98 protein-coding genes, 2 tRNA genes and 6 pseudogenes (2 of these 106 running past the window's edge) are annotated in these 115,343 nt (G+C 49.5%); 31 read left to right on the forward strand and 75 right to left on the reverse strand.

The genetic code is table 11. The annotated features are described in order from the left end of the window. The 4 genes and pseudogenes from AC3ARB_RS08730 to AC3ARB_RS08745 form a co-directional block, all read left to right on the forward strand. A protein-coding gene (locus tag AC3ARB_RS08730; protein ID WP_488320183.1) for a G5 domain-containing protein crosses the window boundary here: on the forward strand, positions 1 to 4,161 show its 3' portion. 2,217 nt of this gene lie to the left of the window's left edge; only the last 4,161 of its 6,378 coding nucleotides appear in the window; its start codon lies off the left edge, out of view; its stop codon occupies positions 4,159 to 4,161. A gap of 272 nt (positions 4,162 to 4,433) precedes the next feature. Next, positions 4,434 to 5,306, forward strand: a complete 873-nt coding sequence (gene hslO, locus AC3ARB_RS08735; RefSeq protein ID WP_488320184.1) for an Hsp33 family molecular chaperone HslO — start codon at positions 4,434 to 4,436, stop codon at positions 5,304 to 5,306. After that, on the forward strand, positions 5,293 to 6,282 hold the full coding sequence (dusB, locus tag AC3ARB_RS08740) for a tRNA dihydrouridine synthase DusB (RefSeq protein ID WP_488320185.1): 990 nt from the start codon (positions 5,293 to 5,295) through the stop codon (positions 6,280 to 6,282). Before hslO ends, dusB begins: the two co-directional genes overlap by 14 nt. Positions 6,283 to 6,375: 93 nt before the next feature. Continuing rightward, positions 6,376 to 7,984 (forward strand): annotated as a pseudogene (locus AC3ARB_RS08745) (IS3 family transposase). A 124-nt stretch (positions 7,985 to 8,108) separates the two neighbouring features. Here AC3ARB_RS08745 and AC3ARB_RS08750 read toward each other — a convergent pair. The 22 genes from AC3ARB_RS08750 to AC3ARB_RS08855 form a co-directional block, all read right to left on the reverse strand. Then, complete coding sequence (locus AC3ARB_RS08750; protein WP_488320186.1) at positions 8,109 to 8,660, reverse strand: hypothetical protein; 552 nt, start codon at positions 8,658 to 8,660, stop codon at positions 8,109 to 8,111. Between the two features lie 25 nt (positions 8,661 to 8,685). Continuing rightward, positions 8,686 to 8,850 carry a hypothetical protein gene (locus AC3ARB_RS08755; protein WP_488320187.1) on the reverse strand — a complete coding sequence of 55 codons (165 nt, stop codon included), beginning with the start codon at positions 8,848 to 8,850 and terminating at the stop codon, positions 8,686 to 8,688. A gap of 18 nt (positions 8,851 to 8,868) precedes the next feature. Next, positions 8,869 to 9,096: a hypothetical protein gene (locus AC3ARB_RS08760; protein WP_488320188.1), complete on the reverse strand. Its 228-nt coding sequence runs from the start codon at positions 9,094 to 9,096 to the stop codon at positions 8,869 to 8,871. Positions 9,097 to 9,112: 16 nt separating this feature from the next. Then, complete coding sequence (locus tag AC3ARB_RS08765; RefSeq protein ID WP_488320189.1) at positions 9,113 to 9,385, reverse strand: hypothetical protein; 273 nt, start codon at positions 9,383 to 9,385, stop codon at positions 9,113 to 9,115. A gap of 3 nt (positions 9,386 to 9,388) precedes the next feature. Continuing rightward, complete coding sequence (locus AC3ARB_RS08770; RefSeq protein ID WP_488320190.1) at positions 9,389 to 10,945, reverse strand: type IV secretory system conjugative DNA transfer family protein; 1,557 nt, start codon at positions 10,943 to 10,945, stop codon at positions 9,389 to 9,391. After that, positions 10,905 to 12,995, reverse strand: coding sequence for a GAP1-M domain-containing protein (locus AC3ARB_RS08775; RefSeq protein ID WP_488320191.1), 2,091 nt, complete (start codon positions 12,993 to 12,995; stop codon positions 10,905 to 10,907). The genes AC3ARB_RS08770 and AC3ARB_RS08775 overlap by 41 nt, the downstream gene beginning before the upstream one ends. Beyond that, positions 12,995 to 14,191: a hypothetical protein gene (locus AC3ARB_RS08780; RefSeq protein ID WP_488320192.1), complete on the reverse strand. Its 1,197-nt coding sequence runs from the start codon at positions 14,189 to 14,191 to the stop codon at positions 12,995 to 12,997. Before AC3ARB_RS08780 ends, AC3ARB_RS08775 begins: the two co-directional genes overlap by 1 nt. Positions 14,192 to 14,216: 25 nt before the next feature. After that, the gene (locus AC3ARB_RS08785; protein WP_488320193.1) at positions 14,217 to 15,977 is read right to left on the reverse strand and encodes a hypothetical protein; all 1,761 of its coding nucleotides are present in this window, start codon (positions 15,975 to 15,977) and stop codon (positions 14,217 to 14,219) included. 13 nt (positions 15,978 to 15,990) lie between these two features. Next, the gene (locus AC3ARB_RS08790) at positions 15,991 to 18,027 is read right to left on the reverse strand and encodes an Hsp70 family protein (protein ID WP_488320194.1); all 2,037 of its coding nucleotides are present in this window, start codon (positions 18,025 to 18,027) and stop codon (positions 15,991 to 15,993) included. Between the two features lie 10 nt (positions 18,028 to 18,037). Beyond that, positions 18,038 to 19,726, reverse strand: a complete 1,689-nt coding sequence (locus tag AC3ARB_RS08795) for an Hsp70 family protein (RefSeq protein WP_488320195.1) — start codon at positions 19,724 to 19,726, stop codon at positions 18,038 to 18,040. Between the two features lies 1 nt (position 19,727). Beyond that, positions 19,728 to 20,477 (reverse strand): nucleotide exchange factor GrpE, encoded by a 750-nt coding sequence (gene grpE, locus AC3ARB_RS08800; RefSeq protein ID WP_488320196.1) that lies wholly within the window; start codon positions 20,475 to 20,477, stop codon positions 19,728 to 19,730. Between the two features lie 389 nt (positions 20,478 to 20,866). Further along, a complete protein-coding gene (locus AC3ARB_RS08805; protein ID WP_488320197.1) occupies positions 20,867 to 21,832 on the reverse strand; it encodes an alpha/beta fold hydrolase in 966 nt (321 codons plus the stop codon). A 95-nt stretch (positions 21,833 to 21,927) separates the two neighbouring features. Then, positions 21,928 to 22,812, reverse strand: a complete 885-nt coding sequence (locus AC3ARB_RS08810) for an ROK family protein (protein ID WP_488320198.1) — start codon at positions 22,810 to 22,812, stop codon at positions 21,928 to 21,930. 201 nt (positions 22,813 to 23,013) lie between these two features. Further along, positions 23,014 to 23,931: a dihydrodipicolinate synthase family protein gene (locus tag AC3ARB_RS08815; RefSeq protein WP_488320199.1), complete on the reverse strand. Its 918-nt coding sequence runs from the start codon at positions 23,929 to 23,931 to the stop codon at positions 23,014 to 23,016. Positions 23,932 to 24,058: 127 nt separating this feature from the next. Continuing rightward, positions 24,059 to 24,703, reverse strand: coding sequence for a YesL family protein (locus AC3ARB_RS08820; RefSeq protein WP_488320200.1), 645 nt, complete (start codon positions 24,701 to 24,703; stop codon positions 24,059 to 24,061). 102 nt (positions 24,704 to 24,805) lie between these two features. Next, positions 24,806 to 25,258, reverse strand: coding sequence for a NanQ anomerase/TabA/YiaL family protein (locus AC3ARB_RS08825; RefSeq protein ID WP_488320201.1), 453 nt, complete (start codon positions 25,256 to 25,258; stop codon positions 24,806 to 24,808). A 94-nt stretch (positions 25,259 to 25,352) separates the two neighbouring features. Next, entirely contained in the window at positions 25,353 to 26,183 is an 831-nt protein-coding gene (locus AC3ARB_RS08830) for a carbohydrate ABC transporter permease (RefSeq protein WP_488320202.1), read from the reverse strand. An 11-nt stretch (positions 26,184 to 26,194) separates the two neighbouring features. After that, complete coding sequence (locus tag AC3ARB_RS08835) at positions 26,195 to 27,082, reverse strand: carbohydrate ABC transporter permease (RefSeq protein WP_488320203.1); 888 nt, start codon at positions 27,080 to 27,082, stop codon at positions 26,195 to 26,197. A 90-nt stretch (positions 27,083 to 27,172) separates the two neighbouring features. Then, positions 27,173 to 28,489, reverse strand: a complete 1,317-nt coding sequence (locus tag AC3ARB_RS08840) for an ABC transporter substrate-binding protein (protein WP_488320204.1) — start codon at positions 28,487 to 28,489, stop codon at positions 27,173 to 27,175. Between the two features lie 62 nt (positions 28,490 to 28,551). Next, positions 28,552 to 29,688: an ABC transporter ATP-binding protein gene (locus AC3ARB_RS08845; RefSeq protein ID WP_488320205.1), complete on the reverse strand. Its 1,137-nt coding sequence runs from the start codon at positions 29,686 to 29,688 to the stop codon at positions 28,552 to 28,554. Between the two features lie 23 nt (positions 29,689 to 29,711). Beyond that, complete coding sequence (locus AC3ARB_RS08850) at positions 29,712 to 30,410, reverse strand: N-acetylmannosamine-6-phosphate 2-epimerase (protein ID WP_488320206.1); 699 nt, start codon at positions 30,408 to 30,410, stop codon at positions 29,712 to 29,714. A 291-nt stretch (positions 30,411 to 30,701) separates the two neighbouring features. Then, a complete protein-coding gene (locus tag AC3ARB_RS08855) occupies positions 30,702 to 31,232 on the reverse strand; it encodes a Dps family protein (RefSeq protein ID WP_488320207.1) in 531 nt (176 codons plus the stop codon). A gap of 114 nt (positions 31,233 to 31,346) precedes the next feature. On the opposite strand from AC3ARB_RS08855, the gene AC3ARB_RS08860 reads away from it, so the two are divergent. After that, a complete protein-coding gene (locus AC3ARB_RS08860; RefSeq protein WP_488320208.1) occupies positions 31,347 to 31,823 on the forward strand; it encodes an A24 family peptidase in 477 nt (158 codons plus the stop codon). Here AC3ARB_RS08860 and trpX read toward each other — a convergent pair. The 16 genes and pseudogenes from trpX to manA form a co-directional block, all read right to left on the reverse strand. Beyond that, positions 31,816 to 32,811, reverse strand: coding sequence for a tryptophan ABC transporter substrate-binding protein (gene trpX, locus AC3ARB_RS08865; protein ID WP_488320209.1), 996 nt, complete (start codon positions 32,809 to 32,811; stop codon positions 31,816 to 31,818). The two genes, AC3ARB_RS08860 and trpX, sit on opposite strands and share 8 nt — an antisense overlap. 10 nt (positions 32,812 to 32,821) lie before the next feature. Then, positions 32,822 to 33,997 carry a tryptophan synthase subunit beta gene (gene trpB / locus AC3ARB_RS08870; protein WP_488320210.1) on the reverse strand — a complete coding sequence of 392 codons (1,176 nt, stop codon included), beginning with the start codon at positions 33,995 to 33,997 and terminating at the stop codon, positions 32,822 to 32,824. Between the two features lie 470 nt (positions 33,998 to 34,467). Next, positions 34,468 to 36,210: an ABC transporter ATP-binding protein gene (locus AC3ARB_RS08875; RefSeq protein WP_488320211.1), complete on the reverse strand. Its 1,743-nt coding sequence runs from the start codon at positions 36,208 to 36,210 to the stop codon at positions 34,468 to 34,470. After that, complete coding sequence (locus AC3ARB_RS08880) at positions 36,200 to 37,945, reverse strand: ABC transporter ATP-binding protein (protein ID WP_488320212.1); 1,746 nt, start codon at positions 37,943 to 37,945, stop codon at positions 36,200 to 36,202. Before AC3ARB_RS08880 ends, AC3ARB_RS08875 begins: the two co-directional genes overlap by 11 nt. A gap of 210 nt (positions 37,946 to 38,155) precedes the next feature. After that, positions 38,156 to 38,275, reverse strand: a pseudogene (locus AC3ARB_RS08885) (mannitol-1-phosphate 5-dehydrogenase); the annotation flags it as partial. 143 nt (positions 38,276 to 38,418) lie between these two features. Further along, positions 38,419 to 38,811 carry a beta-sandwich lipoprotein gene (locus AC3ARB_RS08890; RefSeq protein WP_488320213.1) on the reverse strand — a complete coding sequence of 131 codons (393 nt, stop codon included), beginning with the start codon at positions 38,809 to 38,811 and terminating at the stop codon, positions 38,419 to 38,421. Then, positions 38,789 to 39,280: a VanZ family protein gene (locus AC3ARB_RS08895; RefSeq protein ID WP_488321554.1), complete on the reverse strand. Its 492-nt coding sequence runs from the start codon at positions 39,278 to 39,280 to the stop codon at positions 38,789 to 38,791. Before AC3ARB_RS08895 ends, AC3ARB_RS08890 begins: the two co-directional genes overlap by 23 nt. 3 nt (positions 39,281 to 39,283) lie before the next feature. After that, on the reverse strand, positions 39,284 to 39,850 hold the full coding sequence (locus AC3ARB_RS08900; protein ID WP_488320214.1) for a YutD family protein: 567 nt from the start codon (positions 39,848 to 39,850) through the stop codon (positions 39,284 to 39,286). Positions 39,851 to 40,139: 289 nt separating this feature from the next. Then, on the reverse strand, positions 40,140 to 40,367 hold the full coding sequence (locus AC3ARB_RS08905; protein ID WP_488320215.1) for a Blp family class II bacteriocin: 228 nt from the start codon (positions 40,365 to 40,367) through the stop codon (positions 40,140 to 40,142). A gap of 382 nt (positions 40,368 to 40,749) precedes the next feature. Beyond that, a complete protein-coding gene (locus AC3ARB_RS08910) occupies positions 40,750 to 40,977 on the reverse strand; it encodes a Blp family class II bacteriocin (protein ID WP_488320216.1) in 228 nt (75 codons plus the stop codon). Between the two features lie 209 nt (positions 40,978 to 41,186). Beyond that, the gene (locus AC3ARB_RS08915; RefSeq protein WP_488320217.1) at positions 41,187 to 41,561 is read right to left on the reverse strand and encodes a hypothetical protein; all 375 of its coding nucleotides are present in this window, start codon (positions 41,559 to 41,561) and stop codon (positions 41,187 to 41,189) included. After that, complete coding sequence (locus AC3ARB_RS08920; protein ID WP_488320218.1) at positions 41,539 to 41,775, reverse strand: ComC/BlpC family leader-containing pheromone/bacteriocin; 237 nt, start codon at positions 41,773 to 41,775, stop codon at positions 41,539 to 41,541. Before AC3ARB_RS08920 ends, AC3ARB_RS08915 begins: the two co-directional genes overlap by 23 nt. 201 nt (positions 41,776 to 41,976) lie before the next feature. After that, positions 41,977 to 43,020, reverse strand: a complete 1,044-nt coding sequence (locus AC3ARB_RS08925) for a SepM family pheromone-processing serine protease (RefSeq protein WP_488320219.1) — start codon at positions 43,018 to 43,020, stop codon at positions 41,977 to 41,979. Continuing rightward, complete coding sequence (gene coaD, locus AC3ARB_RS08930; RefSeq protein ID WP_488320220.1) at positions 43,007 to 43,513, reverse strand: pantetheine-phosphate adenylyltransferase; 507 nt, start codon at positions 43,511 to 43,513, stop codon at positions 43,007 to 43,009. Before coaD ends, AC3ARB_RS08925 begins: the two co-directional genes overlap by 14 nt. Then, positions 43,503 to 44,042 carry a 16S rRNA (guanine(966)-N(2))-methyltransferase RsmD gene (rsmD, locus tag AC3ARB_RS08935; protein ID WP_488320221.1) on the reverse strand — a complete coding sequence of 180 codons (540 nt, stop codon included), beginning with the start codon at positions 44,040 to 44,042 and terminating at the stop codon, positions 43,503 to 43,505. The genes coaD and rsmD overlap by 11 nt, the downstream gene beginning before the upstream one ends. A 36-nt stretch (positions 44,043 to 44,078) precedes the next feature. Then, complete coding sequence (manA, locus tag AC3ARB_RS08940) at positions 44,079 to 45,026, reverse strand: mannose-6-phosphate isomerase, class I (RefSeq protein WP_488320222.1); 948 nt, start codon at positions 45,024 to 45,026, stop codon at positions 44,079 to 44,081. Between the two features lie 554 nt (positions 45,027 to 45,580). Between manA and AC3ARB_RS08945 the strand changes: the two genes are divergently transcribed. The 4 genes from AC3ARB_RS08945 to AC3ARB_RS08960 all read left to right on the forward strand — a co-directional run bounded on the left by AC3ARB_RS08945 (position 45,581) and on the right by AC3ARB_RS08960 (position 49,282). Further along, positions 45,581 to 46,570: a PTS sugar transporter subunit IIB gene (locus AC3ARB_RS08945; protein WP_488320223.1), complete on the forward strand. Its 990-nt coding sequence runs from the start codon at positions 45,581 to 45,583 to the stop codon at positions 46,568 to 46,570. Positions 46,571 to 46,921: 351 nt separating this feature from the next. Beyond that, positions 46,922 to 47,725 (forward strand): PTS mannose/fructose/sorbose transporter subunit IIC, encoded by an 804-nt coding sequence (locus AC3ARB_RS08950; protein WP_488321555.1) that lies wholly within the window; start codon positions 46,922 to 46,924, stop codon positions 47,723 to 47,725. A 20-nt stretch (positions 47,726 to 47,745) separates the two neighbouring features. Beyond that, positions 47,746 to 48,657 (forward strand): PTS system mannose/fructose/sorbose family transporter subunit IID, encoded by a 912-nt coding sequence (locus AC3ARB_RS08955; RefSeq protein WP_488320224.1) that lies wholly within the window; start codon positions 47,746 to 47,748, stop codon positions 48,655 to 48,657. A 253-nt stretch (positions 48,658 to 48,910) separates the two neighbouring features. Beyond that, positions 48,911 to 49,282, forward strand: coding sequence for a DUF956 family protein (locus AC3ARB_RS08960; RefSeq protein WP_488320225.1), 372 nt, complete (start codon positions 48,911 to 48,913; stop codon positions 49,280 to 49,282). A 119-nt stretch (positions 49,283 to 49,401) separates the two neighbouring features. On the opposite strand, the gene AC3ARB_RS08965 is transcribed toward AC3ARB_RS08960, so the two are convergent. Then, positions 49,402 to 49,581, reverse strand: a complete 180-nt coding sequence (locus tag AC3ARB_RS08965) for a hypothetical protein (RefSeq protein WP_488320226.1) — start codon at positions 49,579 to 49,581, stop codon at positions 49,402 to 49,404. Positions 49,582 to 49,818: 237 nt separating this feature from the next. Here AC3ARB_RS08965 and AC3ARB_RS08970 point away from each other — a divergent pair, with 237 nt between their 5' ends. Beyond that, entirely contained in the window at positions 49,819 to 50,619 is an 801-nt protein-coding gene (locus tag AC3ARB_RS08970; RefSeq protein WP_488320227.1) for a mechanosensitive ion channel family protein, read from the forward strand. Between the two features lie 49 nt (positions 50,620 to 50,668). Here the strand turns inward: AC3ARB_RS08970 and AC3ARB_RS08975 are convergent, their stop codons facing one another. The 6 genes from AC3ARB_RS08975 to AC3ARB_RS09000 form a co-directional block, all read right to left on the reverse strand. Further along, complete coding sequence (locus AC3ARB_RS08975; protein WP_488320228.1) at positions 50,669 to 51,484, reverse strand: Cof-type HAD-IIB family hydrolase; 816 nt, start codon at positions 51,482 to 51,484, stop codon at positions 50,669 to 50,671. A gap of 3 nt (positions 51,485 to 51,487) precedes the next feature. Beyond that, positions 51,488 to 52,051: a TIGR01440 family protein gene (locus AC3ARB_RS08980; protein ID WP_488320229.1), complete on the reverse strand. Its 564-nt coding sequence runs from the start codon at positions 52,049 to 52,051 to the stop codon at positions 51,488 to 51,490. A gap of 206 nt (positions 52,052 to 52,257) precedes the next feature. Next, entirely contained in the window at positions 52,258 to 52,722 is a 465-nt protein-coding gene (locus AC3ARB_RS08985; protein ID WP_488320230.1) for an ECF transporter S component, read from the reverse strand. Next, on the reverse strand, positions 52,709 to 53,473 hold the full coding sequence (locus AC3ARB_RS08990; protein ID WP_488320231.1) for a bifunctional hydroxymethylpyrimidine kinase/phosphomethylpyrimidine kinase: 765 nt from the start codon (positions 53,471 to 53,473) through the stop codon (positions 52,709 to 52,711). Before AC3ARB_RS08990 ends, AC3ARB_RS08985 begins: the two co-directional genes overlap by 14 nt. Continuing rightward, positions 53,463 to 54,212 (reverse strand): tRNA pseudouridine(38-40) synthase TruA, encoded by a 750-nt coding sequence (gene truA / locus AC3ARB_RS08995; protein WP_488320232.1) that lies wholly within the window; start codon positions 54,210 to 54,212, stop codon positions 53,463 to 53,465. Before truA ends, AC3ARB_RS08990 begins: the two co-directional genes overlap by 11 nt. A 177-nt stretch (positions 54,213 to 54,389) precedes the next feature. Then, positions 54,390 to 64,409 carry a discoidin domain-containing protein gene (locus AC3ARB_RS09000; RefSeq protein ID WP_488320233.1) on the reverse strand — a complete coding sequence of 3,340 codons (10,020 nt, stop codon included), beginning with the start codon at positions 64,407 to 64,409 and terminating at the stop codon, positions 54,390 to 54,392. A 318-nt stretch (positions 64,410 to 64,727) separates the two neighbouring features. Between AC3ARB_RS09000 and AC3ARB_RS09005 the strand changes: the two genes are divergently transcribed. After that, positions 64,728 to 65,810 carry a DEAD/DEAH box helicase gene (locus AC3ARB_RS09005; protein WP_488320234.1) on the forward strand — a complete coding sequence of 361 codons (1,083 nt, stop codon included), beginning with the start codon at positions 64,728 to 64,730 and terminating at the stop codon, positions 65,808 to 65,810. Positions 65,811 to 65,923: 113 nt separating this feature from the next. Here AC3ARB_RS09005 and AC3ARB_RS09010 read toward each other — a convergent pair whose 3' ends face one another. The 3 genes from AC3ARB_RS09010 to AC3ARB_RS09020 all read right to left on the reverse strand — a co-directional run bounded on the left by AC3ARB_RS09010 (position 65,924) and on the right by AC3ARB_RS09020 (position 68,012). After that, the gene (locus AC3ARB_RS09010) at positions 65,924 to 66,610 is read right to left on the reverse strand and encodes a VIT1/CCC1 transporter family protein (RefSeq protein WP_488320235.1); all 687 of its coding nucleotides are present in this window, start codon (positions 66,608 to 66,610) and stop codon (positions 65,924 to 65,926) included. 118 nt (positions 66,611 to 66,728) lie between these two features. Then, positions 66,729 to 67,565 carry an aldo/keto reductase gene (locus AC3ARB_RS09015; protein ID WP_488320236.1) on the reverse strand — a complete coding sequence of 279 codons (837 nt, stop codon included), beginning with the start codon at positions 67,563 to 67,565 and terminating at the stop codon, positions 66,729 to 66,731. Positions 67,566 to 67,577: 12 nt separating this feature from the next. After that, positions 67,578 to 68,012, reverse strand: coding sequence for a GntR family transcriptional regulator (locus AC3ARB_RS09020; protein WP_488320237.1), 435 nt, complete (start codon positions 68,010 to 68,012; stop codon positions 67,578 to 67,580). A 210-nt stretch (positions 68,013 to 68,222) separates the two neighbouring features. Here AC3ARB_RS09020 and AC3ARB_RS09025 point away from each other — a divergent pair, with 210 nt between their 5' ends. Beyond that, positions 68,223 to 69,479, forward strand: coding sequence for an ISL3 family transposase (locus tag AC3ARB_RS09025; protein WP_488319560.1), 1,257 nt, complete (start codon positions 68,223 to 68,225; stop codon positions 69,477 to 69,479). An 85-nt stretch (positions 69,480 to 69,564) separates the two neighbouring features. Here the strand turns inward: AC3ARB_RS09025 and gap are convergent, their stop codons facing one another. The 8 genes from gap to tsaB form a co-directional block, all read right to left on the reverse strand. Continuing rightward, complete coding sequence (gap, locus tag AC3ARB_RS09030; RefSeq protein ID WP_488320238.1) at positions 69,565 to 70,575, reverse strand: type I glyceraldehyde-3-phosphate dehydrogenase; 1,011 nt, start codon at positions 70,573 to 70,575, stop codon at positions 69,565 to 69,567. Between the two features lie 248 nt (positions 70,576 to 70,823). Further along, a tRNA-Leu gene (locus AC3ARB_RS09035) sits at positions 70,824 to 70,909 on the reverse strand. Positions 70,910 to 71,037: 128 nt separating this feature from the next. Next, a tRNA-Leu gene (locus AC3ARB_RS09040) sits at positions 71,038 to 71,123 on the reverse strand. 61 nt (positions 71,124 to 71,184) lie between these two features. Continuing rightward, the gene (locus AC3ARB_RS09045) at positions 71,185 to 72,114 is read right to left on the reverse strand and encodes an alpha/beta hydrolase (protein ID WP_488320239.1); all 930 of its coding nucleotides are present in this window, start codon (positions 72,112 to 72,114) and stop codon (positions 71,185 to 71,187) included. An 84-nt stretch (positions 72,115 to 72,198) separates the two neighbouring features. Further along, entirely contained in the window at positions 72,199 to 73,548 is a 1,350-nt protein-coding gene (locus AC3ARB_RS09050; RefSeq protein ID WP_488320240.1) for a glucose-6-phosphate isomerase, read from the reverse strand. 74 nt (positions 73,549 to 73,622) lie between these two features. Beyond that, positions 73,623 to 74,642, reverse strand: a complete 1,020-nt coding sequence (gene tsaD, locus AC3ARB_RS09055) for a tRNA (adenosine(37)-N6)-threonylcarbamoyltransferase complex transferase subunit TsaD (RefSeq protein WP_488320241.1) — start codon at positions 74,640 to 74,642, stop codon at positions 73,623 to 73,625. Between the two features lie 519 nt (positions 74,643 to 75,161). Continuing rightward, the gene (gene rimI, locus AC3ARB_RS09060; RefSeq protein ID WP_488320242.1) at positions 75,162 to 75,575 is read right to left on the reverse strand and encodes a ribosomal protein S18-alanine N-acetyltransferase; all 414 of its coding nucleotides are present in this window, start codon (positions 75,573 to 75,575) and stop codon (positions 75,162 to 75,164) included. A gap of 1 nt (position 75,576) precedes the next feature. Beyond that, positions 75,577 to 76,278: a tRNA (adenosine(37)-N6)-threonylcarbamoyltransferase complex dimerization subunit type 1 TsaB gene (tsaB, locus tag AC3ARB_RS09065; protein ID WP_488320243.1), complete on the reverse strand. Its 702-nt coding sequence runs from the start codon at positions 76,276 to 76,278 to the stop codon at positions 75,577 to 75,579. A gap of 200 nt (positions 76,279 to 76,478) precedes the next feature. On the opposite strand from tsaB, the gene AC3ARB_RS09070 reads away from it, so the two are divergent. Then, a complete protein-coding gene (locus tag AC3ARB_RS09070) occupies positions 76,479 to 76,709 on the forward strand; it encodes a DNA-dependent RNA polymerase subunit epsilon (protein ID WP_488320244.1) in 231 nt (76 codons plus the stop codon). Between the two features lies 1 nt (position 76,710). After that, positions 76,711 to 78,387 (forward strand): ribonuclease J1, encoded by a 1,677-nt coding sequence (rnjA, locus tag AC3ARB_RS09075; RefSeq protein ID WP_488320245.1) that lies wholly within the window; start codon positions 76,711 to 76,713, stop codon positions 78,385 to 78,387. A gap of 102 nt (positions 78,388 to 78,489) precedes the next feature. Here the strand turns inward: rnjA and pepA are convergent, their stop codons facing one another. Continuing rightward, a complete protein-coding gene (gene pepA, locus AC3ARB_RS09080; RefSeq protein WP_488320246.1) occupies positions 78,490 to 79,557 on the reverse strand; it encodes a glutamyl aminopeptidase in 1,068 nt (355 codons plus the stop codon). Between the two features lie 77 nt (positions 79,558 to 79,634). On the opposite strand from pepA, the gene AC3ARB_RS09085 reads away from it, so the two are divergent. From AC3ARB_RS09085 to AC3ARB_RS09105, 5 genes and pseudogenes are all read left to right on the forward strand, one after another. Next, positions 79,635 to 79,934, forward strand: a complete 300-nt coding sequence (locus tag AC3ARB_RS09085) for a DUF4651 domain-containing protein (protein ID WP_488320247.1) — start codon at positions 79,635 to 79,637, stop codon at positions 79,932 to 79,934. Then, positions 79,927 to 80,241, forward strand: coding sequence for a thioredoxin family protein (locus tag AC3ARB_RS09090; protein WP_488320248.1), 315 nt, complete (start codon positions 79,927 to 79,929; stop codon positions 80,239 to 80,241). Before AC3ARB_RS09085 ends, AC3ARB_RS09090 begins: the two co-directional genes overlap by 8 nt. A 9-nt stretch (positions 80,242 to 80,250) precedes the next feature. Continuing rightward, positions 80,251 to 80,877: a YtpR family tRNA-binding protein gene (gene ytpR / locus AC3ARB_RS09095; protein ID WP_488320249.1), complete on the forward strand. Its 627-nt coding sequence runs from the start codon at positions 80,251 to 80,253 to the stop codon at positions 80,875 to 80,877. A 553-nt stretch (positions 80,878 to 81,430) separates the two neighbouring features. Continuing rightward, positions 81,431 to 81,775 (forward strand): annotated as a pseudogene (locus AC3ARB_RS09100) (CHAP domain-containing protein); the annotation flags it as partial. A 69-nt stretch (positions 81,776 to 81,844) separates the two neighbouring features. Further along, entirely contained in the window at positions 81,845 to 82,390 is a 546-nt protein-coding gene (locus AC3ARB_RS09105; protein WP_488320250.1) for a CHAP domain-containing protein, read from the forward strand. A 165-nt stretch (positions 82,391 to 82,555) separates the two neighbouring features. On the opposite strand, the gene AC3ARB_RS09110 is transcribed toward AC3ARB_RS09105, so the two are convergent. From AC3ARB_RS09110 to AC3ARB_RS09120, 3 genes are read right to left on the reverse strand one after another with little or no spacing between them, the layout of a single operon-like run. Further along, positions 82,556 to 83,902 (reverse strand): tetratricopeptide repeat protein, encoded by a 1,347-nt coding sequence (locus AC3ARB_RS09110; protein ID WP_488320251.1) that lies wholly within the window; start codon positions 83,900 to 83,902, stop codon positions 82,556 to 82,558. Beyond that, positions 83,892 to 85,052, reverse strand: coding sequence for an AI-2E family transporter (locus AC3ARB_RS09115; RefSeq protein ID WP_488320252.1), 1,161 nt, complete (start codon positions 85,050 to 85,052; stop codon positions 83,892 to 83,894). Before AC3ARB_RS09115 ends, AC3ARB_RS09110 begins: the two co-directional genes overlap by 11 nt. A gap of 39 nt (positions 85,053 to 85,091) precedes the next feature. Then, the gene (locus AC3ARB_RS09120) at positions 85,092 to 85,568 is read right to left on the reverse strand and encodes an NUDIX hydrolase (RefSeq protein WP_488320253.1); all 477 of its coding nucleotides are present in this window, start codon (positions 85,566 to 85,568) and stop codon (positions 85,092 to 85,094) included. Positions 85,569 to 85,689: 121 nt separating this feature from the next. Here AC3ARB_RS09120 and AC3ARB_RS09125 point away from each other — a divergent pair, with 121 nt between their 5' ends. The 4 genes and pseudogenes from AC3ARB_RS09125 (at position 85,690) to AC3ARB_RS09140 (ending at position 90,204) form a co-directional block, all read left to right on the forward strand. Beyond that, entirely contained in the window at positions 85,690 to 86,685 is a 996-nt protein-coding gene (locus tag AC3ARB_RS09125) for a lactonase family protein (protein ID WP_488320254.1), read from the forward strand. 52 nt (positions 86,686 to 86,737) lie between these two features. Then, positions 86,738 to 86,926 (forward strand): annotated as a pseudogene (locus tag AC3ARB_RS09130) (hypothetical protein); the annotation flags it as partial. A gap of 326 nt (positions 86,927 to 87,252) precedes the next feature. Next, positions 87,253 to 89,523 (forward strand): ATP-dependent Clp protease ATP-binding subunit, encoded by a 2,271-nt coding sequence (locus AC3ARB_RS09135; protein WP_488320255.1) that lies wholly within the window; start codon positions 87,253 to 87,255, stop codon positions 89,521 to 89,523. 492 nt (positions 89,524 to 90,015) lie between these two features. After that, positions 90,016 to 90,204: a hypothetical protein gene (locus tag AC3ARB_RS09140; protein ID WP_488320256.1), complete on the forward strand. Its 189-nt coding sequence runs from the start codon at positions 90,016 to 90,018 to the stop codon at positions 90,202 to 90,204. Positions 90,205 to 90,394: 190 nt separating this feature from the next. On the opposite strand, the gene AC3ARB_RS09145 is transcribed toward AC3ARB_RS09140, so the two are convergent. Both AC3ARB_RS09145 and AC3ARB_RS09150 read right to left on the reverse strand, forming a co-directional pair. Continuing rightward, entirely contained in the window at positions 90,395 to 91,027 is a 633-nt protein-coding gene (locus AC3ARB_RS09145) for an ABC transporter ATP-binding protein (protein ID WP_488320257.1), read from the reverse strand. Between the two features lies 1 nt (position 91,028). Beyond that, entirely contained in the window at positions 91,029 to 93,044 is a 2,016-nt protein-coding gene (locus AC3ARB_RS09150) for a DUF1430 domain-containing protein (RefSeq protein ID WP_488320258.1), read from the reverse strand. Between the two features lie 241 nt (positions 93,045 to 93,285). Between AC3ARB_RS09150 and AC3ARB_RS09155 the strand changes: the two genes are divergently transcribed. The 7 genes from AC3ARB_RS09155 (at position 93,286) to AC3ARB_RS09185 (ending at position 99,228) form a co-directional block, all read left to right on the forward strand. Next, entirely contained in the window at positions 93,286 to 93,501 is a 216-nt protein-coding gene (locus tag AC3ARB_RS09155) for a hypothetical protein (RefSeq protein ID WP_488320259.1), read from the forward strand. Between the two features lie 99 nt (positions 93,502 to 93,600). Further along, positions 93,601 to 94,050, forward strand: a complete 450-nt coding sequence (locus AC3ARB_RS09160; RefSeq protein WP_488320260.1) for an NUDIX domain-containing protein — start codon at positions 93,601 to 93,603, stop codon at positions 94,048 to 94,050. A 170-nt stretch (positions 94,051 to 94,220) separates the two neighbouring features. Further along, entirely contained in the window at positions 94,221 to 95,786 is a 1,566-nt protein-coding gene (locus AC3ARB_RS09165) for an ABC transporter substrate-binding protein/permease (RefSeq protein ID WP_488320261.1), read from the forward strand. A gap of 58 nt (positions 95,787 to 95,844) precedes the next feature. Next, positions 95,845 to 97,410, forward strand: a complete 1,566-nt coding sequence (locus tag AC3ARB_RS09170; RefSeq protein WP_488320262.1) for an ABC transporter substrate-binding protein/permease — start codon at positions 95,845 to 95,847, stop codon at positions 97,408 to 97,410. Then, positions 97,403 to 98,143 carry an amino acid ABC transporter ATP-binding protein gene (locus AC3ARB_RS09175; RefSeq protein WP_488320263.1) on the forward strand — a complete coding sequence of 247 codons (741 nt, stop codon included), beginning with the start codon at positions 97,403 to 97,405 and terminating at the stop codon, positions 98,141 to 98,143. The genes AC3ARB_RS09170 and AC3ARB_RS09175 overlap by 8 nt, the downstream gene beginning before the upstream one ends. 166 nt (positions 98,144 to 98,309) lie before the next feature. Beyond that, the gene (locus AC3ARB_RS09180) at positions 98,310 to 98,621 is read left to right on the forward strand and encodes a PadR family transcriptional regulator (RefSeq protein ID WP_488320264.1); all 312 of its coding nucleotides are present in this window, start codon (positions 98,310 to 98,312) and stop codon (positions 98,619 to 98,621) included. A gap of 10 nt (positions 98,622 to 98,631) precedes the next feature. Beyond that, complete coding sequence (locus AC3ARB_RS09185) at positions 98,632 to 99,228, forward strand: DUF2812 domain-containing protein (protein WP_488320265.1); 597 nt, start codon at positions 98,632 to 98,634, stop codon at positions 99,226 to 99,228. A gap of 49 nt (positions 99,229 to 99,277) precedes the next feature. On the opposite strand, the gene AC3ARB_RS09190 is transcribed toward AC3ARB_RS09185, so the two are convergent. Beyond that, a complete protein-coding gene (locus tag AC3ARB_RS09190) occupies positions 99,278 to 100,300 on the reverse strand; it encodes a threonine aldolase family protein (RefSeq protein WP_488320266.1) in 1,023 nt (340 codons plus the stop codon). A gap of 108 nt (positions 100,301 to 100,408) precedes the next feature. Between AC3ARB_RS09190 and AC3ARB_RS09195 the strand changes: the two genes are divergently transcribed. Continuing rightward, a complete protein-coding gene (locus AC3ARB_RS09195) occupies positions 100,409 to 100,810 on the forward strand; it encodes a MarR family winged helix-turn-helix transcriptional regulator (protein WP_488320267.1) in 402 nt (133 codons plus the stop codon). 199 nt (positions 100,811 to 101,009) lie between these two features. On the opposite strand, the gene AC3ARB_RS09200 is transcribed toward AC3ARB_RS09195, so the two are convergent. The 12 genes and pseudogenes from AC3ARB_RS09200 to AC3ARB_RS09255 form a co-directional block, all read right to left on the reverse strand. Further along, positions 101,010 to 101,696, reverse strand: coding sequence for a thrombospondin type 3 repeat-containing protein (locus tag AC3ARB_RS09200; protein ID WP_488321556.1), 687 nt, complete (start codon positions 101,694 to 101,696; stop codon positions 101,010 to 101,012). After that, a pseudogene (locus tag AC3ARB_RS09205) lies at positions 101,697 to 101,996 on the reverse strand (SHIRT domain-containing protein); the annotation flags it as partial. Then, positions 101,979 to 108,410 (reverse strand): annotated as a pseudogene (locus AC3ARB_RS09210) (SHIRT domain-containing protein); the annotation flags it as partial. The pseudogenes AC3ARB_RS09205 and AC3ARB_RS09210, both read right to left, overlap by 18 nt. 122 nt (positions 108,411 to 108,532) lie before the next feature. Further along, entirely contained in the window at positions 108,533 to 108,862 is a 330-nt protein-coding gene (locus tag AC3ARB_RS09215; RefSeq protein WP_488320268.1) for a hypothetical protein, read from the reverse strand. A 13-nt stretch (positions 108,863 to 108,875) separates the two neighbouring features. Then, a complete protein-coding gene (locus tag AC3ARB_RS09220) occupies positions 108,876 to 109,586 on the reverse strand; it encodes an MgtC/SapB family protein (RefSeq protein ID WP_488320269.1) in 711 nt (236 codons plus the stop codon). A gap of 1 nt (position 109,587) precedes the next feature. Further along, the gene (locus AC3ARB_RS09225; RefSeq protein ID WP_488320270.1) at positions 109,588 to 110,010 is read right to left on the reverse strand and encodes a cytidine deaminase; all 423 of its coding nucleotides are present in this window, start codon (positions 110,008 to 110,010) and stop codon (positions 109,588 to 109,590) included. Between the two features lie 10 nt (positions 110,011 to 110,020). Continuing rightward, on the reverse strand, positions 110,021 to 110,665 hold the full coding sequence (gene phoU, locus AC3ARB_RS09230) for a phosphate signaling complex protein PhoU (RefSeq protein ID WP_488320271.1): 645 nt from the start codon (positions 110,663 to 110,665) through the stop codon (positions 110,021 to 110,023). 239 nt (positions 110,666 to 110,904) lie between these two features. Beyond that, positions 110,905 to 111,678 (reverse strand): uridine phosphorylase, encoded by a 774-nt coding sequence (gene udp, locus AC3ARB_RS09235; RefSeq protein WP_488320272.1) that lies wholly within the window; start codon positions 111,676 to 111,678, stop codon positions 110,905 to 110,907. A 597-nt stretch (positions 111,679 to 112,275) separates the two neighbouring features. Then, positions 112,276 to 112,749 carry a YhcH/YjgK/YiaL family protein gene (locus tag AC3ARB_RS09240; RefSeq protein WP_488320273.1) on the reverse strand — a complete coding sequence of 158 codons (474 nt, stop codon included), beginning with the start codon at positions 112,747 to 112,749 and terminating at the stop codon, positions 112,276 to 112,278. Next, positions 112,746 to 113,411 (reverse strand): histidine phosphatase family protein, encoded by a 666-nt coding sequence (locus tag AC3ARB_RS09245; RefSeq protein ID WP_488320274.1) that lies wholly within the window; start codon positions 113,409 to 113,411, stop codon positions 112,746 to 112,748. The genes AC3ARB_RS09240 and AC3ARB_RS09245 overlap by 4 nt, the downstream gene beginning before the upstream one ends. Continuing rightward, a complete protein-coding gene (locus AC3ARB_RS09250; protein WP_488320275.1) occupies positions 113,404 to 113,865 on the reverse strand; it encodes an HIT family protein in 462 nt (153 codons plus the stop codon). Before AC3ARB_RS09250 ends, AC3ARB_RS09245 begins: the two co-directional genes overlap by 8 nt. 3 nt (positions 113,866 to 113,868) lie before the next feature. Further along, a protein-coding gene (locus AC3ARB_RS09255) for a dipeptide ABC transporter ATP-binding protein (RefSeq protein WP_488320276.1) crosses the window boundary here: on the reverse strand, positions 113,869 to 115,343 show its 3' portion. Its footprint extends 511 nt past the window's final position; only the last 1,475 of its 1,986 coding nucleotides appear in the window; the start codon falls outside the window, past its right edge; the stop codon is at positions 113,869 to 113,871.

Below are 115,343 nucleotides of genomic sequence, written 5' to 3' on the forward strand. Positions count from 1 at the left end.
AAGGAACCCGATAAGATGTGGATTAACCTGACCTCTTACATTCCACCATCACCGTGGTTCCTGCAATGGGTCAACTCCATCTGGATGCAAAATGCGGCTGATGTGGACTACCAAGACCATGTTAAGAAGGCCCAATACGCCCACCTGGACTTCGGTAACGATGCCAACGAGGCCATCACCTATCGGGACGACCGCTACGAAGAATTGGTCAACCTCCGCAAGTGGCAGTTGCCATTTGCCAATATCTACAACCACGACCCCGTTTATGGGAACACCGCCAACTCTGGCAAAAAACTGGAGCCAAACGCCTCTGGCCAACGGCCGAAAATCGACTTCTCTGCCGAAGACCTGAGAACCTACCTCTTCATGTTGGGCACCCGTGGCACAGGCTTCTGGGAATTCTATTACAGCTACAACATGATGGACGATGAGAAATGGCAGGTCAACGGTGAGGTGGTCAACTGGATTGAAGCCAACTACGACACCCTCAAACACGCCAAGTTCCACGGTGGTAAGCCTGGTCACGGGGAGGTTTACGGCTACTCCGCCTGGGATGAAGAAACTGGTATCCTGTCCATCCGTAACCCTGTCAACAGCGAGCAGGACTACACCATCACTCTGGACCGCCTGGTCGGTGTCCGTGAAGGCACCAGTGGCATGCACCGCACCACCGTCCACGGGGATAAACGCCATGATTCGACCGCCACAACCAAGTACGGCGACAGCCTGACCATCCGCCTCAAACCTTACGAGACCGTGGTCTTCCAGTACAGCAAGGTTGCTGATACTAAGGCTCCTGAGCTTTTGGTGGCAAAAGCTACCGCTGCTAACACCATTAGCCTAGAGTTTGATGAGCGGATTGTCCCAACAGGAGCCAACTTTGCTGTCGCAGGTAATACGGTTACCCAGGTCACCTACAACAAGGACCTGAGAACTGCTGTCTTGACCCTGGAAACACCCCTACAAGACCGCCAAATGGCCGAGGTAACCTATACTAATGTAGCTGACAACGCCCCACAAGCAAACAAGGCTTCTGGCACCGTTGCTGTGACAGCCTACGACCAAGGCATTATCGAAGACATCACTAGTGTTGACCCAACAACACCGCTAGCTTATTCAGGTGTTGAAGGACGAGGCACCTTCTCCGTGACCGTCAAGGCAACTCTTGATAAGCTCAACCAAACCCTGGCCGAGCAAGATGGCCAATGGAAACTGGCTGTTGATGAGACTGGTCGGATTGTCTTTGACGTTAAGGGCTTGCAAGTCACCTCTGCGCCATTTGACACCCTCAAGACAGCAGACCGTGGAGTGGCTGATAAACTGATTGCCCCAGGTCAGGAAGTGGTCATCACCGCTGTCCGTGAGAAAAACGGTGGTCTCAAACTCTATGTCGATGGCCAACTTCACAACACAGCCCACGACAAAACCAAGGTCAACGAAAACCTGGAACTGTCCGAGCTCCGACTAGCCAGTCCTAATTTTGCTGGCCGAATCAGCCGCTTTATCCTAGAAGACAAGGCCAGGGACTTCCAGTCCTCTCCTGAACTCTTTGAAGCAGTAGCCCCTCGAACCCGTGAGGTGGCTGCTAAGTTAGACAAGCCAACAGCGACCAGCTTTGACCCTAATGACGGCGGTGAACGACCTGCCAGCTCGGCTATTGACCAAAACCCAAGCACCTACTGGGCCAGCAACCCAGCCAAGGACAACACGGTCGAGCCTCAGCGATTGACCATCGCTCTGGCCGAGAGTCAAGAGGTCGGTCGGGTGATTTACACCCCTCGTCAGATTGCCAATGCGGTCGGCAATGTCAAACGGGCCTACCTTGAGTACAGTCCCGATGGTCAGACCTGGAACCGTGTCGCCTTTACAAACGGCAATGCTGACCAAACCATCACCATGGTTGAGGGAGTCGCCTCAACGCCGATGGACTTTACACCAGTGACGGCCAAATACTTCCGTCTGACTGCTCTGGAAACCCACCACTGGAATGCCGATAAGGTCAACAAGGTGGTTGCGGTCGCTGAATTGACCCCTGTGGTGACCCTGACACCAGACCAAGAGGTGCCATTAACCTATGCCTACCTGAGAGAGACCCTCTACCAGGCAGCCGCCATTACCCCAGAGGACTACGAAACAGACAGTTTAACCCGTCTGGGCACAGCTGTCCAAGACGCCTTGACCGCCTACTCAACAGCGACAAATCAAGACAGCCTCGACCAGGCCAATACTGCCCTCAAGGCAGCGATTGCTGGATTGACCAAAAAGGCAGGTGACGAAGGTAGCACCGAAAACAACAACGGCGATAACAACAGCACTGATACAGGCACAGGCCAAACACCGCCAACGGCTGAAAAACGCCCGCGTAAGGAAACAGTGACCCTGCCATTTGATACTGTCAGAGTTGCTGATTCAAGTCTTCTGGCTGGGACTGAAGTGATTGAGCAACAAGGTGTCAACGGTAGTGTGGTTAAGGTTTACGAGGACACCTATGTCAATGGTGCACTTACTGAAACAGGGGCTACACCGATTCGTGAAGAAAATCGTGTTGAACCAAAAACTCATCGGGTGCGTTACGGAACAGGGGCAAAACCTCCGACAACGCAAACGGTGACCACCCGCCAAGATCGTGTGACTGAGACCTTGCTGTTTGACACCGAGACCTACACTGATCCGAGCTTACCAGCAGGTAAACAAGAAGTGGTTAGTCAGGGTGAAAATGGCAGCATGGTGAAGGTTTACGAAGTGACCCTGACGGATGGAAAAGAGACTGGTCGTCGCTTGATTGACATTACCGATATTGTGCCACCAAAAGCTAAGGTGGTTCGTGTCGGAACTGGCACGACAACAGGAACAACTCAGGCTCAACCAACTCGTCGTGAAGTGGTTGAATCCATCGCCTTCCAAACTGAGCGTCTGACAGACGCTAACCTTGAACTTGGCCAGGAGATTGTCGCTCGTGAGGGTGTGCCAGGCCGTGTGACCAAGGTTTACGAGACAGTAGCGGGTTCATCAACTGAACGGTTGGTTGAGGAAAAAGATCGTGTTGCCCCTGTTAACAAGATTGTTCTAGTCGGCACCCGTCCAGCAGGTCCAAAAACTACCACAGGCCGTCGTGAGGTCTCAGAAGTTATTCCGTTTGAAACCGAACGCCTCCAAGATGACACCCTGGATTTAGGCAAGGAAGTCCTTGTTCAAGCAGGTGTCAATGGTCAGGTCATCAAGGTCTATGAGGACACCTTTACCGAGGGCAACAAGACAGCTGAACGTTTGGTTGAAGTGAAAAGTTTGGTGCAACCTGTTCGTCAGGTGGTTCGTGTCGGCACTCGCCCTGTCACTACCACGACAACAGACCGTCATGAGGTGCCAGAGACCATCGCCTTTGACACTGAGTACCTGGACGATGCTAGCCTGCCTCTGGGCCAAGAAGTTGTGGCCCAGGTCGGTGCCAATGGTCGCCTCATCAAGGTCTATGAGGATACCTTTACCAACGGTGTCAAAACAGGCGAACGCCTGGTTGACGTGAAGACCGTTAGCCTGCCAGTCACTCAGATTGTCCTTAGAGGCACCAAGGTTGTCCAACCTGAGGAGAAAGAAGAGCTGGTTACTAAGCATGGTGAGGGTGTGACGGCTGACGAGAAACCAGCCTTCCCAGTCGACCAAGTGCCAGTCACTCAGAAAGGAGACAGCCTAACGGCTGAGGAGAAACCAAGCTTCCCAATCGACCAAGTGCCAGACGCTAAACTCCTTCCTGAAACTGAAGAGGAAAAACCAGCCTTCCCACTTGATCGGGTTCCAGCTAATGAGACTGGACCAGAAACGCCTCTTACTCAACATGGTGAGGGCGTAAGGACTGACAAGTTGCCAGCAAATGCGATTGGATTAGAAAGGCCAGTCACTCAGAAAGGTGACAGCGTGACAGCTGAGGAGAAACCAGCCTTCCCAGTCGACCAGGTGCCAGCTAACACACCAGCTCCAGTGGCTATCCAGCCACTTGCCCAAGCACCTGTGGCTAGTCCAGCACCAGCAACAAGTGCAGACAGCAACAAACCAAGCCTGCCAGCAACAGGTGATGCTGATTCAGCCTTGATGGCCATCGGTGCAGCCAGCCTCTTGGCGACACTTGGATTGGCTGGTCGCTATCACAAAAAGGATAGCTTTTAACTTATCCTGACAATTATCCACCCCTTTCTCAGTCATGGTCCCCCAACCGTTAGACACCACATCTAACGATTGCCAACGGACTGTCTGAGAAAGGGGTGTTTTTTAGTCAGGAATTTCCCACAAGATAAGGAAAAGCACTCCGTTCCCGAATCATTAGACAAATCAAGAGCTTTCAATCATTGGAAAGAAACTTCCCCCTAATCCTCAATCTTACCTTTCGCTTCTAATCCCCCACTTCCCTCTTTTCCTCCACTTATGCTATAATAGAGGCTATGGATAAACTGATTAAAACAATAGCAAGTTCTGGCTCCTTCCGAGCCTACGTGGTGGATGCCACCCAAACCGTGAAAACTGCCCAAACAGCCCATGACACCATGGCCTCGTCAACCGTGGCCCTGGGTCGAGCCCTGATTGCCAACCTCATGCTGGCTGCCAACCAAAAAGGGGACAGCAAGGTCACCCTCAAAATCATCGGCGATAGCTCCTTTGGCCACATCATCTCCGTGGCTGACACCAATGGCCAGGTCAAGGGCTATATTCAAGACCCTGACGTGGATTTCAAGCGGACATCGACGGGCGAGGTTCTGGTCGGGCCTCTCATGGGTAACGGCCACTTCATCGTCATCACCGACTACGGTACCGGCAACCCTTATACCTCAACAACGCCCCTGATTACGGGCGAGATTGGTGAGGACTTTGCCTACTACCTGACCGAGAGCGAGCAGACCCCATCTGCGGTTGGCCTCAACGTCCTCTTGGACGAGAAGGATCAGGTCAAAGTGGCTGGTGGCTTCATGCTCCAGGTCCTGCCGGGTGCCTCTGAGGCAGAGATTGCCCGCTTCGAGAAACGCCTCCAAACCATGCCTGCCATCTCAGAGCTCCTAGCCTCAGAAGACCACATCGACGCTCTGCTATCCGCCATTTATGGCGACGATGCCTTCAAACGCCTGAGCGAGGACCCCATCTCCTTCACCTGCGACTGCTCTCGCGAGCGGTTTGAGGGGGCCCTCGTGACCCTTCCGGCTAGCGACCTTAGGGAAATGGCCGAGCAGGATAAGGGGGCAGAGATTACCTGCCAGTTCTGCCAGCAAACCTATACCTTCTCAGACACTGACCTAGAAAGAATGATTGATGACCAAGCTTAATTCCTCCTTTATGATTGGGGATGTTGAAATTCCCCACCGTACTGTCCTAGCCCCCATGGCGGGGGTGACCAACTCAGCCTTCCGCACCATCGCCAAAGAATTCGGTGCAGGTCTGGTGGTCATGGAAATGGTGTCCGACAAGGGCATCCTCTACAACAATGAGAAGACCCTCCACATGCTCCACATCGACGACAACGAGCACCCCATGTCTATCCAGGTCTTTGGTAGCGACGGCGACAGTCTGGCACGGGCCGCCGAGTTCCTGCAAAAAAACACCAAGGCGGACATGCTGGACATCAACATGGGCTGCCCTGTCAACAAAATCGTTAAAAACGAGGCAGGTGCCATGTGGCTCAAGGACCCTGAAAAGATTTACTCGGTCATCAGCACCGTGAAAAAAGCCATGGACATCCCCCTGACGGTTAAGATGCGTACTGGCTGGGCTGACCCGTCTCTGGCGGTTGAGAATGCCCTGGCGGCCGAATCGGCTGGTGTCTCAGCCCTTGCCATGCACGGCCGGACCCGTGAGCAGATGTACACTGGGACCTGCGACCACGAGACCCTGGCCAAGGTGGCCAAGGCCATCACCAAGATTCCTTTCATTGGTAACGGTGATGTCCGCACCGTGGAGGAAGCCAAGTTTATGATTGACCAGGTCGGTACCGATGCCGTCATGATTGGCCGTGGGGCACTTAACAACCCCTACCTCTTCACCCAGATTAACCACTACTTTGAAACAGGCGAGACCCTGCCTGACCTGCCTTTCGAGAAAAAACTGGGCATCGCTTTTGAGCACCTCAAACGCCTGGTGGCCCTCAAGGGCGAAAACGTGGCCGTCCGAGAATTCCGTGGCCTGGCCCCTTACTACCTCAAAGGCACCTCTGGTGCCGCCAAAATCCGCGGTGCCGTTGCCAAGGCTGAAACCCTGGCCCAAGTCGAAGACCTCTTCAAACAAATCCCAGGATTTGAGGCTTAACAAACAACCCCAAAAGACCGATTTGATATACTCCCCCTATAGTGGACAGTGAAAAAACAAAAATTCACTAGAAACTATAGAGGGAGTTTTCATATGTCCAAAAGCAGTCCGAAATCCGTAGAGGAAAAATTAGAAGTTGTTAATCTCTATTTGACTCATCACCAATCAATAAGTAGTGTGGTCAAACAGTTTGGTATCATTAATACTACCCTGCGAGAATGGGTTCACAGGTATGAACAAGATGGTATAGATGGACTTAAGGAAAGTCGTCATTGGAAGACTTGTAGCCTTGAGTTAAAGGAACAAGCTGTTCAAGATTATCTAGAAGGCAGGGGGAGTCAACGTCAGATTGTGCAAAACTATCACATCTCGGATTCAAGTGTTCTCAGAAGGTGGATAAAACGTTATACTAGTGGTAAACCATTAACAGCTACTAGTAAAGGACTGAGTCGCATGAAACAAGGCCGTAAAACCACTTTTGAAGAACGTGTTGAGATTGTCAACTTCACGATTGCTCATGATAAGAATTATCAGGCAGCGATTGAGAAATATGATGTCTCCTACCAACAAGTCTATTCTTGGATTCGCAAGTTTGAGAAGGATGGGAGTCAAGGCTTGTTAGACCGTCGCGGTAAAGGTCTTGAAAGCAAGCCAAATCTCACGCCAGAGGAAGAATTAAAACTAAAAATCAAACAGCTGGAAGAATGTAATCGGTACCTTGAAATGGAGAACGGCTTGCTTCGCAGTAGCTTATAGCCAATCGTCGCGTCGCTTAAGCTCCTAACTCTTGGATAAGCCTTGCGGGGCTATTCGTAAGCGATTAAAATCGCAACGACTAGCGCCAAAAGTTGGAAGAAATCAGACGTCGAAACCGACGGTGAGGCTTGGTCGCCACTTGGAAACCTTTCAAGCCATCAAGGACTACGCTGATGAACACGAGGGCTGTTGCATCAGCTCCCTTTGTCGGCTCTTAAGCGTATCCCGTTCAGGCTACTACAAGTGGCTCAAGCACGAAGAGACCGCTTCAGAAACAACCAATCAATCCCTGATGGCAACCATTAAGGAGCTTCACGCTAAGTATAAGGGGATTTTAGGCTACTGTCGGATGACACGGTTCGTCAATCGTCAGCTAGTAACCAACTAAATCCGTCGTTTGATGCGCATCCTCGGGATGTCATCAGTTATCCGCAGGTCTCGTGCTTACCGCACTAAGAGCAGTTTTGTGAACGTTGAGGCTAATTTGCTCAATCGAGAGTTCACAGCTGATGCACCGAATCAGAAGTGGTGTACCGATGTGACTTTCTTGCACTATGGTTTAGGTTCTAAGGCTTATTTGAGCGCCATCAAGGACCTCTATGACGGCTCAATTGTCGCCTACCATATTAGCCGGCACAACGACAATCCCCTTGTGATGGAGAACCTGCGAAAGGCGATGGCGGCTAATCCAGGTGCCAGACCGCTGCTCCATAGTGACCGCGGTTCTCAATATACCTCCAGAGAATACCGTATGGTGACCAACCAACTTTAGCTGACCAGATCCATGTCACGGGTTGGTAAGTGCATTGACAATGCGCCAATTGAGAGTTTCTTTGGGTACTTTAAGACCGAGTGCTATGACTTGAAGACTTACAAGACCTTCGAGGAATTAGTCGAAGACATCGATGCCTACATCTATTTTTACAATCATGAACGGTTTCAATAGAGCAACAACGGCCTTGCCCCTCTTGAAATGAGGAACAAGGCCGTGGCTTAAAGCTTTTATTATTTCATTGTCCACTTGACAGGGAGCAGTTCAATTTTTGGTTTGTCATCTTCTATAAACTAGCTTACTCTTCGGTCTCTTGTTCTGACGCTTGGTCAGATTGTTGCTTCTGGGCATGAAAAACATAATTGTCCACAATAGCGACTTTATTCTTATTGAACCAAACATATCTCGCCAATTCTTTAGCCGCTAATTCCTCACTAGGAATTTTTGACTTTAAAAATTGATACTCTCCTGTCTCCACCCAGTTTTCGCCTGCATAGGTTTCTAAGTAAGTCTTGGTAAAGTCATTATCTGAAAACTGACTATAATCAGCGATAGCCTTAGGAGACAAAATCTTCTGAAAATCAGAAACCACTTGTTTTTCAACTGTGATATTATCCTTACTCGGAATTGTTCCAACAAAATAGTCTGACAAACTCTGCATGCTCCAATTTTCACCAGACTTAGACAAAATCTTGATGTCCTTAAAATCATATGCCAAAGCATCGAACTTCTTATTATTCTGGTCATTCACAAAATAGAAAGCTAGGCCAGATATAACAAGTAGCCCGATCAAAACAACATAAAACAACCTCTTACTAATTTGAATGTGTGTTCCTTGTGTACTAAACATATCCCTTGTTTCCTCCTTCATCTCATCAATAATTGTCAAATGAACGCCGGATATAGTCTAAATCTTTTGACTGTTCCTTGACCCGACCATCAACAATTAATTGATACTCTATACCTCCTAAAAAGCCACTCGACTCAACGAGTTCAACATAGTCTCCTCTAACAACTTTAGAATCAATCCGATAAGCCATCACAGTTCTCCTTTATAATTATCTTTTTTTATGCGTTTGTGTTATTTTCTTTGCTAAGCCGATGGTTGCCTGACCTAGCTTACTTTTTTGCTGTTTAGTCAAGGTAGGACGATTTGTCGACTGACTAAGTTTAATCGCTGTTTGTCCGAGTTTTTGTTTCGTCGGCCTAGCCAATGTTGGTTGTTGTTTCGGCTGGTAGTTAAAGGCCTGCTCTGTCCTGTTAGAATAGTTCCCGTAACGCTCCATAATCTGCCTCCCTCACTTATCTTTTTTGTTTTTGATAGACACGCACCGCCTCCTTGCCCATCTCTTTATTCGAGCTCTCCTGCCTCAAACCTTGTGCATCCGCCAACAACCCAAACTTGCTATCGAGAGCCTGTTGGTGGGCTTCTTCCATAGAAGTTATACAAGTTTGTGTTTTTGAATCAAGAATCACTTTCTTTCCCAAAGGCTGCGAATTCATGTTCAAAGCAGCTAAGGTAAGCTCCGTCCCAAAAACAAGTTTTTCTTTCGTGCTCATTTCTTTGAAACTCATAAACTACCTCGTAAAATCAAGCAATATCGGTGAGGATGACAACCTCGCATTATAGAATAAACCGACATAATCTCCAAATCCTAGCGGGTAATGCATAATATCACTAGGTGATAAAATAGGCACTTCGGACAACTGACGGCTGAGGCTATTCTGGGCACGACTTCCAATACTTTTAGAATAATTCTGAACCGTTTTCTGGCCAATTTCCTTGGATAGAAACTCTGCGGATAGGCGATCCACATGTTGAAGTAAAATCTTGGACTCACAGTTAGCCGTGTAATTCCCTCGACGTTGCTCATCACCGAGTTGCGAAATGGCTTGTATGGCCATCATAATCCCAACACCGTAAGATCTAATCTGGGCTAATGACTTATCTAGACTAATTCTAGGAGCGATAAAAGCGGCTTCATCAATCATCCACGAGGTCTTCACACTAGGAGCATGAGACAACCCTGAGCAAATACGATCCTTCATCATCCCGATAAACAAGGCACTCAACTGCCAGGCTTTTTCCCCTTGATAAATCGGAGAGTGTAAAATCAAGAGACCCGGTTCGTGCAAGATATCGTTAATGGTAAAATCACTTTTTCTCGTCACCGATGCCGTATCACGTTCTGCAAAGACAGATAATACAGAAGCCAAACCGCTCAGGTACAAGGAACTATCAATGTCCAATAAATCCTTCAAATCAGCTTTGATGGAAAAATCAGGCTCTATTTGGATTAGTTGGGCCAACTTGACCTGATTATTGGTCAACAAGTCATATAGTTGAGCAAAGTTAGCACGCGAATCTTGTTTCTTAATCAACATAATTAGCCCTTTTAACCAGCGTTTATCTCGTCTGATAAAATGAGTGTTCTCAGCCCCTTGACTATCATCTGAACCGAGCAAAGCGTCTGTGATACTTCTGATGGTTTGACTATCTTGCCAACTACTGAGCTCGTCCAGAGGATTCCAACAATGAGAATGAGCAGCTTGGAAAGGGTTCCAAACTTTGACGGTGAATTTATGCCTGATTTGCTGCTGTTCTTTTGCTGATTTAATCAAAGCCAACATATCACCCTTAACATCATTAACAACGACACGAAAATCATTGCTCAACAACGAGAGAATGGCTGGCACAATAACACCATAGGTCTTACCACTGCCTGATGGTGCAACCAATAATTGATGGCGATAAATGATGTCACCAGCAATAGAAAATGGGCAATCTTCCTCCTGTTTTCTCGGATGAATCATCCGACCGAGCTGAAATTCACCACTCGCTAGTGCAGACTTATCCGACGCTGTTAACTGGTTAGGGAGCAAGAGTTCCCGATAGTCCCTCACCCCTGCACCATCATAGCCGATATGCTCGCCCGCCAAGGCGTAACCAAACTTTTTCGCCTCCCGTGAGGTTCGTGCCCGATGATCCTCAATGGTTTCAGTCACACGATGACTCAACTGATTACCAAGTTTGGCACTACCAATGATGGCCTTACCCGATAATTTTAACAGTTCTAATCCTAATCCCATAGCCTCATCCTCTTCTCTTTGAAAATAACCTAAACCGGTTAGCATCGCTATTTTCTTGCTTGCAAGAAAGGAAATAGTTATAGAGCTGAGATGTCACATCCAACTTACCTTTTCGAATGACCTTGTCCAAATAATCAAACTGCCGCTTCAGTTGCTTGTCTTGAATGATATCTTGAAGGAGTGCATCAAAACATCTGCCCTGTTCTAGATTAAACTGCAAGACCTCTAACAAAAATTCCGACTGCCCTTTTTGATACAATTTCTGGCTAATCTGCTGCCACAAGCTTGTATCAACCATGTCAACAACCTTCAGCTGATCGAAACAATGATAGAGATAGGATAGCTGTTGAGCCGTTTCAATATCTGCTAAGACTAATGTAACCATGCTATCGATAAACGATTTGAGACTCTCACGTTTTGACTGGGCAACCGTTCGGTCAATTACACTGAGACAAGCCAGCTTTTCCTCTATTGAAGACGCAGTCAAGACATCTTTTTCAAGCTTTAACAGCTGCAACTCAACAGGTACACCATAAGGTCGGCTCCACTGAAAGAATAAATCAATTTGCTCACCTGTTAAGGTCTTAAATAGGTAGTCAACACGATGAATTAAGAGCTCACTAATCAATTTCGGAGTCCAATGCGTTGTGATACCGAGAGTAATAACCTCAAAAATCTGCCTGTTAGCCGTCAACAAACTCGGTAAGGTCGCCAACTGTTTCACAGGAGACAAGTCTGCGATGAGGGAAACAAACTCGTCAAATTGTTTAGACAAACCAGTCTCAATGTATTGACCAAGCACCTGCTCCTCATCACAGCTATTCAAGATAACTATTTTGTCTTGTTTGGAATAGCTTAAAAAGGCCTGAGTGAGAGCATTATATAATTCAGTTTTGACCGCAAGATTTTCAGCTATATTGATCAATGACACCACCGCAGTCGTGTAAGCCAAGGCGTCTGTCTGATGCTTTTGTTTGAGATAATGAAGCACATTTTTCCGATAAGGGCTATCGAGCACCCTGTTCAACATAGGACTTGATAGTACTTTCTCAAAAAAGGCGACTTTTGTTTCACTTTTCCCGTAACTTGACACCACGGCCACAGCAGAGTCAAAAAAGTCCATGTCATGCTGCCCATCAAAATAACGGTAACAATCTAATACCTTATCAATAGCAGACAAGAGGTCTGCTGACTGCAAATACTGCTGAATAAAGTGATTGAGACGCTCAATGTTATTGGAAGAAGCCAGAAACTGCTCTACTGCCCAGTTAATATAGCGAGGCATCGAGATCACCTCCTGACCAAACGTCCCACTCGCCAGATCACAGTTGATAGAATATACTGCTCGTTCCTTGCGATAGTCCGTCCCCTCGGAAACAACACCGACCAAATCAAACTGTTGACCGTTCAACACTTCACTATTAGGCTTGTACTCATAGGTTGAAAAAGTAATGGTTTTCGCAAGGGTTTGTGGCAGCAGATAGGTAACTGCGGCAATCCATAACGGAATGTATTCAAACTGATCCGCTATACAAATGATACGCCCTTTCTCTTTAGCTTTTTCACCAAGCAACAAGCCTAATAATTGAGTGATGTAGACCTTTCGATTGCCCTCAGATAAGAACGCCCTAATCCGTTCGATAGTCAAATAACCAGAAGACAGATAACTGATACTTGGAAGAAAAGGCGGGACTTGCACACTATTGACCTCTTCTTTGGACATTGTTTCCCTAAAATCAGAGCTACCATAAAAAGAAATGGGATAATCTGTCACCTCGTCCAAAATGACCAAATGGCTCAGGAAATTCCCGGGGCGCTGACGTGCCTCTAAATATTCCTTGCCTAAATAGGTTTTAGAATAGAAGTGAGGTTTTCCATCATAAAAATAGGAAAAAGTGTTCGGCACACTAATATCTGTCTCGCTACTATCAACAATTTGGGAAACATCTATAGTCTTTGGCCATTTAAACTGAGAGAAATAGGTTGTCCCTCTTAGTTTACCTTGTGGAAAAAACTCATCGTAACTGTAAACACAGTGGCCATTGCCTCCTTTTAGCCCCCTTTTAGCCACGGTATAAATCAACTGATGGCCCATCACTGCCCTCCTAACCATTTTTTCAATTTCGATAGAGCACCCTTGTGCCTATCTTGCATCAACCAAATCAAAGGCAGTTCAACAAGAAATGGTTCAATTTCCTCGTCAATTTCAAAATCCAATCCCCTAGAAGCAACGGCAAAATACTTGACATCACTGTAATTAGTTTTCAACTGGGCTAAGAAAGCCCCCTCGCCCATATCATCCAAAAAGCGTTCAATGGTTTGACTGACCTGCTCAATGCGTTCCTGATGCTGGTCTTTTGTCCAACCTAGTTTTTTAAACTTCTCATCTAAAACCGTTGGAAAAACATCCAAAACCGTGTCTATCTTGGTTAGAACAACAGCCACAGGAACATTTATTTTAGCCCGTAAGGAAATATTTCTCGTACTTCTAATCAGACGCGTCACATTTGAGACGATAGAAACAATATCCTGCTCTTGGGCTGTTGTAAATTCCTCTATCTTATCATCAGAGACCTTCATCCGAATACTCGGCAGCTGCAACACATCTACCAGCAAAAGAATTCCTTTGGCGTTTTTTAAGTATTGGTGACTAGCCAAGGTATCACTGCTATAATCATCAAAACGCTCACCAGCTGCGTCATAAATGGAATAGACCTCATCCGCCTTAACACCATCTCTGATTTTAAAAATAATACTGGTCTGCTCATCACTAGCTGTACCAGGCAATTGTCCGTAGCGACTCAATTCCATGATACGGTCCTTGCGGTTCTTACGTTCTTCTGTATCTTCCACAAAGGTGACGCTCTTACCCTCAAAGTACTTATGACCATACCGCTGAATATCATCTGTCATAAGAGTAAAGAGTTCTGTTTTCCCTACACCTTTACTTCCTGCCACCACAAAGGTATTGTAGGAACCATAGAAAATTTCTTCTGGAATTTCAGTGATATCGCCCTTATCAAAACAATGACGGCAGACTGCGATTAAAGGGCTATCATCCACACTATAGTGACCACTATGAAAAATTAAATTCTCACTAACCGTTCGGTCAAATTTTATCGTGTGATTAAAACACTCTCTTGACGGCAACTCAATCAATGGCCACTCCATTCCCGATTGATAGGTTAGCGGTTTGAATACCTTATCCACTGATGGCGAATAATAGGAAACATCAATAATCCTATTATCGCGATAACATTTATAACATGTAAATTGGACTTGTTTACCCAATCTTCTACTCCTTTCTTACTCTGCTTTACAGACCACTGACAACAAAAGGCTTCCCTGATGAATAACTCGTGCCGTTGCCTAAAAACAAGGTGTACTTTTTTTGCTTCACTTCCGAAGTCAGTAATTTGATTTTTTTGCGAAATAAACTTGACTCCTTATTTTGAAACAACGGAGGCAAGGCTAAACCATCGCTTGGCTTAGTCACCCAGCCCTCTACCAAGATAACCTGCAAATTGTTGATTTCCTCCACATCCTGAGCGATACTTGGATCTAGTTTCAGTCGTAGTTCAAAACCTGTTCCAAATCTATTGTGTAGCGTGACTGAAACCATCTCCATATCAATGCTAACAATAGCATGCTCCTTAAAATAGGTCTGAAAATCAATACCGAGATACGTTTGACTGAGCTTTTCTAAGGCGGTATAATCTCGACAATGGCGATAAATCAGCACGAGTTGACGACCAAATTCCTGAGGATGTTGCGATTGCCTGATTGCCTCTTTTTCAACTTCTTTGGCGAGTTGAACTTGCTTCTCGGCCACTTTCTCTTTCTGAGCAACAATGTTTTCAAAATAAGCATACTGTTGTTTCAGTCGATGCAAAGAAGCCAAGCACCTTTGATAGCATTTTTCGTCAAAGGCACGATTAACATCTGCTAAAACACGCGTTTCTTCACGACTAACCCGTTCACTAGCCCCAGTCAAAGCTCTGGCTGTTTGAAACATCCCGAGTGACAAATAAACGTCCAGTAATTTATCCGTTAGATTAACACTTCCAAAGGTCTGCTGACGACTCTGGCAAACTGGGCAAGACTGGCTTGACACCTGTGGAATACGGCGACCACAGAGACAATGAAAATAGTCCTGCTGTTGCTTGTCATCAAATTCTAAGACCAGATTAGCTTTTTTCAAAAACAGAGCACTCAATAAGTCTTTCGCCTCGTCATCTGTCCTTGCAAACGTCGACCAAGTATAGAACAGTCTCTTAGCATCATCCAGTGTACTAGCTGGTGTTACTTGGGTTTTAAGTGGTTCAAACAGCAAGGCTCGGTCATAAGCAATCTTATGTTCTTCTTTCTTGAAGTTGGTATCGGCTAAGCCGAGAATAATCCCATAATCCTTGAAATCTCCATTCTCAGCGTTTGTTTTGATCAGTTTTTTCAACAAATCCAAACGCTGACGAATTTCAAAAAAAGAATTTTTAGGCGAATAGCCTGCTTCTGGAAAAGCAATGTTCCGAGCCTGAATTTTTGGATGGTCACTGAAATTAAGGAAATCATACAAATCCTTGAACTCTTGACCCAAACTATTTTTTCTAAACTTACCATGTAAGCTTGATAGGGCTCGAACTAAAGAATAAGACTTAATCAACTCCTCGGCTTGTTTCAGCCGTTCACTTTCCTCTTTTTCTAGTTCTTTTGGGCTTTTGGGAAACTCTACCACAATTCCCAAGCGATTAAGCAAAGTTGACTTGGCCTTATCACCTAGTTTGCCTTGAAAATGAGAAGAAACAATCTTTTCAAATTCATTAACGGTAAGCGGTCGTAAAGCACAGTCACTCTTTTTAATCAACTGGTTTTCCAGTTGTCCGAATCGCTGGTCATAAGCTAAACCAACCAGTGCAATAAATTCCTCCCTCGTCAGACGTTCAATCAGTTGCAAAAAGATTGTCTTTGATTGGCCAGAAGGAAGTTGGGCATACCATGAGCTTAGATTTTCCCGCTTAAACACATACCCAAAATCACACTGATTGTAATAGGCAATCACATCCCTTACAGTTCTAATCATCGGCATGTTTCTCCTATAACAGTTTCATCATGGACTGAGATTGACTGACAATAACCTGAGCGACATTAGAAAAGGTTTGCGATAGATCGGTCAAATCCGTCATGCCACCAATTCCTTCTAAATTACTAATAGATTGCAAAAACTGTTCATCTGCACTTCCAAAACCAATGCCTATGATGTCTATGGTCTCGTGTGCTCTACAAGCAGCCGATATGGCCATGTCTTGGTATGCCCAAACACCATCAGCCAAGACAATGAGTAAGCCCCTATCCATTACCATCTGAGCTAAATCAAATGGATGTCCACTATTCCCCCCTCCATCTGGATAGTTAAATAGCTTAGATAGTCCGTCCTCGAACTCCCCCCTATCCTTAGTAAGTGGACAAATACACGTTGCTGAATCAGCTACTGAAATAACTGCTATCTCAGCTTGACTAGCCACGGCCTCAAAAAACTCCAAGGCTGCTTCTGCCGCCGCCCTCATCGGCCTACCTGCCATACTACCACTAGTATCAATGGCAATGCAGATTTTTTCATAAGCAATCGAGCCAATCCCATCATAAGCCCAAGACAAATCTTGAGGACTGGTATCAATAGTCACATGCAAGGGCTGTTGAGCATGGGTGGCAGAAACCTCTATCATGCCATCTTGGTTATAAGCGTAAGTGACCGATACAAGCTGTTCCTTCTTATTGTTCAGCCCATCAAAACCACTAACAAGGTACTTATTAACAAACGTATTATTAATCACCTGCTCATCTTCGCCCTGTAAGACAAAGATTTCCATCTGATGATGAGTAGATTTCAAGGATAGTCGGTAGTCTTTGGTTACCTTAGCAGGGATTGTGGTATTCTTTGGGATGATAATGTCATTGATGTAGCCATTTCCTTTTTCATTCACCGCAATCATACCCATCCCATGAGCAGTGACATCCGAAAAACTTTCAAAGCCAAATGATGGTGCTTTTGAGGCTGATTCAGAGCCAAAGTGTTCAAAGGAATTGACCTTAATGGCCGCACCGATAGCTACCGCCTCGTCAACATTGACACCTTTCTTAATGGCCTTTCCCAGAGTTTTCTCAAAGTAGGCCACAACCATCGGCATTTTGGTTGACCCACCAACAAGGATGACATGGTCTATCTTTGACCACGTTAAGGCTAATTCCTCTAACAAGCTTGCCATCAAGGTTGCCGTACGGTCGAGTAAATCTTGGCACTGTTCTTCGAACGTCGCACGCTCCAAGACCAGTGTTTGACGATTGCCTTGGTAAGTCATTGGAATGGAGATACTCTCAAAATGAGACAGTTGCTTCTTGTACTTTTCAATCTCTAATAGTTTTTGTTGAAAAGCTGGTGAATCAACCACCTCATCTCCAAAAGTAAACATGGCTTCCTCTGTCAGATAGTCTTCCAATCGTTGGTCAAAGTCTTTTCCGCCCAGCTGACTATCGCCACTAGACCCTAGAACAGTTAATTCTTTTTCGGTCAGATTGGCAATGGTCACATCAAAGGTTCCACCACCTAAATCATAGAAGAGCACTGTCTGAGGCTTGTTATTTCCCGTCAAACCATAGGCCAGTGCCGCTGCCGTCGGCTCATGAATAATCCCTTTTACCTCAATATTGGCTAATTTGGCAGCTTTCAAGGTCTCATCAATCTCTAAATGAGTAAAATAAGCTGGGACAGAAATAACCGCTGAGCCAATCTCGATTTGGTTGGTTTCTTCAATGTCTTTGATGAGATGTTCCAGAAAAAGAGTGGATAACTGACAAGCATCATAACAATCATCCCCTAGCCGTTCAAAATAGTCCAGCTGAGCCAAGTGTCGCTTGTAAAAAGCAGCCACCTCATCATTCCCAAAAAGTAATTCTTCCTTAGCAGCTTCTCCAAAAACGATCGACTGACCATCAAAAGCCAAGACAGATGGTGTCGTATAACTCCCAGTTGAGTTTTTAAAAACGGTTGCTCGGCCACTCATCCGATTAACTGTGGCAACCACACTGTAGGTTGTTCCTAGGTCAATACCAACAGCAACTTTCGCTCTTGTCATCCCGCTCTCCTTAAATTTCATCAACCAACTGCGTCTGACTGATATACTCTTCTGCTTGCTTGATTTCTTCTTCGGTCATCATGCCTCTCAGTTGGAGTTCCGCCTCGGCCTTTCGACCATGAATCTTCTCCTCGACATAGGCATACAAGAGCCCTTGGTCATTTAAGGTCAATTTCACTTCAATTGGACTATACAGCTCCAAACCTGGCGGTAATTCCATAAAGATTTCACCGATTTTTTGTTCTTCCATATACTCATTATATGGAACTATTTCATCCATCTCATCAGATTCATAGATAGGCATATAAAGCTCTGTCTGATTCGGAGTTGATGTTGAACCCAGAGTTGTCCCGATAATCTGTCCACCATGCAAAGGACTGTTTTTAATAATCAAATTTTTGATAATCCGTTTATTATCAGCGTCTAAGAGACGAACACCATAGGTTTTGGTTGCGGCGGTGACAATTTCCTTATTGCTGAGCGATTCAAATTGTGCCACAGAAGTTTGCAATTTCTCTTCAAAACTAAAACGATGTTTGACAATTTCTTGCTCTTCTTTACTTAACTCCTCTTCTGTAATCTGCCCAGTAGCTAATTTTTCAACGATTTTCTGACCTTTTTCATAGGCAAATACCGCCCAAACAGCAGCTCCCTTGGCAACGGCTTGGTCAGGGTCGTGGGTTTTCGGATCAAGACCATAACGTTCCTTCAAGGCTTCCTTGATCATTGGCATTCTAGTTGACCCACCTACCATCAAAATGGTATCAATCGTGTAACCTTTTTCTGTCGCTAATGCCACCAGAGAGTCGGTAATGGTCAAACTACGATCCAATAAATCTCTGGTCATCTCTTCAAATTCTTGACGCGAAATTTCAACAACCAACCGATTGCCGTCAAAGTTCAATTTTGCCTTTGTCGCGTTAGAGTTCGTCAATTTGACTTTGACTTCTTCGGCTTTCAGTTGAAGTTGCTTCTCATCTCCATCAGAAAGAACTTTGTCTGGGTGTTCTTCCAAAAATCGGTCTCTTAAATACTCAAACAACCGGTAATCCCAGTCTTTACCACCTAATTGGCTATCCCCATCAGAAGCAACTTCGATGACTTCTTGAGAAGACAAAGACATAATGGTTGCATCAAAAGTCCCGCCACCCAAATCATAAATCAAAAAAGTCTTATTATCCTCCCCGCTGGTTTGGGTGTAATCAAAGGCCGCAGCCAAGGGTTCTTTGATGATTTCCATAACTTGCAGACCAGCTAATTCACCTGCGGTTTTGGTTGCCATTCGTTGGGCTTCATTAAAATAGGCTGGAACGGTGATAACCACCTGCTCCATCTCCACGCCCAGAGAAGACTCATCCACCGATCGTTTCAATTCTTTCAAAACGAGAGAAGACAATTCTTCTGGTCGGTGAGCCTTGCCATTCAAAGTAAAATAGGCTTGCACCTCCTCGGGCAATTCCTCAAAAGGCGTCCCCATATAACGTTTGAAAAAATCAACATATCCCTCAGGATTCATCGTGGCCTCCTCTTTTGCGGATTCCCCAACAGCGATATTACCATCATGGTTGATGTAAACAGCACTCGGTGTAATGTCCTTACCACTCAAATTTTTATGAATAACTGCTCGATCGTACTGGTCAACATAAGATACCGCTGAATAAGTTGTCCCCAAATCAATACCAAATACAATTTTTGCCATCTTACACCTCACCATTTTCTGTTTTATTCTGAACTAATTTATAGACGTCAACGATCTGCTTATCAATGACTTTGTTACCCGAGCGTAGACCTGCACCTTTATTGGTCACAATCTGCCAAGCCAATAGCTCGTCTGTCGTTTCAACCACATTATTTTGCCTGTCGGTCGCAGGATTGAAGGTTTCCCCAGCCTCGCTTGAAAAGATCTCCAAATCAAAGTCGGTGAATATATCGTCGATATCTTCTAGGTAACTTTCTAAAGTAGAACGCAACGTCTCTTCTATCGCATATCTGACATCCGTCTCCACTGTCCGCCTAAATTTCCAGAGTGATTTCAAAATCGGCAAACGATACTCTTCAAACAATCCTTGTTTGTAGTGTGACAATTCATCGTGCAGTTGGTGGTTGATGTCTTGCAATCGCAACAATTTCTGTAACAACTGATTCTGAAATTGGAACGTCTCTTTAATATTTGCCTTTTCCTCCTCCAAGGAAGCAACAATGGCCTGCTGGTTATTTTTTAACTCATCCATTTCCTGCTTGTTTGGAAAATGTTCCAGCACCAATGACAACTGTTCCAACTTGTCATTCAGTTTCTCTAGTTCTGCGTTGAGCGCTTCAATCTGATCATCTTTTGAAACATCATAATCTAAAAGCAAATCTTCAAAAAAATCCGTATCCTCCACATTCTCTGCCACCGTCTCAAAAATATTCTCTTCTGATTGGCTACTATCATATGTATTATCTAACATCGTCTTCCTCCATTAAGATTTTTTCACTCTATAATACACACCTATTGTACCCCCCCCCCCCGAACATTTTGTCAAGTATTTAGTTGTTTTATACTGATATAAAAATCAAAAAAATAAACATTAGAATTTTATCACTAACCGCTCCTCGAAAAAATGTCAATTTTCTTTTCATAAGATGCACTTAACTAAAGAGTAGCGATATATAAAAGACAATACTTCCGACTTCAGAAACTTTGAAAACTTCACAACAAGGATTCTTATCACCTTAAACCTCAAAACGGGAAAGATTTCACTAGACAATAGCTGATTCACCCATTAAATTTGACAAAAAGCCGATTTTCATTGAACATGAAAAAAGGCCTGTAACCAGCGTTCCAGACCTTTTTTATTTACCGAATAATGCTTGACCCAAAGAGGAAGTCATAAACGTAGTCGTTAACCATCACGTTCATGGCAACATGGCCATACTCTGGCAAAATCTTCATCTCCTTGTCGCCCTCAAGACGGTTGTAGATGGCAAACTGGGTTGACGGTGGGCAAATTTCGTCCTCAAGACCCGTCACCATAGCCACTGGGCAGGTGATGCGGTGGGCCAGGTTCTTGATGTCAATGTAAGAGAGGTTAGCCAAGAACTGGTCCTCTGTCTCGTGGAAAGGATCGGAGAACTTAAAGTAACGGAAGAGCTCGTTATAAGGCTCGCTGTTGTCACCCAATTCCAGAACCCGCTTGAAATCAGACAAGAATGGGTAGATAGAGGCCGTCTTGGTAATTTTAGGGTTAAGGGCTGCCGCTACCAAGGCAAGGGCACCACCCTGAGAAGCCCCGTAGCTGACCAAGTTTGTCGGGTCAACAAAGTCCTGGGCCGCAATGATGTTGATGAGTTGGTAAACATCCAGATAGACGTCCTTAAAGAAGAGTTTATCTGGCCCTTCAACCGCCCCACGGATCACCTGACCCTTAACGGTTATGCCTTCAAATTGACCCAGGTCAGTTGAGCGGCCAGCCTGACCACGGACATCCATAGAGACCACACCGTAACCAGCAGCTACAAATTTCAAACTCTCTGTCCAATCTGGGCTTTGGCCTTGGTAGCCGTGGAAGTAGAAAAGAACAGGCACTTTTTCCTCTGTTTTAGGGAAGACGCATTTGGCAAAGACAGACGAACCGTTGGTCCCCGTAAAGGTCAGGGCATAGCAATCTGCAAAGGCCAAATTGAAGTCTTGCTTCTCCAAGCGGTAGTCTGGCAAATCAGCCACCTTGTCCAGTTGAGCCTGCCAAAAGTCATCAAAATCAGCTGGCACCTCGTGGCGACCACGGTAGGTCTTCATAGCTTCTAGGGACATGTTATCAATCATGGGATTTCTCCTTTTCTAAAACGTGTTTTATGTTTATAGGGTTTGACCAACTCGTCTCGTTAGCACTCAATCAAAAACGTGACGACAGGTCTTACTTAAGCGTGTTTTTGTCGGAAATGGTAGTAGGCTCCCAGCATACCTGCCGCATTTTCATGCTGGGCAAAGGCGATGCGGGTCTTGTCAGCCAGGCTCGGCACCAGTTTGGACTTGACAGCTGCCTCGATGCGGTCTTTGAGGAAGTCCTTCTGGGCCATGATGCCGCCACCTAGGACAACCACTTCTGGGTTGGCCACGTAGCAGATGTTGGCAATGCCCAGAGCCAAGTAATCAACCAGTCGGTCAATACCAGCCAAGCAGATGGTATCGCCTGCCTTGGCCCCTTCAAAGATTTTCAGGCCGTTCCAGTCAGCCTTGTCCTCGCCTTTTTCTCGGGCAACGTATTCGACCAGGGCTGTTGTTGAGGCCAGGTCTTGGAAGTCACCGTCCTTGAGGTGGATGTAGCCGACTTCGCAGGCTGAATTGCTAAAGCCATGGAAGACCTTGCCATCTAGGAGGAGGCTGCCGCCAATACCAGTACCGATGGTCAAGCAGACCGCAACGGAAGCCCCCTTAGCAGCTCCGCTATTGGCTTCAGCCAAACCGGCACAGTTAACGTCGTTTTCCGCTTCACAGGGCAGACCGAACTCCTCCTCAATGGTAGCCTTGAAGTTGGTGCCAGCGTAGTTTGGGATGGCCGGACCAGAATAGAAAACCGCCCCCTGGTCAGGGTCAATCATGCCGGCCGAGGAAATGGCAACCCCTGCCAGCTCATACTCGGTCTTATAGGTAGCCACTATCTGACGAACCTTGTCCAGAATGGCCGGGCCGCCCAAATGAGCCTCGGTATCAATCTTGTGCTGCTCCAAAATCGTGCCTACCTCATCAACCAGGCCGTACTTGATTTGGGTGCCGCCAATATCAATCGCAACGTATTTTGTCATTCTTGTCCTCCAAATAAATGCAGGGGAAAGTCACACCGACCTCCCCCCGATAACCTAGTGGCTGATTTCCCCTTTATGGCGGCCTTAGTTCCTTTTGCTGTACCAAAGTACAAGCGGCAAGGAACTGCCTAGCCCTAAAGGAAAACTAAGCCACTATCTCTTTACAAGCAAATTTAGAGCTATGAAACTATCGCTCAGCAATTAGCAGAACTTTTCTTTAGCTGCGCGGATCAGTTCAACGGCCTTGGCCACAACAGCCTCGTCACCCTCGGCCAGGTTAGCCAATGGGGAACGAACGCCGCCCAGCTCAAGGCCATCAATTTCCTTGATGGCAGCCTTAATCACCGCATACATGTGGCCGTGACCTGAAACCAGGACACCGATAATTTGGTTGATGGCGTATTGGAGTTCGCGTGCCTTGTCCAAGTCTTTAGTCGCAATCAGCTCATCCAACTTGAGCAAGAGCTCTGGGTAAGCCCCGTAAGTACCACCGATACCACCGTCAGCACCCATGAGACGGCCACCCAAGAATTGCTCGTCTGGACCGTTGAAAACCAGTTTTTCAGGACCGCTGATGGCCTTGAAAGTCTCGATGTCCTGAACTGGCATTGAAGAGTTTTTCACCCCGATGACACGAGGGTTCTTCAACATCTCACGGTAGAGGCTTGGGGTCAAGGCTACACCAGCCAACTGAGGAATGTTGTAGATCATGAAATCAGTGTTTGGTGCTGCCGCACTCATATCATTCCAGTATTTAGCAATCGAATGCTCTGGCAAACGGAAGTAGATTGGTGGGATTGCAGCGATGGCATCAACGCCCAACTCTTCTGAATGCTTGGCCAACTCGATGGAATCCTTGGTGTTGTTGCAGGCAATGTGGTTGATGATGGTCAACTTGCCCTTGGCAACCGCCATGACATTTTCCAGAACCAGCTTACGGTCGGCAACACTCTGGTAGATGCACTCGCCAGATGACCCGTTGACATAGAGGCCCTTAACCCCCTTGTCAATGAAGTACTGGGTCAGGGCACGCACGCCCTCGGGGCTAATCTCGCCAGCCTCATCATAGGCCGCGTAAAAAGCTGGAATAATACCACGGTATTTGTCTAAATGTGACATAATCGTCTCCTTATATATAGGGTTTACCCTTTTATTGTAATCGCTTTTCAAGAGCTTTTCAAGCCCTTTGCGGATTTAGATTATCCTTTCGATTTTCGGCTCTTATCACCATCATCTGAAACCAATTTCAAGCAGATGGGTACTTGCCCAAAATCCCCTCCATGACCTGCACATAGCCGTAACCCAGGGCTGCCACCCCAATCACCAAAAGGAGCGATAGGCCCAGGATGAGGCTGATGAGGGATAATGGCAGAGCGAGGAAGATGAGGCCCAAAACAGCCAGAAAGACCAGGGTCCATCCCCCATTTAGCCCTGCCAAGAGCAGAGCTTTCACATAGAGGTCCTGCGGGGACATCTGGTAACGGGCTGCCAGAGGGTAGAGGTAGAGATGGGTAACCAGGGTCAAAATCAGAACCCCATAGGCCAAGACCGCCAAGACCTGAAAAGGCAGACCTTCCTGCCCCCGAATCAAGAGCAGGTCAAAGATGGTAAAGACTGTCAAGGCCAGTTCCACCAAACCCAGGGTCAAGCCCTGTTTCCAGTTAGCCTTGACATGCCCCCAATAGGTCGCCAAAATCGGTACCCGTCCTCGCTCCTTGAGGTCCACCAAGCTCCGATAGAGGGCCATCTTAGCCACACCAGCCGTCACCAGTAAACTGGCGGTCAGGACAAAGAGCAGGTTGAGGACCATGAGGTCAAAGACCCGCTCGGCCGCTCGCATAACCCCATTATCCAATCCAAAAACAGTTTTCATGAACTTGCGTGAATCCATATCAGGCCCTCCCTTTCGTTCGTTTTAATGGTTGCTAAACTGGTCTTGACAGGCATTTACCCAGATAATCTCTAGTTAAACTCGTCTGGACCGTCTCAGCAACTAGTCAATCAAAATCTTAACCACCACTTTTGTCACCGACTGGCCACCGCGACCAAGTTGGTTGGGCTGATGGTATTCCCCTGGCCAAACCATGGCAAAGGTCTGACCGTTCAATTCTAAATCTAAACCAGTGCTGCTACGGATGAGACCGAAATCATTGGCCGCATCGAATTCTTGAATCACCCCTTCAGACGAGCGGGTATAGCGGAAGTTTTCGTTACCATCCAACAAGAATTGCAAATCCATGTAGCGGTCATGGTACTCGAAACTATCGCTAGGCTGGTCATTGAGGGAGTTGTGCTGCACCAAGGCAAAGACTTGGTCACCAGCAACCTCATTTCGTCCCAGTTCCAACTGGGTCAGGTCTGTCTTGTCCAGAAAGTCGATGGCTAAGTCAATATTGGCATGAAGACCGCGGTAGCGGTTAAGTTGGTCTAAGTAATCGTAAATCATGTTTGTTCCTCTCAAGTCTGATAGAAAGACGAAAGCTGGTTAGCCGCTCTGCCATTGAGCGCAGCGTCCAAACCAGCTTAATCTTATCGTTGGGTTAACCTTTAACCGCACCCATGGTAATACCTTGGGTAAATGATTTTTGGAAGACCAGGAAGATGGTCACGATTGGCACAGCCGCCAGGGCCGCACCAGCCATGATGAGACCGTAGTTGGTCGCCATCTCGGCCTGCATGGTCGCAACACCCAGGGAGATGGTCAGGTTCTGACGGGAGGTCAGCATAACCAGCTGCATGAAGTAGTCGTTCCATGAGTTGATGAAGGTGAAGATGGCCAGGGCTGCAAAACCAGGTTTAACGATTGGGAAGGCAACGCTAACGAAGGTTCTCACTTCACCGCAACCGTCGATACGGGCTGATTCCAAAAGCTCCGTCGGAATGTTTTCAGAGAATTGCTTCATGAGGAAAACACCGAATGGCCAACCAACCAGAGGCAGGATAACCGCCGCAGGGGTGTCATGGATGCCCATGAAGTTGATGATCCGCACCAGCGGTACCAGAACAACCTGCTTAGGCAGGGCCATGGCTGCTACAAAAAGAGAGAAGAGAAGCTTTTGACCGTAGAAACGCTTTTTCGCCAAGACATAGCCCGCCAAGGATGAGGTCACGCAGACCAAAACCATGGTTGCAAGAGAAATAAAGACGGAGTTCCAGAGCCATTGCAGGGCTGGGTTCTGCACCAAGAGGCGGTCAAAGTTTTCCAAGGTTGGGGCTGCCGGCCACCATTGTGGCGGAATTTTGATGGTATCTGGTTGTGATTTGAAGGCACCAGTCATGATCCAATAAAATGGGAAGATGAACAAGACCGTCAAAACCATCAAAATCACACTGGATAAGATGCCAAAGGCTGACAATTGTTTTTTCTTCATTGTTAGTCCTCCTAGTATTCCACATCATTACCCAAGAACTTGAATTGGGCAAAACTGATGAGGGCAATCAAGACCGCCAAGAAGACACCGATAGTATTGGCATAGCCAAACTCAGTCAGTTTGAAGGCCTTCTCGTAGAGGTAGTACATGAGGGTAGAGGTTGAGTAGTTTGGTCCACCAGAAGTCAAGAGCTGTATCAGCGCAAAAATCTGGAAGGAGTTGATAGTAGTAATAACAGTAATGTAAAGAGTGGTTGGCAAGAGGCTTGGCCACTTGATTTGCCAGAAAACCTGGGTCTCGTTGGCACCGTCGATACGGGCTGCTTCAACTAGTGAGTTGTCAATGTTACCCATGGCAGCAATATAAAGGATGATTGGCTGACCAACTGAGGTTGTCAAGAGAATCAACATGATGGCCAGGAGGGCCCATTTTTTGTCACCCAGCCAACTGATGTTCTGCTCAATCACGCCACCATTTTTGAGGATGAAGTTGAGGATACCAGAAAGGGGGTCGTAAATCCATTTCCAAACAACGGTTACCGCAACCGAACCCGTAACAACAGGCAGGAAGAAAACGAACCGATAGAAGGAACGGGAAATCACGTTTTTCTCGTAGGTTTGTGAGGCCACAAAGAGCGAGAAGAAAACAACGATTGGAACAGACCCGACCACGATAATTAGGGTGTTAATCAAGGATTTGATGAAAATCTGATCACTAAAGAGACGGATGTAGTTCTCCAGACCAATAAAGGTAAACTCGGTTTGGGTATACCTAAAGAAACTGGTCACAAACCCCATCACCATCGGTGCCAATACAAAGACAGTAAAGAAGGTCAAGATTGGAGCGAGAAAGGTGTAGGAGACAATGGTTTCTCGCATTTTTAACTTATTAATTTGCATAGAAACTCCTTTTATGAACAAGAGGGAAACTAGAAATCCCCCCTTTTTCTGTCTTTAGGGGCTGAAAAAGAGGGGACTGTTCAGTTTCAATTATTTTTTAATTGTTGCATTCGCTTGCTCAGTAAACTCTTTCAGAGCTGCTGCGGCATCTTTGTCACCGTTAGATACGGCTTGCAAAGCTGGGAACCAGAGGGTACGCATTTCAGCAAAACCGTCGATAGTGTTGTAGTATGGTGAGTAGTATTGAGTCCAGCCACTGATGGTTTCCATACGAGCATCGTCGTAGAGTGAACCAAATGAGCTACGAACTGGGAAAGCACCAGTACGAACAACGTTCTTAGGACCCCATTCCGCATCATCAGCAATGAATTGGATGAATTTCTTAGATGCTTCTGCTTTAGCCTCGTCCTTGTTGTTGAAGATGGCAAAACCATTTACCAGGTACTCAAGGTCTGCCTTACCGTCTTCAGATGGGAATGGCACTTCAACCACTTCTACTTTAGAGGCTTCAAGAAGAGCACCTTGGATACCGTTTTGAGCTGGAGCCCAAAGAATCGAGTAAGAGGTTTGACCGTTGGCGAAGTTTTGGATGTCGTCACCACCGTTGTACTGTGAACCGTTCATGATGTAGCCTTTGTCCATCCAGTCTTTCACTGAAGCCAAAGCCTTAATCATTTGTTCAGAATCTGTGGTGTACTTGGTCACTTCTGCATCTGTGATAGAACCGCTGTAAAGGTTAGCAAGGAAGGCACGAGTACCTTGGTCACCACCTTGGCCATTAGCAAAGAGTGAACCTGGGTTATAACCCTTGTCTTTCAAGGCTTTGATAACTTTTTCGAAGTCCGCAGTTGTCCAACCGTCTTTTACCAAATCAAGAACACCAGCATCTTTCAGCATAGCCTTGTTGAAGACCATGTAGAATGGTGCAGATGAAATTGGGTACATGTAAGCTGTGTCACCAGCCTTAGATGCTTGAACGATATTAGGGTTAACGTCTTTTTCAAAGTCTTCTGTAAAGAGGTCGTTCAAGTCAACCAACTTGCCATTTTTTCCGTAAGTGATGATACGGCCTGGGGCATCAAAGAGAACGTCTGGAGCTGTACCAGCTTCAATAGCTGTTGTGATTTTCTCTGGACCAGCTGTGAAATCGATGGTCTCCAACTTAACATCGATGTCTGGGTTAGCTTTTTCAAACTCGTCAATCAGTTTTTGCTCATAAGTACCTACAGCATCGCTAGTGTTTTCTTGTTGGAAAACTGGGAAAGCCCAGAAGGTAATTTCTGTTTTTGCTGAACCAGAATCTGCTGCAGATGAACCAGCCGTGTCAGCTGATTTAGAACCACAGGCCGCCAAGGTCAAAACAGCAGTACCTGTCAACAATGATGCGATGATTTTCTTCATTTTCATGAGAAATGTCTCCTTAAAAAATTTTTTGTTTGATTTCTAAAATAGGGCGTTTCCTAATGAAACTAGAGTGGAATGCGTTTGCCAGTTTCGGTGTCAAAGAAGTGACCTTTAGACACATTCAGAGCCAATTTAACGGTCGATCCTGGTGTTAGGTAATCTGTTGCTGATACACGAGCAGAAAATTCTTGATCACCCAAGCGACAGTAGAGAACCGAGTCGCTACCCAAAAGTTCTGAGATGACCACCTCTGCTTTCACAATCGCGTCTGGGAATGTATCCAGACTAATCAAATCGGAAGCGATATCCTCTGGACGAATACCGAAGGTCAACTTCTTGCCCTGATAACCAAGGTCATCAAGCACCTTACGTCGGCCTTCTGGAATAACGATGTCAAAACCTTTACCATCCGTCAAGCGGTCACCAGACAGGGTAACTTCGATAAAGTTCATGGCTGGGCTACCGATGAAACCTGCAACAAACTTATTAGCTGGCTCATTGTAGAGTTCTTGTGGCGTGCCAACTTGCTCAATCCGGCCGATGGTACCAGTACCAGCAGCATTCTTGGTAGCAGACATGATAACGATACGATCCGCCAGGGTCATGGCCTCGGTTTGGTCGTGGGTAACGTAGATGGTGGTTGCCCCGATACGACGGTGGATTTTCGCAATCTCAGCCCTCATGGACACCCGAAGTTTGGCATCCAAGTTAGAGAGCGGTTCATCCATCAGGAAGACCTTGGCGTCACGAACGATGGCACGTCCCATGGCTACCCGCTGGCGTTGACCACCTGACAAGTCAGCTGGCTTGCGTTGCAAGAAGTCGGTCAAAGCCAAGATTTCAGCCGCCTCACGCACTCGACGATCGATGTCATCCTTGTCGTACTTACGCAACTTGAGGCCGAAAGCCATGTTGTCGTAAACCGTCATGTGCGGATAGAGGGCATAGTTCTGGAAGACCATAGCGATGTCACGGTCTTTTGGCTCGATGTCGTTCATGAGCTCGTCATCAATGTAAAACTCACCTTCTGTGATGTCTTCAAGACCTGCAATCATACGAAGGGTGGTTGACTTACCACAACCTGATGGGCCTACAAAAACGATGAATTCCTTATCCTTTATGTCGAGATTAAAATCTTCAACCGAATAAAACTCACTGTTTGGATACTTCTTGTAAAGGTTATTCAGTTTTAATGTTGTCATTAGAAACCTTCCTTTTTTTAATTTTAATCAAGAGCCTTGATAAATCGCTCTGCTATTTCCTTTGGTCGGGTAATGGCTCCACCAACGACAATACCAGCAACCCCCAAATCTTTAACCTGCCGAGCCTGGTCTGGCGTATGAATCTTACCTTCGGCGATAACATCGATACCAGCTGCCGTCAGCTGCTTCATAAGGTCAATATCTGGCCCTGCATCCTGGCGACTGTAAGAGGTGTAGCCTGACAAGGTTGTACCAACCATATCAACGCCTGCTTCGTGGGCCACAAGACCTTCCTCGTAAGTCGAAATGTCAGCCATCAAGAGCTGGTCTGGGTACTTGGCCTTAACCTGGGCGATAAAGTCGCTAATGCTCAAGCCATCATAGCGTTCCCGCTTGGTGCAATCCAAGGCGATAACAGCAATCCCTAACTCAGCCAACTCATCAACTTCACGCATAGTCGGCGTGATAAAAGGCTCCTGCGGCGGGTAGTCACGCTTGATGATACCAATAATCGGTAAATCGGTGACAGCCTGAATTTCCTTGATATCCCTGACGCTGTTGGCTCTTATGCCGACAGCCCCAGCCTGCTCAGCAGCCTTGGCTAAGAGTGGCATCACACCACCTGTTTCACTATAAAGTGGTTCATGAGGAAGAGCCTGACAAGAAACAATGATACCATCCTTGACCTGTTCAAGGAATCGAGCTTTGCTCATAGTGGTCATACTTGTTTTCTCCTTTGCTAATCCATTTTGGATAACGTTTACATCAACTATTATACTACATTTCTCTGTTTTTGCAAGCGTTTTTATGTTTTAGATTTTAATTTCACTTCTTCTCCTTTGTTATCAATAATAAAAAATACTTTCAGTTATCTGAAAATACTTTTTCCCATGAGCCCTACTCCAAGTCCCATTAGCCTTATAAAAGGGAAAGCGTGGGTTAGGAAACAAAAAAATGAGGGAAAGCGAGTTCCTCGGGTTACCGATTGAGCCTCACTCCCTCATTTCAAATTATTAATCATGCAAACCTGGTGCTAAACCAAGTTCTGCCCTAAGTTGCCAGATATTCTTTTCAGCTTCACCCTGAGCATCTGCAAAGAGACCGTTTGACGGGTCATCCCCCTCCTCATCGCTCACATCCAGACCAACTTGGAAGAGGTTGCCCAACTGGCTGTAAAGCTCAACCAGACGGTTAAGATAGGTGTCAACGGTCAAGCTGTAATCACCTGGAGTCTCTTCAAAACTTGTCGCTTCAGCAAACTCTTTCAAGGTTGAATAAGGTGCACCACCCAAGGTGATTAGACGCTCGCTCATCTCATCCAAATGCTCGCTAAGGGCATCCATAAGTTTGTCCATAGATTTGTGAAGACGCAAGAAACCAGTCCCACGCATGTACCAGTGGATTTGGTGGATGATGGTACGTGCTGCAACCAGGTCTGCCACCGCTTGATTAAGGGCAGCCTTGGTTTTTGGACGGCTACCAGTTTCATTTGCTGCAGCAGCCTCAACGCGGGCTGCCAAGTCTGCTACTGACAAGATTGACATAGGAAACTCCTTTTTTATAACCATTATTATTTATAACCATTATTGATTATATTCCTATTATACTCCTTTTCAACTTGGTGTCAAGAATTTACCGCTAATTACGAATATAAAAGTATGAAAGATTTATGGCAACGTCGCTACCTCATGGTTAGCATCTCACTCCTTTTTATTTTCCTTTTTGGGACATGGCAGAGCGGCTACTTAGCTCTTACTGATACTTATCTACTGGCTTGGGGGCTGGTTCTGGCCAGTCATGACCTGCGGAGCCAATCCTATCCCCTCTGGCTCTGGTTGCTGGGCACAGCCATCTTGCTCCCCTTCTTCCCCATCACAACTACCAGCCTCATTCTTTTTCTCCTAGCCATCTTGGCGGAGGTCAAGGACATCAAGCTGGGCTCAGGCGACCTGCTCTACCTGGCCACCCTCAGTTTGCGGCTGGACCTAACTCAGCTCCTCTGGCTGGTTCAGATAGCCAGCCTGAGTGGTATCGTCTGGGTTTTCTGGCAAAAGAAAAGGGACCAGGCCTTGGCCTTTATCCCCTTTCTCTTAGTCGGTCATGTGACTGTTCTTCTATTAAATGGCCTTATTTAACCAACTTGGCCTCTGCCTTGAGGCTGTCTGGGATAACAATGCCCAATTCAGCCGCAACCGTTTCATTGATGATTGGGTTGCCTTGGTCGAAAATTTCAACTGGCAGTTGGTCAACGGATTTGCCAGCCAGAACCTTGGCAGCCATCTTACCTGTCGCCAAACCAAGCTCGTACTGGTCGATGTAAACAGAAGCCAGGCTACCTTCAGCCACCATGGTGTCCACGCTGGTGTAGATAGGTTTCTTGGCTGTTTTAGCCACCTGAACCAGGCTGGTAAAGGCACTGGCAACTGTGTTATCAAGCGGCACCCAGATGGCATCAACCTTGCCAACCATGACATTGGCTGTGGTGGTTAGGTCATTGCTGGAAGCGATGGCGTATTCGACCACCTCGTAACCAGCTTCTTTAGCCAGCTGCTTGAAGGTCTCGACCTGGGATTTGGAGTTATCTTCGCTGCTGGAATAAACCACACCGATGGTCTTAACACCTGGTGTCAGCTCTGCCATTAAGCCAAGCTGGTCAGCAATCGGGGTTCGGTCAGAAACACCGGTGATGTTGCCGTCTGGGGCTTCCAAGTCCTTGACCAGCTTGGCGCCCACAGGATCGGTCACGGCCCCCATGATGATGGGAATGTCTTTGGTGGCAGATGCCAAACCTTGGGCAGCAGGGGTAGCAATACCGACCAAAACCTGGTTGCCTTGGTTGACAAGGGTTTGGCTCATGGTCTGAACCTTGCTCTGGTCGGCTTCCGAGTTGAGGAAGTTAATCTCCAGGTTGTCGCCCTTGTCGTAGCCAGCCTCAGCCAGGCCAGCCTCAATACCTCGGTAAATCTCATCCAGGGCTTCGTGGGTCACGAATTGGAGGACACCAACCTTGGCAGGGCCGTTAGTTGTCGCCTCTCGTTTAGGGGTCAAGAATTGGCTACCGATAGCCAATGCAATCAGGGCCAATAGGCCGCCAGCAAGTAATGGTAAACGTTTGTTTTTCATGAGTTTCTCCTTAGTTATTCAAGTAATCAGCGATGGCAGCAACGTCCTTGTCACCACGGCCAGAGAGGTTGATGAGAATAGCCTGGTCAGCCGACAGGGTCGGTGCCAGTTTGAAGGCACCAGCCAGAGCATGGGAACTTTCGATGGCTGGGATAATCCCTTCCGTCCGAGACAGAAGAAGCAAGGCTTGAACCGCCTCATCGTCGGTCGCCGCCTCATAGATCACTCGACCAGTCTCCTTGAGGTGGGCGTGCTCAGGACCAACGCCTGGGTAGTCCAAACCTGCTGAGATGGAGTAAACCGGCGACACGCTGCCGTCTGCCTCAAAGAGGGAAATGGTTTTCATGCCGTCAACCACACCGACTCTTCCCTTGGTCATGGTTGCCGCATGGTCCTTGGTGTCCAAACCTCGTCCAGCCGCCTCAACCCCGACCAGCTTGACCTCTGGGTCAGCCAGGTACTGGGAGAAGGCCCCGATGGCATTTGAGCCACCGCCCACACAGGCGAACACATAGTCTGGCAAACGGTTTTCTTTGGCTAAAAATTGCTGACGCGATTCCACCGAGATAATCTTCTGGAACTCGTGAACCATAGTTGGGTAGGGGTGAGGTCCCACGGCAGAGCCTAAAACATAGAAGGCATCCAGGTCACTCATCCAGGCACCAAAGGCCGCATCTACGGCATCTTTGAGGGTCTGGGTGCCTGTTTCAACTGCATGAACCCTTGCCCCCATCATTTCCATCCGAAAGACATTGAGACGCTGGCGACGGGTGTCTTCCGCCCCCATATAAATGTCACAAGCCATACCGAACTTGGCTGCTACTGCAGCCGTTGCTACACCATGCTGGCCTGCACCCGTTTCCGCAATCACCCGAGTCTTGCCCATGCGTTTGGCCAGCAAAATCTGACCCAAGACATTGTTCAATTTATGGGAGCCCAGGTGGTTGAGGTCCTCACGTTTGAGGTAAATCTTTGCCCCACCCAGTTCCTTGGTCAAGCTCTCCGCATAGTAGAGCGGGGTTTCCCGACCCGAATAATCTTTCAGGAAAGCCTGATACTCGGCCAAAAACTCTGGGTCGTCCTTATAACGGTTGAAGGTCACCTCCAATTCATCCAAGAGCACCTGAATGGGTTCTGGCACAAAAGAGCCGCCAAACTGTCCAAAATAACCTTTTTCTACTGTCATCGTCTTTTCTCCTCTATCCTTTCACCAATCAGGTCGCAAGCGGGCCCTGCTCACCAACCTTGTCGCATGTCCAACAATGCAAAAAGCCCTCACGTGAAGACTCACGTGAGGGCGTTGTTTCAAAGACAACACGGTGCCACCTCAGTTAATGACCTTAGGTACAGCAAAAAAACTGTCCAGTCATCATCTCACACTCCTCCAACAAGGAGTTGCACGGTAAGGGGTGCCAACCGAATTCACATTGTTTAGAATTCCTTTATAACCTCAGCCCATTTCCTTCAAAACGCCTGTTGGCTCGCAATAACCGCCAACTCCCTGAAAGTCGTTTTTGAAGTACTTCTTCTGATTGCTTGTTATTCTACCGAAAAATAGCCGAGCTGTCAACAGGTTTTTTGAAAAAATATGATTTTTTCTCCAGAAAACCGCTCAGGGAGGTCAAATACCGTTATTTCCGAACATTATCAATGAACCTAAGTCATCATCCCAGCCTGCAACTGGTACATCTTGTGGTAGCTGCCACCCAGAGCCAGGAGCTCCTCGTGGTTACCGCTTTCGATGATTTTGCCTTTTTCCAGAACGTAAATGCAGTTGGCATCCTGGATGGTGGACAGGCGGTGGGCAATGGCAATGGTTGTTCTGCCCTGACGCATTTTAGCTAGGGAGTTTTGAACAATGCCTTCAGTGGCTGAGTCGATGTTGGCCGTTGCCTCATCCAGAATCAGGATTTTGGGCTGGCTGGCCACGGTTCTAGCGAAAGCAAGGAGCTGGCGTTGACCGGTTGAGAAGGTCGATCCCCGTTCAGACACGGGTTCATCATAACCGCTCGGCAATTTTTGAATAAATTGATCCGCATCCACGAACTCGGCCGCAGCTTGGACCTCGGCATCGGTCAGGTTCTGGTACATCTTGATGTTGGATTTAATGGTGCCATGGTAGAGGAAGGGATCCTGGAGGACCAAGCCCATGCTGGCGCGGAGGGCCTCCTGGCTATACTGGCGAATATCAGTTCCATCAATCAAAACCTGACCAGACTGGAACTCGTAAAACCGCATAAGGACGTTGATGATGGAGGACTTGCCCGAACCGGTCGCCCCGACAAAGGCGATGGTCTCGCCCCGCTTGACGCTAAAGGATACGCCGTCCAAAATCTGGGTCTTGCCGTCGTAGCTAAAGGACACGTCGCGAAACTCGATGTCGCCCGTCGCTACCTCAGTCAGGCGGTCGGCCTGCTCAGGCTCATAGTCGGTCCGGTCAATCAGGGTAAAGACCCGACTGGCAGAGACCATAGAGGTTTGCAGGGTCGAAAAGTTCTGGCTGACCTCAATCAGGGGGTCAAAGAGGCGGTTAACGTACTGGATAAAGGCGTACATGACCCCAGCCGAAATCCCCAATTTGTCCCAGTTGAGACCAAAGTAGAGCATGAGGACCGCATAGCCCAGGAGTTTTAGGAGGGACATGGCAGGGCGGAGGAAGAGACTATCCAAGGCCAAAGCCTTGTTGGCATAGGCCACGTGTTCCTGGTTGATGGCGTCAAATTCAGCCTTCAACCGCTCTTCCTGGCTAAAGGCCTGGATAATCCGAATACCTTCAATGCTCTCCGCCAACTTGGAATTGATGTCGCTGAGCAAGCCTCGGGTCTTTTCAATCACAGCCGTTGACCGCTTGCGGTAGAGGTTGACCAGAACGAAAATCAAGGGCAGGAAGAGGCTGACCAAACCAGTCAAACGAAAATCCAACCGCAACATGGCCACCAGGGTCATGGCAAAGATGACGAAGGCTGACAAGAAACTGTAGAGAAGACCGTTGAACATGTCCACGATGCTCTGGGTGTCATTGGTAATCCGCGACACGATAGAACCCGCCGCTGTCTGGTCAAAGTAGGACATGCCCAGCTTTTCCATATTGGCAAAAGCGTCTCGACGGATGTCCTTGAGAATCCCGTAGGAGACACGGTTGAAGGCAAAGGTGCCCAGATACTGGAGACCTGCCTGAGCCAGGTAACAGGCAAAGTAAGTCACCAAGAGGTAGGCCCCCACCTGCAAGTCCTGACTGATGTAGTTATCGATAAACCGACTGGCAATCAGAGGGATAATACTCTTAATCAAGGTGGTCGCAAACAGGAGCACCATGGCCAAAAGTGTCAGCCATTTATAAGGTTTCAGGTAGGTCAACAGGCGGAAAAAGGTTTTTCCAGCTTCTTTTTTACTCGACATGACTTTCTCCCTTCTCTTCTAATTGCTGGCTGGCGTAGGTCTCAGCATACCAGCCCCCCAGGGCCAAGAGGTCCTCGTGGCGGCCCCGCTCGATAATTCGACCATTCTGCATGACCAAAATCAGGTCGGCATGGACAACTGCCGACAGGCGATGGGCCGTGATGATGGTGGTCTTGTCCTGACGGCTGGCCTTGAGGTTCTCGATGATAGCGTGCTCGGTCTTGGCATCAACGGCCGACAGCGAATCGTCCAAAATCAAAATCTCTGGCTGCAAAATCATGGCCCGACTCATGGCCAAACGCTGTTTCTGACCGCCCGACAGGGACACGCCCCGCTCACCGATAATGGTCTCAAAGCCCTCAGGCATGCCCACGATATCGTCATAAACATAGGACAACTTGGTCGATTTGGCGATAGCCTCCTCGCCCAAGTCCGCATCCCCGAACCGCACATTATCCGCGATGGACATGGCAAAGAGCATCTGGTCCTGCGGCACGTAACCCATGAGGGACCGCAAATCCCTCAGGCGGTAGTCCTTGATGTTGTGACCGTTTAGGGTAATGGCTCCCGCAGTCACATCGTACTCCCGCAAGAGGAGTTTGATCAGGCTGGTCTTACCAGAGCCCGTCTGACCGACCAGACCCAGGGTCTGGCCCTTGTCCAGAGCAAAATGAATATCGGTCAAGGTCTCCTCTTGCTCGTAGGCAAAATGGTCAATGTCATAACGAATTTGACCATTTTCAATCCCAGGCAGGGGATTTGGGCTGTCCACCACATCAGACTGCTCAGCAAGCAACTTGCTAATCCGATCATAGGAAACCGCCCCCCGTTGGGTCATGTTGAAAAGGAAGCCCATGGCCATCAGCGGCCAAACCAGCATGTCCAGATAGGTGATAAAGGTCACCAGATTACCAACCGTTACCTGACCTGATTTGACCATGAAAGAACCCACCAGGAGGGTCAGAACATAAGAGGTCCCGACAAAAAGTAGGACAGCTGGGTCCCAGAGGGCATCAAAAAAGAGGAGTTTCAGGTCTTTTTTATAGGCCATCTGACTGGTTTCTTCAAAACTCTTCAATTCGTCCGACTGGTAACCAAAGGATTTGGTCACCTTGATACCTGACACACTCTCCTGAACCTTGTTGTTAAGTTCAGAGAAGGCTTCTTGCGAGGCCTGGGTGTGCTTGTGGATACGGCGGCCCAAGAAACTGGTCGTCATAGCCATAAAGGGCAGGGGCAGGATGGCCACCAGGGTCATCTGCCAAGAGATGGTGAAGACCATGGTTACTAGGGTTACCAAAGCCGTCACCGAGGCATCAACCGCTGACATGACCCCACCACCCGCCAGACGGGTCAGGGCATTGATATCGTTGGTGGCGTGGGCCATGAGGTCACCGGTTCGGTATTTCTGATAAAAGGACGGCGACATACGGGTAAAATGCTCAAAGAGCCGAGACCGCATGATTTGCCCTAAACGATAGGAAGTCCCGATGATAAACAGCCGCCAGAGGTAGCGAAGACCGTACATGGCCAGGGCTGACAGGAGCAGGGCGACTAGGCTAAACAAGAGCTCATCGCCTGTCAAATTCTTGGCCGTGATGGCATCAATCACCCGACCCAGCATCATTGGCGGCACCAGGTTAAAGACCGATACCAAACTCAGGGCCAAAATCCCTGTCAGGTAACGTTTTTTCTCCAGCTTAAAAAACCACCAGAGATCTTTTACAATTTTCATAAGAAACCCTTTCTATTTAGAATAATTATTCAGAACATCTGGCTATTATAGCATGATTTGACTGAGTTTTCTAGGCCGACGACGCAAGAAAACGTTCCCGAAAACAGACAAGCATCACTTGTCCACAAAAGAGCAGACAAAAACACCTGACCAAAGGCCAGGCGTTCTCATCTCCCCTTACCGCTGGAGATTTGGGCGGTTCGGAAAGTCTTATTGGTTCAAATGAGACAAGATTTCAGCAATCAGGTCCTGGTCGTCCAGACCAGTCACCTCAGTAACCACTTCTGCTAAAGGCTTGTTGGTCAAGAGCTGCTGCAGCTGGACGCTCTGCTCATCGGTCTCGTCTCTGCGAACGCCATCAACCTCCTTATAGTAGGTTATGGAAAACTCGATTAGCTTAAAGTAACTCAAGCTTTGTCACAAGATTTTTGACAAGACAAAAACCAACCCTGTTGGGCTGGTTGGTTAGCCGACTAATCATTAGCTGGTTGGACTTCCAGCGGAATCACCATATCTGGATTGAAGGTGATGGTGTACTTGGTGTTGCTGACATCGGAACCAGTGATGTCTTCGACAATATAGGTCACGTTATCTGACAAGCCGATAAAGTGTTTCTTATAGTTGCCACTGTCATCCTGGGCAATGATTTCCAACTGCTGGTCCTCGGCACTATGGTGAATAGACATCTTGCCAGTCATCTGGTAGAGGATTTCTCCTTGAATGGCATTGATGACGGTAATCTTGCGGACGATGTTAAAGTTATCTGCTTCCTTAGATAGGTTGTGGGAAACGCGGTCAGCTTCACGGCAGGCAACCAAGACTAGGAGGGACAGGACTAGGGCACTAATTTGAACAATTTTTCTCATAAAAACGTCTCCTAAAATAGGTGAAAGTCAGGTAGGCCAGATAGCCTCCCAAGGTATTGGTCAACAGATCATCAATTTCAAAAACCCGATTGGCATTGAAAAAGAAGCTGAGCAGGACCTGGGTCAACTCGATAAAGAGGCTGCAAGCCAGGGCCAGTTTGACAGCGTCAGCCATTGACCGCAAGGTCGGGAAAAGAAGCAACAACAGCAAAACTAAGGGGTAAAGCAGGAAGATGTTAAGGAGGTTTTGGGCGATGACCCAGGCCAGTTGAGGGAGGCTTGTGATGTCACCTAGAGCCCAGAGGGTGTTAAAGGGACGGAGCAAGACCACCACGCGACCAAAATGCTGGATGCCAGGTGTCTGTCCCAAACCCAAATCGGGCTGGGGCATAAAACAAACGACCACCAAGCAGCAAACATAGGCAAGCAGCAGCCCGTACAGGGTGCGACGGTAGGAATTTAGCATCAGGTTTTAGCCCTTCTGCCGAATGGTAAAATGCCCCTGCTTGACCTCTTTGTCACGCCCAGCCTCTACCTGCCTGCGAGGCTTGCGGTCCCGAGATTTTTTCTTAAACGGCTGCACACCTACCAGGGACTCCTCAACCTGTTTTTTGTCACGGCCATGACCGCTAGGTTTCGAGCGACGACGGCGACGACGCGGTGACGGGTTATCCTCTTCAAAGGCAATTTCCTGAGGAGCAGAATTTTCAAGAATAAAGTAGTCACAACCAAAATTGCAATACTCCTTAATGTAATCATCCAAACGACTGATTTTTGAAAAGACCGCCTTGGGGCTGTCGTCCTTATAAAAGCCTCTTAGGCGAAGTTGCTCATTGCCCCAGTCTCCCACGATGTAGTCGTACTTGAGCAAAATCTCCGAAAACCGCTGGGTAAAAGCCTCCGCATCAAAGGTCTCGCCAGTATTTTCCAAAATCTTAAAAACCAACTCCTCGCTCTTAACCACATCCTCAAAGGTCACGAACTGAGGGCCCGGGTACTTGTTGTAGTTGTACATGTCTGGGGTGATGTCTTTACGCATGCACGCCTCCTTACTAGAGTGTCTTATTTCTATTATACACTATTTTTTGGGAAATAGCAGAGCAAAAAACACCCTTTCGGGTGCTCTTCTAGTGATTTCTCAGGTAGTCGATGGCCTCTTGGACGTTGTTGACTGGGACGATGGCCATGTCAATTTCGAGAAATCATGACTCAGTACTTTTCTTTTAGTTTTCTCCAAAATTCTTTTTTTATAACATAATAACATATTTGAAAAATAGAATGAATGCTATGAAACCGAAGGCAACATCAAACATAAACTTTTGAATACATTACCACCAGCACGTCGCACCATACACAATAGCCCCACCAACAACTCCTCCATGCCAACTAACAGCAGCCACCAACGGTCCACCTGTAATGAAACCAGTAACAGCCGCACCAGCACCCAAACTAACCATAGCTTTCCCTGCTCCTTGAGCTGTACATTTCCCGCCTTCAACAGCTGAAAGTAATTCGGTGTCCAAAAGTTCAAATTGTGAAAGTGTTTGTGTATTCATAATGAGCAACTCCTTATATAGTTTATTTTATTATTTATCCGTTGCAAGAAACAACTATAATTGCTTGATAGCTAAAATCCTAAAATGTATGACTTTCATCATGAAATGTGTTTTTCCACAATATTCCAACTATTACAGAATAATTTCTATACAACTCAAAATATCCTAAAGTGAATCCTAAAAGTAAAATAGAACAATCTTATTTTACTATTCATTTAATATGAGTAATCATTCCAAAAATTCCAACAAAAGTTCGGGCATCAAACTACTTTCTATCTCTACACTTTAAAAATCTATCATTCAATAAATCTCTAAAAAAAAGAAAATTAAGTAGTAGTACAACACCTAAAAAGACAATTACTTTTAAAACCATAACTTTTAATCACCACCAACAAACTGCTAGATAACCAACTCCTCCTGAAATAACCCCAGTATGCCAACCAACAGCTGCCCCAAGTGGTCCTCCCAAGACTCCACCTATAACTGCTTCTCCAATCCCAGTTTCAATCATAGCTTTGCTAAAATCATAACGGTTGCATGCACCACCTTCAACAGTCGCAAGCAGTTCAGTGTCCAAAAGTTCAAATTGTGAAAGTGTTTGTGTACTCATAACGAATACCTCCTTAATAATTATATTTTATTCGTCCGTTGCAAGAGACACCTTTAGTATAGCACTCTTCTTACAAAAATAATCACCATTTCCTGAACAGTCATTTAACTTTCCTAAATGGAACAAAAATTACCATTTAGGACTAAAATATAGCCGTTCAGGAAAAAGGACACCAGTCAAAACTGGTGCCATCATCAAAAATCTAATTCTTATCTAAAAACACCTACTAAGTTTGCTAATAAACCCACATTACCACGGCTATTATTCTCATGTTCCGAGATAATCTTTGATAGTTCAGATTTCAAGGTTCTTTCTTCTAAACTCAACTCAACTCCTTGACTAAAGAGATGACGCCCTAAGTCTTCGACCGAGAGTTTTAAGGCAATCCAGTCAGCTTGACTTTTTAGACCGGTTTTTGAAACCAGTCTTTTCATATTTGTGATTTCTCCAACAAATTGCCCTTTCAAAGTATGTTCAGCGATAAAGGATTTCTCCAATTTGCTAAGTAATTCGTTGACAAGTTCCTCTTTTTGTCTATTCAACTGATATTTTGTATTCATTTTATTGTGGCCTCCCACAACCATAACCAACACCTCCTCCAGCAGCAGCCCAACCATAGTTGAAACAATTACTAATATGATTACCTACGGCACCCCACTTAACACGACAAGTACCAAACATTTTACCATCAATACATTCATAAGTGGGGCCTACTGTAACCCAATTGGCACCACCTTCAACAGTCGCAAGCAGTTCAGTGTCCAAAAGCTCAAATTGTGAAAGTGTTTGTGTACTCATAACGAATACCTCCTTAATAATTATATTTTTATTTGTCCGTTGCAAGAGACACCTTTAGTATAGCATGGCTAAAGCCATTTAGAGGACAAAATCCTGAAATGTACGATTTTCATCATGAAATGTATTTTTTCAAACTTTTTCATCCATTTGAGACCATTTATATGCTGTTCAAGATTAAAAAACACCCTTGCGGGTGCTCTTCTAGTGATTTCTCAGGTAGTCGATGGCCTCTTGGACGCTGTTGACAGGGACGATGGTCATGTCTGTCCCCAATTCCTTGGCCGCTTCCTGGGCCACTTGATAGTTGGGTTTATAGTCTGGGGCTGCTTTTTTCTCTTCCTCAGTCAAGTCCTTGGCTGAGACAAAGAAGATTTCAGCCCCGATTTGGTGGGCCGACAGGACCTTCTTGTCCACACCGCCAACCATGCCAACTGAACCGTCTGGTTCGATGGTGCCTGTTCCAGCGATGACCCGGCCTTTTCTCAGGTCCTCCTCCACCAGCTGGTCGTAGATGTCCAGGGTAAACATGAGGCCAGCACTTGGCCCGCCAACCCCTGCGGTTGAAAACTGGATCGGCACATCGGTCTTGACTTCGGTGTGGTCAACCAGGCCGATACCGATGCCGTTCTTGCCGTTTTTGAGCTTGATGATGGTGCCGTCAGCAGACAGGTCCTGACCTTGGCTGGTGTATTGGACGCTGACAGGGTCACCGATGGCCATGCTGGACACGTGTTCAATCAACTCCTTGGAGGAACCAAAGGTCTTGCCGTTGATACCTGTCACCGTATCGGCCAGATTGAGAATGCCCTTGAAAGTCGAGTCCTCGCTGACTTCCAGAACGTAAACGCCCTTGTAGTCAATGGTTACAGGCTTATCAGCCAACTTGAGGGCCTGATGGATGGCTTCGTTCTGGGAGGTTTCCATGTAAAAGAGGCTAATCCGCCAGAAATCTTCCTGATTGTGGCCACCAGTGGTTTCTTCTTCACTGGAAATGTCGGTAAAGGGCGTCAGCCAGGCATAGGCCATTTGACCCAGGGTAGCTGGGCTGATTGTCACCGCCAAAAAGTTGTAGGAGCCATCGGCCTCATCGGTCTGGTCGTTGACCCGCAAGACCTCACGAATGTCGTAGGCACCGCCAGGCATTTCCACATAGTAGCCCTTGATGGGCACAAGGAGGGCGAAAAGCCCAAAGAGGACAGCGGTCAGGCCAAGCAGCCACCACTTATGTTTTTTAAGGTGTTTCATGCGTTTTCTCCACTTCTAAGGCCACGCTAGTCGGAACGTAGGGCCTAATATCTTGCTTGAGGGCAATGAGCTCCCGAACCCGACTGGATGACAGGTAGCGGTACTGGGGCGGGCTGAGTAGGACCACCGTGTCCAAATCAGGGGCCAGCTGGCTGTTAAAATAGGCCAGGCTGTCCTCATAATCCAGGTCAGTGGCATTGCGGATCCCACGCACCAGGTGGGTAGCTCCCAGCTCCTTGGCCAGGGCCACCGTCGGCACCAGACTATCGGCCAAAACAGCCTGGGCATTGGTCACGCCAAGTTCTGCCAAACCTTGGTTGATAAAGGTCAGCCGTTGGTCACCCGTGAAACGGCCGGCCTTGTTGGGGTTGACCGCCACCAGAACATAGACCTGATCAAAAAGCTGGCTGGCCCGCTTGACCAAATCCAGATGGCCCAGGGTTACCGGGTCAAAGGAGCCTGCAAAGACCCCGATTCGTTTCTTATCGCACATAAACCGTCACCTTACTGATGCCATAAACCTTCTGCTTCCAAATGCCAAAGTTACTGATTTCCTCCGGCAAGTCCACGCTCTTGTCCGTCTCACAGACCAGGAGCACCTCCTCAGCCAAGAGCCCACGCTCCTCCAACTCGCCGATAACCGCCACGATTTGCTCCTTGGCATAGGGCGGGTCCAAAAAGACCACATCAAAAATCCCCGTCAGCTGGGCTAGGGCCTGACTATCGGTCATCTTGAGTAACTGAAACTGGCCCTCACTTTGGGTCATGCGGATATTTTCTTGGACAATGGCTTGCGCTTTTCGGTCTTTTTCCACCAGAACAGCCTGGTCCATGCCCCGCGAGACGGCCTCGATGGCCAGGCTCCCGCTACCAGCATACAAGTCCAAGGCTCGCCCCCCTTCAAAATAAGGGCCAATCATGTTAAACATAGCCCCCTTGACCTTATCGGTCGTGGGGCGGGTGGTCTGACCAGCCAGCGTTTTTAGGGGACGCCCCCCAAACTGTCCTGCAACAACTCTCATGTCGATGACCCTTGGTTTCCTTTCCTTATAACAGGTTTACTGATTTGGATGGCTGGCAATCAGGGTCAAGTTGCCCTCAAAGGTCCAGCTGTCCACATCATTGGGTAGGATAAAATGGCTGCCCTTCTTAATCGGATAAGTCGCGTCAGCAACCGTCAGCTGGCCTTGGCCTTCTAGGACACTGACCAAGAGGTAGTCTGCAGTCCTAAACATGGTGGTCTGCTCGGCTATTTCCCACTTGTAAACTGTGAAAAAGGCCTTGGACACCAAGAGGGTCGAGGTCAAACCAGGGAGTTTGAGGCTGGCTGGTGTGCTGTTGAGGGGGGCACCGATGGTGGTCACGTCAATGGACTTGGCCAGGTGGAGTTCACGAGGCTGGCCACTGTCATCCAGACGGTCGAAGTCATAAACCCGATAGGTGGTGTCGCTGGACTGCTGGGTCTCCAAAATCATGATGCCCTTGCCAATGGCGTGGATGGTTCCTGCTGGGACGTCGAAAAAATCTCCAGCCTTAACCGGCACCCGGGTCAGGAGTTGGTCCCAAGCTCCATTGGCAATCAAATCCGCCAGCTCCTCTCGGCTAGTGGCCGTATGGCCGTAGATGATCTCCGCCCCAGGTTCTGCCGAAATGATGTACCAACACTCGGTCTTGCCCAGCTCGCCTTCATGGGCCAGACCATAGGCATCGTCGGGGTGGACCTGAACACTGAGCCAATCATCGGCATCCAAAATCTTGGTCAGGAGTGGAAAGACAGGGCTGGTCGGATGACCGAAGAGGTCTGGCCGCTGGGCATAGAGCTGGTCCAGGGGCTGGCCGGCCAAATCACCATTGGTCACCACCGACACCCCGTTAGGATGAGCCGAGATAGCCCAGCACTCGCCCGTCCGCTCACTGGGAATGGCATAGCCAAAAACATCTCGAAGGCGGCTACCGCCCCAGATTTTTTCCTGCATGACGGGTTGTAAAAAGAGTGGCTGTGGCATGGAGCCTCCTAATTTGAAATTCTTTTGATATAAGCTTCATTATAGCAAAAAAATGTCGTACACGCACCTAAAAAAATAAGCGTCACCTAAAATAAGAACGATGCTTTGTTGCCTTTTCATAAATTCGCCCCCAACTTAAAAGCAGATTTGAACAAAAATCATCAGGCTACTCAGTCAACTTCTTTAGCCTTGCCCTTTTCTGAAAAACAAGCAAGTTACCAGTTTCCAGATTTTGAAAAAAATAAAAATTTTTCAAACAGTTTGAGACAGAATGTTCTGTTTGTTTCATTTGTTTTCATTTTTCAATTTCTTTCAAACTCTGTCAAAACTGGCAACTTCCCTCTTTTTTTGCTTTTGTTCGCTTGATTTTTTCATCAATTTTCAGCGGATTTAGTATATATTAAGAGGATTGACAAAGCACTGAAATCGTTTTACAATACAGAAGTTCTTGAATTTCTTTGGCCTGATTAAGTGTTGCTCGACAAGAGTTACGGATAATGGAGATTAGGTTTAATCATGCCAACGAAAAATAACTAAAAGGAGGAAAATCAAGAATGGGTATCGGTATTATCATTGCCAGCCACGGTGAATTCGCCTCAGGCATTCACCAATCAGGTGCCATGATTTTTGGTGAGCAAGAAAAGGTTCAAGTTGTGACCTTCATGCCAAACGAAGGTCCAGACGATCTTCACGCCAAAATCAGCACCGCCATCGCTCAATTTGAGGCTGATGATGAGGTCCTTGTCCTTGCTGACTTGTGGAGTGGGTCTCCCTTTAACCAAGCCAGCCGGGTTGCGGGTGAAAATCCTGATCGCAAGGTAGCCATCATCACAGGCCTTAACCTGCCAATGCTGATCCAAGCCTACACAGAACGCATGATGGATGCGTCTGCTGGCGTGGATAAGGTTGCGGCCAACATCTTGAAGGAAGCTCGTGAGGGCATCAAGGTCCTGCCTGAGAGCTTGGAACCTGCGGCAGCGGCTCCTGCTGCTCAAGCAGATCCTGTGCGTCGCTCAGCTATTCCCGAAGGGACAGTCATCGGTGACGGCAAGCTCAAAATCAACCTGGCCCGTATCGACACCCGTCTCTTGCACGGCCAGGTCGCTACCGCTTGGACACCAGATTCTAAGGCTAACCGCATCATCGTGGCTTCTGACGTTGTTGCTCAAGACGAACTCCGTAAGCAACTGATTAAGCAGGCTGCTCCAAACGGTGTCAAGGCCAACGTTGTGCCAATCAAGAAGTTGATTGAAGTGTCTAAGGACCCTCGCTTTGGTGAGACCAAGGCCCTCATCCTCTTTGAAACGCCTCAGGAAGCCCTGCAAGCCATCGAGGGTGGTGTGCCAATCACCGAACTCAACGTTGGTTCCATGGCCCACTCAACCGGTAAAACCATGGTCAGCCAAGCCCTCTCTATGGACAAGGCCGACGTGGAGACTTTCGAAAAATTGCGTGACTTGGGTGTTACATTCGATGTCCGCAAGGTGCCAAACGACTCCAAAAAAGACTTGTTTGACCTTATCAACAAGGCAAATGTGAACTAAGTTATCACATTTGAACAACTGAAAACTGAACTCGGGCTAAATAGGCTCGTATCTTATGAAATCGAACACGGGCTCATCCTGTGTGAAAACTCCGACAGTCTGGGGACAGACTGTCGGAGAAAGAGCCGTCGCCTATCATCTTGAAGCGACAGGGCTAAGCTTGCCCTCTTGGCAAGCTTATACCGCCATTTTCACTTTGGATTTTTAACGCCCTTTGTATCTTATGAAACTGAATTCGGACTAAAAATGCTCTAAAATTTGGTCAGCTCCTAGATGGCTACGCCATCAGCGGATCTGCCTGCTGATTTTATCGCATTTTATTAACGTCCTCATATCTTATGAAAGGATAAAATAATGGATATTTCAATCATTTCTGCTATTTTAATCGTCCTGGTTGCCTTCCTAGCTGGTATGGAAGGTGTCTTGGACCAATTCCAATTTCACCAACCAATCGTGGCTTGTACCTTGATTGGTCTAGTAAGTGGTAACTTGACTGCTGGTATCGTCCTCGGTGGTACCCTGCAATTCTTGGCCCTTGGTTGGGCCAACATCGGTGCAGCCGTTGCTCCTGACGCTGCCCTTGCCTCTGTTGCTTCTGCCATCATCTTGATTAAAGGTGGCGACTTCTCTAACAACGGTATCCAGGTTGCCCAAGCGGTTGCTATTCCTCTTGCCGTTGCAGGTCTCTTCTTGACCATGTTGGTACGTACCGTATCCGTTGGTTTGGTTCACGGTGCTGACAAGGCTGCTGAAAATGGTGACTTTGCCGCCCTTGAGCGTTACCACTTAATCGCCCTTTCCCTTCAAGGTCTGCGTATCGCTGTTCCTGCTGCGCTGTTGATTGCCATTCCTGCTGATGCTGTGCGAGCAATGCTCGAAGCCATGCCTGCTTGGTTGCAAGGTGGTATGGCCGTTGGTGGTAGCATGGTTATCGCTGTCGGTCTTGCCATGGTTATCAACATGATGGCAACCCGCGAAGTGTGGCCATTCTTTGCCCTCGGTTTTGCTCTTGCTGCTGTCAGCGACTTGACCCTCATCGCCCTCGGTGCTATCGGTACTGCTCTTGCCTTCATCTACCTCAACCTCTCTAAACAAGGTGGTAACGGCGGTGGCGGTTCTGGTGACCCTATCGGCGACATCTTGGAAGACTACTAATCAGGAAAGGAGAACTCACCATGTCAGAAAAACTTCAATTGTCTTTAAACGACCGTAAAAAAATCTGGTTCCGTTCCCAATTCCTTCAAGCTTCTTGGAACTACGAGCGGATGCAAAACTTGGGCTGGGCCTACACCATGGTGCCTGCCATCAAGAAACTCTACACCAAAAAAGAAGACCAACAAGCCGCTCTCAAGCGCCACATGGAATTCTTCAACACCCACCCATACGTAGCTGCACCAATCGTCGGCGTTACTTTAGCCCTCGAAGAAGAGCGTGCCAACGGTGGTCAGGTTGATGACGCCGCTATCCAAGGCGTGAAAATCGGTATGATGGGACCTTTGGCCGGTATCGGTGACCCTGTCTTCTGGTTTACCGTTCGTCCAATCCTGGGTGCCCTTGGTGCCTCACTTGCCGTCGGTGGCAACATCCTCGGCCCAATCCTCTTCTTCGGTGCCTGGAACGCTATCCGTATGGCCTTCCTCTGGTACACGCAAGAGTTTGGTTACAAGTCTGGTAAGGAAATCACCAAAGACATGTCAGGCGGTATCCTCCAAGACATCACCAAGGGTGCTTCTATCCTTGGGATGTTCATCATCGCCGTACTCGCTCAACGTTGGGTATCTATCAAGTTTGCCTTCGACGTGTCACGCGTTCAGCTCGATGAAAAAGCCTACATCCACTGGGATCAATTGCCAGAAGGCAGTGAAGGGATCCGCCAAGCCTTTGAACAGGTTGGCCAAGGCCTTTCTCAAACCCCTGAGAAAGTCACTAGCTTCCAACAAAACTTGGACGGCCTTATCCCAGGCTTCATGCACCTGCTCTTGACCTTCCTCTGCATGTGGTTGCTCAAGAAAAAAGTGTCACCAATCACCATCATCATCGGCCTCTTCGTCGTTGGTATCTTGGCCCGCGTTACTGGCCTTATGTAAGACCCTAACCCTCACACCTGTGGGGGTTTTGTGGTAAACTAGAGTTAGTCGCTGCACTTCTCCTTCTTTGGGGAAATGGCCGAGCAGGTCATCAGGCATCGACTGGCTAAACCAGCCCTGCCCTGGCCAGGCCACAGCCTCCTAAACAGGCTGACGCTTGACAAGAAACTCAGACCAACTCCCAGCTCTGCTATTATCCCAAAACAGCAGCCGACTGCTAACCACCAACCACCAAGCAAAGGAGGGCCCTATCATGGCTCAATCACTCAACACCACCGTGCTTCTGCAAACCACCGGCATGTCCTATGTCGATATGGGCGGCAAGGTGGGCAAGTTTCTCATCGGCGACGTGGCCATCGAGTTTTACCCTGATGCCAATGTCGAACGCTACGTCCAAATCCCTTGGACCGCTATCCAGCAAATCGGGGCCAATGTCCACGGCAGAACCATCAGCCGCCACTTTGAAATCAAGACTGACCAGGGCAAGTTTCTCTTTGCCAGCAAGGATTCCGGGAAGATTTTGAAAATCGCTCGGGACAAGCTGGGCAACGACAAGGTGGTCAAACTGCCTACCCTCTTGCAGAAACTAGGTAAAACCCTGACCAGTTTCTTGGATAAAAAATAAATCAAAAAAGACTAGTTCGTCTGGAACTGGCCTTTTTCTGCTGGCTAAAGGTAGCCGATAATAGCCACCAGGTGGCAAATTGAGGCGGCATTGATAAAGAGGTGCCAAATCAGGTGGTGCTAGGGCAGGGTCTTCTTGCTGTAAAAATAAGCCCCGACGGTGTAGAGGTTCCCGCCAGCCACAATCAAGCTCAAAAAGGTGACCTTGGTTGCTTGGATAATCTGGGAAATGAAAAAATGACCTGCCAGCCCATGGCCAGGTAATCTCCGCCCCGCAGCTAGGTATGGATGGCCGCCCAAGGGCTCAGGCCCAGGAGTAAGAGGAACATGGGGCCGTGGCTGATGGCTTTGGCCAGCTCCTCGCCAAAGGTTAGTTTCAGAGATGGTTTCATAGCAGGCTCGCTTTCGATTCCTTGTTTTTTAGTTTATCATAAGTGCAAAGCAGATGAGCTCTGGCCGGCTTCCGCTAGAACACTTGGGGAAAGACTGTGCCAGCTCGGACTTTCCAAGCTGGGACATTTTTGGTAAACTAGACCTATGGTAATCACACGTTTTTTCACCCAACTCAACTGGAACTTACTGGGCCAACGGCTCCTGACCGCTCTAGGCCTCATCATCGGTTTCTGGCTAACCAAACACCTCCTGCATTGGTTTTTCAAAAAAGCCCTGAAAACCACTCAACACCTGACCATCCAGGACAAGGCCCGTCAGGAAACCCTGCTCAAACTCTTTCGCAGCCTGTCGGATTACAGCCTCGCCTTTATTTTGGGTTACAGCCTTTTGGCCACCTTTGGGCTGCCTGTCTCCAGCCTCCTGGCAGGGGCTGGAATCGCTGGTCTGGCCATCGGTCTGGGGGCCCAGGGCTTTCTGACCGACCTGATCAACGGGGCCTTTATCCTGATTGAACGCCAGTTCGATGTCGGTGACACCGTCACCATCCAAAACATCACTGGGCAGGTGGCCAATCTGGGCATCCGGACCACCCAGCTCAGGAACCCTGACGGCACCCTCCATATCATTCCCAACCGCAACATCACCTATGTGTCTAACCTGTCGCGGGGCAATCGGCGGGTGCAGATTGACCTGCCCTTAGACTTTGGCACCGACTTTGCTCAGGTAGAAAGCTTGCTCCGTCAGGCCTACCAAAACCAGCTCAGGGACATCCCCCAGCTACTGGAAGCCCCAAATCTGTTAGGACCAAGAACCTCCCTCAACGGCTTGTCCTGCTATCGGATCGAACTCCTGGTCGAAAACGGCAGCCAAAACCAGCTCTACTACCAGGTTTACCGCCTCAGCCAGGAAACCCTGAGACAGGCGGGCTTATTAAACAAGGATTAAACAAGACCATCAGGTTTGCCCTGATGGTCTTATGTCATCTAAAGCTCTCTTAATCCGCCAACAGATAATCCCTGATGGCCTGGGCACAGCCACCGCTGTTATTATCAGCCACAAGGCCACCAGCAAGCGATTTGATCAGGTCATTGGCATTGGTCATGGCTAGGCCCAGGCCTGCTCGCCGAAAGGCAGGTTCATCATTGTCCGCATCACCGACAGCAATGACCTGGGACAAAGCCAGGTTGAGGTGCTGGCAGAGGCTAGAAAGCCCCTCTCCCTTATCAGCCCCTTGAGCAGTCAGCTCAAGACCAGCATGCTCTGCCCGAGCTAGGCTGACCTCGTACTGGCTAAAGACCTGATAGTAGTGTTCTCTCAACGCTTCAGTCTTGAAATAAAGGTTAATCTTTTCAAATTCTCCCTGACCGAGTAGGGCTGCTAGGCTGTCAACAAACTGTGCCGTGTCTGTGTAAAGCTGGGCAAAGGCCGCCATGTGGTAATCACCAATCCGCTCGAACTGGTCGCTCTGCACAAAGCCCTGGCCGTCCCTCATGACCAGACAAAAGAGGTCCTCGGTCGCCAAAATCTGACCAATCTGGTGGACAACTGGGGCGGGCAGGGCTTTTTTAGCCAAAACAAGCCCCTCATGAAAATCATACACCAAGCCGCCGCTGGCCAAAACACCGTAGCGGACGCTGGGCAAGAGGGGCAGGTGAGCAGCCAACTCCGACAGGGCCCGGCCTGTGGAGAGGACCACAGTCTTGCCTGCCTGACTGGCCTCGGCTATGGCCGCCAAACTGTCGGGGTCAATGGTCTGGTCGGACCGCAGAAGAGTTCCGTCCATGTCAAAAGCAATCATCTGATAGGTCATGGCTCACACCTTTCTAATGGGGTCGCTGGCATAACTGGCCCTGGCCCCACCAATCAGCTTGGGACGGCTGGTTAGGGCCGTCACGTGGGCAGCCCCCAGCTCCCGCTGGATGGGCCGCAGGGGCACCTGAACGTGCTTGACGTGCATGCCGATGGCCGTGTCACCGATGTCCAGACCCGCAAAGGCGGTGACAAACTCCACCTCAACCGGGTCCGCCATATAGTCAAAGGCTGCCAACTGACCCGAACCACCCGCATGGAGGGTGGGCAGGACGCTGACGATTTCCAAATCCAGCCGCTCCGCCAACTCACGCTCCACCACCAGAGCCCGGTTCAGGTGCTCACAGCCCTGAACCGCCAGGTAAATCCCCCGCTGGTTCAGAATATCCAGAATGGTCTTAACAATGACCTGGCCCACCTCACGGCTGGAAGCCTGGCCAATGACCCCACCCAGGACCTCGCTAGAGGACAAGCCCAGAACAAAAACCTGACCAGGCCTAATCCCGCTTCGCTCCACCACATCTTCTAAAATCACCGCCGTTTCCACGGCCAATTGCTCTAAGTTCATAGGTCACCTCGCTAGGACTATTATAACACGTTCGGAAGCTTTGGGGAAATGGCAGAGCTGGATGACTTGCTTGGTTTTTGGGGTTGTTTTTTCAGAAAATAATCAGAAAGCTCCCCAAAACAAAAAAACAACCAGCCCAAGGCCAGTTGTTTGAGTGCAACTTTGGTTTCCGGAAAATTTTCTGAAAAACGAGAAACAATTTCTTCCTAAGCCCGCACCCGTTTAGCAGCTTGAGCCAGGACATACCCCAAGCCCATGCCGACAAGGTTTTGCAAACTGTTACCGACAAGGGTTCTAAGAGCGCCAGCCAGGTTAGCCAAGTAAATCTCAGCCAGGAAATAGGTGCCAACCATGACCAGGCTAGCAAGGATAAGCCCGACAGGGCGTTTTTTCCCAGAAAACCCAGCAAAGTAGCCTTGGGCCCCGTGGGCCACCAGGCTAACCAGCATGTACTGGGGGTAGCCAGAAAGCAGGTCGATCAGAAAGCCCGACAGACCGCCGACCAGAGCTCCCTCACGCTTGCCCAAGTAAAAGGCCGCAAAGTAGATGCCCACATCCAGGAGGGTGAAAAAACCCAGGGCCATGGAAAACTGGAAGGTCTTGCCCAGGACCAGGGTCAGGGCCGTGATGATGGCAATAAGGGTCAGGTCTTTGGTTTTAATCGATGTCATATTGGGTCACTCCGTAATCTGTTGCTGTCAAAATGGCCTTGTGAACGAAAATCTTGGCCGCCGCCACCGCCTGGCTTGAGGTCAGGCCCTCAACCAAACCACTAGCAATGCTAGAGGCAAAGGTACAACCCGCCCCCGTGTTGTTCTGGCTCAGCACCGGCTGCTCCAGCACCTCAAAGCTCTCGCCGTCATAAAAGACATCGATGGCTCGCTCCTGGTCCAGGCGGTTGCCCCCCTTGACCACCACGTAAGGAACGCCATAGCTGTGCAGCTCCTTGGCCGCTGCCTTCATGTCCTCCAGGGTTTTGATGGGTTTTTGGGTCAATAGCTCCGCTTCGACCAAGTTGGGGGTGATGATGGTCACATAGGGGAAGAACTTGAGGAGCTCCGCCCGCAACTCACTCACCTCCACATCATGGGTTTCCTTGCAGACCAGAACAGGGTCCAAAACGATGGGCAGGTCAGACCGCTCTTTAACAAAAGCCAAGGCCGCCTCAGCCACTTCGACATTGGGCAAAAGACCGATTTTGATGCCCGAAAAGGGCACATCCTTGATGGAATTGAGCTGAATTTGGAAGAGGTCAGTCGGTGTCGCAAAGACCTCGAAGCCCTTTTCGGTCATGCCTGTCAAGCAGGTCACCGCCACAAAGCCGTGTTGCTTGTTGGCCGCATAGGTGTTGAGGTCCGCGTGCAGGCCCCCACCGCTGAAAATGTCATTGCCTGACAGGGCTAAAATGTACTTACTGGTCATAAACAATCTCCTTTAGGTATAAGCCACCAGGGCCTGCTGTTGGCCCAGCCAATTGACGATTTTTGCTATCCAGGACAGTCTTGATTTGACTAACGGGAAAACGGCCATTACCGATTTTCAGCAGGGTCCCGACCATGTTCCGCACCTGCTTGTAGAGGAAACCATTGCCCGTAAAGGTAAAGGTATAGAGATGCTTGTCAGGGTCATAGGTCACGCTGGCTGCCGTAATGGTCCGAACCTTGTTGGCCACGCTGGTCCCAGAGGCCGTAAAGCCCGTGAAATCATGGGTCCCCACCAAATCCTTGATGGCTTCAGCCATGGGAGCCAACTCCACCGCATGGGGGTAGGGAGTGGCATAGTGTCGGAGCATGGGATTCTTGGGCCGACCCACATCCACCAGGAACTCGTAGGTCTTGTGGTGTTTGGCATAGCGGCAATGAAAATCATCCGCCACCTCTTCCACAGAAACCACGGAAATGTCCTCGGGAGCCTGAGTGTCCAGGGCAAACCGCAAGCGTTCCAGGTCTCTAGGCTGGGGCAGGTCAAAATGAATGACCTGGCCATAAGCATGAACCCCAGCATCGGTCCGCCCAGCCCCGTGAACAGCGACAGGTTGGCCACTGTTGAGCTTGAGCAGGGTCTTTTCCAGCTCCTCCTGAACACTCCTGGCCTTGGTCTGACGTTGAAAGCCTGAAAACAGGGTGCCATCATAGGCAATAATCGCTTTGTATCGTGTCATTCTCCCATTATAACAGGTCGTTGAAGAGCTTTCAAGAACTTTTCACATAGTTTTTTCCTATACATTCCTATAAGAACTTGACTTTAGGCGGTGAAAAGTTCGGCTTCGTTCCGATTTGGACAAAAATCCCCCAGACTGCTATCAGTCTGGGGGCAGAACTGGCGTTTTAGAGAGCCACTAGTCCTTCTGTTTAAGACCTGCTAGGCCTAGAGTTGACAAGATGCCAACAGCACTCACAGCGACCGGAGCAGCACCCACGGCATCTGTCTTCGGCTCCTTAGCCTTCTCAGGGCTTGCCTGAGCCAATTCTGGGGCGATAGGAGCCACGGCACTTGCCTGTTTTGGTGATGGGTTAAGCACCGGTTGTCCAGCCACTGGAACAGTTGCTGGCTCCTCCACAGGAGCACCAACCAAAATCAAGGTCTTAACTGGAACAGCGACTTCTCTCACCTCAAGAACACGTTCAGCGGTCTTGACATTGTTGGTGTAGGTGTCTTGGTAAATCTTGATGACTTGGCCTGGACGACCTGGACGAAGCACCTTAACCTCGCCTGGTTTAAGGCTGCTTGTCACCACCCGTTCCACTTCCATCGGCAGGGGTTCAATCACTTCTCTGGTCTCAGTACGGGTCACCTCAGCTGGACGAGTGCCCACCAAAATCAGTTTCTTAACAGGAATCAGGGCTTCTTTGACTTCCAGAACCCGTTCACCTGTCTTGACATTGTTGGTATAGGTGTCCTCATAGATGGTCACCAGACGCCCTGCGTGACCGGCACGCAGAACACGCTCTTCACCAAGGGCCAGACTAGCTGTCTCAATACGCTCCACAACAAGCGGCAAGTCGGTCACTACCTCACGGGTTTCCGTGCGGGAGGTTACTAGAGGGCGAGTACCGATGAGAACCAGTTTGTTGATTGGTTCAATTCGGTCCTTGAGCTCAACAAGACGACTGGTCCGTCCTCCACCAGTGGTAACCGTGTCTTCATAGACCTTGGTCACACGGCCTGCTACTCCCTCACGGACAACCACCTCTCGACCAGTGTCAAGATGAGCCACTGGAACACGCTCAACGGTAAAGGCAAGTGGCTCAACAACTGGACGCCGACTTGGTTGACTAACCACCGCTGGACGGGTACCAATGCGAACAATCTTACTTGTCGGCAGAACTAAATCTTGGATTTCCCAAAGTTCTGAAACCTTCTGCCCTGCTACATCTGTATCAGCATACACTTTAACTAAACGACCAGGACGTCCGCCACGCAAGGTCACTTCTTGACCCAGTTCTAGTGTTGGATCCAAGATGCGTTCAGTGGTGAAATCAAGTCTTGTACTTTCTTTCCTAAACGTGCGATTAGAAACTGTTGGTGGAGTCTGAGGAGCAGACGTCTCGGTAGCAGCAATCACATAGAGTTCTTGACCAGAGACAAATCCTCCAACACCGCTCTGCCAATTAATCCGAATATGACGGGCCTGCGTCCCAAGAGGGAAGAGGGCAATCTTATCTCGGTTGTCTTGATTCCAACGGATGGTCTCTCCAGTCGAAGCCCAAGTGGTGCCATCGGTGCTGGTTTCCACAGTCAAGCCTGTAATGGTACCATTGGAAGCGGCTGAACGTGGCACATAGACCAGACGGTCTAGGGCTTTGGTGCTGCCCAAATCAAGAACCAGACTGGATGGAACAGCATCTGTTTTGCCCCACTGGCTATGGTAAATGGTGCTTTCATCACCGTCAAAGAAGCGGTCCAGACCTTCGCCTGGTTGTTCTGGTGTTGTGGCTTCTTTGGCAACAGGAACCAGCTTGTTGGTCACATCCTTAGCAAGTGTTCGACCTGTGATGGTTGCTGTATTGGCTGACTCACCCAGTGGGTTAGTTGCCCGCACACGGAAATCATAGCTGGTCTCTGGTACCAGGTTGTAAACGTTGAAGCTAGTACCTGTTGGGCGACCGACCTCGACAAATTGGCCATCAGAACCTGCCTGTTCAACAACATAGCGGGTGGCATGGTCACTAGCCGCCCAATTAAGGGTCAAGCTACCATGAGTTGGTCGATTCAGGGTCAACTGAGCAGGCACAGTCGGGATACCGCCATAGTTGACCAAGGCTGCAACTGGCTGGTTGGCCACCCTGCTTGTCAGCAGGTCATTGCCGACCAGTTGGCCCTCGTTTGAGCTAAAGTCAAGGGTCACATCACGCTTAGCCTTGAGGGTCAGGTGTGCAACTCGACCAGAGCCTCTCAAGAGGTCTTTCTGACCAAAGTTGATAAAGCTAAAGACCGCATCAAGTTGGCCATCACGGTCCCGAACTTGCGAGAAGTTCTCCGCCTGCTTAGCAAAGGCTTCTGGCACCACGCGGTTATTGACCACTTCAAAGTCGGCAGCATTAACCTGGAAGGTGCTGGTCAAGGCATTGACCGCTTCAAGTTCATCCGCTACCAGGTAAACCTTGAGGGTCTCACCTGCTTTGGCAGTCAATTTTTCTGCCTCAAAGCGAAGGCTACCGCTAGGCGCTACCCTTGATGGCGTTGTTACACCACCTGAGAGCTGGGTTGCGATAACACTGATGTCTTCCGCATCAATCAGGCCGTTCTTGTTCATGTCAACGTGCTGAATATAACCAAAATCACGGTCAACCGTTCTCAAACCACTGTAGTTAAGGAAGAAGGTCTTATCATCTTCGGTGATGCGGCCGTCGTTATTGGTGTCACCTGGAACCTTCATTTTGGTGCCATTTTTCTTAAAGATTAGCAACTCTTGACCAGAAACAAAGTTACCCGTTCCTTCAGCAATATTCATGCGAACATAGCGAGCAGTTGGGGCTGTAAACTGGTAGGTTTTGACCTGTCCATCCCGTTTCCAGTTGGTGTAGTGGGTGTCACGAGCCCATTCTTTACCATCTTCACTGGTTTCAAAGAAGACCTTGGTCACTGTACCATTGCCAGCATCTGCCCTTGGGTGATACTCCAGGTAGTCCACTTCGTATACACCGCCCAAATCAACGGTGATGTGGGCTGGGAAGGCCACTGCCTCGCCCCACTTACTGTGGAAGGTGTCTCCCAGTTGGCGGTTAAAGAGCTTGTCCAATCCTTGGCCACCTTGGGCAGTGATGTTGGTTGTTGCTCGAACATTTTCAATAGCGTTCATCCAAGGGTCTTCACTGGTAGCCTGCTCAAGCAAGTCTGTCCAGTCAGAAGCTCCTTTGGCATTGACCGCCCGAACACGGAAACTGTGGGCTGAACCATAATCAAAGCCGTCGAAGACCCGTTCTGGAGTAGTGATGTTGGTGTAAACCACACCATCACGCTCAATGTCATAGCTTGTTGCGGTCGCAACAGGCTCCCAAACCAACTTGATAGCAGTTGGTGACACATCGGATTCTGGGGCACGCAGGTTGGCTGGTTTAGCTGGTGCTGTCAGACCCGCTGGAGCGTCAGCTTCTGCCTTCTTGTTGCTAAAGCCATTGAGAGTTACCACGGTTTCAGTTGCGGTCACGTCTGCCTTGGCCAGCTTGATTTTCACCAGGTCATTTTGCACCACACGCAGGTCCTTGAGCTGGTCGCTCTTGGCCCCGTAAGTGTCCATAACTGGGTCATTGTGGTAGAAGAAGACGTTGGTGCCAGCCTTGTACTCATCCAGTGTCGCTGCTCGACGCAAGGTAACAGCTTGGCCATTGACCGTCGCTTCAACAGAGGTCACATCCTTAGACACGTTGACATGAAGCTCTGTGGTTTTTTCTTTAACCATGCCGTCATAGTCACCCTCTGTTCGGTGAATAGTCAGCACAGCACGGCCATCTTGGTTAGAATCCGCCGCTTGGCTCTCAATCAGGGTGCTGGCCACCTTGCCTGCCTTGTAGTCGATAGACTTGCCATCATCCTCAACGAGTTTGAAGCTGGTCTCACCATGTGGGTAGAAGGCAATCAGGCGGTTGGTGTGGTCAATTTCGCTCGGGTTGTTGTTAGGGTTGGCCAATGGAATGATAGCCCCGTTGCGAACGAAGACTGGCAATTTCCAGAGCGGTGCTGCAAAGTTATTGAGCATTTGACCACCTTGGTATTTCTGACCTGTGTAGAAATCAATCCACTCCGTATTGGCATCTGGCAGGTAAATGTCGTTGCGAACATCATCACCGTTGGCCTGCAGATTGGTCGCCTTGTAGACTGGAGCCACCAGGAAGTTATCCCCGTACATGTACTGGTACTGCACATCCTTGGTGTAGTTGATTTTCTCATTCGGGAACTCCAAGAACATGGCCCGCACAATTGGTTTACCGTCTTGAGCAGCCGCATGGCCGACAGAATAAGCATATGGCACCAGAGTTGACTTGGTCTTCAGAGACAGGCGGTTGACATCAGTGGTTGGACTTGGATTGCCAGGCGTGTCAAAGGCAAACGGCATCTTAGGTTTGGAACCCCATCCATCCATGTTCATGAGGATAGAGCTAAAGGTCTTCCACTGGTAATCACGGGCGTTGATAATCGGATTGGCACCGCCAAAGATACCATCCATATCAGAACCCATGTTAGGGTTACCTGACAAGCCCATACCGATGTAGGTTGGGATGTGGAAGCGAATGTACTCCCACTCACCGCCGACCTGGTCACCAGACCAGATGGCTGCTGAGCGTTGGGTACCAGCCCAACCATCCAGAGACACGATGAACGGACGAGCCTTGTCCTCACCACTGTGTTCTGTCAGGCGTTTGGCCCCTTCATCAACCCCATTCAAACCGAAGTTGTAACCAGGGCCAACCCAGGCCACGTCTGTCTTGATGATTCGTGTCCCAGCAATACCAACCTCTTTAGCAATGTCACGGTGAAGAACAGGAGCTCCTTCACTGGAAACCAAATTAGACTGGGTCCACAGCCCGACTTCAATGTTACGTTCATTAGCCCAGGCCACAAATTTTCTCAGGTTTTCAATGTTTTCATCCAGGCTTGCCCCTTGGCCAAAACCAGCACCGTAACCATCATTTGGCAGGAACCACGACAATGGCATGTCGGCCGCCTTGTAGCGTTCAATCACTCGGCGGGCTGAAAACTCGTGGCTAGCCCCCTCACCATTGAGGGTTTCCTTGATGTCTCCAGTAGTTGGGGTATGGGTGCGACCGTCAAATTCCTTGTACCACTTGCCATTACCTTGAAGAACAGCACCAGGTGTGCCTTCTGGCACCTCACGCCAAAAATCACGGTTATAGGCATTGAGGTGACCCAGGTAAAGGGCATAAACTGGTAATACAGCTGGCGAGCCTGTCAGCTCGTAGTAGTCTTTCAGCAAATCGGCAGGCTTGTCATTGACAAAGTAGAAGGCATCAAAACGAGCTTCGTTGTGATCACTGGTGACAACTTCTTTATTGTCCGTTCCGAAATTGTAGGCCCCTGGCATGAAAGTGTTGCGAAGCACACCGTAACCATTGCTTGACCAGTAGAATGGTGCTGGAGAGGCCACACCTTTATCAACCCAGATATTTTCATTGACAATGTTAATCTTATTGCCCTTGTGGGTGAAGCGACCGTTTTGCATACCGCCACCAAAGAATTGCTCATCCGCGTCCTGGCTCAGGGTCTGAGTGGTCTTGTTGGCTGTGATTTGAACAGGCTCAACCTCTTTGGTCACGTATTCATTTTTAACACGGTCAAAGACAGACATGCGGGAGCTGGCCTTGTCAAAGATAACCAGAACCTTCTCGGTCTCCAAAATATAGCGGCTCTCTTCATCCACCAACTTACCAACTTGACCATAAGTGTTTTGGTAGGCTGCCTGATCTTTTAGGGCAATGGTTGCAGGTCGACCGGCATGCACCAGGGCAGGATGGTCTGGGAAGTTCCCTTCCTTGTCCACATGGTAGCGGAAAACGTGGTCGTTATAGAAATTCAGCTGGGCTTTTTCACCAGTTTCAAAAGTAATCAGCCCACGACCATTTTCAAACGTAAAATTCGTAATAGCTCCTAAACCAGCTGCAGGTTTAGCATAATTAGGGTCTGTTTCCGCTGGAGGATAAGCACCTGGAGTTACTGTCGGTGTCGTCGGACGACTCTTAGTCCCACGTTTCACGACACGTTGCTCCATTTGCACAGTGATTTCTTCCCGCTCAGCACCGACCTTAGCCGCTGTCTTCACACCCTTATTGGTTTCATAGGTCTGATAAACTTTCTTCTCACCAGCACGACCAGCACTCACTTCAACTTCTGGTTCATCCGTAAACTTGGTGTCGTCATTTTCGTAACGTGTGGTGATGGCGATGACCTCTGTCCGCTCAAGGTATTCTTGGCGACCCATAATCAACTTGCTACCACGTTTAGCTACACGCTGCTCCATCTGGGTAGTGATTTCAGTGTACTCTTCACCAATCTTCTTGTCCGTCCGAACACCATTTCGAGTCTCATACTTCTGATAAGTGGTCTCAATCCCAGCCTTACCAGGACTGACCTCCGTTTCTTCATCAGTGTACTTCTCTGAATCTGTTTCAGCCAAATAACGTGTGGTGATTGGGATTGGAGTTGTCCGCACAACAACAGGTGTTTCACTAAGCACATCAGGCTGTGTTTGAACCTCTACCACTTCAACTGGCACCGTCACAGTCTCTGTGTGGTTAACCAAGGCGTAGAAGGTTGAAGCCGACACCATGTGACTGCCGCTGTTGTTTGGTCCACCGTTAGTGGTCACGCCCGCTAGGCGAATAGCTTGCGCACGAACAGGGGTCACATCAAAGGTGACAGGTTTTAGGTTGGCTGCAGCTGATGGGTTAGCAACAAGGAAATGGCCATCATCAAAGGTAATGCCAGTACCTCCAGTCACACCAGTCAAATCAAGTCTATGCCACTGGCCGTCAACACCCTTATACTCCATGTAGCCTTTAGAAATCTGACCATGCTGGTTAACGCTCCATTGGGATTGGTAACGCACCTTGGCTACCTCAACTTCACCGCCAAAGTCCACGGTCAAGTATTCACGGTTTTCTGGCGTGTTGCGAGAAGCGTTCCACTCGCTGGCCCAGAAGGTTTTAGAATCCTCAGTCAAGACGTTGTCCTTGTTATTGCCATTAGCCGTCCAAGACGTGTTGGTTGAGGTCACCTCAACCGTGGATGGGGCTTTGACAGTGGTATAAGTAACGGTCGCCGTCACAGACTTATTACCTGCCTCAGTTGTCACATCTGTCAAATCACCAACAACCACGTTGCCTGTCACACCTGCTGGGAAGGCAATCTTGCCAGTGATTTGCTCTGCGGTCAGTTGGCTGTGTTGGTCCACACGCAAGGCACCCGCAGAAACGCTGGTGTAGCGAACTGGTTGAACAGCTGGTGTTGTTGGCCTCACCTTGCTGCCACGTTTAGCTACGCGTTCTGCCATCGGCGTGGTGTCCTCGGTTCGCTCGCTACCGATTTTCTCCTCGGTAACTTGGCCGTTACGGGTGACAAATTTCTGGTAAACACTCCGAACACCCTCACGTCCTGGGTCGACTTCTGTTTCTTCGTCAGTGAATTTCTCAGGATCGGTTTCAGTCAAGTAACGAGTCGTAATGGCAATCGGTTCTGTCCGAACAAGCACTTCTTTCTCGCCCACTTGGTCCGCAACTGGCGGTTGAACTGGAGTTACCTCAAGAGGAACGGTCACCGTTTCGGTGTGGTTAACCAAGGCGTAGAAGGTTGAAGCCGACACCATGTGACTGCCACTGTTGTTTGGTCCACCGTTGGTGGTCACGCCCGCAAGGCGAATAGCTTGCGCACGAACAGGGGTCACATCAAAGGTGACAGGTTTTAGGTTGGCTGCAGCTGATGGGTTAGCAACAAGGAAATGGCCATCATCAAAGGTAATGCCAGTACCTCCAGTCACACCAGTCAAATCAAGTCTATGCCACTGGCCGTCAACACCCTTATACTCCATGTAGCCTTTAGAAATCTGACCATGCTGGTTAACGCTCCATTGGGATTGGTAACGCACCTTGGCTACCTCAACTTCACCGCCAAAGTCCACGGTCAAGTATTCACGGTTTTCTGGCGTGTTGCGAGAAGCGTTCCACTCGCTGGCCCAGAAGGTTTTTGGATCCTCAGTCAAGACGTTGTCCTTGTTATTGCCATTAGCCGTCCAAGACGTGTTGGTTGAGGTCACCTCAACCGTGGCTGGGGCTTTGACAGTGGTATAAGTCACCGTCGCCGTCACAGACTTCTCACCAGGATCCGCTGTTAGGCCAGTCAAGTCGCTGGTGCTCACCACAGTCCCTCTTATGCCCTCTGAGAAGAGGATTTTAGCCGCAATCTGTTCCTTGGTCAGCTGACTGTCTTCTGGTACACTCAACTTGGTCGCCTCAACACGGGCATAGCGTGGCGGCTGAATTTGAGGTTGCCCAGGGTTCATAGGTTCTTCAACCGTCACAGGAACATCAAAGCTCACCGTCTGACCAGCATGGGAAATAGTCACGGGAATGGTCTTATCACCAGTCTCTGCCGTTACATCACGATTGCCAACCGCTGTAATGGTCGATTCAGGCAAGAGACCTGACACCGAAGCCCTAACAATACTTTCCTCGATCACCGCCCCCTTGGTTGCTGTAATCCTGTTTAGGGTTGGGCGATAAGTCCCCCTAAATACAGTCGCTGCTTCCGCAGAGGCAATGTCAGTCGCTGGAACAGTTACTCCCTCCAATGCTGAGGCCGCCCGCTCACCGTTCTCGGTCAAGAAAACCCGACCAGTATAGGCACTACCCTCACGCCCTTGATTGGCAGGGTCGGCCACACGAGTACCCTCATAATAGTTGGCAGATGGCGTTTCCGTCGCTTGAGGAGCAGGGATTGTCCTGGTTTCCTTGTCAATCCGACGGGCAACAAGGCTCACCTCACTCGCCGCAAACTGCTTATTGGCTGCACTAGCTTGACCGTAGGTTTTGGTTGGAACCAAACGGAAGTATTGGCCAATAACAGGTTTGAAGGTCAATAGCTGAGCTGTTGTTGCAGGAGGAAGCAAGAAGACCTTGTTCGCTCCTGCCTCATCAGTCACCCGATGCCAGGTCGTGTCAGGCTCATCTGAACGGCGGTACTCGATGTAACCCTCTTTCAAATTGCCATCAGCTGCCCCAGCAGACAAACGAGGGGTATAAACCAGGTGGTTAACGTAGGCATCTTCGTCTAAACCAACCGTGAGGCTTGGTCTCAGAGCAACATTGTTTTCAAAACTAGCAGAGGCTGGCTGGCTGAGCCAATAATTCTCTCGCTCATCAGCAACACCATCTGTCGCCTGACCGGCAGGCTTGTCTGCCCCTTCCGAGCTGGCTTTGGTCAACTCAGGATTTAGAAGCATAGCGTCATAAGGTGACAGGTCAGTCAACCTGGTCGCCGTCACCGAAAAACCTGAGGCTGAGAAATTTTTTCCTGGAATACCCGGCTGACCTGTTGGTCGATGCGGTGATACCCAAGAATCCGTTCCAATCAAGCGAACAAAACGGGCATAAACAGGTTCAACATAAATCGTTTTGTCAGACTTATTGGCTCCTAACTCAATCTCATTCCTAGTATTACCAGTCTGCTCTCTGCTATCTCCCGTTTTACCAACAGGTCTCAGCGTCTCCCACTGCTCACCATCGACACTATAAGCCAATTTGGCTCGGTTCAAATACATGGGAATCGGTGAGGTTGTCTTTTCTGGACGATAGGTCACAGAGGTAATCCAGGCATCTTCTTCCAACTCAGCCTGGATATACTGCTCAGCGTTGCTGTCTGTCGGTGCCGATTTCCAAACGGTTGCGTCAGACTGGTCTGACAAGTGATGGACATCTGCCCCTGAACTAGCAGTAATGGCTTTAACTGCAACAGCCCCATCAGGAAATGGGATAGCCTGCAACTGTTCGCCTTCAGGCGGACCTTCTTCTCCTGCTGCACGCAGGGCAACTGCTGGAGAAGAAGCTAACGATTGAGGCAATTCAGCTGGCTCAAGAGGTGGCGTTTGTGACTTCCCCAACGCTTCGTTGACAAGGGCCTCCAAAGCTGGGTCAGTCGTTGATGATTCGTCATTCTCCCCAGTTACAGTCTTTTCCTCCCTGGCTTCTGGAACCAGACTGCCTACTGGTCCCCCATCAGATGCTGGTAAGTCCGTATCAGCATAAGCAGTTCCAGCACTCAAAAAACTCAAACCGATGACTGCCGAACAGACACCGACGGAGAATTTCCGAATGCTGTATTTGTTTTGTTTATCAAACAAGTGTTTCATGCCTATCTCCTTTATATTGATAGCGTTTTCTTTCTCCTAATCATATCATATAAAACAAAAACAGTCAAGATATTGTCTGCGAAACAAACATTTTCAATCAACCAAGAAACTTTCACAGCTCTTTCAAACTCTGGCTTGCAAATACACTCCCCCAGTCAACTCCCTTGGCCTTTCACCCCATATGCTTGGCCTTTGCCCTCTCCTTATGGTATAATGCTCTTAGCTAACCTAAGGCGACTTGATGGGCGGACAAACTCTGAACACTCCTGTCGTCTTAATTTTATTCGCCCAATAGCAGAGCAACAACGAGGTACCCCCATGTTAAACCACTTCCCCCCAGCCTGGCAGAACCAGCTGACCAACCTGAACTTTGAACAACTGACCCCTGTGCAAGAGGCTGTTTTTGCCCCTATCACCGCAGGACAAAACCTACTGGCCGTCAGCCCAACAGGCACCGGAAAGACCCTGGCCTATCTCTTTCCAAGCCTCCTCAAACTCAAGCCCCAAAAGAGCCAGCAGTTGCTGATTTTGGCCCCCAATTCCGAGCTGGCTGGTCAGATTTTTGAGGTCACCAAGACCTGGGCTGAACCACTCGGTTTGACGGCCCAAGTCCTCTTGTCTGGCTCCAGTCAAAAACGCCAAATCGAACGCCTCAAAAAGGGCCCTGAAATCTTGATTGGCACCGCAGGTCGGGTCTTTGAACTGATTAAACTCAAGAAAATCAAGATGATGAACGTGGATACCATTATCCTGGACGAGTTTGATGACCTGCTCAGTGATAGCCAGTACGGCTTTGTGACCAAAATCCTCACCCATGTGCCACGAGACCACCAGATGGTCTATGTGTCAGCCACTCAAAAGATTGACCCAGCCAGCCTGGCCCCTGATACGGTGACCATTGACCTGTCTGACCAAAAACTAGATACCATCAGCCACCACTACCTCAATGTGGACAAGCGAGACCGTCTGGAACTCCTGCGGAAGTTTTCAAACATTCCTGACTGCCGAGGACTGGTTTTCTTCAACAGTTTATCGGATTTGGGAGCTGCAGAGGAAAAACTCAGCTACCTGGGCAGTTCAGCCGTTTCTCTGGCCAGCGATGTCAACATCAAGTTCCGCAAGGTCATCTTGGACAAGTTCAAGAACCACGAGATTAACCTGCTCCTCGCAACTGATTTGGTTGCCCGAGGCATTGACATTGACAGTCTGGAACTGGTTATCAACTTTGAAGTGCCACGAGATCAGGAAGCCTATACCCATCGGGCTGGCCGAACTGGTCGCATGGGCAAGGAGGGCCTGGTCATCACCCTGACCACCCACCCAGAGGACGTCAAGAAACTCAAAAAATTTGCCAGCGTCAGCCAGGTCTTTCTCAAAGACCAAAAACTGTATAAGGCCTAAGCCAACTCGTCGTGAGAACCATCAAGAATGTGTGCTCACGACTTTTTTTGTCCCATAAACTAAAAAAAGCCCCTAAGGGCGATTAACTGCTCTGCTATTACCAACAACAAAATCTAAAGTGGTAAACCTGCGCCCAGAAAGTGACCAATGGCATAGGTCGCCAGCATGGTCAAGAGGCCCATGGCCACATTTCGCCGAACGGCAGGCCAAACAGGGGCGTCACCCAGTCTGGCACTGGTGTAGCCCGTTGCAAAGAGGCAGGCCACCACAACCAGCATGGTTACAGGCACCCGCACCGCCTGAGGCACGACCATAACGGCCAGCATGGGCAGGATTGACCCCAGGAAAAAGGCCAAAAAGCTAGATAGAGCCGCCTGCCAGGGGCTAGTGTATTCCTCAAATTCCAGGTTGTACTTTTCCTCGACCAGGGTTTTCACAGGGTTATTGGCAAAGGCCTTGTTGGTCAATAGCTGAGCAGAAGTTGGGCATTCCCCCCGGCTGAGATAGAGAGCGTAAAGAGAGGCTTTGGCCGCCTCTGGATCACGGTCATAGAGAGCTTGTTCCCTGGCGGTAGCCGCCAGTTCCGTGTCTTTTTGCGTGGACACGCTGACATACTCACCACCAGCCATGGAAAAGGCTCCCGCCAAAATGGCTGCCATACCAGACAAGAAAATCACCCCAGTATCAGATGTGGCTGTCGCCACCCCAATCACCACCCCAGCGATCGAAACGATGCCATCATTGGCACCCAGCACCCCAGCCCGTAAAATGTTTAATTTGCTTGAAAAGTTCTCTGTCATGAAAAAATCCTTCTTTCCTTTTCTTATTTAGAATTATACTAAAAAACCAGATGGTTGTCAAGTTCTTTTTAGAATAATTCTAAATAAAAAGACGAGCCAAAAACTCGTCTCTCGTCTCTTAGAAATTCACTTCATCTGGGTTGCTTTGGGTAGCCACACCCTCAACCTTGTCCAGAAGGGCAACATCCTCAGCGGACAACTGGATGTCAAAGATGTCCAAGTTAGCTTCGATGTTGGCTGGTGTCACTGATTTAGGCAGGGGCAAAAAGCCTTTTCCCAAAGACCAGGTCAGGGCTACCTGAGCCACAGACTTGCCGTACTTGTCAGCCAGGGCTTGAACCGTTTCGTTTTTGAAAATGGTACCAGTTCCCAGCGGGCTGTAAGCCTCCAGAAGAATATGGTGTTGCTGACAGAAGGCCACCAATTCTTCTTGAGGGCAACCAGGTGCCAGAAGAACCTGATTGACATGAGGCTTGATTTCAGCCGTCTCAAAGAGGGCTTCCAGGTGGTGAATCATGAAATTAGACACCCCGATGGCCCGAACCTTGCCAGCCTTGTAGGCTTCTTCCATAGCCTTCCAAGCCCCAGCATTGCCTTCCTTCCAGCTATCACGGATAGCCTTGGGATTTGGCCAATGAATCAGCAGCAAGTCCACATAGTCCACGCCCAATTTTTTCAAAGACTCATCAATCGAGGCCTTGGCCAGCTCGTAATCGTGCTTGTCGTTCCAAACCTTGGTGGTTAAGAAGACGTCCTCACGAGCCAGACCGCTGTCAGCGATGGCACGGCCTACACCGATTTCATTGCCGTAGATTTGAGCGGTATCCACATGGGTATAGCCGACCTTGAGGGCATGGCTGACGCTCTTATAAACTTCTTCTCCGTCAGGAATTTGCCAGGTCCCAAAACCGATTTTGGGAATGCTGACACCGTTACTTAAGACATAGTTTTCCATTTGTTTCTCCTTTTAAAATTGTTCCATAGGGACAAAGCAGGCGGTGATGATACTTTCCACAGCTGCCACATCCAGATTGACAAAATCGTCCATTGATAGCGACAGCCTGTCCGCCACCTCTTGACTAGGGTGAACCGCCTCGAAGGTCAGGACCTTAGATGAAATCGCACCGCCATAATTGTCATAAGAGCCATTGAGCGAATAGGTTCTAGACCGACCGGCGGTCTTCCAATCTCGCACAAAACTGCCATCCCCACGCCGACGAAGGACATAACCCTCCGCCACCAAGAGGTCCAAGGCCCGATTGAGGGTCATTAAGCTAACACCGTGGGCAGCCGCCAAGGTCTTGCCATCTGGCAAACGACTCTTGATAGGATAGTCACCCTCCTGGATGGCTTGGCGAATGGTTCTGGCAATCTGACTGTACTTGGGCTCTCTAATCCCCACAAGGCCACCTCCTTTTCAACCATTGGGCCCATTATAACACAAACATCTAGTTTTATAAACTCAAAAGTCTAGACTTTTACTCGTAAAAAGGGCTCTATAATTTCTGTAGTGGGTAAATCCACGACAGAGATTATAGGGTCTTTTGAGTATGAAAAAAGTCCCATATGACCTACAATGAAAAGCGACGAAACTCACATTAGAAGGACTCATATGGAACACAATCATTTTATCACACAACTGCTAGAAATTAAAGACCCTAATATCACTATTTTGGAGATTGTGGAGGCTGGAAGTCACAAGGAAGTCATCGCTAAACTGGACTACACTGCTCCAAAATGCCAACATTGCCAGGGCCAGATGGCTAAATACGACTTCCAGAAACCATCCAAAATACCCTACCTAGAATGTGCTGGTTACAAGACACTCATTCGCTTGCGAAAGCGCCGGTTCCGATGCCAGGAGTGCGGAAAAATAGCTGTCGCTGAGACCTCATTGGTCAAGAAAAACCACCAAATCCCTGTCATCCTTCATCAGAAAATCGCCCAGAAACTGATTGAGAAAGTTGCCCTGACGGCCATCGCTGACAGCCTTGCGGTATCAACCTCAACCGTCATCCGAAAACTAAAGGAATTCCAGTTCAAGACAGATCTGACTTGGATTCCTGAGAACATGTCCTGGGACGAATACAGCTTCAAGAAAGGCAAAATGAGCTTCATCGCTCAAGACTTTGACTCGCTCAAAATCATCACAATTCTAGACGGTCGAACCCAAGCTACCATTCGCAACCACTTTCTACGCTATTCTAGAGCCGTCAGAAACCGCGTCAAAGTCATTACAATGGACATGTTTAGCCCCTACTACGACATCGCTAAGAAACTATTTCCAACTGCTAAAATCGTCCTCGATCGTTTCCACATTGTCCAACACCTAAGCAGATCCATGAACAGGCTACGCATCCAGGTAATGAACCAGTTTGACCGAAAATCCCACGAATACAGGGCCCTCAAGCGCTACTGGAAACTAATCCAGCAAGATAGTCGTAAGATCAGCGATAAACGCTTTTATCGTCCAACTTTTCGCATGCACTTGACTAACCAGGAGATTGTCGCTAAGCTGCTCAGCTATTCTCAAGAACTGAAAGAACATTACGAGCTCTATCAACTGCTCCTGTTTCATTTCCAGGAGAAACAAGCTGACCAGTTTTTTGGACTGATTGAGGAGACCATTTCAAACGTCAAGCCTGTCTTTCAGACAGTTTTTAGAACCTTTTTGAAGGACAGGGACAAGGTTATCAATGCTTTGGAATTGCCTTACTCTAATGCCAAACTCGAGGCGACAAACAATATCATCAAGGTCATTAAGCGGAATGCTTTTGGCTTCCGAAACTTTGAAAACTTCAAAACTCGTATTTTCATTGCCATAAACATAAAACGAGAGAAGACAAGACTTGTCCTCTCTCGGTGTTAGATTGGTCAACCCACTACAGTTGACAATGAGCCGTAAAAAGAAACAAAAAAAGAAGGGGCAAGCCCCCTCTTTTTCAGGTTAAACCTTATTTAGCGATTTTCGCAAAGTACTCAAGGGTACGAACCAATTGAGCAGTGTAAGACATTTCGTTGTCGTACCAAGATACAACTTTAACCAATTGTTGACCGTCAACAGTCAATACTTTAGTTTGAGTTGCGTCAAAGAGTGAACCGTAAGAGATACCAACGATGTCAGATGATACGATTTGGTCTTCAGTGTAACCGTAAGACTCGTTCGCAACAGACTTCATGTAAGCATTTACTTCGTCAGCAGTTACTTCTTTGTCAAGGGTAACAATCAACTCAGTTACAGAACCAGTTGGAACTGGAACACGTTGTGCAGCACCGTCAAGTTTACCGTTCAACTCAGGGATAACAAGACCGATTGCTTTAGCAGCACCAGTTGAGTTAGGAACGATGTTAGCTGCAGCAGCACGAGCACGACGGAGGTCGCCACCGCGGTGTGGGCCATCAAGAACCATTTGGTCACCAGTGTAACCGTGGATAGTTGTCATGAGACCTTTTTGAACGCCGAAAGCGTCGTGAAGGGCTTTAGCCATTGGTGCCAAGCAGTTAGTGGTACAAGATGCACCTGAGATAACTGTTTCAGTACCGTCAAGGATATCATGGTTAGTGTTGAAAACAACAGTTTTCACGTCGTTACCACCAGGAGCTGTGATAACAACTTTTTTCGCACCGTTAGCGTGCAAGTGTTTTTCAGCTTTTTCTTTAGAAGTAAAGAAACCAGTAGCTTCCAAAACGATGTCTACGCCTTCAGTTGCCCAGTCGATGTTTGCTGGATCAGCTTCAGCTGATACTTTAACGAATTTACCGTTAACTTCAAAACCACCTTCTTTAACTTCCACAGTACCGTCAAAACGACCTTGAGTTGTGTCGTACTTGAGCAAGTGTGCAAGCATGTTTGGATCTGTCAAGTCGTTGATGCGAGTTACTTCAACGCCTTCTACGTTTTGGATACGACGGAAAGCAAGACGACCGATACGTCCGAAACCGTTAATACCAACTTTAACTACCATTTGTGATTTCCTCCTTATGAAAATCCAGTTAATATTTTTGTTCGAGGGAAAGTTCGCATTGTGATGTTTTTAACTTGAACACCTGCAAATATCCTCAACGCTTTCTATTATACCTCTTTTCAAAAAAAAATGCAATATTTTTCAAACAAAAGGAAGATGAAATTTGGTGACATCTTATAAAGGCAGCTTCTCAGCTCGCCTGCTGTGTGCTATGGAAACAAAAAAACCAGCCCAAAGGCTGGTTGAGCTGCGGAGAGTGGGACTTGAACCCACACGGCCTAAAGCGGCCACAGGATCCTTAGTCCTGCGCGTCTGCCAATTCCGCCATCCCCGCGAATGGCTTGTTGCCGTAACAACATCATCTATTCTACCAAATCGTTGAAAATCTGTCAAGTAGCTTGCTCCATTTTTTAGAAAAAAATTCCCTGGGCAAGAAAAAACCAGCCCAAAGGCTGGTTGAGATGCGGAGAGTGGGACTTGAACCCACACGGCCTAAAGCGGCCACAGGATCCTTAGTCCTGCGCGTCTGCCAATTCCGCCATCCCCGCGAATGGCTTGTTGCCGTAACAACATCATCTATTCTACCAAATCACAGGAAAGTCGTCAAGTCTATTTTTCATATTTTTCTAAAAAAGTTTTGATGGCCGTTTCATAAGCAGCCGTATCAGTCTCAAAGGTCTTCGAATGGTCGGCCCCAGGCACGATGTAAAGCTCCTTGGCACCAGCCGTGGCAGCATAATTGGCATGGACCATCTCACTTGGGACAAAGGTATCCCTGTCCCCGTGGATAAAGAGAATCGGCAAATCGTTCTTAGCCAACTGCTTGACCGAACTGGCCTGACCGTAACTAAAACCAGCCCTCAGCTTGGACAGGGCGGAAACCTGATACAGGAGAGGGAAGGCTGGTAGGTTATACATGTCCTTGGCCTGAAAGACCAACTCATCCCAAACACTGGTATAACCAGCATCCTCAATCAGGGCAAAGACCTGCTCAGGCAAGCTCTCCTCGCCACTAGCCATCATGACCGTCGCCCCACCCATGGATAGGCCGTAAAGCACCAGCTGGCTGTTGGGATTTTCCTCGACCAAGAGTTCCGCCCACTTGATGAGGTTGAGGCGATCATTCCAACCGTAACCAATCAGTTGACCCTCGCTATCGCCGTGGGCCATGTTATCTGGCAAAAGAACATTGTAGCCCAGCTTATGGAAAAGGTAGGCGTAGGGCCGCATGCGACGTTTATCCTGACCAAAGCCATGAACCACGATAACCGTCTTGTCGCTGGCTTGAGCGGCCGGCACATACCAGGCCACCTGCCTAAGCCCCTGGTGGGTCATCTCCCGTTCCTCCCTGGGTAGAGCCTCAAAAGCCTCCTGATAGGGGTAGAGGGGACTGTCCTTAGGGGTATCGCTACTCGCCACGAAGGACTTTTCCCCTCGGACTTGAGCGACTTGGAAAAAATAAAAGCTGGCGCCCACAGACAGAACCAGGGCAAGCAGGCTGGTCAGACCCAAAACTTTTAACCAATTGATACGTTTCATGGTTTCTATTATAGAAGAATTTTGGACAATTGAAAAGCAAGGAAAACTTTTTCCTTGCTTGTTCAAATCATTAGTTTTGTCAAATTAGAGACGGGCGTTGAGTTCAGCTGACAGCTCCTCAAAGCCTGGTTTGCCCAGCAGGGCGAACATGTTTTTCTTGTAGGCTTCAACCCCTGGTTGGTCAAACGGGTTAACGCTGTTGAGGTAACCTGTGATGGCAATGGCCAATTCGAAGAAGTAAATGGCATAGCCCAGGGTAAAGGCATCTTGCTCAGGCAGGGTCACAAAGAGGTTTGGCACACCACCATCGGTATGGGCCAGAAGAACTCCGTCTGTTGCTTTCTTGTTGACGAAGTCAACGTCCTTGCCTTGGAGGTAACCAAGGCCGTCCAGGTCCTCAGCCATTTCAGGAATGAGAACATTGCGGCGTGGCTTGTCCACACGCACCACGGTCTCAAAGATGTTGCGGTAGCCTTCCTGGATAAATTGACCCAGAGAGTGGAGGTCGGTTGAGAAGTTGGCAGAGGTTGGGTAAATCCCTTTTTGATGCTTGCCTTCTGACTCCCCCGCCAACTGCTTCCACCACTCACCAAAGTATTGGAGGGACGGCTCGTAGTTGGCCAAAATCTCGGTCACATAGCCCTTGCGGTAGAGGATGGTCCGCAGAGCGGCATACTGGTAGGCTGGGTTTTGGCTCAATTCGGCTGACGCCAATTCCTGGCGGGCCGCAGCTGCACCAGCCATGAGGGCCTGGATGTCTGCACCGCTGGCAGCGATTGGCAGAAGGCCTACGGCTGTCAAAACTGAGAAGCGACCGCCAACATTGTCTGGAACAACAAAAGTATCCCAGCCGTTGGCATCGGCTTCCACCTTCACCGCACCTTTGGCCTTGTCAGTCGTGGCATAGATCCGCTTGTTAGCTTCTTCCTGACCGTATTTCTTAACCAAGAGCTCTTTGAAGACGCGGAAGGCGATGGCTGGCTCAGTTGTGGTACCAGATTTTGAAATCACGTTGACTGAGAAGTCCTTGTCAGCCACATAGTCCACTAGATCAGCCAGGTAGGTTGAGGAAATGGAGTTTCCTGCATACAAAATCTGAGGCGCTTTGCGATTTTCCGCAGAAAGCAAGTTGACAAAATGGTTGTTGAGGAAGTCAATGGCCGCCTTGGCACCCAAGTAAGAACCACCGATACCGATAACGACCAGAACCTCGCTGTCACTCTTAATCTTGTCAGCCGCCGCCAAGATGCGGTCAAACTCTTCTTTATCATAGTTTTCAGGTAAATCAAGCCAGCCCAAAAAGTCGCTACCTGGGCCTGTCCCTTGGCGAAGCATCTGGTCAGCCAGGGTCACTTGAGGCTGGAGGTAGTCCAGTTCCTCTTGGGCCACAAAAGTCCCCAGAACTTTTGAATAGTCAAATTGAAGGTGTGTCATGTCACATGTCCTTTCCGAAATTAAAACGTTTACGTCTTATCTTACCTTTTTTTGTCTTTTTTTTCAATGATTTTCTAGTTTTTCTGGTCTAGGCTGGGAAATGCCAGACTAGGTTTGGCATTGAGGTCCAGTTGGCCCAGACGGCCCAGCTCATACTCAACGGCTGCGGCCAGGGCAATCATGCCCGCATTGTCACCGCAGAGGCGTAGGGGGGGAATAATGACCTCGACATCGGTCAAGTCGCTGGCCAGCCGTTCTCGCAAGCCCTGGTTGGCGGCAACGCCACCTGCGACCACCAGCTGGGAAACTGGATAGGCAGCCAGAGCCTTCTTGGTCTTGGCCAGCAGGATGTCCAGCACTGCCATTTGAAAGGAGGTGCAGAGGTCCTCCAAGACCAGTTCCTCGCCTTTTTGCTCGGCATTGTGGTGGAGGTTGATGAAGGCTGACTTGAGGCCAGAGAAAGAAAAGTCTAGGTTATCTTCCTTGATCATGGCCCGAGGGAAGTGATAAGTGTCCTGACCCTGGTGGGCTAGCTGGTCAATCTGACGGCCGGCTGGGTAGGGCAGGCCCATGACCCGGCCCACTTTGTCGTAGGCTTCCCCCACCGCATCATCACGGGTCTCACCGACAATCTGATAGCTGCCCTTTTCAGGCACATAAACCAATTCGGTGTGGCCACCTGAAACCAAGAGGGCCATCAGCGGGTAGGTCAGTTGGGTCTGTTCTTGGGCCGCCATTAGGTGGCCGGACATGTGGTTAACAGGAATGATGGGTAGGCTATGAGCCCAGGCAAAAGCCTTGGCCGCAGCCAGACCCACCAAGAGGGCGCCAACCAGGCCAGGTCCCTGGGTCACCGCCACAGCGGTCAGGTCGGCGGGCTCAAGGCTAGCCTCAGCCAGAGCGTCGGCAATACAGAGGGTAATCACCTCCACATGGTGGCGGCTAGCCACCTCGGGCACCACACCCCCAAACCGCTGGTGGCTGGCCACCTGACTGGCGATGATATTGGTCAAGAGCTCCCGCTCATTTTTCAAGATGGCCACGCTGGTCTCATCACAGGAGGTTTCAATGGCTAAAATGTATCTATCTGTCATGTTCGTATCTCTTCAAATAATTTATTTTATTTTTCAAAGCAAGGCATACTAGGAATACCGAGTTGTTTAAGCGATTACCGTTTTGCTTGACTTTTTATTTTTAAAGAAGTATAGTAGTGTTACGGAAAACGTTTTCTTTATTGCTTTACTTGGTTATTGTTAGAAAGGAGAAAAAATGGTATTTTGGAAGTCTAAATTATACGACAAACTCAATCGATTTAACCGACTTGACCAATTAAAAATCAATCTTAGAAACCAACTTTATTTAGCAAAATTAGATTTCAAAAAAAATATGATTCCCCTCGAAAAGGTAGAGTTTTTATCGCAACTGAATTGGTTAAATTAATTTTAATTTTTCTCCTCTTATATTGGTTAAGAAAAAAATGAGATTTCTAACAGGAGTTGTGTCTCGACTAGCAACTCAGTAGTCCCCTATTAGCTCAGTTCCGTATTCCCGCCAAAAATTAAGGATTGGTACCCTTTCTCCTCGATTTTGTATATTACAAAATCGAGTTTTTTCTAGTCTGCATTTTTCACCATCAGCACGGCATCCTCGGTCGGGTTGTGGTAGTAGTTTTTCCGCCGGCCCACAGGTTCAAAGCCATGTTTGAGGTAAAGGTTCTGGGCCGCTAGGTTGCTGGCTCTTACTTCTAGGAAAATGGGCTGGCGCTCAGTAGCCAGTTGGGCCATGAGCTGGTCAGCCAGACCCCTGCCCTGACAATCTGGATGGACGGCGATGTTGGTGATTTCCAGCTCGCCGACCAAAAGCAGGGTGCTTAAAAAGCCGACGACCTCGCCCTTTTCCTGAACGACAAAATAATCGGTTTCGGGCTTGTCCATGTCCGCTACAATCTGTTCCAGGCTCCAGGGCGACTGACCGTAAACGGCCGTCAAAATCCCATGGATGGCCTGGGCTCTAGTCTGGTCTGCCATGCTAGACCCTCTTGATATAGGTGCTGGTGTCACCCACAGCGTTGGTCTTGAGCCAGTTCTCCTCAGCTTCAACCTTTTTCAGGTAGGCTGGGACAAAGCTGTGGACATCAACGGCGGGCAAGTTTTGAGCTAGGAGGCCAATCCGATAGGCGGAGGGCAGGGTTGGCTGGATGGTGGCTTCTGGAAAACGTTCCTTGATTTGGTCAGTAAAGTTAGCCACTTCACCGACGAAGGTCAACTGTGACGGCTCTGCCAGGTGGGCTGAGGTCTCTAAGCTGTCCAAAACGGCTGCAAAGTCGTCATGGCGGTCTGGCTCAAGGGTTCGGCCATTGTCATAAAAACCAGCATAAACCGTGTTGCGGCGGGCGTCAATGAGGGGGACCACCAAACCTGGAGCGTCCGTGGTCAAGGCGTAGAGGCTGGAAACCCCGACCAGGTCGATGCCCAGGGTATAGGCCAGGGTCTTGGCGGTAGCCACGGCCATACGGAGACCCGTGTAGGAACCGGGGCCTTCCGCCACTGCAATCCGAGTCAGGTTCTGAGGGGTTAGGCCCACCTGGGCGGTCAGAAAGTCGATGCTGGGCATGAGGCTGATGCTGTGGTTCTTTTTGATATTGAGGGTCAGCTCGGCCAGGAGCTGGTCGCCATCCAAGAGGGCGATGGTCAGCGCCTTGTTGGAACTGTCAAAGGCGAGTAGGGTCATGCAAAGTCCTTTCTGTTTGTGAGGTGCTAGCTTGCTTCTGCCTTCTATTTTATGATATAATGGAGATAATTGCAACGAATCAAGGTCAAATCGACTAACCTGAAACAGAATAAGGGACACTCCTCCGCTGGAGGCCCATTTCTTGTCGCCCTGTTTGAGCCACTTGACCAAATCTGCAACCCAGAAAGGACACCTAACACATGATTTATAAAGTATTTTACCAGGAACGCAAGGATCGCAGCCCACGTCGTGAAACCACCAAGTCGCTTTACTTGGAGGTGGACGCCAAGACCGAATTGGAGGGTCGCATCATTGTCCGTCAAATCGTTGAAGAGAAAACCAACTACAACATTGAGCTCATCCAACACCTGTCAGACGACCATTTGGCCTACGAAAAAGAGTCAGGTGCCTTCCAGTTAACGGAGTTCTAATATGGCAGTAAACCTTAAACCGCACGAAGTTGGGGTCTTTGCCATCGGTGGACTGGGCGAAATCGGCAAGAACACCTACGGCATTGAGTACCAAAACGAGATCATCATCGTCGATGCTGGCATCAAGTTCCCAGAAGACGACCTCTTGGGGATTGACTACGTCATTCCAGACTACTCCTACATCGTTGAGAACCTGAGCAGGGTCAAGGCCCTGGTCATCACTCACGGCCACGAGGACCACATCGGGGGCATTCCCTTCCTGCTCAAACAGGCCAATGTCCCTATCTATGCTGGCCCACTGGCCCTGGCCCTCATTCGGGGCAAGCTGGAGGAGCACGGTCTCCTGCGTGATGCCAAGCTCCATGAAATTAACCACAACTCCGAGCTGACCTTCAAGCACCTGAGTGTGACCTTCTTCCGCACCACTCACTCCATTCCAGAGCCCTTGGGCATCGTGATTCACACCCCTCAAGGCAAGGTGGTCTGCACGGGCGACTTCAAGTTCGACTTTACCCCTGTGGGTGAGCCTGCCGATCTCCACCGAATGGCTGCGCTGGGAGAGGACGGGGTCCTGCTCCTCTTATCAGATTCCACCAACGCGACTGTCCCAACCTTCACCAATTCGGAACAGGTGGTGGGCAAGTCTATTCTCAACATCATCGAAGGCATCCAGGGACGGATTATCTTTGCCTCCTTTGCCTCCAACATCTTCCGTCTCCAACAGGCCGCTGAAGCGGCCGTCAAAACTGGGCGAAAAATCGTGGTCTTTGGCCGTTCCATGGAAAAAGCCATTGTCAACGGGATTGAATTGGGCTACATCAAGGTGCCAAAAGGCACCATCATCGAGCCAAATGAGTTGAAAAATTACCATGCCAGCGAAATCCTCATCATGTGTACCGGTAGCCAGGGCGAAGCCATGGCGGCCCTGTCACGGATTGCCAACGGCATGCACCGCCACGTGGTGCTCCAACCAGGTGACACGGTCATGTTCTCATCCAGCCCAATTCCTGGTAACACCACCAGTGTCAACAAGCTGATTAACACCATCCAAGAGGCTGGCGTTGAGGTCATTCATGGAAAAATCAACAACATCCACACCTCTGGACACGGCGGCCAGCAGGAGCAAAAACTCATGATCCGCCTCATGAAGCCTAAGTACTTCATGCCTGTCCACGGGGAATACCGGATGCAGAAGGTTCATGCCCGCCTGGCTGTTGACTGTGGCGTGCCAAAAGAAAACACCTTCATCATGGAAAACGGCGATGTGCTGGCCATCACCAAGGATTCTGCCCGTCTGGCTGGCAAATTCAACGCCCAAGACGTTTACGTCGATGGCAACCGCATCGGTGAAATCGGAGCAGCTGTTCTGCGTGACCGCCGTGATCTGTCTGAAGACGGGGTTGTGTTGGCCGTTGCGACGGTTGACTTCAAGTCCAAGATGATTTTGGCTGGTCCAGATATTCTCAGTCGAGGTTTCATCTACATGCGGGAGTCTGGCGATTTGATTCGTGAGAGTCAAAAAGTTCTTTTCAACGCCATTCGTGTGGCCTTAAAGAGCAAGGACGCCAACATTCAAACGGTCAACGGGGCCATCATCAATGCCCTCAAACCCTACCTCTACGAAAAAACCGAGCGTGAGCCCATCATCATTCCCATGGTTTTGACGCCAGATAACTAAATAAAACGTGTTCGCCGGTAACAGCGAACACGTTTTATTAATCCAAGCCTCTTATCAGACTGGCCAGTTGCCCCTGTCCCATAAGCTCTTCCAAAGAGTGGCTTAGTAGTTTTTGATGGTATCAATAGCAGAGCGGTCCAGGTTTTTGACCAGGGCTTGCAGGAAGTTCTGGGCCTCTAGGAAATCATCCATGGCATAGAGGGTCTGGTGGGAGTGGATGTAACGGGCACAGACACCGATGGTGGTTGACGGCACGCCACCGTTTTTGAGGTGAGCAGCTCCAGCGTCCGTTCCACCCTTGCCGCAGTAGTACTGGTACTTGATGCCAGCTGATTCTGCCGTATCCAGCAAGAAGTCTTTCATGGCTGGCAACATGAGGTGGCCTGGGTCGTAGAAACGAATCAGGGTGCCGTCCCCAATCTTGCCCTGGTCTCCGTAAACATCACCAGCAGGGGAGCAGTCCACCGCCAAAAAGACCTCTGGGTCAAACTTGGTGGTCGAGACATGGGCCCCACGTAGGCCAACTTCTTCCTGGACATTGGCCCCTACAATCAGGGTGTTGGGTAGCGGGGTGTCCTTGAGCTGGTCAATCAACTCGGTTACCATGAGGACACCGTAACGATTGTCCCAGGCCTTGGAGATGATGTTTTTGCCATTGGCAGTCAGGATAGTCTCGGTTTCTGGGACAATCAGGTCGCCTGGGCGAACGCCGAAGGCTTCTGCCTCGGTCTTATCCGCAAAACCAGCGTCAAAAATGATGTCACCGATGGCTGGTAAACCCGCTCCGCCATTGCCCCCGCGAAGGAGATGGGGCGGTACTGACCCAGAAATGACAGGAAAGACGCGGCCGTCCCGGGTATGGAGGGTGAAGCGCTGGCCGCTAACTACCAGCGGGTTCCAGCCGCCTAGCTCAACCACGCGAAAGGTCCCGTCGGGCTTGATGGCACTAATCATGAAGCCAACCTCGTCCATGTGGGCAGCGACCAGAACCCGAGGGGCGTCAGGGGCCTTACTCTCACGGATACCGAAAATCCCGCCCAGGCCGTCGGTGTCGATGCGGTCCACCTTGCCTTCAAGCTCCTGGCGGATGAAGTGGCGGATGTCGCCCTCATGGCCTGGCAGGCCTTTTAGTTCAGTCACGGTTTTGATTTTTTGAAACAAGTCAGTCATCGGTATCTCCTTAACTCTTTTTTACTATTATAGCAAAAAGGTCGGCACTTTACCTAACTTTGTGGTAAAATATAAGCATGAAGAAGAAAAAATTTGCCCTGGCGACAGGGGTCATCAGTGCCTTGGGCCTTTTGGCCTTTCTGGGCCACAAAAAACAGGTCAAAAACCAGCAGCAGGACGAGAGCCTCTTGGCGGAGGTCCGAGCCTTTTTTGAGCCCATGGGGACCATTGACGTCCTTTATGTGACGGAGGCCAATAGCCGAGCTGGAGAAACCCGTGGCGGTGTGGTGTTCGATGACGGCGTGGTCTTCGAGTTCCGCCATTACAAGGGCCAGATTGACTATAAACAGTTAGAGGAGGGCATTTCCCATGATTAAAGCGACATCCTACCAAGAACTGGCCGATTATGTGGCCTCAGACCACCGCACCGTTTTTGTCTTTACCGCAGACTGGTGCGGGGATTGCCAATTTATCTACCCATTTTTGGATGACTTGACAGCAGACTTCCCTCACCTGATCTTTGTTCAGGTTGACCGAGACCAGTTTCTGGACTTGGCCAAGGACTGGGACATTTTTGGCATTCCGAGCCTGGTCGTGACCGAGGCTGGCAAGGAACTGGGCCGCCTGGTCAACAAGGCCAGAAAGACCCGCCAAGAACTGACTGATTTTTTGATGCATTATTAAGGAGAAGAGATGATTTTTACTTATAACAAGCCCCAGGTGGGGGATGTCTTGATGGTTATCGTAGCTGATGACCAAAAAGCTAAGGTTGCTGTTGAGAAAAAGGGCCAGGTAGCTCGGATCTACCGTGAAGACAACGGCCAAACGGTAGCCTGGAACATTTTTGAAGCCTCAAGCGTGACTGCTCTTGAGGGTCTGGGTCAGATTGATCTGACTGCTGACCAGTTGGCCAGCTTTAACCAGCTTCTGGCAGAACTTGGTTTTGAGGAGCGTTTGGAGGCGGATGACCAGCCTAAGTTTGTAGTCGGGGAAATTGTTGGCCTAGAGGCCCACCCTGATAGTGACCACCTCAAGGTCTGTCAGGTCAAGGTTGCTGATGACCGGACCTTGCAAATTGTGGCAGGAGCTCCTAATGCTGCTCTTGGTCTCAAGACTATCGTGGCTTTGCCTGGCGCTATGATGCCTAGCGGTAGCCTGATTTTCCCTGGTCAGCTAAGAGGAGTTGATAGCTACGGCATGATGTGTGCCCCTCGGGAATTGGCCCTGCCAAACGCCCCACAGAAAAAGGGCATCATCGAGCTGCCAGCAGACACCCCAGTTGGTGAGGCCTTTGACCCAGCCAAGCACTGGACGGCCTAAGCAAAAAATGACTAACGTCAACGAGTTGAACAAGGGTTCAGCTCTTTTTTGCTGGTCAATCCTTAACTAAAATCGCTTTAACCTTAAACTGACACTCCTAGTCTTCGTTTTCTAATCTGCTTGTCATTTTTTTCAAGAACCTGTCATAGACTTGACATTTTTCTGGGGTATCATAGTCCCATCACTTGAAAGCGAGGACGTTAACATGAAACGAAAACAACAAATGCTTATGGGACTGGCAGCAACTGCCCTGCTCCTACCTGCAACCCTTTTGGCCCAACCTGCCAGTGCCAACACTTGGAACAGACCTGTTCAGCGGTCTTGGCAGATGGAAAGGCCTCAGCACCATTTTCGACCTAACAACGATCAGCTATCCTTGGAACCAAATGCTGAGGCTTGGACAGAAACTCTTACTGAAGAAAACCTGATGGAACAAGTCGTAGCAAGTACAGGGACTGCAACGGCGACCAGCTCTGCTATGGTCACAAGCGATAGCCCCTACCTCAGTACCAGTGCCCAGGCCCTTGCAGCTGCTGCTACTAATAGCCAGTCTGCCAACATGTACCCCATCGGCCAGTGTACTTGGGGTGTCAAAGAACTGGCTCCTTGGGCCCACACCTACTGGGGCAACGGCGGTGACTGGGCAGCCAGTGCTGCTGCCGACGGCTTTACCATCGGCACGGTTCCTGTGGTTGGTGCCATTGCGGTTTGGACAGACCCCTATGGCGGCTATGGGCATGTGGCCTATGTGACGGATGTTCAGAGCGAGACTAGCATCCAGGTCTTGGAGGCCAATATCGGAGGCAATCCTAACATCGCTAACTACCGTGGTTTCTTTAACCCGACAACCACTTCAGAAGGGGTAGTCAGCTACATATACCCGCCAGCTAACAGTTAACAGATATTAAAAAATCAGCTTCGGCTGATTTTTTGTTGGGGTAACGAATACTTAGGTAGGAGGAATGTTATGATAGTTCAATCACTGAGAAAACAAGGCCTGGCCTTGACCTGCCTACTGCTCTGCTATTGGCCACACCAAACCGTCCAAGCAGGCGTGACCTTAAACCCTCATGCCACCAGCCAAGTTTCTGAAAACACGGCGGGGCAGTCGGATCGCCTTTTTAGTCTGGATAACCGAGCTCGGGCCGCCGCTAGGACCAATCACTTTTCGGGCAACTGCTACCCTATCGGCCAGTGTACTTGGGGCGTCAAAGAACTAGCTCCCTGGGCCCACACCTACTGGGGCAACGGCGGTGATTGGGCAGCCAATGCCGCCTCAGACGGCTTTACCATTGGAAACCGTCCCTCAGTCGGGGCAATCGCTGTCTGGACAGACCCCTATGGTGGCTATGGCCATGTGGCCTATGTAACGGCTGTTCAGAGCGAGACCTGTATTCAAGTTCTGGAAGCCAACATCGGTGGTAATCCAACCATCGCCAACTACCGAGGCTATTTCGACCCAACAACCACAGCTGAGGGCATGGTCAGCTATATTTATCCTGTAAAACCATAAACAGACTGGGACAACAGTCCAAACCCCAATATTAAAAACGAACAAAGAAGGATTTCTGAAAATCAAAACCTCTCTTTGTTCGCCTTTTTTTGTTTTTAGTTTCATCAGGGAATAACTGTATGAGATTTCGAAAACTCAAAATCTTTTTGTCCCAGCCTCTCTTTATTAGCGGTCATGACCTAAACAGCAGGCACACGGATGGGACCAGTCCTCGTCATCGTCCCAATCCTCATGACCACCATGATGGTGGTTGTGAACATGATTATCGTAACCCAACTCACGCTCCAGCTCAGCCACTTGCTCAGCCACCGCCTCATCGTCTGGCACCAAGGTCAAATAGGTCTCTAAAACCTGACAGGCCGCCCGCCAGTCGCCAAGACTTCTCAGGGTTTGGCCGTAATCCAGCAGAAACTCTGGGTTATCTGCCAGGTCTTGCTTGAGGCTGTCATAAAGGGCCAAGGCCCCCTCTTCCTGATCCAAAGCCTTATGGGCCTGAGCCAAGAGCCAGAGGGTCAGCGGTCGGGCAGTCTGCTCCAGACCTAGCCCCACAACCTCCTCGTACCGCTCGGTCTCCAGGTAAAGGTTGGCCAGGCGGAACAGCCCCTCCTGGTCTTCAGCATCCAAAGCCAGAACCTGTTTGAGATAGGCCTCTGCCAGCTCCCCATCCTTGGCCTCATAGGCCAGCTGACTGGCCAAGAGTAGGAGTTGGCCATCAAACTGGTTCTTTCTCAGGCCTTGCTGGGCCAATCGCAGTGCTTCTTGACCTTGGTGGTCGGCCTGCAAGGCCAGGGCATAGACGTACTCGTAGCCAGCAAAGTCTGGGCTCAGGGTCTCCAACTGCTTGAAGGACAGGCAGGCCCGCTGATAATCCTCTTGTTCAAAGTAAAGGGTGCTCAGTTCAAAGAGGGTCTGGTCATCATGCTCAATCTCTAAAGCCTTCTCCAAGAACTGGGTGGCCGCTTCCAGCTTACCCAAATTGGCGTAGGCCCGACCAATCCGCTCATAGGTGGAAATGCCAGTTGCCGCTAAGATGTCTCGGTTATCCAAGAGGGCATAGTGGTCAATGGCCGCCTGATAGTCTTCCAAGGCCAGCTCCAATTCGGCCAAACCAAAGGTCACCAGAGGCTCCGAACTGAGCTGGCTGGCTAGAAGGAGCTTGTCCCTGGCCACATCGGTCAAGCCTTCGGCGTCGTAGAGGTCTGCCATGACTAGAAGAGCTGTCACATAGTCCTCGCTGTCCTCGCTGATTTGGCTCAGGTAGGCAAAGGCCGCCTCAGTCTCCCCGTCTTCGCTGGCAATCTGGGCCAGACTCAGGTTGACATGGGGATAGGTAGCTGCCAATCGTTCATAGACCAGCTTGGCTTGGGGGTAGAAGCCGATGGCTTCCAGGTATTCGCCCAGCTCCACCAAGACTTCTTGGTCATCTTGGTCCAGGGCCCGCTTGAAGTATTTGTCTGCACCAGCCAGGTCTTGACGGTCCAGACAGGCCAACATTTTTTCACTATTGGTCATGATTGTCCTCCACTTCCTCGGTGTAAAGGCCGCTGACAGCCTTGTACCAGTTAAACAATTCACTCAAGACCACCTTGACGGAGGCATAGATTGGGATGCCCAAGAGAACGCCCCAGACCCCAAACATGGACCCTGCCGTCAACAGGACAAAGAGGATGGTAATGGGATGAATGCTCAGCTTATTTCCCAAAATCAAGGGGGTCACAAACCGTCCCTCGATGGTCTGTTCGATAACAAAGACCACCAAAACCTTGGCCAACATGACAGGCCCGTCCACTAAACCTAGAATCACCACGGGAACCATGGCCAAAAAACTCCCCAGGTAAGGCACCATGTTGAGGGCCCCAGCCACGATACCGAAAGTCACGGCATAGGGCAGGCCAATGATGCTAAACATGATGGAAAACATGAAGCCGACCACGATGGCCACGGTCACCTGGCCCTGAACATAGCCAGCCAGTTGCTGGTTAATGGCCGATAAGACACGGCGAGTGGATTGACGGGCTGGGGTTGGAAAGAAGGCCGCAATCTTGTCCTTGAGGGACTTGCCGTCCCTCAAGAGGTAAAAGATGATAAAGGGCGAAATCATGACCGCAACCGCAACCCTAGCAATGGCGGAGGCAAAATTACTGGCCCAATCCACTGCACTTCTAGAAAACTCCTGAACGTACTCAATAGCCCTTTGGCTGACCGTATCAATCATGCCCTCCAGCTGAGGCTGAATGGCCTCGAACCGTGGTTCTTGCAGGAGTTCAATCACCTGACGCTCCACCGTCTCAATGTAACTAGGCAGGTTAGTCACAAAGGACATGAGCTGGCTTTGCAGCATGGGAATAACACTGGCAAGACCCAAGATGAGGAGCAAAATCACCCAGAAAAAGACGGTCGTGATGGCTCCAATTTTGGACATGCCGTATTTTTCCAACCAAAGCACGATGGGGTTGAGCAGGTAGTAGAGCAGGCCTGAGATAACCACAGGCAACAAAATCACTGCCAAAAAGGACAAAACAGGCTCAAAGAGGAAGCTAATCTTGGTCAAGACAAAGAGGTTGAGAAAGACCAGCAAACTGACCAAGAGCACCACCACGCTCTTTTTGTCCAAAAACCATTTGAAAAACCAACTTAAATCAAAACGTTTATCATTATCCATATCATTCTCCATTTCTTGGGGCAATAGCCGAGCGGCCAGTTAGTTGTCGTAGAAGATAACCTCTTTCCCCACCAAGGTCTGGTCAGCACCATAGGTCAACTTGGCTGAGAAAAAGGGTCGGTTGTCAATCACCCACTTGAACATCTCATAATCCCCCTCCCAGGTGGGCTTGTCCAAGACCTGGTCGTAGGGGACCCATTCCAGGGTGCCTTCTACACAGTCCTCTACCAGCTGACCCTCAAAACCCGTCACCTTAAAGACATAGGTGTACCAGTCGTTGTCAGGGGTAAATTCTGGAAAGGTGATGATGCCTGCCAGCCGCATCTGGGTCACGACCAGTCCCGTTTCTTCCAAGATTTCTCGCTTGGCACAGTCTTCTGGGCTCTCACCAGCTTCTAGTTTGCCACCGACGCTGATCCACTTGCCCTCATGGACATCGTTGGGTTTCTTGTTGCGGTGCATGAGGAGCAGGGCCTCCCCGTTGTCAATGTAACAGATGGTCGCTAACTTAACCATATCTCCTCCTTCATCGCCTTGTTCCAATAACTTGTCTTGATTATACCATTTTCTTGAGTAAAAAGTTGATTTTAACCATGATTATCTTGTCCCAATCTTTCTTGTATGTTATAATAACGGCATGACCTATCCTGAATACGCTCTCTTTATCGGCACTTATGGCAAACAAGGGAGCAAACACCTTTACCGAACGACGATTGATAGACAGACGGGCCAATTCCGTGAATTGGCCCCATTCGCTCTTGCTCAGCAATCTTCCGCCCTAATCCAAACGCCTGACGGCAAGATACTCAGCCTCCTGAAATCTGGAGACAGGGCGGGTTTGGCCGTTTTTTCTGCCCAGGGCGACCTGATCAGTCAGGTGCTTGAAGAGCCACTTCCTGCCTGCCACCTGACCTATCTCCCCAAAGAAGGGGTAGCCTACACTGCCAACTACCACACGGGAGACATCCTGACCTATCAGGTTAGCTCAAGTGGTCAGCTAAACCTGACCAGTCGCCTGCAACTCGGTTCAGATAGCCACCCTCATTTTGTTGGGCAAACAACGGATGGCCTCCTCTTAGTCGCCCTCATGGGCCAGGACCGCCTGGCCTGCTACAAGACCGATGGTAAGAACTGGACTGCTGTTAGCCAGCTGGACCTGCCACCAGGGACAGGCCCTCGCCAGCTGGTCTTCCACCCCGATAAAAAAATGGTTTTCCTGCTGGGCGAAAAAGACAATCGCCTGCACATCCTCTTTTATGACGGTTGCGGAGAGTTTGAGCTTTATCGGAGCCTGGATACCCTGCCTGAGGGGACGACTGGCGACAGCTGGGCAGGAAGCCTCAGCCTCACGCCTGATGGCCGTTTCCTCTATGCCTCCAACCGTGGCCACGATAGCCTGGTTCGCTTTGATGTCCTGAGCGATGGGGATTTGGCCTTGGGAGAATGGCTGACGCTGCCAGGCCAACACCCCAGAGCCATGTCCATCAGCCCACAAGGTGACTGGCTCTTGGTAGCCTGCCTAAACAGTAACCTGGTGCTCAGCTTGGCTATTGACCCCAAAACAGGGAAACTCAAGCCCTCCGGCCAGTTAGAGGTCCCTGAACCTGTCGCCCTGCTAGTACAAAATCCTTGAAAGCTAAGGGAAAATATGGTTTAATAAGCTATCAAAAGAAAGAGGTATCATCATGAACCCAAATGAACTGCTTGACAAAGCCAAAGAACTGATCGCTAAAGGCGATTTTAACGCTGCTAAAGACTTCATCAACGAGCACAAGGACGACCTTGGCGAGTACTTTGACAAGGCTAAGGGCCTTTTGGACGGCCTTGACCTGAGCAAGGGCCTTGACGGTGTGCTTGACAAGGCTAAAGACCTGGGGCTTGACGTTGAAAAACAAGCAGGCGGTCTCTTGGACAAGGTTAAAGGCCTATTCGGTAAATAAGCACAAGGATCGGAGCACAAGCTCTGGTCTTTTTTTGTTTTGGAAAATGGCAGAGCAGAGGGAGTTTGAGAGCGGAGGGGAATTTTTTGAGGTTTTTTCAGAAACTTTCTAGAAAACTTTCAAAACAATTGCCCTAGCCCCACCTCTGCTGACACCCCCACTTTTTCTTTGGCATTTTAGCTAAATGGTGCTATAATGAAGGTAAGATTTTGACCATCTTTGACCTTTGTCAGTAATGGTCAGACTTTGGAGGTAGTATTATGCTTTGTCAAAACTGTCAACTCAACGATTCCACCATTCACCTTTACACCAGCGTTAACGGTAAGCAGGGGCAGGTGGACCTCTGCCAAAACTGCTACAAAATCATGAAGGCTGACCCTAAAAACAGCCCCCTCAATCCCTTTCATCAGCACAAGGAAAAAGCTTCTCTTGACCCCCTCTTTGATGACTTCTTTGCGGATTTGAACAATTTCCGTGCCTTCAACCCCAACCTGCCCAACACCCCGCCAACCCAGAGCGGGGGCGGCCGAGGGGGCGATGGGCGAGGCCGCAGGCCGCAAGCCCCACAGGAACCACCTCGTGAAAAGGGCCTGCTGGACGAGTTTGGAACCAACATCACCGACATTGCTCGAAAAGGGGGCATTGATCCTGTCATCGGCCGAGATGAGGAAATTGTCCGGGTCATCGAAATCCTCAACCGCCGCACCAAGAACAACCCTGTCTTGATTGGAGAGCCTGGTGTTGGTAAGACTGCTGTTGTCGAGGGCCTAGCCCAGAAAATCATCGACGGCAGCGTGCCTCAAAAACTTCAAGGCAAGCAGGTCATCCGCCTAGATGTGGTCAGCCTGGTTCAAGGAACTGGCATCCGAGGTCAATTTGAAGAACGGATGCAGAAGCTCATGGACGAGCTCCGCAAACGAGATGATGTCATCTTGTTCATTGACGAAATCCATGAACTGGTTGGTGCTGGCGGCACCTCTGACGGCAACATGGACGCTGGCAACATCCTCAAACCAGCTCTGGCACGGGGCGAACTTCAGCTGGTTGGTGCCACCACCCTGAAAGAATATCGGATCATCGAGAAGGATGCCGCTCTGGAACGCCGCATGCAGCCGGTCAAGGTTGATGAGCCAAGCGTTGATGAAACCATCACCATCCTCAAGGGCATCCAGAAAAAATACGAAGACTACCACCATGTCCGCTACACGGATGAGGCCATCTCAGCAGCGGCCATCCTGTCCAACCGCTACATTCAAGACCGCTTTCTGCCTGACAAGGCCATTGACCTGCTGGACGAGGCGGGTTCCAAGCTCAACTTGACCCTCAACTTTATCGACCCTAAGGATTTGGACAAGCGGTTGATTGAGGCGGAACACTTGAAAAATCAAGCCACACGGGACGAGGATTACGAGCGGGCCGCCTATTTCCGTGACCAGATTGCCAAATACAAGGAACTCCAGAAGCAAAAACTGGACGACCAGGACACCCCAATCATCACTGAAAAGACCATCGAGGCCATCATCGAGGAGAAAACTGGCATTCCTGTCGGCGACCTCAAGGAAAAAGAGCAGACCCAGCTGGTCAATCTGGCCCAAGACCTCAAGGCCGCTGTTATCGGCCAGGACGACGCCGTGGACAAGATTGCCAAGGCCATCCGCCGCAATCGCGTGGGTCTAGGCTCACCAAACCGACCTATCGGCTCCTTCCTCTTTGTCGGGCCAACAGGTGTCGGCAAGACCGAGCTGTCTAAGCAGCTGGCGGTCGAACTCTTTGGCTCAGCTGATAGCATGATTCGCTTTGACATGAGCGAGTACATGGAAAAACACGCCGTGGCCAAGCTGGTCGGTGCCCCTCCGGGCTATGTGGGCTACGATGAGGCTGGTCAGCTAACTGAAAAAGTCCGTCGCAATCCTTACTCCCTCATTCTCTTGGATGAGGTTGAGAAGGCCCACCCTGACGTCCTTCACATGTTCTTGCAGGTTCTGGACGATGGCCGTTTGACCGATGGCCAAGGGCGGACGGTCAGCTTCAAGGATGCCATCGTCATCATGACCTCCAACGCTGGAACTGGCAAGGTTGAGGCTTCTGTCGGTTTCGGGGCCGCCCGTGAAGGCCGTACCAACTCCGTTCTCAGTCACTTGGGCGACTTCTTCAGCCCAGAATTCATGAACCGTTTTGACGGCATCATCGAATTCCAGCCTCTGACCAAGGACAGTCTCCTGACCATCGTTGACCTCATGCTGGCCGATGTCAATGCCCGTCTGGACAAGCGAGGCATCAGCTTGCAGGTGACCGACAAGGTCAAGGAAAAATTGGTTGACCTGGGCTACGACCCGAAAATGGGGGCAAGACCCTTGCGTCGGACCATCCAAGACCACATCGAGGATGCCCTGACTGACTTCTACCTAGACAACCCGACCGAAAAGGCCCTCAAGGCCGTCCTCAACAGCAAGGGCACCATCGTCATCAAGTCGGCTCAGAAAGCTAAACCTGAGGCTACAGTAGAAACCGAGACGACTGAGGAGGACTAGGTTAAAAAGATGGATGGGATGGCTATGATTTTCAGAAAAATTTCCAATCAACTGACAGTCATTATCTAATCTTAACAAGACCCCTATCAACCCAATAACATCGAAATAGCTGCCTGAACCACCTCTAAACGGTGTGATTCAGGCAGCTATTTCTGTTAGATGATACTCTCTATCATTTAGAACCTGTATTCACAAAAAATGTTAAACTAAAGATAGGACACGACAATCATCTGATACTGATTTAACCAATCAAGAATGGGCTAAACTTGAGCCCTATTTTTCCAAACACCGGACCTATAAATGGTCTAAACGAGAACTCGTGAACGCAACCTTGTCTATCACCAAAACAGGCTGCCAATGACGCATGCTCCCCCATGATTTCCCTCCTTACCCAACTGTGAGGAAGCGCCACATCCTTGTTGATACCATGGGAATCTTCTTGATGTCGTGGTTCATGCAGCTCATTGACACGACATAAAATCAGGCTTTTTAGTGGCTCGTAAAGTGATGGGACAATTCCAAACCATCAAGGCTTTTTCAGCCGATGCTGGTTATCGGAACAGTTTTGAAGAGATGATGCTTGAGGAGGTTGGCTGCCCAGTAGATCGTTCTGAAAAATTAAGGGCAACTGGCAAATCATTCCCAAACCTTGGGTGGTTGAGCGAACTTTTTCTTGGTTGAACCACTCTCGAAGATTAGCTAAGGGTGTTGAAAAGCCCGTATCATCTGAGGTTGCTTTTGTCAAACAATCACACATTAGTCGGCTGTTAAGGGCTCTGTAATACTAATAAAATTCAATTGTAAATTAACTCCAAATATTAATTCAAAATAGTATTTCAGCAACCAAAAGCACTATTGCAAACAAAGAATCTTATTTCAGGCTATCCATAGCGACCACTTCATCAGCCATTTCCCAGATTGCTGGATTGTGGGTCGCGATAATGATTAGTCTGTTATCCTCACGAAGCGACAGTAAAATCTCCATAATCAACTGAGAGGTCGCTGGGTCTATTGAGGCTGTTGGCTCATCCGCCAAAATAAAGGGTGGATTCTTTAAGATAACTTTTGCCAAGGCAACCCGTTGTGACTCTCCTCCTGACAACTCAAAAATACGTTTGTCTAAGTTAAGATAGGACAAACCAACCTGATCTAAGGCCTGCTTCTGTCTCGCCCGCTGCTCTGACTTGCTCAATTTTTGACCGATGAGACCAAGTTTGAGATTTTCTTCAATGGTTTGATTTTCAATTAAACCAAAGTTCTGGAAGAGGTAGCCCAATTCGTGACGGAAAAAATCACTCGATTTATAATTGGCCAAGTCTTTACCTCGGTAAAAAATCGTCCCATCATAAGCCTCTAATTTCCCCATCATGTTCATCAAGGTTGTTTTTCCGCTACCACTTGAACCAATTAAGGCATAGACTTTTCCAGCCTCAAATGTCATTGAAAGATTCGAAAATAACTCTCGTTCTCCAAAAGATTTACTCACCTGTTTCAGTTCAATCATATTAACCTCCCTTCAAAACAAGCATGGACATCTTGTTTTCTTTCTGCATTTGGACATGTAACTGTAAAAGAGATAGACCAGTAAAGAGTAACAAGACTAAGAAAGCAACTACTATCTCTACCTGAAGAAATACACTCGCAACAAATCCCAGTAAAAACACACCCAGTTGAGCCAAGAGATAAGTGCGATGGATTTCTAAGAACCTGAGACCTGCAATGCGTTTGATGAAAATGGCACGTCTAAATTCTTCAAAGTAGAGCCTATTCATGGTGTTAAACAACAAGATTGAAGTTGCAATCCCAAGCACAGCTCCTGCTAGCATTAGCCAACGTTCCCTCTGGATATTATTCGACAATGTGATATAGTTGTTATATCCTGATGGCATTTCTGAGACCCAATTTTCAATACCTTGTCTCTGGATAAGCTCTTGGGCGTCAGATAGCTGATTAAAGAGAGTATAGTTCTGAACTGCGTCTAACCAAAACATCATGGACTGTGGGCCAGTTGATTGGGGTGTCACAACAATGATGATTGGATCTTTCAAAAACTGCTGGTAGGAAATAGGGGTCGTATTATAGACAAAACGATCCTGACCTGATTCCAAATAACCTACCGTCGCAGTCATTTGCTGTTGCTCATCTTGACTAGACATACGGCTGGTTAAGTCGTCTTCAAAAATAGACTTGTACTGCTCTTCCTCTGAACGGAGGTGTTCAGGTAACAATAAGACAAACTCCCCTACATCAAGGTGATTCATCTTTTGCTCAATGATTGTATCTACAGGAATGTTTTGACGCTCCAGGTATTGCGGTGTGACGATAAGGACATTGCCATTCGGGCTGTAATCGTGCCATTCTGTAGAGGTTGTCAAGTTTTTAGAGGAAGCCATACCGTTTTGCGAGATCCGTTCCAGTAACTGGTGTCTGGATAAGAAGGCCTTTTGTTCTGAAACAGCCAGATCCATCAATTGATACCAAATTCTGCGCTGTCTTTGAGCTTGTTCATCAAAACCAGGACTCATTCCTTCACGGCTAATTGATAGGATAGTCAGCTGTCTTTCCTGACTCCAGGCCTCTTCTCCTATCCGATGCTGTTGCCAGGCTTGGGAATACTTTAAGCTACTCCCTATTCCCAGCGTCACAATAATAACCGCTAATAGTTGGCCGATTAAAATCAAACTAATGATGCCTCTAACAGGCACTTGCCCTTTTATAATCTGCATCAGGTGTACCTTTTTTATCCCAACTGCGAAGAGTTGAGCGAAAAACAGGGAGATCAACAACAAGATAAGATTATAACTGAGCAAGCCTGCTCCTATGGTCATTAGGGATTCCGTTGGAAGCGACAGAATTTTTTGCAAAACAACAGTGAGCACGCCAGCTAAACTGAAACCAACAGCTATCCCTTTCAAATCCTCACCAACTGGTCTAAGGAAAATGGACCACCGTTTCTCTCCTGAAATGAGGCGAATGCCCGACGACCGTAATTGGCTAATTTGACTAATTAAAGTCAGTGCTCCAAAGGTTAAGATGAAAATCAATAGACTGATTAACTGAAATCCGTTATTAAAGATAGACACTAAAGTAGATAGTTTAGACGGAATCGTCAGGTGCATGTTAGTCAAGCCAAGTTGACTTAGCTCCTCCCTTAGCAAGTGAATATCTAGGTGTCCATCAAATATAAAGTAATTCGTTTCAACACTGCCACTTTGAGCGTCTTCAAGCTTTCTTTCCTGAAGCCCATCAGGCAACTTTCCGTCCCCAAAGGTCGTATAAGAAAAAACAGTAGTACCTTCTGAGTTGGGATCTTGGTGTTGAATCGCAATAAAGCTATCCGTTTCTTCTGCTAGTTTTTCCAAGCGTGTAGCAACATGCTGAAAAGTTGTTTCAGGGGAAGAATCACGTACAACAACGTTGGGGTAATAATGGGAAACATAGGTATCAGTCCAAATGGTAAATACCCAAACAAAGAACAAACTAGCAAGCAGGTTGGATATGAGTATAAATAGTTTTTTCATAGTGCATTCCTTATTCTAAAATAGAGGGCAGAAATAATCCCGCCCTCTATAGACTAACAAGCTTTCTATTTTCTCATCTTTATTTTAACATATATACTTTATTTGGTCAATTTTTTATGCGTTTTTTTTTTTACTTTTTTTATATTTCACGGGAATTTGCCATTTTTAACTAAATTATGTATAATAGAGGAAGATGAAGCAGGAAGGATGATTGTTTTATGACTAAATCAAAGGAGATGTCATGAAAATAGCATACAAAACGCCAATTGGCCTTGGTTTAATGAGTGTCAGTAGCCTTTCGGCTCTCTGGCTCCTCAATGCACGACAAATTTTCTTGCCAGATGGCAGCCTGTTGGATGATGACTTCAATTTGGCAAGAATAGGGATTGTTCTGTCCTTACTCAACTGGCTATTTTTTACTGGTCTGGCTCTGGTTTATAAAGGGCTCAAGGACTAAACTCTGCGATTTTCCAAAAATACCCAACAAAAAGGCTCAAAACACGAGCCTTTTTGCCTGTCTTTTGCTATAATAAGGAAAAAGCAAACGAGGTACCCCATGACCAATCCAACCTTTGGCCAGCGACAGGCCCATGTGACCTATCAAAACCGCTACGGCGTCTATGCCGTCATTCCAAGCCCCGACAAGACCCAAATCATCCTGGTTCAGGCGCCAAACGGGGCCTGGTTCCTGCCTGGTGGCGAGATTGAGGCGGGCGAAGACCATTTCAAGGCCCTGGAGCGGGAACTGCTTGAGGAGCTGGGCTTCACCGCTACTCTGGGTCGCTACTACGGCCAGGCTGATGAGTACTTCTACTCCAGCCATCGGGACACCCACTACTACAACCCTGCCTACATCTATGAGGTGACCAGCTTTACGGAGGCTGGCCAGCCCCTAGAGGACTTCAACAACCTGGCCTGGTTCCCCGTCTCCGAGGCCAAGGCCAAGCTCAAACGGGGTAGCCACCGCTGGGGCATCGACCAGTGGGAGGCCCAGCACAAGCCCTAAACGTCTAGCCCTTCGGGGCTTTTTCGTTTGGGAAATGGCAGAGCAATCAGCTGGTTTTGGGGAGCTCAACCACCCTTGTGAAAATGAAAACGAATTCATTATCGTTGTTATTGAAAATTCTGACAGTTTCTAGTACAATAGTAAAATCATTAACAATTTAGGAGATTCAAATGTTCAAACGATTACTGGCCTGCCTGGCCCTCTTGATTCTTGTGGTTTCAGGAGTAAGCCCTGTTCAGGCCGCTGATGATGTCCTGCGTGTCGGCATGGAGGCCGCTTACGCCCCCTTCAACTGGACCCAGGACGATGATTCAAACGGTGCCGTTCCCATCGAGGGCACCAGCCAATACGCCAACGGTTACGATGTCCAAGTGGCCAAGAAAATTGCCGACAAGATGGGCAAGGAATTGGTGGTGGTCAAGACCTCTTGGTCTGGTCTGATTCCAGCCTTGACGTCTGGCAAGATTGACCTGATCATCGCAGGCATGAGCCCGACCGAGGAACGTAAGCTGGAGATTGATTTCTCAGACAGCTACTACACCTCTGAGCCAGTGCTGGTTGTCCGAAGCGACAGCGACTATGCCAAGGCCAAGAGCCTGGCTGACTTTTCTGGAGCCAAGGTAACCTCCCAGCAGGGCGTTTACCTCTACAACCTGATTAGCCAAATCGAGGGCGTGTCCCAGCAAACGGCAATGGGTGACTTTGGTCAGATGCGTCAGGCCCTGCAATCAGGCATCATTGATGCCTACGTGTCTGAGCGACCAGACGGCATTTCTGCCCAGTTGGCCTCCAAGGATTTCACCATGATTTCTCTGGAAGAGGGCTTTGAGGTCAGCGAGTCTGACGTGGCCCTGGCCATCGGTATGCGAAAAGGTGACAGCAACATGGCCATGGTCAACGAGGTCCTGGCTGACTTCCCACAGGAAGAGCAGACCAAGCTCATGGACAGCATGATTCCTCTCCAGCCTCTGGCTGAGGAAGAAGGTGAGAAACCATCCTTCTTGAAACAGGCTTGGAACATCTTTACGGGTAACTGGAAGTCTCTTCTGAACGGTACAGGCATGACCCTCTTGATTTCCATCGTCGGGACGGTAGCTGGTACCCTCATCGGTCTGGCCATCGGGGTTTTCCGTACCGCACCAAAAGCTGCCAACAAAGCGCTAGCTATTGTCCAAAAAATCGGCGGTTGGCTGATTAACGTCTATATCGAGGTTTTCCGTGGCACGCCAATGATTGTACAGTCCATGGTTATCTACTACGGTACTGCTCAGGCTTTCGGTCTCAACCTGGACCGAACCCTGGCGGCCATCTTCATCGTTTCCATCAACACAGGTGCCTACATGAGCGAGATTGTTCGTGGGGGCATCCAGGCGGTTGATAAGGGCCAGTTTGAGGCAGCGACTGCTCTGGGCTTTACCCACAACCAGACCATGGAAAAGGTGGTTCTGCCCCAGGTCATCCGCAACATCCTGCCAGCGACGGGTAACGAGTTCGTCATCAACATCAAGGACACCTCTGTCCTCAACGTGATTTCGGTGGTGGAGCTCTACTTCTCTGGTAACACGGTTGCTACCCAGACCTACCAATACTTCCAAACCTTCACCGTGATTGCGGTCATCTACTTTGTTTTGACCTTCACTGTGACCCGAATCCTGCGGGCGGTGGAAAAACGCTTTGACACCGACCACTACACGACAGGGGCTAACCAGATGCAGGTCGAGGTTGCCCATTCCTAACCCTTTAGCGGTCAGCTAAAGGTTCCATTCGGCAAAAAAAATTTACAGGAGGCACTCTATGAAAAAACTACTTTTCAGTCTTTTTACCCTATTAACCCTAATCGTTTTAGGCGTTGGCCGCGTCTCGGCCCAAGAGGACCAGTACCTGCGAATCGGCACGGACGCTGCCTTTGCCCCCTTTAGCTGGACCCAGAGCGACGATAGCAACGGGGCCATCCCCATCGAGGGCACCAATCAATACGCCAACGGCTACGACGTTCAGGTCGCTAAGAAAATCGCCGAGCAGCTGGGCAAGACCCCAGTGGTGGTCAAGACCGACTTTACTGGTCTGATTCCAGCCTTGACTTCTGGCAAGGTGGACCTGATTATCGCCGGCATGAGCCCAACTGAGGAGCGACGGCTGGAAATCGACTTCTCCGATACCTACTACCGGTCGGAGCCAGTCCTAGTCGTTCGTAGCGACAGCGATTTTGCCAAAGCCAAAACCCTCAGCGACTTTGCTGGGGCCAAAATCACCTCCCAGCAGGGAACCTACCTCTACGGCATCATTGACCAAATCCAAGGTGCCAAGCAGGAAACGGCCATGGGCGACTTCTCGCAAATCCGTCAGGCCCTCCTGTCGGGCATCATCGACGCCTATGTGACCGACCGTCCTGACGGGGTGGCCGCTGAAGTGGCCTCTAAACAGTTCAAGATGATTGTGCCGACAGACGGCTTTGAGGTTAGCTCTGATGACGTGGACCTGGCCATCGGGATTCGCAAGGGTCAGGAAGGCTTGAAAGCCACCGTTAACCAGGTGCTGGCCAGCATTCCTGACCAACAAGCCCTCATGGACCAGGTGGTTCCCCTGCAACCTGTAACCGAGGAAGCAGACCAGAAACCAGCCTTCCTGGCTCAGGTCTGGTCCATCCTGACCGACAACTGGCAGGCCCTCTTGAGCGGAACTGCCATGACCCTCTTTATCGCCATCACCAGCACCCTGATTGGGTCAGGGATTGGCTTTGGTATCGGGGTCTTTCGGACCGCCCCTGCCGCCCAGGGTTCCCTTCTGGTTGGCCTGCAAAAAGCGGTGGGCTGGTTGATCAACACCTACGTTCAAATCTTCCGTGGTACCCCTATGATTGTTCAATCCATGGTTATCTACTACGGAACAGCCCAGGCTTTCGGCATTAGTTTGGACAGAACCCTGGCGGCCATCCTGATTGTAGCCATCAATACAGGGGCCTACATGAGCGAAACCATCCGCGGAGCCATTCATGCTGTTGACAAGGGCCAGTTCGAGGCGGCAACTGCTCTTGGCTTCACCCACCGTCAGACCATGATCAAGGTGGTCCTGCCCCAGGTCTTCCGCTACGTTCTACCGTCTATCGGTAACGAATTTGTCCTTAACATCAAGGACACCTCGGTCCTCAACGTGATTTCCGTGGTTGAACTTTACTTTACCGGAAACACCGTGGCTACCCAGACCTACCAATACTTCCAGACCTTTACCCTGATTGCTGCTATTTACTTTATCCTGACCCTGAGCGTCACCTATATCCTGCGTCTGTTGGAAAAATTCATGGACGCTGACGACTACACGGGCGGAACCATCACCACTTCCATCGGAGGCACCCATGACTAATACAATCCTAGAAATCAAACACCTGAAAAAATCCTACGGCCAAAACCAGGTCCTCAAGGACATCTCCTTGACGGTCAAGGCTGGTGAGGTCATCTCCATCATCGGCTCATCTGGTTCAGGTAAATCAACCTTCCTGCGGTCCATCAACCTCTTGGAGCAACCAACAGAAGGCACCATCCTCTTCCACGGCCTCAACATCATGGCCAAGGGCTTTGAATTGACCACCTACCGTGAAAAGGTCGGCATGGTCTTCCAGTCCTTCAACCTCTTTGACAACCTCAACGTTTTGGAAAACACCATCGTGGCCCAGACAACGGTGCTCAAACGGGACCGCTCAGAAGCGGAAGCCATTGCCAAGGCCAACCTGGAAAAGGTTGGTTTGGGCCAGCAATACTGGTCAGCCAAGCCAAAACAGCTGTCAGGCGGTCAAAAGCAACGGGTAGCCATCGCCCGTGCCCTGTCGGTTGACCCTGAGGTTATCCTCTTTGACGAGCCAACCTCAGCCCTGGACCCTGAAATGGTGGGCGAGGTGCTCAAAACCATGCAGGATTTGGCCCATTCAGGCCTGACCATGATCATCGTGACCCACGAAATGGCCTTCGCAAAGGAGGTTTCTGACCGGGTCATCTTCATGGACAAGGGCCTGATTGCCGAAGAAGGCACCCCACAACAGATTTTTGAAAACCCGCAGGAAGAACGGACCAAGGAGTTCCTCCAACGCTTCCGAGGTTAAGCCCTCTCCTCTCGACAGCCGTCGAGGGGTTTTTCTTTTGGAAAATGGCAGAGCTGCTAAAAATTGACCTGCCAGCACCTTTTTCCTTGACATATACAGTCTGGCGATATATAATCAAACTATACAGTTGACCGATACATTCAAACAATATAGAAAGGAGCTCCAAATGAATCGACCCTCTTATTTTCCCCTGACCGAGACCACCTACTACATCCTCTTGGCACTCTTGGAGCCTGCCCACGGCTACGCCATCATGCAGACCGTTGAGGCCATGAGCCAGGGCCAGGTCAGGATTGCTGCAGGAACCATGTACGGGGCCATCGACAACCTGCTCAAGCTGGGCTGGATTGTCAACGCCCCCTCAACCGATGCCAGGCGTAAGGTTTACGCCCTCAGTTCTCTAGGACAAGAGGTGCTCAAGGAGGAAACCGCTCGCCTGCGTCAGCTATTGGCTTTAGCCCAAACCAAAAACCTATAAGGAGACGACCATGAAAAAATTTAAGCTGTTTTCAAGCCTGACCGCCGAGGAAGAATGGATTAACGCTGTTCAGGCCCAGGGGTACCGCCTGGTTGGGGTCAATCCCTACCTGGCCCAGTATGAGTTTGTGCCTCAAACGGGGGCTGTCCCGACCGTGCGGTTAGACTTCCAGCAACATGCTAGCCGTGCCGACTACATGGACTATTTGACTCTCTTTCAAGATGCGGGCTGGGCAGTCATTCCTGGCAGCAAAAAGAACTACACCAGCTACTTCCAGATGACGGACCAGGCGCGTGAGGACGTGATTTTCTCTGATGAGGCCTCTCAGAAAGCCTTTAAGAAACGGTATCAGCGCTATTGTTTATCACTTGCCAGTGTTTTCGGAGTCCAGTTCTTAAGCCTTCAACTCACCTACCAAAATTCGCCAGCTTCCTATCGTTGGGATGTTTGGCCTAAGCTTGATGGCCTGACTTGGCAAGGTAAGCTTTGGGAAATGTTCTTTATTTTTCCTATTAAATTATTGTTTCAGACCCCATTTTGGTCCTATCTAATAGGCATCCTTGGCCTCTCTTGTCTCTACCTGGCTTGGAAGTCTGGTCAAGACTAACACCCAATCAAAAAGCCCCCAAACCGTCTGGTTTGGGGGCTGCTTGCCTTTAGAGAATGGCTTTCAAGGCATCCACATCTTCCTGGGTGGTGGACCAACTGGTGCAAAGGCGGATAACCGTGTGCTGGTCGTCATAGGGTTCCCAGATGGTGTAAACCACCTGCTTGGCTAGGTCAGCCAGTTTTTCATTTGTCAGGATGACAAATTGTTGGTTGGTTGGGGAGTCCATGTAGAGCTGGTAGCCTTTTTCCAAGAGGATAGCCTTGACCTGCTTGGCCAAGTCGATGGCCTTTCGGCCAATCTCCCAGTAGAGGTTATCGGTAAAGAAACGGTCAAACTGAACCCCGTAGAGCCGCCCCTTGGCCAGCAGGGCCCCGTGTTGTTTGACTAGGCTGGTGAAGTTACGGGGCTGATTGTTTTTGGTGAAGACCAGGGCCTCACCTGAGATGGCCCCAATCTTGGTGCCTCCGATGTAAAAGACGTCACAAAGCTCTGCTATTGCCTGCAAATCCACATCCGTTTCCGCCGCCAAGCCATAGGCCAAGCGGGCCCCGTCAAGGAAGAGGGGGATCTGGTGGGCCCGGCAAACGGCGGTCAGAGCCTCTAGTTCCGCTCGACTGTAAAGGGTGCCGTACTCGGTCGGGTGGGAGATGTAAACCATGCCAGGTGCGACGGTGTGGGCCTTGGCAGGGTTGGCTTCAAAGGCCTCCAGGTAGGCTGAGAGGTCCGCCGCCTGGAGCTTGCCGTCCACCTGAGGCAGGGGCAGGACCTTGTGGCCCGTGTACTCGATAGCCCCAGCCTCGTGGGTGGCGATATGGCCCGTCTCTGGCGACACCACCCCCTCATTGCGACGCAGCAGGGTCGCAATCGCCACCTGATTGGTCTGGGTCCCCCCCGTCAGGAAAAAGACCGCCGCTTCAGGGCAGGCACAGGCCTGACGAATCTTATCAGCCGCCAGCTGGCTATAAGGATCGGTTCCATAGCCTGAGAGGTTTTCGGTATTGGTCAATAGCAGAGCTTCTAAGAGGGCTGGGTGAATTCCCTCATTGTAGTCATTTTCAAAGTGTAACATGTCAGGTCTCCTTAACTAGATGACCTATTATAGCACCTTTTTGTTGCAAACGCAATAATAATGCGACATTTAATTGCAAAAGCAATTAAAAGATGGTAAACTAAAGCCATGTTTACCATTATCCGTACCATTGGCTCGGTCAGCCGCAGCGTTCAGACCACCTCCAACCACCGCTTCAAAGAGCTGGGCTTAGACAACAACCTCTTCATCTACATCATCCGTGCCTGCGAACGGGAGGGCATGTTTTTAGGCGAGCTGGCCGACCACCTGTCCATTGACCGGACCACCAGCTTTCGGGCGGTCAAAAAATTGGTCAAGTTGGGCTACCTGGAACTCCAAGACGACCCCGACAACCAAAAAATCAAGCGGGTTTACCCGACCGACCAAGGTAAGGCCGTCTACCCTGACCTCCATGCCTACGAACAGGAACAGTCCGACAAACTCCTCAGCCAACTGACCCAACAAGAACAAGGCCAGCTGGAAGAATTGATGAAAAAATTACGCTTTTAAGCAAAGAGGCTGGGACAAAAAGATGTTGAGTTTTCGAAATCTTATACAATTATCTCCTGATGAAACTAAAAAAACAAAAAAGCGAACAAAGAGAGGTTCTGATTTTCAGAAATCCTTCTTTGTTCGCTTTTAATATTGGGGTTTGGACTTTTGTACCAGCCTCTTACTATCTAACCAACTGATTTTCCTCGAGAACAAGTTAATCCGTCGATTTTTTTCGACCAACTAAGCCTGACAGCCCTGCTATTAGTCCCAATACCCCAAGGGACAAGAGACTACCTCGCTCACCTGTCTGAGGCAGACGGGATTGAGGGGCGACCGGCAAGGAGCTTACTGGCTCAGAGGTCATCTGAGGAGCAGAAACTTGAGTGGCTTGCAGAGGCCCAATTACTAGCTGACCTCCCTGAGTGGCAGGCGATACCAGACTTGCCTGGCTAAGGCCATGTGAGCTAAGTGGACGAGAATCAGAAGAAAGAGGGTCACTACCTGAGGTTAACTCGTCTCCATTGCTAAAACCATCACCATCCGCATCCGAAGCAACATCAAAGACTGGCAAAGGCTCAATCGTCTGGCTAGAACCATGTGAGCTAAGTAGACGAGAATCAGAAGAAAGAGGGTCGCTACCTGCGGTTAGCTCGTCTCCATTGCTAAAACCATCACCATCCGCATCCGAAGCAACATCAAAGACTGGCAAAGGCTCAATCGTCTGGCTAGAACCATGTGAGCTAAGAGGGCGAGAGAGGGAGGAAAGAGGATCACTACCTGCGGTTAACTCGTCTCCATTGCTAAAACCATCACCATCCGCATCCGAAGCAACATCAAAGACTGGCAAAGGCTCAATCGTCTGGCTAAGGCCATGTGAGCTAATCAAAATAGGCTGTTCCACAGCTGGTATAAATACCCAAGTACCGACAAAGGTCACATTAGAACCTGAAACAGTTGCCGTAGGCTTGTCCCAACCTTGGAAGGTCCAAGTCCCCTTGTTAACAGTATCCGTGTAGGCAGTCGTGTCAATGCCTGTCACGCCGACCTGACTACCATCTTCCAAGCCGGTCTGGTTCTTACCTGACAGACGAGCGGTCAAAGCAACTGGCAAGGTCGGACTTGTGCCATCGGCCGTCACAAACTGATAGGTCGCCGTGTAGGTCGGAGTGGCAGTAAATACCCAAGTACCGACAAAGGTCACATTAGAACCTGAAACAGTTGCCGTAGGCTTGTCCCATCCTTGGAAGGTCCAGGTTCCCTTGTTAACAGTATCGGTGTAGGCGGTCGTGTCAATGCCTGTCACGCCAACCAGGCTACCATCTTCCAGGTCTGTCTGATTCTTACCTGACAGACGAGCGGTCAAAGCAACTGGCAAGGTCGGACTTGTGCCATCGGCCGTCGCAAACTGATAGGTCGCCGTGTAAGTCGGAGTGGCAGTAAAGGACCAACGTCCGACAAAGGTCACATTAGAACCCGAAACAGTTACCGTAGGCTTGTCCCAACCTTGGAAAGTCCAAGTTCCCTTGTTAACAGTATCCGTGTAGGCGGTCGTGTCAATGCCTGTCACGCCGACCTGACTACCATCTGCCAAGCCGGTCTGGTTCTTACCAGACAGACGAGCGGTCAAAGCAGATGGTAAAGTCTGACTTGTGTCATCGGCCGTCACAAACTGATAGGTCGCCGTGTAGGTCGGAGTGGCAGTAAATACCCAAGTACCGACAAAGGTCACATTAGAACCTGAAACAGTTGCGGTGTCCTTATCCCATCCTTGGAAGGTCCAGGTTCCCTTGTTGGCAGTATCGGTGTAGGCGGTCGTATCAATGCCTGTCACGCCGACCTGGCTACCATCTTCCAAGCCGGTCTGGTTCTTACCTGACAGACGAGCGGTCAAAGCAGATGGTAAAGTCTGACTTGTACCTTCTGATGTTACAAACTGATAAGTCGCCGTGTAGGTTGGATTAGCAGTAAAGGACCAGCGACCGACAAAGGTCACATTTGAACCTGAAACAGTTGCCGTAGGCTTGTCCCAGCCTTGGAAGGTCCAGGTTCCCTTGTTGGCAGTATCGGTGTAGGCGGTCGTGTCAATGCCTGTCACGCCGACCTGACTACCATCTGCCAAGCCGGTCTGGTTCTTACCAGACAAACGAGCGGTCAAAGCAGATGGTAAAGTCTGACTTGTACCTTCAGATGTTACAAACTGATAAGTCGCCGTGTAGGTCGGAGTGGCAGTAAATACCCAAGTACCGACAAAGGTCACACTAGAACCTGAAACCGTTGCGGTGTCCTTATCCCAACCTTGGAAGGTCCAAGTTCCCTTGTTGGCAGTATCGATGTAAGCGGTCGTGTCAATGCCTGTCACGCCGACCTGACTACCATCTTCCAAGCCGGTCTGGTTCTTACCTGACAGACGAGCGGTCAAAGCAACTGGCAAGGTCTGACTTGTACCTTCTGATGTTACAAACTGATAAGTCGCCGTGTAGGTCGGAGTAGCAGTAAATACCCAAGTACCGACAAAGGTCACATTAGAACCTGAAACAGTTGCCGTAGGCTTGTCCCAACCTTGGAAGGTCCAAGTCCCCTTGTTAACAGTATCCGTGTAGTCGGTCGTGTCAATGCCTCTCACGCCAACCTGGCTACCATCTGCCAAGTCTGTCTGGTTCTTACCTGACAGACGAGCGGTCAAAGCAACTGGCAAGGTCGGACTTGGGCCATCGGCCGTCACAAACTGATAAGTCGCCGTGTAGGTCGGAGTGGCAGTAAAGGACCAACGTCCGACAAAGGTCACATTAGAACCTGAAACAGTTGCCTTAGGCTTGTCCCAACCTTGGAAGGTCCAAGTCCCCTTGTTGGCAGTATCGGTGTAGGCGGTCGTGTCAATGCCTGTCACGCCGACCTGACTACCATCTTCCAAACCTGTCTGGTTCTTACCTGACAGACGAGCGGTCAAAGCAACTGGCAAGGTCGGACTTGGGCCATCGGCCGTCACAAACTGATAAGTCGCCGTGTAGGTCGGAGTGGCAGTAAAGGACCAACGTCCGACAAAGGTCACATTAGAACCTGAAACAGTTGCCTTAGGCTTGTCCCAACCTTGGAAGGTCCAAGTCCCCTTGTTGGCAGTATCGGTGTAGGCGGTCGTGTCAATGCCTGTCACGCCGACCTGACTACCATCTTCCAAACCTGTCTGGTTCTTACCTGACAGACGAGCGGTCAAAGCAACTGGCAAGGTCGGACTTGGGCCATCGGCCGCCACAAACTGATAAGTCGCCGTGTAGGTCGGAGTGGCAGTAAAGGACCAACGTCCGACAAAGGTCACATTAGAACCTGAAACAGTTGCCGTAGGCTTGTCCCAACCTTGGAAGGTCCAGGTTCCCTTGTTAGCAGTATCGGTGTAGGCGGTCGTGTCAATGCCTGTCACGCCGACCTGGCTACCATCTTCCAAGCCGGTCTGGTTCTTACCTGACAAACGAGCGGTCAAAGAAACTGGCAAGGTCGGACTTGTGCCATCGGCCGTTACAAACTGATAATTCGCCGTGTAAGTAGCAGCTGGTTTTGGGACATACCGCCAAAAACCTGTGTACTCATAGATTTTCTGACTATCGCCAAGAATAGTTGTCTCCCAGCGGTCAAACTCCCAGTAGCCTTCACCATCTGCAAGGCGATTTGGACTTGGGAGCGCTGGTTGACCTGGCGGCTGGGTCAAACGTTGGTCTGCGGTTTCACCATCATTATCCTTATAATGTTCCAAAAGAGCCTCAACGGCTTCTGGCAAGAAGCGGTCTTCATGGACTGACTCAAAGAAATGATACACCTCATATGGGGCCGTATAGGTAAATCGGCCTGCCTGATCAGCTTGTAAGGCTTGACCACGCTGAATCAAGATTACGCTTGGCTCGACCTGACGATGAGGAATGGTCACATAGGTCTTACCATCTGTGTAGGCACGGGTTCTGTGAACAACCTCAATCTCAGTAGCAGCTCGGCTATTTTCCGCCCTAAAGGTTGCTTCTTCGTTGAACGTCAAGGTCCCTGTCCCGTCAAGAGTGGTCACACTTAAGGATTGGTTGCTGGCATTAAGCTGGGAACCTTCAGCTAGGTTTAGGAGGCCGATCACCTGGCTAGGCGCCTCATCAGCCAAGCCAACCCGCGTCCCCTTGGTCAGGGTCAAGTCCTTGATGCGGGTCAAAACAGCCTGGCCAAGATTAGCACCCTCAAGGGTCACGCTCAGGCCCTCGCCAGAAAACTGGCTGACAAAATTGCTGCGGCTAGTCACCGAAACGGGCTGAGCCGTCGTGGCTGCAAGATCCCCTCTAACGGTCACACCAGCATCCAACTCGATGGTCGCAGGACTGGCTACACGAATGCTATCCAGCTTGGTATCACGGTTATTCAGCACCCGCACTTGAACAGGTCTGTCGCCTTCCAGCACCAGGGCTGGCCGCTGACTCTCCTGACGATCGGAAATCTTGGTAGATACCCCGTCTAGGGTCACATCAGCCGTCGCCCGAATCAGGCCCGTCGCCTGACTTTCCTTATTGAGCTGGAGGGTCAGCCCCTTGATGGTCGCCGGCTTGGTGATGGTGAGGTCTTGGTTCAATAGCAGAGCAGTATCTGGCGTTTGGGCTTCGATGGTCACAGCCTTGTCGATGCTTACAGCTGTTCGTTCCGTCATATCCCCGACCAGGACAATCCGACCACCCTCACGCACCTTAGCCAGAGCAGCTTTCAAGTCGCCCATCGGGCGGTCAGGCTCTTCCCCATCACCCCGACCACTGTTGGACACATAGATGACATCATAGGTTTTCTCCCCCAGTACCTGCTTGCTCGGGTCGCTGGTCATCACATCCGTGGTCTCAATCAACTCACTCAGTAAGGTCTGCTTGAGCTTGCGGACATTGGTGAGGTTGTTGTAAATCACTTGCTCGTTGGCACCAGATTTAAGCACCGCCAAATCCGCCTGAATGGCCCTGGTCAAGGTCTCAGGCGTGTAGATGGCCTTAATTGATTCTGGAACAGCGTTTAGGTCCAGTTTGAGCAGCTCCTCGTATTGCCTAATCTTGGTGGCCTGAGGGCTGGCCTCAACCTTGCCCTCAAGTGTACTGGCTTTGGCAGCCTGACGTTGACTCAGCAGATTTAGGAAGTCTCGGTCAGAAGCCGACCGACCACTGATGTAATCAACCATGGCCTCATAACCGTACCAGCCCAGGATTTCATGGGCATTTCGCTTGAAGGACAAGTCCCCAACCGTGTTGCCCGTCTGCGAGTAGTTGGCCCCGTAAAAACTGTCCAGAAGAGGCAGGAAGTTGTAACCATTGGTTGGAACTAGGCCGAGACGGTTACTACCATCAATGGCAAAACCAGCGGTCACATAACTGCCCTCAACCAGGTCTGCTAGGCTGTTCGGGACGGCTTTAGCTCGTACAAACCGGTCATTGGTTGAGGTCTTATCATCGTCGGCCTTGGTCCGAGCCACCTGTTCCACCTGGTTAAAGTAAAGCTGGCGGTCGCTGGCTGGAAGCTGAAGGGCAACCTCAGCTTCTTTGGCCTCCATCCACATGAGCAGCTTGATCAGTTTGTGTTGGTAGTTGGCCAGCTTGTCCACGCTGTTTAGGGCTTCACTCGGTTGGATTTGGTCCACAGACTGGTCTGCTCGGCCATTTGCAATGGTATAAGACGTGTTGAGGTTAAAGACCGGTCGCACAATCGAGGTCGGCGTCTGGGTGTTGTCCCGTGCCTCAAAGAGCCCACGAGCGTAAACTTCTGGCCCCTGCCCCTGGCGGCGGTTGGCTCGCACCGCTGGCGTCAAGCGGGTCCCCTGGTAGCTGCCATCAAAAAGCAGGCGTTCGTCGTTGGCATGGGTCATTTCATGGGAATAAAGGCCAATACCTCGGCGATCCTGGCTGAGCAATTTAATGTTAAGGGCGGCAAAGGAGGTCTCTGTCCGCTGCTCCCCCTCAATAAAACTGCTAATCCGATGGCTCGGACTATCCATGCCTAGAGGTGCTAGAAGGTTGCGGACCGTGTCGTTATTGGCCTTGGTCTGCCAAACTCGGCTATCCTGACCGTTGGCCAGCTGACCAACAATCAAGCTGTCATTGACCACCATCGGCTTGGCTTTGTCAGGGTTTGTGTCTTGCCCGTATCGGCTGGCATCCCGCAAAAAGCTATTAAAATTCTCTAGTTCATTGAGAATCGACACCACACCTGCCACTGGTGTCTGGGGTTGACCAGCCTCATGACTGCTTTCCAGGTTGGGCAATTCGCCTGGCTGGCGGTAGGCGGCATTGAGACCGACCACTACCGAGTCTCTGGTCACCCCAACCAGGGCCCCCTTACCTTGGGACAAGAGGGGGACGAGAAGCCTGGTTTCATCAGCCAACCACGGCACAATGGCCTCTGGGTCAACCAAATCTGACAGCTGGACCGTGGCCTCTGTTTGCCTCAGGAAATAATCGCTACTGGATTGGCCCTTGGCCCTAGCCAAGCGTTCCACCAAGTCCTTCTGAGCAGCCAGCCCAATCAAGGGACGAATCTGGCTGGTAAACAGCTCCTTGTTCCGACCCAGTAAATTTCCCAAATCGTTCTTGTTGCGAATCAAGTTCTGGTTGGCAATATAAGCACCAACCGACACCAGGTTTTGGAAAGCATTGCCCCTTGGACGCACCGCTTCATCAGTCACTTCTGGGTCCTGACTAACAATCTTGCTCGCCAAATCCTCCTCAAACTGATACTGGCTGTGCAACAAATACAGGCCTGCAAACAGTTGACGACTCGACTGGCTAACTTGGTTGAGCGGTTGATCAGTCAAGACCGTGTCAATCAAGAGTTTGGCCTGATCTGGAGCCTGCTTGGCATAGGCATCAACCGTTGGTTCTCTGAACAAGGTCTGGTTGTAGGTCTCGATAACCCGCTGACGAGCGGCCTCCAGGGCCTCCAAGTTTTTAGGATCTGTCCCTGTTGGATTCCCACGCTTGACACGTTCTTCACGCGCATACTGGGTAAAAAGTGGGGTCGCTTCTGCGGTCGGAACATCACTATAAACCTTGGCTAGTGTCAGATTCGGAAAAATATTTTTCACCAAGTGATTGGCGTATTCATTGTAGAGGGCCGCCTGATAACGCCCCTGTTCCTCGGTGGTCAGCCGATCAAAGGTGATGCCGTCACCGTGCTTACCCTTGAGTTCAGCCGTCACCTCTGTCAGGCGTTCGCTGCTCTCCTCACCTGCTCCCGTCTCGCCACTAGCTGAGCCCCCATCAGTGGCCCGAACCGCGATGATAGGCTCCTCTATAGTCGGAACCTCCACGACAGTTTCCTCCACCGAAACAGGTAGAGACAGCTCCTGCTTAACAGGCTGTTCATCGCTCCTTTCTACCGTTTCCTCCAGCTCAGATGGCAAGCCATCCTCCCCTTTAGGGGGCACTTGCTCCTCGAACTTGTCCATTTCTGGTGGCAATGGCAGAGCAGAGGTCGCATCTTCTGCTGACACCAACTGACGAGTAACTTCTTCAGCACCTACCCTCTGTCCTGGTAAGCCAAACACCAAGGTCGCGATGGCTACCGATGCCAAACCAATGCCACGGTATTTCCGAAATCCAAAACGTTTTTGACGATTATCCACACGCTTCTCCTCCTACATTTAGTCCTTATTATTTTATCATAAAGAAAAAAATTTTTCTGTATAAAACAAATGAAAAAGCCAGCTAGAAGCTCTAGCGGCTAATCAAACAAGCCATTTAAGGCTCATGCCTCTTGGGGCGGGCTAAGTTGCTTGAGCAAATCCTCAGCCAAGGTCTCTAAGTGATTTCTCCTGACTAAGATAACCTCACAGCCCCTTATAGGACGGTCATGCAGATAGAGGTGGACAAGCCTCTGAGTAGAAAGAACCTCCACATTGATAACCAAGTCCTGTCGCCGTGGACCTAAATCAAAATAAGCACCTACAAGGTCAAGACAGTTTCTAACAATGTCCTTGGCAGCTAAGTCAGAAAATCTGATGGCTGATAGCCCAGAAATCAAATGGCATTTAATCACGCCACTGTAAATGGGTTGGATGGCATGCTCTAGGGTCATGTTTGCTCCTTCACTATAATTTCTCAATGTAATAAACGCCTTGATAGGCCTGAATCATCTCACAAATCTTATCGTAAGAATGGTAATCGTGGTTGCCAATCCCCAAAATCAAAGGCAGGGTGTGGGAAAAACCAGACCCGCTCTTGGCGTACTCGATGCTGGCGATGTCAATGTCCCGTTTTTGGGCGTAGGCTAGAAACTGTTCCAATTCAAGGCTCTTATCGATTTCAACATAAAGCAGGTGCTTTTTCCGATTTTTTTCGACAATAAAATCCAAACGGTGAACAAATTCAATGACTAGATAAAGACTAAGGGTGGCCATGACTGAAATTTCATAGGCCCCAATACCGATAGCCAGGCCATTGGCCGCACAGGCCCAGAGGCTGGCTGCCGAGGTCAGACCCCGAATCTGGTTTTTGGTGGTCACAATGATGGTCCCAGCCCCCAAAAAACCGATGCCGCTGATAACCTGGGCCCCCATGCGAACAGGGTCACCCGAATCAAAAATCTGGTAGATGTACTGGTTGGTCATCATGACGATGCTGGCTCCCAAGGTCACCAGAAGGTAGGTTCGCAAACCAGCAGCCTTGTTTTTTATCCCTCGTTCCAGACCGATAATGCCGCCCAGAAAAACCGACAGCAGAATACGGACAAAAATCTCAAAGAGGGAGAGCTGTCTGACCACATCAAAGGGTTGAAAAAGTAGGTCGCTAATGGTCCTCACCTCATTCCTTCAAATTATCAGGGCCAAAGCCTTCTGGCAAGAGCTCATTGAGGCGGTAAACCCGATACTCAGTGGTCGATTTGGCGATGATGATTTCAAAATCGCTATAACGGCCAAATTCCATCATGACCTGACGGCAAACGCCACAAGGAGCGGTGTAATCGGTCAACTGGCCGTGGAGGCCACCGACCACACAAATCCGCTTGAAGTCCCGTTTCCCGTCAAAGACAGCCCTGAAAAAGGCAGTCCGCTCGGCACAGTTGGTCGGGGTGTAGGCAGCATTTTCAATGTTGCAGCCTTGATAAATGGTGCCGTCAACAGTTTCCAGAGCCGCTCCAACATGGAAGTGGGAATAAGGCACATAGGCCTTTTTCATGGCCGCAATGGCCTCGGTAATCAATGGGCTATAATCGTAACCTGACATGCTTTTCCTCCTAAAGTGTGACTAATTTTCCTAGTTTCAGGTAAACCACCCATTCGCAGAGGTTGCGGGCGTAATCTCCCAGACGCTCCAAGTGAATGAGGATGGCCAAGTAATCCTTGCCAGCCTGGGGGCTGAGTTTAAGATAACCCATGACCTGATCCTTGGCGGCCTGACAGGCCTGGTCAATCTCCTGATCTATCAAAGACAGCTGAACCGCCTGATCTGGGTCAATGGCCTCATAGGCCGCCAGAACCCTGACCAAAAAGGGCTGAATCAGCTCCAAAATGGCCTTGACCTGCTCTGCTATTTCCCCAAAATAGGGACTAGACGAGAGGGCAATCAAGCTAGTCGCAATAGCCCTCAGGTGGTCGCCCATCCGCTCCATGTCCGAGCTGGCCTTGAGGGCGGCGATGACCCGCCTCAAGTCCTGGGAGACTGGCTGCTGGAGGGCAATCAGCTCCAAGGCTTGCTCCTCCAAGGCCACTTCCTGGGCATTGATGGCCTGGTCCTGGTCAATAAGCTGGCGGTAGCTGGCCACCTCCTGCTGGGGCAAAGACTGGTTCAGGTGGTCCATTTGCTGAAGCACTGCCCGCCCCATAAGCAAGAGGTCCTGGTGCAACTGGGTCAGGGAACGGTCAAATTGTTGTCGTAACATAGGGGCTCCTTTCATCGAGTCTTGTCACTAACCTGGGCAAGTTGCCCAGGCCACGGCGTGACGGCCAAGCTGCCAAGGACCGTTGAAAGTCCTTAACAGTTTTTTAAGGAAGGTTCGGGAGGCTGGCCTCCCCATGCTGGATGACGCCAACATGAAAATGAAAAAAAGTAAGGCAGAAAAGGGTGGTTTTCAAGTTTCTGCCAAGCTGATGGCGGACGGTCAAATCCGCCACCAGTAACCTAGTTGCCCTTATCTTGAGCAATCAGGCGACGCACCGCCTCAACGGCCGTCTTAATGGCTAAATCAGTGTCGTGGACGATGGGGTTGGCCAAACCAGCCTTTTCCCGCTCCTGGTTGCCCAAGGCTAGGAAAATAGCTCCAGCCCGAACCCTACGATAGGCGGCCACGATAAAGAGGGCAGCGGATTCCATTTCCGAAGCCTTGCAACCCATGCGGAGCCAGGCCTGCCACTTGCTTTCCAGCTCCGACTGAACGGGCTTGGTCTGGGGGCTATGTTGGCCATAGAAGGAATCCTTGGCCTGGACCACGCCCACATGGTAATCCTGTCCAGAAGCCTTGGCGACCTCAATCAGGGCATTGGTCACGGTCACATCGCTGACCGCTGGAAACTCAATCGGTGCGTACTCACGGCTGGTCCCCTCCATGCGGATAGACCCCGAAGCGATGACCAAATCACCGCCCTTAACATCTAGGTCCATACCCCCACAGGTCCCAATCCGAATCAGGGTCTTGGCCCCACAATTAACCAACTCCTCAATGGCGATGGCGGCCGACGGCCCGCCGATACCCGTCGAGGTCACGCTGACCCTGACCCCATCAAGGGTGCCCGTATAGGTCACATACTCCCGACTATCGGCGATGAGCTCGGCATTATCCAGGTACTGGGCAATGGCAGAGCAACGTTTAGGGTCACCGGGTAAAATCACGTAATCCCCAATCTCACCAGGTGCCACTTTGATGTGAAACTCTCTGTTGTCTGTTGAATACTGCATAAGACCTCCAAATCTTTTCGTTAAGTGTAAACAGCCAGCCTCCCCAGACCACAAGAACTCGCAGAAGGATCTGGGAAAGAACTGACCAACCTGCCCCTGAGTAGAAGGTGGTGATTTGAAGGCAGGCTAAGGGAAAACCAAGCCAAGCTTAGGAGAACTAAACTTGATTTCCCTAAATGAGCCAGGCCAGCGACAACCTAGCTCATGAGAGCCACCTCGTCCTCACCAGACCGCAATCAGCTAACTCAAACACCCCTTAAATGAAAACGACTGTTGATACGCTATGACAATCAAAAACTGACTAGGCAGCGAACTGCAGATAGTACTGATGGTACGACAACGCGAGCTAACGACGCCAGGTTTTGATGGTCGAAGGGTTTGAGCCAGATGATGCTGATTGGTTTTGAACGAGTTGACGGCTTCCTGTCCAGCCACATGGTGGCTTGAAACAGGCAAGGGGCAGCTAACTGGCGACTGCCCCAAGATGAACAAGGCCTTTGACAGTCTTGTCCATAAGCCCGTAGGGTTCTAGCTAGTCTCTTGCTTGTGAGCAACTTGTACACGTTTTTAGGTCACAAGGCAAGGGAATAGCTCGCCCTACAGGAGGGTTACAGGCACCTTGGCCACTAAGCGGCGACCAGTTGGCTGGCTAGGGTTGTGATAAGAAGCCCTGTGCACATCATTTGGGAAGAAGATGAAGACAGCTCTGGCTTGAGCAGGGAGTGTGACCTCTCCTGCCAAACCTGTAAAGAGCAGGGCATCTTCTGTCTCCAGGCGATCCTCCAAGAGCTGGTTGTCCTCTTGGTAGGGTGCAAAGCCGTAAACCTCATGACCAGCTAGAGACACCTGAACATCCACATGGTCGCGGTGGCACTCGCTCATGCGGTTAGGGGCAGGATTGTCCTGAGACTGGACCTCAAAGACATTGAGTTTGATGCCTTGGTTGCCATAATCGTGGCTACCCAGTTCCAGCTGGGTCAGGTCTTGATCTTGGAGGTCAAGCAAGAGGTCGTAGATGACTTTGGGGTACTGGTGGACAGGTCCAAGCCTATCCAAATGGGTATAAATCATGATTGGAAATCCTCCCGACTAAAACTGTTATAGACCTGAACCCGATAGCGGCCGTCCTCATAGGTCATGGCGGACAGGGAGCCATTTTCTGGGTCAAGATTGGTCTGGTAATCGGGATCCAGAAGGTTGAAGAGGGCCTTGATGGCTGAGCTGTGAGAGACGATGAGAAGGTTGCCCTCCTCATGATGGCTGACAACTTCTTCTACTCCTGCCAGGAGGCGGCTGGTAAAGTCCTCATAGCTCTCCGCCAGTTTGGACGGGTCTAATTCCTTGAGCATGTCCAGCTTGACGCCCTCTGTTATCTGGTCCTTATCGGTGTAGCCATAGACCTCACGGGCTCGCCGCTCAGCCAGTCCCCAGACGTAGGGACCTTCTAGGCCTTCGTAGTAGCCGAACCCCACCTCACGCAGGCTTTTCCGCTCGGCTATTGGCTGGGCCAAACCAGGACGCTGGGCCAGGAAAATCCGCCCAGTCTCAAGGGCCCGGGTCAAATCGCTGGAATAGACGGCCTCAAAAGGAATGTCAGCAAAGGCTCGGCCAGCAGCCTCAGCCACCGCGATGCCCTGGTCGGTCAACTGGGAGTTGGACCAACCTTGAAGGCGGCGGTAGACATTAAACTGGGTCTGGCCATGGCGGAGAAAGTAGAGGGTTAGTTTAGGCATTGGCCACACCTCCAGTCAGGTAGGCCTGGTAGCGACGGTCAATGGCCTGGGCCAGAGTGGCCTTGAGGTCAGCGTGCTTGTCCTCGTTGAAACGGTAGGCCTCATCGTAAAAGAAGGACGGGTCGTACTTCCAGACCACGGTCTTTTTCAAATCCTCATCTTCCCAATCATAGCGGGGGAAGAGGTGGGCGTGAACCAGAGGGTGGGTGTTGCCAAGAATGTTGTAGTTAATCCGAGCAGCTCCCAGAACCTCCATCATGGCCTCGCCAAGGATGGACATCTCCATCAGGTACTTCTCACGAATGCAGGCTGGCATGTCGGTCAAGTGGTGGTAGTCCTCTTTGGAAAAGAGGATGCAGTAGCCCTCCCAAAACTGGGACTTGGACAACTCCACATAGCTGGTCTCAAATTCATAAACAAAGTAGGGACGGTCCCTGAATGCTTGTGCTGTCATAGGCTACCTCGCTACCCAATGGGTGTCACTGATTTGCACCAAATCCTTGACACGGCCATCAGCTTCATAAAACTCACTCAGGCGTTCCTGGTACTCCACTTCTGCGGCTTCCCGACGGGCCTTGAGGGCCTCACGGTCGTCCACATTGATTTCAGGAATGGCTGCCAAAAGTCGCTTGGTGTAGATGTGTTGGGGATTATTGAAAATGTCCTCACGGCTACCAATCTCGACAAACCGCCCCTTATGAATCACATAGATAAAGTCACAGAGGTATTTGACCACACCCAAGTCGTGGGAAATAAAGAGGTAGCTCAAGTCTTTTTGACGCTGGATTTCAATCAGGTAGTTAAGCACCTGGGCCTGAACCGACAGGTCCAGAGCAGACACCGGTTCATCCAAAATCAAAATCTCTGGCGATAGGCAGAGGGCCCTGGCAATGGCCAAGCGTTGACGCTGGCCTCCTGAAAATTCATGCGGGTAACGGTAGAGGTAGTCTTCTGGCAAATTCACCAGAGACAAGGCGTGACGCATGACCTCTAGCCGCTCCTCCTTGTTGCCCATCTGGTGAACCATCAGGGCCTCATCAATGGAGTCATAGATGATTTTAGAGGGGTTGAAGGATGAATAGGGATCCTGAAAGACCATCTGAATCTTCTTACGGAAGTGGAGGTCGTCTTGGCCCTTGAGGTCAAAGATGTTGCGGAACTCACCGTGGTGCTCCACGCTGATGGACCCGCTGGTGATGTCATGGAGTTTCATGAGGGACTTGGCCAAGGTGGATTTACCGCAGCCTGACTCCCCAACGATACCGATGGTCATGCCCTTTTTCAGTTCAAAGCTGACGTCATCAAGGGCCTTAACCCCAACACCATCAGCCTTAAAGAGCCGTTTTTTAGGCTTGTAAACCTTGTTAACGTGCTGGACAGACAAAACAGTTTCACCAAAGACCTTTTCTGGCAAATCCAGTCGGTCGTCAAAGTTTTCAAACTCAAAATTCTGGTAGCAGGTACAACGGACAAAGTGCTGGTCGCTAATCTGATGAAGTTGTGGATCTGCCTCATGTTCTGACGGGTCAATCCACGGAATCCGATTGGCAAAGCGACAGCCCTTCTCAGGCAAACTCGCAATCGGTGGCACCATGCCCTGAATGACATAGAGGCGTTTGTTGAGGTCGCCGTCAGGAATGGACTTCATCAAAGAACGGGTGTAGGGGTGTTTAGGGTTGTCAAAGATTTCCTTAACAGGAGCGTATTCGACAATTTCACCAGCATACATGACGATGACATCATCAGCCATCTGGGCCACAACACCCAGGTCATGGGTAATGAGGATAACAGACGTGTCACGTTCCCGCTTGAGATCTGAAATCAGGTCCAAAATCTGGGCCTGAATGGTCACGTCCAAGGCCGTTGTCGGCTCGTCCGCAATCAAAACCTCAGGGTCACAAATCATGGCGATGGCGATGACAATCCGCTGGC

The sequence above is a fragment of the Streptococcus sp. ZY171113 genome (assembly GCF_057748235.1).

Coding starts and splice junctions, on each gene's coding strand:
- AC3ARB_RS09145 (WP_488320257.1), bottom strand. CDS start 91,027: ATGATTGAACTGAAACAGGTGAGTAAATCTTTTGGAGAACGAGAGTTA.
- udp (WP_488320272.1), bottom strand. CDS start 111,678: ATGCAGTATTCAACAGACAACAGAGAGTTTCACATCAAAGTGGCACCT.
- AC3ARB_RS08860 (WP_488320208.1), top strand. CDS start 31,347: ATGAAAGATTTATGGCAACGTCGCTACCTCATGGTTAGCATCTCACTC.
- AC3ARB_RS08840 (WP_488320204.1), bottom strand. CDS start 28,489: ATGAAAATGAAGAAAATCATCGCATCATTGTTGACAGGTACTGCTGTT.
- rimI (WP_488320242.1), bottom strand. CDS start 75,575: ATGGCAGACCAGACTAGAGCCCAGGCCATCCATGGGATTTTGACGGCC.
- hslO (WP_488320184.1), top strand. CDS start 4,434: ATGGATAAACTGATTAAAACAATAGCAAGTTCTGGCTCCTTCCGAGCC.
- dusB (WP_488320185.1), top strand. CDS start 5,293: ATGACCAAGCTTAATTCCTCCTTTATGATTGGGGATGTTGAAATTCCC.
- AC3ARB_RS08835 (WP_488320203.1), bottom strand. CDS start 27,082: ATGCAAATTAATAAGTTAAAAATGCGAGAAACCATTGTCTCCTACACC.
- AC3ARB_RS09000 (WP_488320233.1), bottom strand. CDS start 64,409: ATGAAACACTTGTTTGATAAACAAAACAAATACAGCATTCGGAAATTC.
- AC3ARB_RS09240 (WP_488320273.1), bottom strand. CDS start 112,749: ATGATTTATACCCATTTGGATAGGCTTGGACCTGTCCACCAGTACCCC.
- gap (WP_488320238.1), bottom strand. CDS start 70,575: ATGGTAGTTAAAGTTGGTATTAACGGTTTCGGACGTATCGGTCGTCTT.
- AC3ARB_RS08755 (WP_488320187.1), bottom strand. CDS start 8,850: ATGGCTTATCGGATTGATTCTAAAGTTGTTAGAGGAGACTATGTTGAA.
- AC3ARB_RS09025 (WP_488319560.1), top strand. CDS start 68,223: ATGGAACACAATCATTTTATCACACAACTGCTAGAAATTAAAGACCCT.
- tsaB (WP_488320243.1), bottom strand. CDS start 76,278: ATGACCCTACTCGCCTTTGACAGTTCCAACAAGGCGCTGACCATCGCC.
- AC3ARB_RS08960 (WP_488320225.1), top strand. CDS start 48,911: ATGGCTCAATCACTCAACACCACCGTGCTTCTGCAAACCACCGGCATG.
- AC3ARB_RS08900 (WP_488320214.1), bottom strand. CDS start 39,850: ATGCGTAAAGACATCACCCCAGACATGTACAACTACAACAAGTACCCG.
- AC3ARB_RS08810 (WP_488320198.1), bottom strand. CDS start 22,812: ATGACAAAATACGTTGCGATTGATATTGGCGGCACCCAAATCAAGTAC.
- AC3ARB_RS08815 (WP_488320199.1), bottom strand. CDS start 23,931: ATGTCACATTTAGACAAATACCGTGGTATTATTCCAGCTTTTTACGCG.
- AC3ARB_RS09110 (WP_488320251.1), bottom strand. CDS start 83,902: ATGACCAATAGTGAAAAAATGTTGGCCTGTCTGGACCGTCAAGACCTG.
- AC3ARB_RS09215 (WP_488320268.1), bottom strand. CDS start 108,862: ATGACCCTAGAGCATGCCATCCAACCCATTTACAGTGGCGTGATTAAA.
- grpE (WP_488320196.1), bottom strand. CDS start 20,477: ATGTTAGATAATACATATGATAGTAGCCAATCAGAAGAGAATATTTTT.
- AC3ARB_RS08910 (WP_488320216.1), bottom strand. CDS start 40,977: ATGAGTACACAAACACTTTCACAATTTGAACTTTTGGACACTGAACTG.
- AC3ARB_RS08825 (WP_488320201.1), bottom strand. CDS start 25,258: ATGATTTACGATTACTTAGACCAACTTAACCGCTACCGCGGTCTTCAT.
- AC3ARB_RS09085 (WP_488320247.1), top strand. CDS start 79,635: ATGAAGAAGAAAAAATTTGCCCTGGCGACAGGGGTCATCAGTGCCTTG.
- AC3ARB_RS09050 (WP_488320240.1), bottom strand. CDS start 73,548: ATGACACACCTTCAATTTGACTATTCAAAAGTTCTGGGGACTTTTGTG.
- AC3ARB_RS09105 (WP_488320250.1), top strand. CDS start 81,845: ATGATAGTTCAATCACTGAGAAAACAAGGCCTGGCCTTGACCTGCCTA.
- AC3ARB_RS09015 (WP_488320236.1), bottom strand. CDS start 67,565: ATGGAAAACTATGTCTTAAGTAACGGTGTCAGCATTCCCAAAATCGGT.
- AC3ARB_RS08875 (WP_488320211.1), bottom strand. CDS start 36,210: ATGTCGAGTAAAAAAGAAGCTGGAAAAACCTTTTTCCGCCTGTTGACC.
- AC3ARB_RS08785 (WP_488320193.1), bottom strand. CDS start 15,977: ATGATTAGAACTGTAAGGGATGTGATTGCCTATTACAATCAGTGTGAT.
- trpX (WP_488320209.1), bottom strand. CDS start 32,811: ATGAAAAACAAACGTTTACCATTACTTGCTGGCGGCCTATTGGCCCTG.
- truA (WP_488320232.1), bottom strand. CDS start 54,212: ATGACACGATACAAAGCGATTATTGCCTATGATGGCACCCTGTTTTCA.
- AC3ARB_RS08820 (WP_488320200.1), bottom strand. CDS start 24,703: ATGGATTCACGCAAGTTCATGAAAACTGTTTTTGGATTGGATAATGGG.
- AC3ARB_RS09005 (WP_488320234.1), top strand. CDS start 64,728: ATGTTAAACCACTTCCCCCCAGCCTGGCAGAACCAGCTGACCAACCTG.
- AC3ARB_RS09250 (WP_488320275.1), bottom strand. CDS start 113,865: ATGACAGCACAAGCATTCAGGGACCGTCCCTACTTTGTTTATGAATTT.
- AC3ARB_RS09245 (WP_488320274.1), bottom strand. CDS start 113,411: ATGCCTAAACTAACCCTCTACTTTCTCCGCCATGGCCAGACCCAGTTT.
- AC3ARB_RS09160 (WP_488320260.1), top strand. CDS start 93,601: ATGACCAATCCAACCTTTGGCCAGCGACAGGCCCATGTGACCTATCAA.
- ytpR (WP_488320249.1), top strand. CDS start 80,251: ATGATTTTTACTTATAACAAGCCCCAGGTGGGGGATGTCTTGATGGTT.
- AC3ARB_RS08790 (WP_488320194.1), bottom strand. CDS start 18,027: ATGACAAGAGCGAAAGTTGCTGTTGGTATTGACCTAGGAACAACCTAC.
- AC3ARB_RS08750 (WP_488320186.1), bottom strand. CDS start 8,660: ATGTTTAGTACACAAGGAACACACATTCAAATTAGTAAGAGGTTGTTT.
- AC3ARB_RS08830 (WP_488320202.1), bottom strand. CDS start 26,183: ATGAAGAAAAAACAATTGTCAGCCTTTGGCATCTTATCCAGTGTGATT.
- AC3ARB_RS08770 (WP_488320190.1), bottom strand. CDS start 10,945: ATGCTAACCGGTTTAGGTTATTTTCAAAGAGAAGAGGATGAGGCTATG.
- AC3ARB_RS08990 (WP_488320231.1), bottom strand. CDS start 53,473: ATGACCAGTAAGTACATTTTAGCCCTGTCAGGCAATGACATTTTCAGC.
- AC3ARB_RS08855 (WP_488320207.1), bottom strand. CDS start 31,232: ATGTCAATCTTGTCAGTAGCAGACTTGGCAGCCCGCGTTGAGGCTGCT.
- AC3ARB_RS08845 (WP_488320205.1), bottom strand. CDS start 29,688: ATGACAACATTAAAACTGAATAACCTTTACAAGAAGTATCCAAACAGT.
- AC3ARB_RS09090 (WP_488320248.1), top strand. CDS start 79,927: ATGATTAAAGCGACATCCTACCAAGAACTGGCCGATTATGTGGCCTCA.
- AC3ARB_RS08765 (WP_488320189.1), bottom strand. CDS start 9,385: ATGAGTTTCAAAGAAATGAGCACGAAAGAAAAACTTGTTTTTGGGACG.
- AC3ARB_RS09175 (WP_488320263.1), top strand. CDS start 97,403: ATGACTAATACAATCCTAGAAATCAAACACCTGAAAAAATCCTACGGC.
- AC3ARB_RS09195 (WP_488320267.1), top strand. CDS start 100,409: ATGTTTACCATTATCCGTACCATTGGCTCGGTCAGCCGCAGCGTTCAG.
- AC3ARB_RS08945 (WP_488320223.1), top strand. CDS start 45,581: ATGGGTATCGGTATTATCATTGCCAGCCACGGTGAATTCGCCTCAGGC.
- AC3ARB_RS09120 (WP_488320253.1), bottom strand. CDS start 85,568: ATGGTTAAGTTAGCGACCATCTGTTACATTGACAACGGGGAGGCCCTG.
- AC3ARB_RS08975 (WP_488320228.1), bottom strand. CDS start 51,484: ATGACCTATCAGATGATTGCTTTTGACATGGACGGAACTCTTCTGCGG.
- rsmD (WP_488320221.1), bottom strand. CDS start 44,042: ATGAGAGTTGTTGCAGGACAGTTTGGGGGGCGTCCCCTAAAAACGCTG.
- coaD (WP_488320220.1), bottom strand. CDS start 43,513: ATGTGCGATAAGAAACGAATCGGGGTCTTTGCAGGCTCCTTTGACCCG.
- AC3ARB_RS09155 (WP_488320259.1), top strand. CDS start 93,286: ATGAAAATAGCATACAAAACGCCAATTGGCCTTGGTTTAATGAGTGTC.
- AC3ARB_RS09010 (WP_488320235.1), bottom strand. CDS start 66,610: ATGACAGAGAACTTTTCAAGCAAATTAAACATTTTACGGGCTGGGGTG.
- AC3ARB_RS08915 (WP_488320217.1), bottom strand. CDS start 41,561: ATGGTTGTGGGAGGCCACAATAAAATGAATACAAAATATCAGTTGAAT.
- AC3ARB_RS08880 (WP_488320212.1), bottom strand. CDS start 37,945: ATGAAAATTGTAAAAGATCTCTGGTGGTTTTTTAAGCTGGAGAAAAAA.
- AC3ARB_RS09225 (WP_488320270.1), bottom strand. CDS start 110,010: ATGTCAGGTTACGATTATAGCCCATTGATTACCGAGGCCATTGCGGCC.
- AC3ARB_RS09115 (WP_488320252.1), bottom strand. CDS start 85,052: ATGGATAATGATAAACGTTTTGATTTAAGTTGGTTTTTCAAATGGTTT.
- AC3ARB_RS09180 (WP_488320264.1), top strand. CDS start 98,310: ATGAATCGACCCTCTTATTTTCCCCTGACCGAGACCACCTACTACATC.
- AC3ARB_RS08795 (WP_488320195.1), bottom strand. CDS start 19,726: ATGGCAAAAATTGTATTTGGTATTGATTTGGGGACAACTTATTCAGCG.
- AC3ARB_RS09045 (WP_488320239.1), bottom strand. CDS start 72,114: ATGAAACGTATCAATTGGTTAAAAGTTTTGGGTCTGACCAGCCTGCTT.
- AC3ARB_RS08890 (WP_488320213.1), bottom strand. CDS start 38,811: ATGAGAAAAATTGTTCAAATTAGTGCCCTAGTCCTGTCCCTCCTAGTC.
- tsaD (WP_488320241.1), bottom strand. CDS start 74,642: ATGACAGATAGATACATTTTAGCCATTGAAACCTCCTGTGATGAGACC.
- pepA (WP_488320246.1), bottom strand. CDS start 79,557: ATGACTGACTTGTTTCAAAAAATCAAAACCGTGACTGAACTAAAAGGC.
- AC3ARB_RS08905 (WP_488320215.1), bottom strand. CDS start 40,367: ATGAATACACAAACACTTTCACAATTTGAACTTTTGGACACCGAATTA.
- AC3ARB_RS09135 (WP_488320255.1), top strand. CDS start 87,253: ATGCTTTGTCAAAACTGTCAACTCAACGATTCCACCATTCACCTTTAC.
- AC3ARB_RS08985 (WP_488320230.1), bottom strand. CDS start 52,722: ATGACATCGATTAAAACCAAAGACCTGACCCTTATTGCCATCATCACG.
- AC3ARB_RS08805 (WP_488320197.1), bottom strand. CDS start 21,832: ATGATTGATAACATGTCCCTAGAAGCTATGAAGACCTACCGTGGTCGC.
- AC3ARB_RS08970 (WP_488320227.1), top strand. CDS start 49,819: ATGGTAATCACACGTTTTTTCACCCAACTCAACTGGAACTTACTGGGC.
- phoU (WP_488320271.1), bottom strand. CDS start 110,665: ATGTTACGACAACAATTTGACCGTTCCCTGACCCAGTTGCACCAGGAC.
- AC3ARB_RS08925 (WP_488320219.1), bottom strand. CDS start 43,020: ATGAAACACCTTAAAAAACATAAGTGGTGGCTGCTTGGCCTGACCGCT.
- rnjA (WP_488320245.1), top strand. CDS start 76,711: ATGGCAGTAAACCTTAAACCGCACGAAGTTGGGGTCTTTGCCATCGGT.
- AC3ARB_RS09185 (WP_488320265.1), top strand. CDS start 98,632: ATGAAAAAATTTAAGCTGTTTTCAAGCCTGACCGCCGAGGAAGAATGG.
- AC3ARB_RS09070 (WP_488320244.1), top strand. CDS start 76,479: ATGATTTATAAAGTATTTTACCAGGAACGCAAGGATCGCAGCCCACGT.
- AC3ARB_RS08775 (WP_488320191.1), bottom strand. CDS start 12,995: ATGGGCCATCAGTTGATTTATACCGTGGCTAAAAGGGGGCTAAAAGGA.
- AC3ARB_RS09170 (WP_488320262.1), top strand. CDS start 95,845: ATGAAAAAACTACTTTTCAGTCTTTTTACCCTATTAACCCTAATCGTT.
- AC3ARB_RS08920 (WP_488320218.1), bottom strand. CDS start 41,775: ATGAGTACACAAACACTTTCACAATTTGAGCTTTTGGACACTGAACTG.
- trpB (WP_488320210.1), bottom strand. CDS start 33,997: ATGACAGTAGAAAAAGGTTATTTTGGACAGTTTGGCGGCTCTTTTGTG.
- AC3ARB_RS08955 (WP_488320224.1), top strand. CDS start 47,746: ATGTCAGAAAAACTTCAATTGTCTTTAAACGACCGTAAAAAAATCTGG.
- AC3ARB_RS08760 (WP_488320188.1), bottom strand. CDS start 9,096: ATGGAGCGTTACGGGAACTATTCTAACAGGACAGAGCAGGCCTTTAAC.
- AC3ARB_RS09165 (WP_488320261.1), top strand. CDS start 94,221: ATGTTCAAACGATTACTGGCCTGCCTGGCCCTCTTGATTCTTGTGGTT.
- AC3ARB_RS09150 (WP_488320258.1), bottom strand. CDS start 93,044: ATGAAAAAACTATTTATACTCATATCCAACCTGCTTGCTAGTTTGTTC.
- AC3ARB_RS09190 (WP_488320266.1), bottom strand. CDS start 100,300: ATGTTACACTTTGAAAATGACTACAATGAGGGAATTCACCCAGCCCTC.
- AC3ARB_RS08980 (WP_488320229.1), bottom strand. CDS start 52,051: ATGAACTTAGAGCAATTGGCCGTGGAAACGGCGGTGATTTTAGAAGAT.
- AC3ARB_RS09125 (WP_488320254.1), top strand. CDS start 85,690: ATGACCTATCCTGAATACGCTCTCTTTATCGGCACTTATGGCAAACAA.
- AC3ARB_RS08850 (WP_488320206.1), bottom strand. CDS start 30,410: ATGACCACTATGAGCAAAGCTCGATTCCTTGAACAGGTCAAGGATGGT.
- manA (WP_488320222.1), bottom strand. CDS start 45,026: ATGCCACAGCCACTCTTTTTACAACCCGTCATGCAGGAAAAAATCTGG.